Origin of the sequence: Nocardiopsis sp. SBT366 (assembly GCF_001083815.1) — a bacterium.
Classification (GTDB): domain Bacteria; phylum Actinomycetota; class Actinomycetes; order Streptosporangiales; family Streptosporangiaceae; genus Nocardiopsis; species Nocardiopsis prasina.
Map to the genome: position 1 here is coordinate 1 of NZ_LAVM01000008.1, position 103,090 is coordinate 103,090.

General features: G+C 71.8%; 92 protein-coding genes, 1 CRISPR repeat array and 3 riboswitches. Of the genes, 65 read left to right on the plus strand and 27 right to left on the minus strand.

All coding sequences use genetic code 11. The annotated features are described in order from the left end of the window. Both ADX84_RS03660 and ADX84_RS03665 read left to right on the plus strand, forming a co-directional pair. Nucleotides 1-383, plus strand: a 383-nt coding sequence (locus ADX84_RS03660) for a PhzF family phenazine biosynthesis protein (RefSeq protein ID WP_049567469.1), incomplete at its 5' end; no start/stop codon positions are given. A 12-nt stretch (nt 384-395) separates the two neighbouring features. Continuing rightward, on the plus strand, nt 396-818 hold the full coding sequence (locus ADX84_RS03665; protein ID WP_049567472.1) for a hypothetical protein: 423 nt from the start codon (nt 396-398) through the stop codon (nt 816-818). A gap of 590 nt (nt 819-1,408) precedes the next feature. Here the strand turns inward: ADX84_RS03665 and ADX84_RS03670 are convergent. Continuing rightward, nucleotides 1,409-2,650, minus strand: coding sequence for a glycosyltransferase (locus ADX84_RS03670; protein ID WP_049567477.1), 1,242 nt, complete (start codon nt 2,648-2,650; stop codon nt 1,409-1,411). A gap of 350 nt (nt 2,651-3,000) precedes the next feature. Here ADX84_RS03670 and ADX84_RS03675 point away from each other — a divergent pair, with 350 nt between their 5' ends. Continuing rightward, nucleotides 3,001-4,767, plus strand: a complete 1,767-nt coding sequence (locus ADX84_RS03675; protein ID WP_049567479.1) for an ABC-ATPase domain-containing protein — start codon at nt 3,001-3,003, stop codon at nt 4,765-4,767. Between the two features lie 88 nt (nt 4,768-4,855). Here ADX84_RS03675 and ADX84_RS03680 read toward each other — a convergent pair whose 3' ends face one another. Next, nucleotides 4,856-5,596, minus strand: coding sequence for a hypothetical protein (locus ADX84_RS03680; RefSeq protein ID WP_156208021.1), 741 nt, complete (start codon nt 5,594-5,596; stop codon nt 4,856-4,858). Between the two features lie 111 nt (nt 5,597-5,707). Between ADX84_RS03680 and ADX84_RS03685 the strand changes: the two genes are divergently transcribed. The 3 genes from ADX84_RS03685 to ADX84_RS03695 all read left to right on the plus strand — a co-directional run bounded on the left by ADX84_RS03685 (nt 5,708) and on the right by ADX84_RS03695 (nt 8,923). After that, entirely contained in the window at nt 5,708-6,670 is a 963-nt protein-coding gene (locus ADX84_RS03685; protein ID WP_053107247.1) for a GlxA family transcriptional regulator, read from the plus strand. Between the two features lie 193 nt (nt 6,671-6,863). After that, the gene (locus tag ADX84_RS03690) at nt 6,864-7,787 is read left to right on the plus strand and encodes a proteasome assembly chaperone family protein (protein WP_049567492.1); all 924 of its coding nucleotides are present in this window, start codon (nt 6,864-6,866) and stop codon (nt 7,785-7,787) included. Next, on the plus strand, nt 7,784-8,923 hold the full coding sequence (locus ADX84_RS03695) for a quinone-dependent dihydroorotate dehydrogenase (RefSeq protein ID WP_049567496.1): 1,140 nt from the start codon (nt 7,784-7,786) through the stop codon (nt 8,921-8,923). Before ADX84_RS03690 ends, ADX84_RS03695 begins: the two co-directional genes overlap by 4 nt. A 64-nt stretch (nt 8,924-8,987) precedes the next feature. Here ADX84_RS03695 and ADX84_RS03700 read toward each other — a convergent pair whose 3' ends face one another. Next, nucleotides 8,988-10,430 (minus strand): polysaccharide deacetylase family protein, encoded by a 1,443-nt coding sequence (locus tag ADX84_RS03700; RefSeq protein WP_369801052.1) that lies wholly within the window; start codon nt 10,428-10,430, stop codon nt 8,988-8,990. A gap of 267 nt (nt 10,431-10,697) precedes the next feature. Continuing rightward, a complete protein-coding gene (locus ADX84_RS03705; protein WP_049567505.1) occupies nt 10,698-12,239 on the minus strand; it encodes a polysaccharide deacetylase family protein in 1,542 nt (513 codons plus the stop codon). A gap of 250 nt (nt 12,240-12,489) precedes the next feature. Continuing rightward, nucleotides 12,490-12,670, plus strand: a riboswitch (cobalamin riboswitch). A gap of 156 nt (nt 12,671-12,826) precedes the next feature. Between ADX84_RS03705 and metE the strand changes: the two genes are divergently transcribed. Continuing rightward, nucleotides 12,827-15,103 (plus strand): 5-methyltetrahydropteroyltriglutamate--homocysteine S-methyltransferase, encoded by a 2,277-nt coding sequence (gene metE / locus ADX84_RS03710; RefSeq protein ID WP_049567508.1) that lies wholly within the window; start codon nt 12,827-12,829, stop codon nt 15,101-15,103. Nucleotides 15,104-15,182: 79 nt separating this feature from the next. On the opposite strand, the gene ADX84_RS03715 is transcribed toward metE, so the two are convergent. After that, nucleotides 15,183-16,283, minus strand: coding sequence for a hypothetical protein (locus tag ADX84_RS03715; protein WP_049567511.1), 1,101 nt, complete (start codon nt 16,281-16,283; stop codon nt 15,183-15,185). A 603-nt stretch (nt 16,284-16,886) separates the two neighbouring features. Beyond that, the gene (locus ADX84_RS03720; RefSeq protein ID WP_082206281.1) at nt 16,887-17,999 is read right to left on the minus strand and encodes a hypothetical protein; all 1,113 of its coding nucleotides are present in this window, start codon (nt 17,997-17,999) and stop codon (nt 16,887-16,889) included. Between the two features lie 677 nt (nt 18,000-18,676). Between ADX84_RS03720 and ADX84_RS03725 the strand changes: the two genes are divergently transcribed. The 7 genes from ADX84_RS03725 (at nt 18,677) to ADX84_RS03755 (ending at nt 25,141) form a co-directional block, all read left to right on the plus strand. Continuing rightward, nucleotides 18,677-19,633 carry a methionine ABC transporter ATP-binding protein gene (locus ADX84_RS03725; RefSeq protein ID WP_049567514.1) on the plus strand — a complete coding sequence of 319 codons (957 nt, stop codon included), beginning with the start codon at nt 18,677-18,679 and terminating at the stop codon, nt 19,631-19,633. After that, a complete protein-coding gene (locus ADX84_RS03730) occupies nt 19,630-20,361 on the plus strand; it encodes a methionine ABC transporter permease (protein ID WP_049567517.1) in 732 nt (243 codons plus the stop codon). Before ADX84_RS03725 ends, ADX84_RS03730 begins: the two co-directional genes overlap by 4 nt. Before the next feature lie 75 nt (nt 20,362-20,436). Next, complete coding sequence (locus ADX84_RS03735; RefSeq protein WP_049567520.1) at nt 20,437-21,291, plus strand: MetQ/NlpA family ABC transporter substrate-binding protein; 855 nt, start codon at nt 20,437-20,439, stop codon at nt 21,289-21,291. Between the two features lie 190 nt (nt 21,292-21,481). Further along, nucleotides 21,482-22,879 (plus strand): GH1 family beta-glucosidase, encoded by a 1,398-nt coding sequence (locus tag ADX84_RS03740; protein ID WP_049567523.1) that lies wholly within the window; start codon nt 21,482-21,484, stop codon nt 22,877-22,879. 137 nt (nt 22,880-23,016) lie between these two features. Then, nucleotides 23,017-24,048, plus strand: a complete 1,032-nt coding sequence (locus ADX84_RS03745) for a LacI family DNA-binding transcriptional regulator (protein ID WP_049567526.1) — start codon at nt 23,017-23,019, stop codon at nt 24,046-24,048. A gap of 111 nt (nt 24,049-24,159) precedes the next feature. Beyond that, a complete protein-coding gene (locus tag ADX84_RS03750; protein WP_049567534.1) occupies nt 24,160-24,384 on the plus strand; it encodes a hypothetical protein in 225 nt (74 codons plus the stop codon). Between the two features lie 91 nt (nt 24,385-24,475). Continuing rightward, nucleotides 24,476-25,141: a hypothetical protein gene (locus ADX84_RS03755; protein ID WP_049567537.1), complete on the plus strand. Its 666-nt coding sequence runs from the start codon at nt 24,476-24,478 to the stop codon at nt 25,139-25,141. Nucleotides 25,142-25,162: 21 nt separating this feature from the next. Here the strand turns inward: ADX84_RS03755 and ADX84_RS03760 are convergent, their stop codons facing one another. After that, on the minus strand, nt 25,163-26,290 hold the full coding sequence (locus ADX84_RS03760; RefSeq protein WP_234003832.1) for a M15 family metallopeptidase: 1,128 nt from the start codon (nt 26,288-26,290) through the stop codon (nt 25,163-25,165). 700 nt (nt 26,291-26,990) lie between these two features. Here ADX84_RS03760 and ADX84_RS03765 point away from each other — a divergent pair. The 13 genes from ADX84_RS03765 to ADX84_RS03825 all read left to right on the plus strand — a co-directional run bounded on the left by ADX84_RS03765 (nt 26,991) and on the right by ADX84_RS03825 (nt 40,643). Continuing rightward, on the plus strand, nt 26,991-30,248 hold the full coding sequence (locus tag ADX84_RS03765) for a nitrate- and nitrite sensing domain-containing protein (protein ID WP_049567540.1): 3,258 nt from the start codon (nt 26,991-26,993) through the stop codon (nt 30,246-30,248). Nucleotides 30,249-30,479: 231 nt separating this feature from the next. Further along, nucleotides 30,480-30,881 (plus strand): roadblock/LC7 domain-containing protein, encoded by a 402-nt coding sequence (locus ADX84_RS03770; RefSeq protein WP_049567543.1) that lies wholly within the window; start codon nt 30,480-30,482, stop codon nt 30,879-30,881. A 98-nt stretch (nt 30,882-30,979) separates the two neighbouring features. After that, the gene (locus ADX84_RS03775; protein ID WP_233515572.1) at nt 30,980-31,396 is read left to right on the plus strand and encodes a DUF742 domain-containing protein; all 417 of its coding nucleotides are present in this window, start codon (nt 30,980-30,982) and stop codon (nt 31,394-31,396) included. 34 nt (nt 31,397-31,430) lie between these two features. Further along, nucleotides 31,431-32,027, plus strand: coding sequence for an ATP/GTP-binding protein (locus ADX84_RS03780; RefSeq protein ID WP_049567546.1), 597 nt, complete (start codon nt 31,431-31,433; stop codon nt 32,025-32,027). A gap of 135 nt (nt 32,028-32,162) precedes the next feature. Beyond that, nucleotides 32,163-33,833, plus strand: a complete 1,671-nt coding sequence (locus ADX84_RS03785) for a DUF885 domain-containing protein (RefSeq protein WP_049567726.1) — start codon at nt 32,163-32,165, stop codon at nt 33,831-33,833. Between the two features lie 139 nt (nt 33,834-33,972). Beyond that, nucleotides 33,973-34,548 carry an HIT domain-containing protein gene (locus tag ADX84_RS03790; protein ID WP_049567549.1) on the plus strand — a complete coding sequence of 192 codons (576 nt, stop codon included), beginning with the start codon at nt 33,973-33,975 and terminating at the stop codon, nt 34,546-34,548. Nucleotides 34,549-34,681: 133 nt separating this feature from the next. Then, nucleotides 34,682-35,305 carry a phosphatidylinositol phosphate synthase gene (gene pgsA, locus ADX84_RS03795; protein WP_049567553.1) on the plus strand — a complete coding sequence of 208 codons (624 nt, stop codon included), beginning with the start codon at nt 34,682-34,684 and terminating at the stop codon, nt 35,303-35,305. Nucleotides 35,306-35,350: 45 nt separating this feature from the next. Beyond that, nucleotides 35,351-36,301, plus strand: coding sequence for a phosphatidylinositol mannoside acyltransferase (locus tag ADX84_RS03800; RefSeq protein WP_049567554.1), 951 nt, complete (start codon nt 35,351-35,353; stop codon nt 36,299-36,301). A 59-nt stretch (nt 36,302-36,360) separates the two neighbouring features. Next, entirely contained in the window at nt 36,361-37,557 is a 1,197-nt protein-coding gene (locus ADX84_RS03805; protein WP_049567556.1) for a glycosyltransferase family 4 protein, read from the plus strand. A gap of 23 nt (nt 37,558-37,580) precedes the next feature. Continuing rightward, nucleotides 37,581-38,075 carry a hypothetical protein gene (locus ADX84_RS03810; protein WP_199776468.1) on the plus strand — a complete coding sequence of 165 codons (495 nt, stop codon included), beginning with the start codon at nt 37,581-37,583 and terminating at the stop codon, nt 38,073-38,075. Nucleotides 38,076-38,337: 262 nt separating this feature from the next. Next, on the plus strand, nt 38,338-39,249 hold the full coding sequence (gene pdxS / locus ADX84_RS03815; protein WP_049567729.1) for a pyridoxal 5'-phosphate synthase lyase subunit PdxS: 912 nt from the start codon (nt 38,338-38,340) through the stop codon (nt 39,247-39,249). 42 nt (nt 39,250-39,291) lie between these two features. After that, nucleotides 39,292-39,900: a pyridoxal 5'-phosphate synthase glutaminase subunit PdxT gene (pdxT, locus tag ADX84_RS03820; protein WP_049567561.1), complete on the plus strand. Its 609-nt coding sequence runs from the start codon at nt 39,292-39,294 to the stop codon at nt 39,898-39,900. Beyond that, a complete protein-coding gene (locus tag ADX84_RS03825; protein WP_017546186.1) occupies nt 39,897-40,643 on the plus strand; it encodes a YebC/PmpR family DNA-binding transcriptional regulator in 747 nt (248 codons plus the stop codon). The genes pdxT and ADX84_RS03825 overlap by 4 nt, the downstream gene beginning before the upstream one ends. A gap of 108 nt (nt 40,644-40,751) precedes the next feature. Here ADX84_RS03825 and ADX84_RS03830 read toward each other — a convergent pair whose 3' ends face one another. Both ADX84_RS03830 and ADX84_RS03835 read right to left on the minus strand, forming a co-directional pair. Next, nucleotides 40,752-41,810 (minus strand): tartrate dehydrogenase, encoded by a 1,059-nt coding sequence (locus ADX84_RS03830; protein ID WP_049567569.1) that lies wholly within the window; start codon nt 41,808-41,810, stop codon nt 40,752-40,754. 50 nt (nt 41,811-41,860) lie between these two features. After that, nucleotides 41,861-42,772: an alpha/beta fold hydrolase gene (locus ADX84_RS03835; RefSeq protein WP_049567571.1), complete on the minus strand. Its 912-nt coding sequence runs from the start codon at nt 42,770-42,772 to the stop codon at nt 41,861-41,863. A gap of 113 nt (nt 42,773-42,885) precedes the next feature. Between ADX84_RS03835 and ADX84_RS03840 the strand changes: the two genes are divergently transcribed. Further along, on the plus strand, nt 42,886-43,764 hold the full coding sequence (locus tag ADX84_RS03840) for a LysR family transcriptional regulator (RefSeq protein WP_049567574.1): 879 nt from the start codon (nt 42,886-42,888) through the stop codon (nt 43,762-43,764). A gap of 10 nt (nt 43,765-43,774) precedes the next feature. Here ADX84_RS03840 and ADX84_RS03845 read toward each other — a convergent pair whose 3' ends face one another. From ADX84_RS03845 to ADX84_RS03865, 5 genes are all read right to left on the minus strand, one after another. Then, on the minus strand, nt 43,775-44,200 hold the full coding sequence (locus ADX84_RS03845; RefSeq protein ID WP_049567577.1) for a PPOX class F420-dependent oxidoreductase: 426 nt from the start codon (nt 44,198-44,200) through the stop codon (nt 43,775-43,777). A 46-nt stretch (nt 44,201-44,246) separates the two neighbouring features. Next, on the minus strand, nt 44,247-45,608 hold the full coding sequence (locus ADX84_RS03850; protein WP_049567579.1) for an adenylosuccinate synthetase: 1,362 nt from the start codon (nt 45,606-45,608) through the stop codon (nt 44,247-44,249). Next, complete coding sequence (locus ADX84_RS03855; protein ID WP_049567582.1) at nt 45,605-46,591, minus strand: hypothetical protein; 987 nt, start codon at nt 46,589-46,591, stop codon at nt 45,605-45,607. The genes ADX84_RS03850 and ADX84_RS03855 overlap by 4 nt, the downstream gene beginning before the upstream one ends. 48 nt (nt 46,592-46,639) lie before the next feature. Continuing rightward, nucleotides 46,640-47,761, minus strand: coding sequence for a molecular chaperone DnaJ (locus ADX84_RS03860; RefSeq protein WP_049567585.1), 1,122 nt, complete (start codon nt 47,759-47,761; stop codon nt 46,640-46,642). Between the two features lie 71 nt (nt 47,762-47,832). Beyond that, on the minus strand, nt 47,833-48,639 hold the full coding sequence (locus tag ADX84_RS03865; RefSeq protein WP_049567736.1) for an NUDIX hydrolase: 807 nt from the start codon (nt 48,637-48,639) through the stop codon (nt 47,833-47,835). 224 nt (nt 48,640-48,863) lie between these two features. On the opposite strand from ADX84_RS03865, the gene ruvC reads away from it, so the two are divergent. The 7 genes from ruvC (at nt 48,864) to ADX84_RS03900 (ending at nt 56,454) form a co-directional block, all read left to right on the plus strand. After that, the gene (gene ruvC / locus ADX84_RS03870; RefSeq protein WP_017546177.1) at nt 48,864-49,412 is read left to right on the plus strand and encodes a crossover junction endodeoxyribonuclease RuvC; all 549 of its coding nucleotides are present in this window, start codon (nt 48,864-48,866) and stop codon (nt 49,410-49,412) included. A gap of 86 nt (nt 49,413-49,498) precedes the next feature. Then, nucleotides 49,499-50,116, plus strand: a complete 618-nt coding sequence (ruvA, locus tag ADX84_RS03875) for a Holliday junction branch migration protein RuvA (protein WP_049567588.1) — start codon at nt 49,499-49,501, stop codon at nt 50,114-50,116. Between the two features lie 30 nt (nt 50,117-50,146). Beyond that, nucleotides 50,147-51,223, plus strand: a complete 1,077-nt coding sequence (ruvB, locus tag ADX84_RS03880) for a Holliday junction branch migration DNA helicase RuvB (protein ID WP_049567592.1) — start codon at nt 50,147-50,149, stop codon at nt 51,221-51,223. A gap of 323 nt (nt 51,224-51,546) precedes the next feature. Then, entirely contained in the window at nt 51,547-51,912 is a 366-nt protein-coding gene (gene yajC / locus ADX84_RS03885) for a preprotein translocase subunit YajC (RefSeq protein WP_017546174.1), read from the plus strand. Nucleotides 51,913-52,066: 154 nt separating this feature from the next. Then, the gene (locus tag ADX84_RS03890) at nt 52,067-52,630 is read left to right on the plus strand and encodes an adenine phosphoribosyltransferase (protein ID WP_049567595.1); all 564 of its coding nucleotides are present in this window, start codon (nt 52,067-52,069) and stop codon (nt 52,628-52,630) included. Nucleotides 52,631-53,237: 607 nt separating this feature from the next. Next, nucleotides 53,238-55,421 carry a bifunctional (p)ppGpp synthetase/guanosine-3',5'-bis(diphosphate) 3'-pyrophosphohydrolase gene (locus tag ADX84_RS03895; RefSeq protein ID WP_049567741.1) on the plus strand — a complete coding sequence of 728 codons (2,184 nt, stop codon included), beginning with the start codon at nt 53,238-53,240 and terminating at the stop codon, nt 55,419-55,421. Between the two features lie 109 nt (nt 55,422-55,530). After that, nucleotides 55,531-56,454: a GNAT family N-acetyltransferase gene (locus tag ADX84_RS03900; RefSeq protein WP_049567600.1), complete on the plus strand. Its 924-nt coding sequence runs from the start codon at nt 55,531-55,533 to the stop codon at nt 56,452-56,454. Between the two features lie 58 nt (nt 56,455-56,512). Here the strand turns inward: ADX84_RS03900 and ADX84_RS03905 are convergent, their stop codons facing one another. The 4 genes from ADX84_RS03905 to ADX84_RS03920 all read right to left on the minus strand — a co-directional run bounded on the left by ADX84_RS03905 (nt 56,513) and on the right by ADX84_RS03920 (nt 60,009). Beyond that, nucleotides 56,513-56,980, minus strand: a complete 468-nt coding sequence (locus tag ADX84_RS03905; RefSeq protein ID WP_049567603.1) for a nitroreductase/quinone reductase family protein — start codon at nt 56,978-56,980, stop codon at nt 56,513-56,515. Nucleotides 56,981-57,059: 79 nt separating this feature from the next. After that, a complete protein-coding gene (locus tag ADX84_RS03910) occupies nt 57,060-58,253 on the minus strand; it encodes an acyl-CoA dehydrogenase family protein (protein WP_049567606.1) in 1,194 nt (397 codons plus the stop codon). Nucleotides 58,254-58,314: 61 nt separating this feature from the next. After that, on the minus strand, nt 58,315-59,601 hold the full coding sequence (locus ADX84_RS03915; RefSeq protein WP_049567609.1) for a CaiB/BaiF CoA-transferase family protein: 1,287 nt from the start codon (nt 59,599-59,601) through the stop codon (nt 58,315-58,317). Nucleotides 59,602-59,607: 6 nt separating this feature from the next. Next, entirely contained in the window at nt 59,608-60,009 is a 402-nt protein-coding gene (locus ADX84_RS03920) for a DUF3870 domain-containing protein (RefSeq protein ID WP_049567612.1), read from the minus strand. Nucleotides 60,010-60,225: 216 nt separating this feature from the next. Next, a riboswitch (SAM riboswitch) is annotated at nt 60,226-60,340 on the plus strand. A 63-nt stretch (nt 60,341-60,403) separates the two neighbouring features. Here ADX84_RS03920 and ADX84_RS03925 point away from each other — a divergent pair. From ADX84_RS03925 to ADX84_RS03935, 3 genes are all read left to right on the plus strand, one after another. Then, nucleotides 60,404-61,792: an aminotransferase class V-fold PLP-dependent enzyme gene (locus tag ADX84_RS03925; RefSeq protein ID WP_049567615.1), complete on the plus strand. Its 1,389-nt coding sequence runs from the start codon at nt 60,404-60,406 to the stop codon at nt 61,790-61,792. Between the two features lie 288 nt (nt 61,793-62,080). Further along, nucleotides 62,081-62,761: an SAM-dependent methyltransferase gene (locus tag ADX84_RS03930; RefSeq protein ID WP_234003833.1), complete on the plus strand. Its 681-nt coding sequence runs from the start codon at nt 62,081-62,083 to the stop codon at nt 62,759-62,761. Then, on the plus strand, nt 62,752-63,321 hold the full coding sequence (locus tag ADX84_RS03935; protein ID WP_049567620.1) for a DinB family protein: 570 nt from the start codon (nt 62,752-62,754) through the stop codon (nt 63,319-63,321). The genes ADX84_RS03930 and ADX84_RS03935 overlap by 10 nt, the downstream gene beginning before the upstream one ends. On the opposite strand, the gene ADX84_RS03940 is transcribed toward ADX84_RS03935, so the two are convergent. Further along, the gene (locus ADX84_RS03940; protein WP_049567623.1) at nt 63,318-65,399 is read right to left on the minus strand and encodes a primosomal protein N'; all 2,082 of its coding nucleotides are present in this window, start codon (nt 65,397-65,399) and stop codon (nt 63,318-63,320) included. The genes ADX84_RS03935 and ADX84_RS03940 overlap by 4 nt on opposite strands. A gap of 109 nt (nt 65,400-65,508) precedes the next feature. Here ADX84_RS03940 and fmt point away from each other — a divergent pair, with 109 nt between their 5' ends. After that, entirely contained in the window at nt 65,509-66,444 is a 936-nt protein-coding gene (gene fmt / locus ADX84_RS03945) for a methionyl-tRNA formyltransferase (RefSeq protein WP_026129531.1), read from the plus strand. Between the two features lie 76 nt (nt 66,445-66,520). Then, nucleotides 66,521-67,984, plus strand: a complete 1,464-nt coding sequence (locus tag ADX84_RS03950; protein WP_049567626.1) for an RsmB/NOP family class I SAM-dependent RNA methyltransferase — start codon at nt 66,521-66,523, stop codon at nt 67,982-67,984. An 83-nt stretch (nt 67,985-68,067) separates the two neighbouring features. On the opposite strand, the gene ADX84_RS03955 is transcribed toward ADX84_RS03950, so the two are convergent. Further along, nucleotides 68,068-68,454, minus strand: coding sequence for a hypothetical protein (locus ADX84_RS03955; protein WP_049567634.1), 387 nt, complete (start codon nt 68,452-68,454; stop codon nt 68,068-68,070). A 68-nt stretch (nt 68,455-68,522) separates the two neighbouring features. Here ADX84_RS03955 and rpe point away from each other — a divergent pair, with 68 nt between their 5' ends. From rpe to ADX84_RS03995, 8 genes are all read left to right on the plus strand, one after another. Continuing rightward, nucleotides 68,523-69,191, plus strand: a complete 669-nt coding sequence (gene rpe / locus ADX84_RS03960; protein ID WP_017546159.1) for a ribulose-phosphate 3-epimerase — start codon at nt 68,523-68,525, stop codon at nt 69,189-69,191. 196 nt (nt 69,192-69,387) lie between these two features. Then, entirely contained in the window at nt 69,388-70,404 is a 1,017-nt protein-coding gene (locus ADX84_RS03965) for a phosphatase PAP2 family protein (RefSeq protein ID WP_049567744.1), read from the plus strand. Nucleotides 70,405-70,471: 67 nt separating this feature from the next. Beyond that, nucleotides 70,472-70,602, plus strand: a riboswitch (FMN riboswitch). Between the two features lie 117 nt (nt 70,603-70,719). Continuing rightward, nucleotides 70,720-71,364, plus strand: a complete 645-nt coding sequence (locus ADX84_RS03970; RefSeq protein ID WP_017546157.1) for a riboflavin synthase — start codon at nt 70,720-70,722, stop codon at nt 71,362-71,364. Between the two features lie 61 nt (nt 71,365-71,425). Beyond that, complete coding sequence (locus ADX84_RS03975; protein ID WP_049567637.1) at nt 71,426-72,712, plus strand: bifunctional 3,4-dihydroxy-2-butanone-4-phosphate synthase/GTP cyclohydrolase II; 1,287 nt, start codon at nt 71,426-71,428, stop codon at nt 72,710-72,712. 53 nt (nt 72,713-72,765) lie between these two features. Beyond that, nucleotides 72,766-73,239 carry a 6,7-dimethyl-8-ribityllumazine synthase gene (ribH, locus tag ADX84_RS03980; RefSeq protein WP_049567641.1) on the plus strand — a complete coding sequence of 158 codons (474 nt, stop codon included), beginning with the start codon at nt 72,766-72,768 and terminating at the stop codon, nt 73,237-73,239. A gap of 107 nt (nt 73,240-73,346) precedes the next feature. Next, complete coding sequence (locus ADX84_RS03985) at nt 73,347-73,820, plus strand: PH domain-containing protein (RefSeq protein ID WP_049567645.1); 474 nt, start codon at nt 73,347-73,349, stop codon at nt 73,818-73,820. Between the two features lie 133 nt (nt 73,821-73,953). Next, entirely contained in the window at nt 73,954-75,120 is a 1,167-nt protein-coding gene (locus ADX84_RS03990; protein WP_049567648.1) for an XdhC/CoxI family protein, read from the plus strand. Between the two features lie 164 nt (nt 75,121-75,284). Then, nucleotides 75,285-75,857, plus strand: coding sequence for an NTP transferase domain-containing protein (locus tag ADX84_RS03995; protein ID WP_049567747.1), 573 nt, complete (start codon nt 75,285-75,287; stop codon nt 75,855-75,857). A gap of 192 nt (nt 75,858-76,049) precedes the next feature. Here ADX84_RS03995 and ADX84_RS04000 read toward each other — a convergent pair whose 3' ends face one another. The 4 genes from ADX84_RS04000 to ADX84_RS04015 form a co-directional block, all read right to left on the minus strand. After that, nucleotides 76,050-76,988 (minus strand): aldose 1-epimerase family protein, encoded by a 939-nt coding sequence (locus ADX84_RS04000; RefSeq protein WP_049567651.1) that lies wholly within the window; start codon nt 76,986-76,988, stop codon nt 76,050-76,052. Nucleotides 76,989-77,082: 94 nt separating this feature from the next. Further along, the gene (locus ADX84_RS04005; RefSeq protein ID WP_049567655.1) at nt 77,083-79,857 is read right to left on the minus strand and encodes a serine/threonine-protein kinase; all 2,775 of its coding nucleotides are present in this window, start codon (nt 79,855-79,857) and stop codon (nt 77,083-77,085) included. Between the two features lie 243 nt (nt 79,858-80,100). Further along, a complete protein-coding gene (locus tag ADX84_RS04010) occupies nt 80,101-80,448 on the minus strand; it encodes a DUF2470 domain-containing protein (RefSeq protein ID WP_049567658.1) in 348 nt (115 codons plus the stop codon). A 135-nt stretch (nt 80,449-80,583) separates the two neighbouring features. Then, on the minus strand, nt 80,584-81,126 hold the full coding sequence (locus tag ADX84_RS04015; protein WP_049567661.1) for a YceI family protein: 543 nt from the start codon (nt 81,124-81,126) through the stop codon (nt 80,584-80,586). 183 nt (nt 81,127-81,309) lie between these two features. Between ADX84_RS04015 and ADX84_RS04020 the strand changes: the two genes are divergently transcribed. The 12 genes from ADX84_RS04020 (at nt 81,310) to ADX84_RS04075 (ending at nt 91,400) form a co-directional block, all read left to right on the plus strand. Further along, nucleotides 81,310-81,759 carry a MarR family winged helix-turn-helix transcriptional regulator gene (locus tag ADX84_RS04020; protein WP_049567664.1) on the plus strand — a complete coding sequence of 150 codons (450 nt, stop codon included), beginning with the start codon at nt 81,310-81,312 and terminating at the stop codon, nt 81,757-81,759. A gap of 192 nt (nt 81,760-81,951) precedes the next feature. Next, nucleotides 81,952-82,659, plus strand: a complete 708-nt coding sequence (locus ADX84_RS04025) for an SseB family protein (RefSeq protein ID WP_049567750.1) — start codon at nt 81,952-81,954, stop codon at nt 82,657-82,659. A gap of 67 nt (nt 82,660-82,726) precedes the next feature. Next, complete coding sequence (locus ADX84_RS04030; protein ID WP_049567667.1) at nt 82,727-83,698, plus strand: A24 family peptidase; 972 nt, start codon at nt 82,727-82,729, stop codon at nt 83,696-83,698. 45 nt (nt 83,699-83,743) lie between these two features. Continuing rightward, nucleotides 83,744-84,925 (plus strand): chorismate synthase, encoded by a 1,182-nt coding sequence (aroC, locus tag ADX84_RS04035; RefSeq protein WP_049567670.1) that lies wholly within the window; start codon nt 83,744-83,746, stop codon nt 84,923-84,925. 68 nt (nt 84,926-84,993) lie between these two features. Then, nucleotides 84,994-85,344 (plus strand): hypothetical protein, encoded by a 351-nt coding sequence (locus ADX84_RS04040; RefSeq protein ID WP_049567677.1) that lies wholly within the window; start codon nt 84,994-84,996, stop codon nt 85,342-85,344. Between the two features lie 497 nt (nt 85,345-85,841). Continuing rightward, nucleotides 85,842-86,345, plus strand: a complete 504-nt coding sequence (locus tag ADX84_RS04045; protein WP_049567680.1) for a shikimate kinase — start codon at nt 85,842-85,844, stop codon at nt 86,343-86,345. Next, on the plus strand, nt 86,342-87,424 hold the full coding sequence (gene aroB, locus ADX84_RS04050) for a 3-dehydroquinate synthase (protein WP_049567683.1): 1,083 nt from the start codon (nt 86,342-86,344) through the stop codon (nt 87,422-87,424). The genes ADX84_RS04045 and aroB overlap by 4 nt, the downstream gene beginning before the upstream one ends. 160 nt (nt 87,425-87,584) lie before the next feature. After that, entirely contained in the window at nt 87,585-88,148 is a 564-nt protein-coding gene (efp, locus tag ADX84_RS04055; RefSeq protein ID WP_049567686.1) for an elongation factor P, read from the plus strand. After that, the gene (nusB, locus tag ADX84_RS04060) at nt 88,148-88,561 is read left to right on the plus strand and encodes a transcription antitermination factor NusB (protein WP_049567688.1); all 414 of its coding nucleotides are present in this window, start codon (nt 88,148-88,150) and stop codon (nt 88,559-88,561) included. Before efp ends, nusB begins: the two co-directional genes overlap by 1 nt. A gap of 44 nt (nt 88,562-88,605) precedes the next feature. Further along, on the plus strand, nt 88,606-89,403 hold the full coding sequence (locus ADX84_RS04065; RefSeq protein WP_049567691.1) for a methyltransferase domain-containing protein: 798 nt from the start codon (nt 88,606-88,608) through the stop codon (nt 89,401-89,403). A gap of 41 nt (nt 89,404-89,444) precedes the next feature. Next, a complete protein-coding gene (gene dinB, locus ADX84_RS04070; protein ID WP_049567695.1) occupies nt 89,445-90,731 on the plus strand; it encodes a DNA polymerase IV in 1,287 nt (428 codons plus the stop codon). A 243-nt stretch (nt 90,732-90,974) separates the two neighbouring features. Beyond that, nucleotides 90,975-91,400 (plus strand): DUF3040 domain-containing protein, encoded by a 426-nt coding sequence (locus ADX84_RS04075; protein ID WP_049567697.1) that lies wholly within the window; start codon nt 90,975-90,977, stop codon nt 91,398-91,400. Between the two features lie 190 nt (nt 91,401-91,590). Here the strand turns inward: ADX84_RS04075 and ADX84_RS04080 are convergent, their stop codons facing one another. From ADX84_RS04080 to ADX84_RS04090, 3 genes are read right to left on the minus strand one after another with little or no spacing between them, the layout of a single operon-like run. After that, entirely contained in the window at nt 91,591-93,942 is a 2,352-nt protein-coding gene (locus tag ADX84_RS04080) for a transglutaminaseTgpA domain-containing protein (protein WP_049567701.1), read from the minus strand. Nucleotides 93,943-93,959: 17 nt separating this feature from the next. Then, the gene (locus tag ADX84_RS04085) at nt 93,960-95,267 is read right to left on the minus strand and encodes a DUF58 domain-containing protein (protein ID WP_049567703.1); all 1,308 of its coding nucleotides are present in this window, start codon (nt 95,265-95,267) and stop codon (nt 93,960-93,962) included. A 32-nt stretch (nt 95,268-95,299) separates the two neighbouring features. Continuing rightward, the gene (locus ADX84_RS04090; RefSeq protein WP_049567705.1) at nt 95,300-96,292 is read right to left on the minus strand and encodes a MoxR family ATPase; all 993 of its coding nucleotides are present in this window, start codon (nt 96,290-96,292) and stop codon (nt 95,300-95,302) included. 309 nt (nt 96,293-96,601) lie between these two features. On the opposite strand from ADX84_RS04090, the gene mraZ reads away from it, so the two are divergent. The 5 genes from mraZ to ADX84_RS04115 form a co-directional block, all read left to right on the plus strand. After that, the gene (gene mraZ / locus ADX84_RS04095; protein ID WP_049567708.1) at nt 96,602-97,033 is read left to right on the plus strand and encodes a division/cell wall cluster transcriptional repressor MraZ; all 432 of its coding nucleotides are present in this window, start codon (nt 96,602-96,604) and stop codon (nt 97,031-97,033) included. 275 nt (nt 97,034-97,308) lie between these two features. After that, nucleotides 97,309-98,364 (plus strand): 16S rRNA (cytosine(1402)-N(4))-methyltransferase RsmH, encoded by a 1,056-nt coding sequence (gene rsmH, locus ADX84_RS04100; protein WP_049567710.1) that lies wholly within the window; start codon nt 97,309-97,311, stop codon nt 98,362-98,364. A gap of 9 nt (nt 98,365-98,373) precedes the next feature. Beyond that, a complete protein-coding gene (locus ADX84_RS04105) occupies nt 98,374-98,829 on the plus strand; it encodes a hypothetical protein (RefSeq protein WP_049567715.1) in 456 nt (151 codons plus the stop codon). Then, on the plus strand, nt 98,826-100,802 hold the full coding sequence (locus ADX84_RS04110) for a penicillin-binding protein 2 (RefSeq protein WP_082206280.1): 1,977 nt from the start codon (nt 98,826-98,828) through the stop codon (nt 100,800-100,802). The genes ADX84_RS04105 and ADX84_RS04110 overlap by 4 nt, the downstream gene beginning before the upstream one ends. A 116-nt stretch (nt 100,803-100,918) precedes the next feature. Beyond that, a CRISPR array of direct repeats spans nt 100,919-101,253; the repeat unit is 30 nt; unit sequence CGGGTCCATCCCCGCGTGCGCGGGGAGCAG. 555 nt (nt 101,254-101,808) lie between these two features. Next, the coding region (locus tag ADX84_RS04115; RefSeq protein ID WP_234003834.1) for an HNH endonuclease signature motif containing protein at nt 101,809-103,090 on the plus strand (1,282 nt) is incomplete at its 3' end.

A 103,090-nucleotide genomic window follows, 5' to 3' on the forward strand; every position in this document is an offset into this window, starting at 1 on the left:
AACCCCGGTGGACCGGGATCGGCGGCAACAACGACCTCCTGGTCGAACTCGCCGACGCTGCCACCGTCCGAGCTCTCGACCCCGACCCCGCCGCCATCCGGGCCCTGCCCGCCCGCATGGTGATCGCCACCGCACCAGGCGACGACGGATACGACACCGTGTCCCGGTGCTTCGCCCCGGCCATGGGTGTTCCGGAGGACCCGGTCACCGGGTCCGCGCACACCGTCATCGCCCCCCACTGGGCGCCGCGGCTCGGCCGCACCGAGTTCCTGGCCCACCAGGCCTCCCGCCGAGGCGGCGACCTGTACCTGCGCCTGGACGGTGACCGCGTGCACATCGGCGGCGACGCCGTCACCGTTGCCACCGGCGAACTGGACCTGTAGAGGAGAGTCCCCATGGAGCAGTGGGCCACCAGGGAAGAGATCAACGCCGCCCGCGAGCGGCTCGAGGCGGGCCACGCCGGGTGGCGGCGCCCGGCTGCCTACGGGGTCGGCGTGCACCGGGACGGCCGGACGGTCTTCGGGCTGACCAACGTCGGCACGAGCCCCCTGCCCGCCATCGTGCTGGCGATCGAGTGCGGACACACCTCGGGCACCGCCACCCACGAACTCACGCCCGCGCGCCTCACGGCGGCCGTCGACGCCCTGGCGCCCGCCGAGGCGTGCACGGAGCTGCGGCACCCCAACCTGGTCGAGTGGCGGCGGCTGCTCGCGGACGTCGAAGAGCGGGGCGGACACCTCGTGGCGGTGTTCGTGGAGGACCTGTCCGACGACCCCTTGGACCCGCACGACCGGGCGTTCCGGGCGGCTTTCGCCTGATACACACCACCCATGGGGAACCCGATCCCGCCGAATTCCCGGATTTCCCCGTGCGGCCGTCCCGGGTCCGGTAAGAATAGTTCCACGACACCCCCCACCCCCCCTCCGTGGAGGTGTCGGGACAGCGGCCCGACCGGAGCGCCCCTTGATTCCGGACGGGCCGCGTCCTCCCCGTCGGTCGGTGCTGGACCCCCTCCTGCCCGGCCGTCGCCCTCTGGTGGTCGGGCCGAGAACCCCGTACCCGGCTCGACCCCAGAGGCCCGGGAGTCCCAGTGCGCGTCGACGCCGGGCGAGTCCAACATCCGGGAGAAGAACGCCTCGATCTCCGCGAAGCCCATCGTTGATCCGCCCCTTGGTGCTCTGCGCCGGGGCCGTCGTGGGCAGCTCGCCGGACAGCAGCCGGGACTCACCGTGGCGCCGGAGGCGTCGGCGGCGCGCAGACCACCGGGGACCAGGGTCGTCTCCTGCTGGAGGATCCGCGCGGGGTCTTCGCGCCGTCGTGGTCGGCCCGGGTCGTCCCTGGGAGGACATCGGTCTCCAACGGGTCAGAGCGCCCTCGCCGAGTTCGAGGACGGGTTCGGCGCGAGGGATCACGAGACGAGTTCGTGGATGTGGTCGGCGGCGTTCCGGGCTCCGTCGACGTCGGCCAGGCGGCGCTGGAGCTTCTCCGCGCGGGTGCGCAGGCGGGGGTCGCGGAGCAGGGATTCCAGGGCTCGGCGGAGCTGTTCCCCCTCTGCCTGGTGGGGGGTGAGTCCCACGGCGTTGCCGAAGCGGACGCACTCGGCGATGTTCCAACGCTGCTCCAGCTGGAGTCCGATACCGAGGAACGGTTTCCCCGAGGCGACGGCGGTCTGCACGGTGCCCTCGCCGCCGTGGATGACCGAGGCGTCCACGAGGTCGCCGAGCCGGTGGGCGGGCAGCAGGTCGAACACGTGCACGTGGGGTCCGAGTCGCTCCTGGTCACCGGGCTCGAGGTAGCGGGCGATCGGGGCGATCACCGTGACGGGCAGCCGGGACAGTTCGCGCAGGACCCTCAGGACGATGTCGCGGTTCCCGGAACTGCCCATCGCGAAGTAGACGACCCGGCGGTCGGCTCCGCGGGCGGTCTTCACCAGGTGCTCCACCTCCGGGGGAACCTCCAGAGGCAGCCTCGCGTAGACCGGGCCCACCCAGCGGTAGTGGGGCGGGAGCAGGTAGGGGCGCAGGTAACCGGAGATCGAGGCGACCAGGTTGAGGTCCCCGTCCAGGGCCTCCACGGTTCGGCGGGGGAGTCGCACCCCGTACTCGCGGGCGACCCTGGAGAAGCCCCCGGGCTTGAGGGTGGTGTACCTGGCGGCCTCGCGGAGGAGTAGTGCCGCGCCGGTGTTGACCGCGCGGGACAGGCGGCGGTTCCCCCGGAGGAGGGGCAGGGAGTCGGCCTGGCGCAGGTGCGGCCACGAGTAGGCGAAGGGTTTGACGTAGACCAGCGGGACCCCGCTGGCACGTGCGGAGATCATCTGGCTCAGCGTGGTGCCGATGACCGTGGCCGAGGGGCGCAGCAGCTTGTTCAGGGCCAGTTCGCTCTGGACCCGGGCCCGGACCCTCTCCGTGGTGAAGGGGTGGCTCACGCCACGGCCCTGGTCGAAGCGGATCAGCTGGTCGGCCTGTTCGTCGGTGAGCTCCGGGGAGAGCGGGTGGTACTCGAACCCCTCGTCCTCGATCAGCCCCGCGTACCGCTCGGAGTACCCGGCGAACACGCACTCGTGCCGGCCTCGGAGTTGACGTGCGACCTCGATCGCCCGTGTCGTCTCGGCGAGGTTGAAGGTTTCCGGTGCGAACAGGACCGTGCTCATGGTGCGGACTCCTCGGGAGAGGGGGCTCCCCGAAACCTAGCCGTCGGGGAGGTGCCGGGCAAAGTCCCCATCGGGCGGGGTGTCGTGCGTCACTTCGGGTCGTCCGGCGGCCTCCTCCCGCACTCCCTGCTGGGCGAGACGAACCCGAGTGCCGACGGGTTCGAGGCGATCCTCACGGACGCGCTGCCCGGGCCGCAGGCCTGATCCGGTCCGGAGCGCGCCCCGCGCGGCTGCGTCGGGCGCCGCGCCAACCCGGCCACGGACGCGGTTGTCCACAGGGCCTGAGCGGGATTGGCACAGAAGTCCTAGTCTGGCGGGGGCACCAGTTCGTAGCGACACCGGGGGAAGTGATGACGGAGCGACGCGGGAACGGCGGACAGGGGCGCAGGTACGGCGGGGGCGGCGGTGGCCGCGGAGGCGGGGGCCGCAGGCCCGAACCCGAACCCATCCGGGGGGTGCGCGACGAGGCACGCCTGTCCGAGGAACTCCTGCGGATGCAGGGCGCCTCCTACGGCCGCTACAAGTCACTCAAGGGCGACTGGGACTTCGGCGACTTCACCCTGACGGTGGAGCGGGTCCAGGCGGACCCCTTCGCGCCGCCCTCGCGCATCCGCGTGCTGCGTCCCGACGCCGGTATCCCCGCGGGCGCCTTCGCCGACCCGGTGCGCCGCCGGGCCACCGCCGACTACCTCGGGCGGCGCGCCCGCCGTCTGCTCCGGGGTTCGCTGCTGAAGATCGACACCGGCGGCCAGGAGGTCATCGCCCGCTCCTCGTGTCAGGTCACCGAGGACGGCGCCCTCGACCTCCGGATCGGTGTGGACCTGCCCGGACACGGCCGCCGGATCGACGGCCGCACCGCCGAGCGGGAGCTGTGCCGCACCCTTCCGGCACTGGTCGACGACCTCGACTGGGACGAGGTCGACGAAGCGGAGGCCACGGCCTTCGCCGACAGCGTGGCCGACACCGTCGCCCTCAGGGCGGGGCTGGTCGACCGGGGGCTGGTCGCCTTCGTCGCGGACGGGGCGATCCTTCCCCGGCGCAGCGGCGTGAGCGACGAACCCATGGCGGGGGAGGGCGTCGTGCCCTTCTCCGCACCTGAGAGCCTGCGGGTCAGCGTGGACCTCCCGCACGCGGGCACGGTCACCGGGATGGGGGTGCCCGAGGGCATCACCCTGATCGTGGGCGGTGGTTTCCACGGCAAGTCCACCCTGCTGCACGCCCTGGAGCGCGGTGTGTACGACCACGTTCCCGGCGACGGCCGCGAACAGGTCGTGACCAGGGATGACGCGGTCAAGATCCGGGCGGAGGAAGGACGCGGCGTGGAGCGGGTGGACGTCAGCCCCTTCGTGCGCAACCTGCCCACCGGTGCCGACACCGGCGACTTCCGCACCGAGAACGCCTCGGGTTCCACCTCTCAGGCGGCCAACATCTGCGAGGCGGTGGAGGCCGGGTCGCGCACCCTGCTGGTGGACGAGGACTCCACCGCCACCAACCTGATGATCCGTGACGAGCGCATGCAGGCCCTGGTCCACGGAGACCGGGAACCCCTGGTGCCCTTCGTGGACCTGGTACGACCCCTGCACCGTGAGCACCGGGTCTCCACGGTCCTGGTCATGGGCGGGAGCGGCGACTACTTCGACGTCGCCGACCAGGTGATCATGCTGGACGCCTACCACCCGCACGACGTCACCGAGAAGGCCCGGGCCCTGGCACACGACCGTGTCGACGCCGCGTTCACCCTGCCCCGGGCCCGCGTGGTCGACCCAGGGTCGGTGGACGACGACACCGCGAAGGGACGGAGCCGGATCAAGCGCCGCGACATGGACGTGCTGGTCTACGGGGAGGCCGACATCGACGTGCGCTCGGTGGAGCAGTTCGTGGACCCCGGACAGATCACCGGCGCCGGTCTGGCCCTGCGCGCCCTGGTCCGGGGCCGACACCTGGACGGCCAACGGACCGTGGCCGAGGCCCTGGACTCCCTGGAGGAGGCCCTGGCCAAGGAGGGCGTGACCCTGCTCGGCGCGGACTTCGGCGGAGACTACGCCCTGCCGCGCAGACACGAGATCGGCGCCGTCCTCAACCGGTTGCGGACCCTGAGAGTGGTCCGCCAACGCTGACGGCGTGCGCTGATCCCTCGGCCGGCGGTGCCGCCGCTGAGCCGGTGGTGACCGGGGCCCGGCGCTGACCGAGCCCCGGTCACCACCGTCAGAACGCCCTGACCAGCAGGACCACCAGGATGGCGGCGCCCACGGCGGTGTCGTAGACCATGCACCACTCGGCGAGTGACCGGGAGATCACCTTCCGGGTCCACCAGTGCACGGTGTCCCAGGCGGCGTGTGCGAGCAGGCCGACCGCGACCACCGCGACCGCCGCCTCGGGGGGCACGACCAGTGTGAGGAGCCCGGCGCCGCCGAACAGCGCCAGCGCCGGTGTCTGGAGCGCGAACACCCCGGGGCGTCGCAGTGGCCCGCGCACCAGTCCGAGCACGACCAGCAGGACCCCCATCCCCAGGACGACCGGCCAGGGCGTCAGGCCCGCGGCCTCCAGAAGGAAGTGGAGGGCGGTCACCGAGACCACCATCAGCCAGCTGGTCCCGGGACGGTCCAGCACCGCGATTCCCAGGTACATGACCGGCAGGGTGAACAGGAGGAACACCAGCTCACCGTTGTCGCCGCCACCGGCGACGGTGAGCGCGGCCGCGGTCGCCGCGGTCAGCGGGGGCCACCAGCGCCCGAGGAGCGTCGTGGCGGTCTCCCGGGCTCCCAGGGCGGTCCGGGACTCGAGGGGCCGGATGTCCGCGTCCCCGGTGACGAGGGTGCCCTCGGAGGAGGCCCCGGGGCCCGGGTTGCCGGAGGTGGCGCCCCCGGCGCCCCCGGCACCACTGGTCCGATGGCCCGGGGCCACGGAGGGCTCGGAAGGGCGCCGTACGGAAGGTGTGGAAGTCATGTCCCCAGCCTTCGCGGGCGGGGGCGTGCGGGCCAGGCGTAGGCTGGGGTTGGTCCGAAATCCTGGGGTACCCGTCCGAACGGACTCGGTCGGACCGGGGGAGTGGCGGACATGCGCGCACGCAGGGTCGTGGTCGTCGCCTACGAGGACGCCGAGCTCCTGGAGATCTCCTCGGTCACCTCCACCCTCGCCACCGCCAACGACCTCATCTCCGACGGGCGTCCGTACGAGGTGACCCTCGCGACCCTGGGCGGCGGGCCGGTCCGCTGTTCCTCCGGGCTCACCCTCCAGGGCCAGGCGGCGCTGGAGGACCTCCGGGGTCCGCTCGACACCCTCGTGGTCTCCGGCGGCTGGGGGCACAGGCGCGCGGCACGGAGCGACCTCCTGGTCGCCCACGTGCGCAGGCTCGCCCGGGAGAGTCGCCGCGTGGCCTCGGTGTGCACCGGGTCGAGCGTCCTGGCCGAAGCCGGGCTCTTGGAGGGGCGCCGCGCCACCACCCACTGGCACTTCGCCCGTGAACTGGCCGAACTCCACCCCGGGGTGAGCGTGGACCCGGCACCGATCTTCGTCCGCGACGGCGCGGTGTCGACCTCGGCCGGGGTGACCAGCGCGCTGGACCTCACCCTGGACTTCGTCGCCGAGGACCACGGTCCCTCCCTGGCGCGGCTGGTCTCCAGGGTCCTGGTCACCTACTTCCAGCGGCCCGGGAACCAGGCGCAGATGAGCGTGCTCACCACACTCGACCCCGAGAACCTCCTGGTGCGCGGGGTGCTCACCCACATCCGCGACCACCTGGACGGCGATCTCTCCGCGAGCGTGCTCGCCCGCACGGCCGGGGTGAGCGCCCGACACCTGCACCGGCTCTGCCTGGCCCACACCGGCCGCACCCCCGCGTACCTGGTCCGCCGCGCCAGGGTCGAGGCCGCCGCCGACCTCCTGGAGTCCACCGCCCTCTCCGTCACCGAGGTGGCCGCCCGCTGCGGGTTCGGTTCCGCCGAGACCCTCCGCCAGGTCTTCGTGGACTTCTACGCGATCCCGCCCTCGCGCTTCCGGGCCGTCCACCGGCGTGCCTGAACACACCACGGCCCAACGTGTGGGCGTCGTCACCTCCGGGGCCACGGGGTCCGGTCCCACCCGCCCCGGGTCGGTATTGTGGAAAAGCAGGGCACAGCGACCCCGTCACGGGTCCCCTCGGAACCCTCCGCCAGGTCGGCACGGGTGAGTCGCGGCCCCTGCGATCCCGACCAGTTTTGGAGACGAGAACCCGGTGCGCGACCCCGCAGAACTGTACGAACTCCACCCCGGCTTCGACGATGTCACCGGGCTGGTGATGCTCGTCTGCCTGGACGGCTTCGTCGACGCCGGAAACGCTGGCAGCCAGTTGTCCGAGTCGTTGTTCGAGAGGTTCACCGCCGAGCAGGTCGTGACCTTCGACGTCGACCGCCTGGTGGACTACCGTCGCCGCAGACCACAGATGACCTTTGTCGAGAACGTCTGGACCGACTACACGCCGCCCAAGCTGGCGCTGTACCGGATGCACGACGCCGACGGACACCCCTTCCTGGTCCTGTACGGCCCCGAGCCGGACGGCGAGTGGGAGGCCTTCACCGCAGCCGTGTCCAGCCTCGTGGAACGGTTCTCCGTCTCGCTCTCCATCAGTGTCCACGGCATCCCCATGGCGGTGCCGCACACCCGGCCGGTGACGGTCACCCCGCACTCCACCCGCCCCGAGCTGATCGAGGGACACACCCCGTGGATCGGCCGGGTCGAGGTGCCCGCCAGCGCTTCCGCGCTGCTGGAGTACCGCCTCGGGGAGAACGACCACGACTTCGTGGGCTACGCCATCCACGTGCCCAGCTACCTGGCCCAGTCCACCTACCCCCGGGCGGCTATCGCCGCCCTGGAGTACGTGGACGGGGCGACCGGTCTCGCCCTGCCCAGCGAGGAGCTGGAGGAGGTGGCCGCCTCCACCGACGTGGAGATCGCCGAACAGGTCGCGGCCTCCGAGGAGGTCCAGCGCGTGGTGGCCAACCTGGAACGCCAGTACGACGACATCATGTCCTCGCGCTCCGAGGAGGGCGGCGGGCCGGTCCCGCTGTCCGACGACGGCACGGGGCTGCCCACCGCCGACGAGCTCGGCGCGGAACTCGAACGCTTCCTCGCCGAACGCGAGGGAGACGGAAACGGATGACCGTGTTCTACCAGATCCTCTTCAGCTCGGTCCTGCGCCACATGGACGCGGAGACGGTGCACAAGCTGAGCTTCGCCGCCCTGCGCGGCGTCACCGCCGTCCCCGGCGTGGCCGAGACCATGGGCAGGGTCCTGGGCCCGCGCGAGCCCGAGCTGACCGTGCACGCCTTCGGCCGTGAGTTCCCCGGCCCGCTGGGCATGGCCGCCGGTTTCGACAAGAACGCCGAGAGCCCGCGCGGCCTGGCCGCCCTGGGCTTCGGCTACGTCGAGGTGGGCACCGTGACCGCCCACCCCCAGCCCGGGAACCCCAAGCCGCGGCTGTTCCGTCTGGTGGCCGACCGCGCCATCGTCAACCGCATGGGCTTCAACAACGAGGGCTCCGCGCTGGTGGCCGAGCGCCTGCACCACCAGCGCCGCGGGCCCGTGCTCGGGATCAACATCGGCAAGACCAAGGTCACGCCCGAGGCCGACGCGCCCGCCGACTACGCCCTCAGCGCGCTGCGGCTGGCCCCCTTCGCCGACTACATGGTCATCAACGTCAGCTCGCCCAACACTCCGGGCCTGCGCAACCTCCAGGGCGTTGAGCAGCTGCTTCCCCTGGTCAACGCCGTCCGCGCCTCCCTGGCCGAGGCGGGCCGCCCCGAGCTGCCGCTGCTGGTGAAGATCGCTCCGGACCTGGCTGACGAGGACGTCGACGCCGTCGCCGACCTCGCGCTGGCCGAGGGCCTGGACGGGATCATCGCCACCAACACCACGATCTCCCGCGCCGGGCTGGACACCCCGGACACCGAGGTCGAGGCCGCCGGGGCCGGGGGCCTGTCGGGCGCCCCGCTCAAGGAGCGTTCCCTGGAGGTCCTGCGCCGCCTGCGCTCCCGTGTGGGTGACCGGGTCACCCTGGTCGCGGTCGGCGGCATCGAGACCCCCGAGGACGCCTGGGCCCGCATCCGCGCAGGTGCCACCCTGGTCCAGGGGTACACCGGGCTGATCTACGGCGGTCCGCTCTGGCCCCGCCGCATCCACCGGGGCCTGGTACGTCTGGTCCGCGCCGCCGGTTACCGGTCCGTCCAGGAGGCCGTGGGCTCGGACGCCCCGGCCCCCGCGCTCACGGTGGTCAGGCAGACCCCCGAGGCGAGCTGACCGACGACGCGGGCGGCCGGTGGGATCCCCCACCGGCCGCCCGCTGGCGTTCGCGGGACCGCTCCTACCAGTCGCCGTCCCAGTCGGGCGGGTAGACGTTGCCGGGTTCGGTGCCGCCGAGGGCCTGACCACTGGTCACGAACACGTAGTCCTTCTCGCGCAGCCGCTCGATGATCTCCGGGACCGCCGCGAGCGTGGCGGGCTGGGGGTCGTGCAGCAGCACCACGGCGCCCGGCCCGACCCCGGCGACCACGTTCTCCACGATCTCGTCCGGGGCGTGACCCTCCCAGTCCCGGCTGTCCACTGTCCACGCGACCTCCGCCATGTCCTGCGCGGCGATCTCCGCGTGCACGTCGTCGTTGGTGGCGCCGAACGGCGGCCGGAACCGCTCCACCGTGAACCCGGTCTGCCGCCGGACCATCGCGCTCACCGCCGCCGTCTGCGCGGCCAGGTGCTCGGGGTCCATCCTGTTCATGTGCTCGTGTTCGTCGCCGTGGCTGGCGATCTCGTGCCCCTCCGCGTAGGCGCGCCGCAGCACGCTCGGCCGGGTCAGGGTCGGGCCGCCGTTGAGGAAGAAGGAGGCGGTCACCTCCTCCTCGGCGAGGATGTCCAGCAGGTGCGGAGTGGCCTCCACCGGGCCGTCGTCGAAGGTCAGGGCCACGCACCTGGTCTCGCCGTCCCGGCAGTCCACCTCGGGGTCACCGGCGGTGACCACCCCTGGTGGTGGTCCGTCGGCGTCGTCGTTGGCCGCGGCCTCGGGCAGGTCGAGGTCGGGTTCCGCCACCAGGGAGGCCTCCCTGGCGCGCTCGCCCAGGCCCGACAGCAGGGGCCCGGCCACCTCGTGCCCGACCACCACGGTCCTGCGCCCCGGGGAGCTGTCGGGGACGTGTCCGTCGACGATGGGGGACAGGTGCCCGTCGTCGTACTCCACCACCAGGTCACCCGACGCGTTGAATCCGATCGAGTCGTAGGTCCGCAGCACCGGGTGCAGGGCGTCGGGGTCCACGTTCTCGTCGTCGGCGAGCTCCTCGCGCGCGATGGTGTTGAGCTCGGCCAGCTCCGCCTGCCCGAGCAGGAGTTGGGTGGAGTAGGAGACCGAGAGGTCGCGGGCGTCGTACCAGTACGTCGAGTAGCCCTCCCGCAGCCCGTGCATGTCCTCCTCGGTGCGGACCAGCCGGACCCCGAGGACGCCGTCCCCCGCGGCGACCAGCTCCCAGCCGATGTCCAGGCTCACGGGATCGCGGGTTCCGGCGCGGAAGTCCCGGACCTCCTGGTCCACCCGTGCGGCGAGATCCTCGGCGAAGGCCTCGGCGCCCTCGAACTCCGGGTAGGCGACGCTGACCTCCACCCCCTCCGGCTCGTGGGGGTGACCGGTGAAGTCCCCGGCGCCGCCGCGCCACTCACCGAGACCCTCCCCGGCCCCGTCCGCCAGCACGGTGAACCGTTGGGGATCGCCCGCGCCCACGCTCACGGCACCGTTCTCACAGGCGGCCAGCGGGAGGGCCAGCAGCACCAGCGCGGTTCCCGGCCAGAACGGGTGTCCCCGGCCGGAACGGGGCGGGGGAACGGTCCGGCCCGGTCCAACTCTCCTCGAAGCCAAAACCCGACTCCCTCGTCCCTCTAGGAGGTGCTCTCACGGTCGCTGGGAGCAACATAGGGGAGAACACCCCGGCCCCCGGTCCGGTGTCCACATGTGGACACCGGACCGGGGGCCGGGACGCTGGTCGGGCAGGTCGGGCAGTTCGGGCAGGTCGGGCAGTTCGGGCAGGTCGGGCTACTCCGAGCCGTCCGGGGCGTCGCCTTCCTCGGGCTCCTCCTCGGGGACGCCGTCGACGTAGGCGCGGCCCGGCTCCGCGGTGCCGAGCAGCTGCGACACCGTGACCATGCTGTACCCGCGGTCGTCCAGCTCACGGATGATGTCGATCGACGCGTCGATCGTCGTGGGGTGGATGTCGTGCATCAGGATGATCGCGCCGTGCTCGGCGCCGCCCAGCGCGCGCTTGCGCACCACGCTCGCCTTGCGGTCCCGCCAGTCGTTGGTGTCCGAGCTCCACAGGATCTGCGCCAGCCCGAGCTCCGCCGTGACCTCGGCAACCCGGTCGTTGGTGGCCCCGTAGGGCGGCCGCATCAGGTCCATCGTGTATCCGGTCTCCCGGTACACCAGGGCCTGCGTCACCTCCAGGTTCTCGCGGGCCGCACCCTTCGAGATCTCGGTCAGGTCGGGGTGGTCCAGCGTGTGGTTGGCCACCTCGTGCCCCTCGGCGTAGGTGCGCCGCACCACCCACGGGTGCTCGGTGACCGGGAGGCCGGTGACGAAGAAGGTGGCCTTGGCGTCGTGCGCGGCCAGGGCGTCCAACAGCTCGGGTGTGCGCCCGCCGGGGCCGTCGTCGTAGGTGAGCGCGACACACTTGGCGGCGGGGTCGGAACAGTCGACGGAGTCGTCACGCGGGGACAGCACACCCGGAGCGGCCTGGGACGACGAGCCGTCCTTCTCGGCCTCGGGAGCCTCGGAGATCCTGAACTCGCGCACTCCCGTGGTCGCGGCCTCGCGCACCCGCAGCCCGAGGTCGGAGAGCAGCGACTCGGCCTCGTCCCGGGGCAGCACCGCGTGTACCCGGCCCGCGCTGGCCGGGGCCACCTGCCCGGCGTCGAACTCCACCACGAGGTCGCCGTCCGGGTTGAAGCCCACCGAGTCGTACAGCGAGCTGATCGGATACAGGGCCGAGGGTGAGGCGTCGGTGTCGGACACCGCCTCGCGCACCCGCTCGTTGAGCTCGGCCAGCTCCGCCTGTCCGGCGAGGAGGCGGCTGGAGCCGTGCACCGCGCCCGTGTCGACCTCGTACCAGTAGGTGCTGTGACCCTCCCGGGTCTCCTCGGAGTCCGTCTCGGTGGTGGTCATCCGCACACCGACGATCCCGTCCTCGGCCGCGGTCAGCCCCCACTCACCGAGGAACGCGCGCGCCCCGGGGTTGGCCGCCTCGAAGGCGTGCACCTGGGCGGTCAGGGTGCGGTCCAGGAAGTCGGACAGCGGCCCGGCGTTCGGGATGGACGGGTAGGTGACGGAGACGTCCGCCCCTCCCTCATAGGGGAGGGTGACCTCCTCCGTTCCGGGAACCGCGTCGGGGGAGACCGTGGTCAGTTGGTCGGGTTCGCCTGTGGCCGGGGTCCGATCCCCGTTCTCGGTCGGCTGAGCGCCGTCGCCGCCCGCCAGAGCACTGTCCTCCAACAGTCCGGGTGGTCGGGCCGCCGACAGCACCAGCCCCAGAAGGACGACCATCGCGATCGCGACCGTGAGAAGGGGTTGGTCGGGAGCCATGGTCTGCCGGTCTTGCTGCTTCACCTGGGGTTCTCCACGTTCATCGTCAGACGAACGTTCGTGGGGGAGGCGGGGGAGCGCTCCCCCACGTAACGCTGGTTGTCGGTTGTGATGCCGCGGTCCCGGCGTGGGTTGACGCCGGGTGGGCAAGGGCCACGCCGAGTGCATGGGCGGAGGGGGCGCTCCCTATACTTGCACCCGTGGAAGGTACACGCTCCACCCTTGGTCACCCCGGAACCCCTCCGGGGCGGGCGTTGCGTGTCGAAAGAGGGAACCCGGTGCGAGTCCGGGACTGCCCCGCAGCGGTGAGTGGGAACGAACGTCGTCATAAGCACTGGTGATCCGACCGGAAAAGTCGGAAACCGGGAAGCGTCGACCAGTAGGAGGCCCGGCGGTAACGCCGGAGGAGCCCACGAGTCCGAAGACCTGCCTCCGCCCGGCGGCGCACCCGTGCCGTCGGTGGTCCCGTGCCCCGAGGGAGGGCCGAGGGCGGAGACAGCCATGCGCCGCGAGGCGTTCCTCGCTGTGTCCGCGTCCTCGCTCGCCTCGCGGCCGGTACCCGGCTTTCGACGAGGGAGAGAAGCTCCATGCCCAGCACCCCGGCCTCCGGGCCGTCCGTGCGTTCCACCGTGCACGGTTACCCGCGCATCGGCCCCGACCGCGAACTCAAGCGCGCCAGTGAGTCCTACTGGAAGGGCGACACCACCGCCACCGAGCTCGACACCGTCGCCTCCGAACTCCGCCTGGGCGTCTACGCCCAGCTGCGGGAGGCGGGCGTGGACGACCTGCCGTCCAACACCTTCTCCTTCTACGACCAGGTGCTGGACACGGCGGTCCTGTTCGACCTCGTTCCCGCTCGCTTCTCCTCCCCGGCACAGGCCGAGGAGCGGGACGAGCACCTGCGCCGCTACTTCGCGCTCGCCCGGGGCGAACAGGGCGCCCCGCCCCTGGAGATGACCAAGTGGTTCGACACCAACTACCACTACCTCGTCCCCGAGCTCTCTCCCAGCACCCGTCCGCGCCTGGTCGGTGACAAGCCCGTCACCGAGTTCCGCGAGGCCTCGGAGGCCGGGTTCCAGACCCGCCCCGTGCTGGTCGGACCGCTGACCTTCCTCCTGCTGGCCAAGGCCGCCGACGACGCTCCCGAGGGCTGGGAGCCCATCGAGCTCCTCGACCAGCTCCTGGACGCCTACGCCCGGCTCCTGTCCGACCTCCGGGCCGCGGGGGCCTCCGAGGTCCAGCTCGACGAGCCGATCCTGGCCACCGACGAGGGCCGCGCCGCCGTCGGCCACCTGGAGCGCGTCTACCAGCGCCTGGGCGCCCTCACCGACCGTCCCTCCCTCCTCGTCTCCACCTACTTCGGCTCCATCGGCGCCGCCGCCCTGCGCGTGCTCAAGGACTCCCCGGTGGAGGCCGTCGGCCTCGACCTCGTCACCGACTCCGAGGGCGTCGAGGATCTGGCCGCCGTCTCCGGCCTGGGCTCCACGCGCCTGGTCGCCGGCGTCGTCGACGGCCGCAACGTGTGGCGCACGGACCTGCCCGCCGCCGTGGCTGAGCTGGGCACTCTGCTCGCCCTCACCGACGAGCTCACCGTGAGCACCTCCTGCTCGCTGCTGCACGTGCCGATCGACCTGGACGCCGAGACCTCGCTCGCCCCCGAGCTGCGCGCGGCCCTGGCCTTCGCCAAGCAGAAGGCGGCGGAGGTGGCCCTGCTCGGCCGGGTCCTCACCGAGGGCGAGGACGCCGGGTTCGACGCGGCCGCCACCGGGAACCCGTCGTTCACCGACGCCCGTGTGCGCGCCCGTCTGGACGCTCTGGGCCAGGACGCCTACGAGCGTCCCGAGGACCGTGGCGCTCCCACCGACGTCACGCTCACCACGACCACCATCGGCTCCTTCCCGCAGACCGCCGAGCTGCGCCGCGCCCGCGCCGCGCACCGCAGGGGCGAGCTGGCCACGGAGGAGTACGAGCGCACCCTGCGTTCGGAGATCGACCGCGTCATCGCGCTCCAGGAGGAGATCGGCCTGGACGTCCTCGTCCACGGCGAGCCCGAGCGCAACGACATGGTCCAGTACTTCGCCGAGCAGCTGGAGGGCTACGCGACCACCGAGCGCGGCTGGGTGCAGTCCTACGGTTCGCGCTGCGTGCGTCCCCCGATCCTGTTCGGCGACGTCTCACGCCCCGAGCCGATGACGGTCGAGTGGATCACCTACGCGCAGTCGCGCACCGACAAGCCCGTCAAGGGCATGCTGACCGGACCGGTCACCATGCTCGCCTGGTCGTTCGTCCGTACCGACCAGCCGCTGGGTGAGACCGCCCGCCAGGTGGGTCTGGCCCTGCGCGACGAGGTCGCGGACCTGGAGCGGGCGGGCATCCGCCACATCCAGGTGGACGAGGCGGCCCTGCGTGAGCTGCTGCCCCTGCGCGAGGAGCAGCGCCAGGCCTACCTCGACTGGGCGGTGAACTCCTTCCGCCTGGCAACCTCCGGGGTGGCGGCCAGCACCACCATCCACACGCACATGTGCTACTCGGAGTTCAACCAGATCGTCGGCGGCATCGAGGCGCTGGACGCCGACGTCACCAGTGTCGAGGCGGCTCGTTCGCGCATGGAGCTCGTGGAGGCCCTCGGCCAGCGCGGCTACAAGCGGGGCATCGGCCCGGGCGTGTACGACATCCACTCGCCCCGGGTGCCCTCGGTCGAGGAGATCGAGACCTCGCTGCGGCTCGCGGCCACGCACGTGGACGCCGGGAACCTGTGGGTCAACCCGGACTGCGGTCTGAAGACCCGTGGTTACGCGGAGGCCGAGCAGGCGCTGCGCAACATGGTCGAGGCGGCCCGCCGGGTCCGCGCCGACCTCGCCTAGGGGACCGAACGCGCGGAAGGGGGCCACGGCGTCGCCGCGGCCCCCTTCGGTGTCCTCACCGCTACGCGGCTCGCACGGGTCAGCTGTCCCCGACGATGGCCAGAGCCTCGTTGGCGGCGTTGACCATGATGTCCTCGGTGTTGTCCGGAAGGACGAGGCCGTCGTGGTCGCCTCGGGTGGTGTCGAGGTAGTAGGTCACCGTGATGATCAGGTTGTCCTGACGCATCAGCAGGCTGGCCTCGGGGAGCTTGTCCCCGAGCAGGTCGGACTTGGTGATGACCAGGTGCGCCTCGCTGCCGAGACCCTCGACCTCCTCGTCCACCTCGATGTCCTCGGCGTCGTAGCGGTCCGACTCGGATTCGCCCCGGATGCGCTCCAGCGTGTACTGGATGTCCTCGGAGGCGGCCTCCGGGGAGTCGCTGGCGCTGTAGGGGAGCTTGAAGCCCACCTCCAGCGAGCCGAAGCCCTCGGTGGAGCTGCTCTCGGGGAGGTCGCCGAGGTTGGAGCAGCTCGACGTGTTGTCGGAGACGTACTTGCTGCCGCTGTCACGGAGGACGAAGTCCGTCTGCACCTGGTCGGTGAAGGACTCGCAGGGCTCGGTGGGCAGGGCGTGGGGCGGGTCGCCGAGGGCGCTGTTCGAGGCGGGGGCCTCCTCCTCGGACTCCTCCTCGGCGGGCTCCTCCTCTTCCGTGACCTCGGAGGTCTCGTCGGGGCCGGAGGCGATCTCCTCGCCGCCGTTGCCGTTGGTGACGAGCATGACGACCACGGCGATCACCAGGACGACGATGACCACACCGCCGCCGATGACCACCCACAGGCCGGCCTTGCTGCCTCCGCCGCCCTGCTGGGGCGGCTGCGCGGGCGGGTACCCGCCGGGGCCCATGGGACCGCCGGGGCCCATAGGACCGCCCGGGCCCATGGGGCCGCCGGGGCCGGGGCCGTAGGGCGGCTGGCCGCCCGCGTACATGCCCTGGTCGTGGCCGGGGGCACCGGGGTAGGGGCCCTGCTCGTGACCGGGTGCGCCCGGGTAGGGGCCCTGCCCGTAGCCGGGCTGTCCGCCGGTGGCGGCGTCACCGTAGGGGTTTCCCTGCGGCGGGCCGTAGGGCGGCTGTCCGCCGGTGCCGTCCCCGCCGCCGTAAGGATTCTGCGGTGGCTGGTTGTAAGGTCCGTTTTCGCTCATGGCTCCCCTCGCCCGGTGATGTGGTGACCGTCATGTGTGAGGCGCACGTTCGCGCCCGTGAGTTCTCACGAGTTCCCGTGATCTGGCCACCGGCGGATCGCCGGGTGGGTGACAGCACGGGGAACCGTGGGGGAGGTGGGCCCGCCTCGGACGCCGTGACCGCGGGCGAGAGCGGACGGGCGAGGGCGGGAGTTCCCCGTGTCGTGAGGAGGTCCCCGGTTCAAACGGGGCGCCGACCGCCGTGTGTGGAGCCAGCGGGTCGGTCCCCGCAGGCCAGGGGTCGGGACGCCTTGCATCTTAGCCCTGACCGGTGTCAACAGGGCAGGTCGGACCTGGGGTAGGAGGGTGAATCGTCACCGTTTCGTGCTTCTGACACACCAGTTGGTCATTTGCGAGACTTAATCGTGATGTCCTCGCGTGGACGGGGCAGCGGCTCTCGGGTATTGGAGCGCATCGACATCACGCCCGTGGGCCACCGGGCGTGTGGCCCCGCGGCCGCCCATGACCTGCGCGACCGCGCCGCACCGCGGAACCGTGCGCGTCGTGTTGCCCCTGTGGCCGGTTGTGGCCAGGGGGAACACGCCCGCCACCGGGACCCAAGGGTCAGAACATCGAGATGTGCACGTGGTCGAAGTGGTTCTCGGTCATGTTGCCCCGGTCGGACATCGCCCGCCAGCCCTCGTCGCCGCGCCGCACGTCCCAGATCTGCTGGCGGTAGATGATGTACATGATCCCGAGGTCGTCGGCGTTCTCCATGGCCCACTCCGAGATCGCCCAGCCGCGGTCGATCTCCTCCTGGCTGGGCATGCCGCCGTTCGGATCCAGCATGAAGTCGCAGGCCCGGCCCTTGGGGTGCTCGCCGACCACGAAGCCGCCGTCGGGTCGGTAGCAGCCGACCCCGCCCACGTCGTCGCCCCGTCCGAACTCCTCGATCACGAGGTCCCGCATCTGTTCCGTGCGGGGCGTGATGCTGTTGTGCGACTGCATGGGCTGGTTCGGGTGGTCGGCGATCAGGACGTGCACCTCCGACCTGCGGTCCTCCAGCTCGGTGAGGTCCTCCGAGGCCTCGTCCAGACGCTCCTGGGCGTTCTGCTGGGCCACCTCGTCGCGGGAGAGCGCCTGGTTGAGGTGGTCGATCTTCTCCTGGTTCGTGGTGGTCAGGTAGTCGATGACCACGGCGCGGTCGATGACCTCGTCCGGTTCGGCCTCCACGAACAGCGACATGGCCGGGTCGATCCCGCTGCTGGTGTAGGTGGCCACTGCCAGGGAGACCACCTGGTCGCGGGCCTCCCCGACCTCCTCGCGGGTGCCGTCGGCGCGTCCCTGCGCCCGTTCGGCCTCCTCCATCACCGCCTCCATGTCCCGCAGTTCGCCCTCGTACTCCTCGGTCAGGGTCTCGGCCCGGGACTTGAGGTCGCTCATGCTCTCCGGCTCCCGGGGCGGTAGCCCGGGGGCGGGGGCGGCCGAGGCGGACAGGGGGACCAGCGCCGTGGCGGCCATGAGGGAGAGGGAGAGCGCGGCCACCCGCGCGCCACCGGGACGAACGAGGGAGGCCAGCGCGGACCCGGCCGAGGCGGACAGCGCTCGCGCGCCCTCGGCCAGGTCGGCCAGGGCCTCATGCCGCGTACGGGCCGGGGGATCGGGCGCCCAGAAGTCCGCGTGGTCGTCGGCGGTGCCCCGTGGACGACCGGACCCCACCGCACCACCGGGGTGCACTGTGTCTTCGGTCTGCGCTGTGTCCTCGAACTGCACGGTGTGGTCTCCTCAGGCCCACGCGCGTCCCCCTGCCTGCGGGCAGGGGGCGCTGTGGGTGCGTCTGATCGTCTTTCCCGGGCGGGCGCGGCGGCCTGCGGCTGCCAGCTGCCCTCGGTGCTCATGGCGCGTGCGCGCCCATGAAGAGTCACGGGACGATAATGAGTGTAGGCACTCATGAGGACTTTCGGGTGGGAGAGTACGGTACGTCTCTCCCACAAAGGCCTCGATGTGTTCTAAATAACCACATTCAGGTCAAGTATTTTGCTGAACCGACCCGGTCAGCCATGGTTGAGTTGGTGCCGTGAAGGCTCCTGAGCACGGCAAAGCGACCCCCGCCACCACGGCGAACACCACCCGGCGGTGCGTTCCGCTGCCCGGCGGTCGCTGTCGCATGCCCCGCTAGTCACCTCTGACAACGAGCCGGTCCGGCCCCGTGCCGGGCCACCCCTCGGGGCCGCCCTCCACACGCCCCCGTGACCGCCGGACGTACCGGCGCGTCGCCGTCGCCCGCCAGGTGGGCGCTTCGTACGCTCGGGTGTGGGCGTCAGACCCACGCTGAGTCCAGAGCCCTCCTGTGTCCGCGAGCGGCCTCCGGGACACCACCGCCAGACGTCGATGGGAAAACCGTGATTGACGCAGTGGGTCTACACAAGACCTACAGGTTGAAGAAACGCAAGGTGCACGCCCTGAACGGGGTGGACCTGCATGTCGAGTCCGGCGAGATCTTCGGGGTCGTGGGCCAGAGCGGTGCGGGAAAGAGCACCCTCCTGCGCTCGGTGAACCTGTTGGAACGCCCCGACAGCGGCACCGTGCGCGTGGGGGACGAGGAACTCACCTCCCTGCGCGGCGCCCGTCTGCGCGCGGCCCGGAGGGGGATCGGCATGGTGCACCAGCACTTCGCCCTGCTCTCCTCCCGCACGGTCGCGGGCAACGTCGGCTTCCCCTTGGAGGTCGCCGGGGTCTCCCGCTCGAAGCGGGCCACCCGGGTGGGTGAACTCCTGGAACTCGTGGGCCTGGGGGACAAGGCGCGCGCCTACCCCTCCCAGCTCTCGGGTGGGCAGAAGCAGCGCGTGGGCATCGCCCGCGCCCTCGCCTCCGACCCCCACGTCCTGCTGAGCGACGAGGCCACCTCCGCCCTGGACCCTGCCACCACCGACTCGATCCTGGCCCTGCTGCGCCGCCTGCGCGACGAACTGGGTCTGACGATCCTGCTGATCACCCACGAGATGGACGTGATCAAGCGGATCTGCGACTCCGCGGCGATCATGGAGAACGGCGAGTTCCTGGAGTCCGGCCGCGTGCTCGACCTCATCGGGACCCCGGGCTCCCTGCTGGCGCGCTCGCTCTTCCCCCTGCCGGACAACGGCGGCCCCCAGAGCGTGGTCATCACCTACCCGCGCTCCTTCGACGAGCCCTTCATGTCCGAACTCACCCGCCGCTTCGACGTGGACGTGAACATCCTCGGCGGCGGCGTGGAACAGGTCGCCGGGCAGTCCGTGGGGCGCCTCAGCGTCGACATGCGCGGGGAGCGCCGCCGTGAGGCGCTCAGCTACCTGTCCGAGCACGGCCTGCTGGTCGAGGAGGCCGGAAAGTGACCATCAACCCCGCCGACGTCCTCGTCCTCGCCCAGGAGGGCAACGCCGTCTCCGCCATCGGCGACTTCCTCGCGGACTGGCCCAACATGTGGCCCAGCCTGTGGCTCGGCACCCAGGACACCATCTACATGGTGTGGTGGGCGACCGTCTTCAGCGTCCTGGTCGGCCTGCCTCTGGGCGTGCTCCTGGTCGCCACCGACAAGGGCGGTCTCGTTCCGGCCCCGGCGGTGCGCGCCGTGCTCAGCGCCATCGTCAACATCGGCCGTTCGCTGCCCTTCATCGTGCTCATGGTGGCGGTGCTCTCGCTCACCCGCTTCCTGGTCGGCACGACCCTTGGCCCCACGGCCGCGATCGTGCCGCTCAGCATCGGAGCCATCCCGTTCTTCGCCCGCCTGGTGGAGACCTCCCTGCGCGAGGTCGACCGCGGGGTGGTCGAGGCCGCGCACGCGATGGGCACCCGCAAGTTCACCATCGTGGGCAAGGTGATGCTGCCCGAGGCCATGCCCGGTCTGATCGCCGGTCTGGTGATGACCGTGGTCACGCTCATCTCGTACTCCGCGATGGCCGGTGCCATCGGCGGCGGCGGCCTGGGGGACCTCGCCATCCGCGAGGGCTACCAGCGCTTCAACGACCACTACCTCTGGGCCACCGTGATCCTGCTGATCGTGATCGTGCAGGTCGCGCAGAGCCTGGGCGACCTGCTCGTGCGCAGGCTGTCCCGGCGCTGACCCAGGGCTCCGCCCCCCGACACCAACCCCCGCCCCCCTCCAGAGCGATACGGATCCAACGGCAAGGAGACATCGATGACAGGGACGAACGTGCTGCGAGGGGTCGCCGCGGCCGGTGCCGAGGCGGTCCTGCTGGCGGGCTGTGGAAGCCCCAGCGAAAGGGCGTCCGACGACGGCGGCGAGGAGGGTGTCGTGACCCTGCGGGTGGGCGCCACCCCGCTGCCACACGCGGAGATCCTTGAGTTCGTCAACGACGAACTGGCGGCCGACGCCGGACTGGCGGTCGAGGTGGTCGAGTACACCGACTACAACCAGCCGAACGCGGCCCTGGCCGAGGGCGAGCTCGACGCGAACTACTACCAGACGGTCCCCTTCCTGGAGGAGTACCTGGAGGGCAACCCGGGCACGGAGCTGTCCTACGTGGCCGACGTGCACCTGGAGGCCTTCGGCCTGTACTCCGAGAACCTCGCGGACCTGGACGACCTCCCCGAGGGCGCGAAGATCGCCGTGCCCAACGACGCCTCGAACATGGACCGGGCCATGCGCCTGCTTGCGGAACAGGACGTGATCACCCTGGCCGACGGCACGGACGGCCAGGCCACGGAGTCCGACATCGAGGACAACCCGCTGGACGTCACGATCACTCCGGTGGAGGCGGCCCAGCTGCCGCGCTCCCTCCAGGACGTGGACGCGGCCGTGGTCAACGGCAACTACGCCCTGGAGGCGGACCTGCCCGAGACCGCCAACGCGCTGGCCTGGGAGGAGACCGAGGACAACCCGTACGCCAACGGCCTGGTGGTGCGCACCGAGGACGTGGAGTCGGAGGACCTGGTCCGGCTCAACGACCTCCTGCACAGCCAGGAGGTGCGCGACTTCATGGAGGAGCGCTGGCAGGGCATCGTGGTCCCGGTCGGGCCCGGCTCGGACTAGTCCGAGCCTCCCGTGCCTCGTGATCGGCCCCGGTGGGACGTCCCACCGGGGCCGTCCGCCCACCGAGACGGACCGTAACGGTTGAATCTCGGGGCGGTGTGACTCCGTTGACTCACGCGGGGGCGTCTGCTTCGGTGAATGGGAGCGCTCCCAAGCGATCCACCCGCCACGGAAGGTGCGTACCGAAGAAGTGAGCAACCCCAACGACTTCCCCGAAGGCTTCCTCTGGGGGGCGGCGACCGCCTCCTTCCAGATCGAGGGCGCCACCACCGCCGACGGTCGAGGCCGCAGCATCTGGGACACCTTCGCCGACACCCCCGGCAAGGTCCTCAACGGGGACACCGGTGACCCCGCCGACGACCACTACCACCGCTACGCCGAGGACGTCGCCCTCATGCGGCGCCTCAACCTCGGCGCCTACCGCTTCTCCGTCGCCTGGCCCCGCGTCGTCCCCGACGGCACCGGCCCCGTGAACCAGGCCGGGATCGACTTCTACGACCGCCTGGTCGACAGCCTCCTGGAAGCGGGCATCCAGCCCTGGGCCACCCTCTACCACTGGGACCTGCCCCAGCCCCTCGAGGACGCCGGAGGCTGGCCCGCCCGGGACACCGCCTACCGTTTCGCCGACTACTCACGGGTGGTCGCCGAGGCCCTCGGAGACCGGGTCACCCACTGGATGACCATCAACGAACCCTGGTGCGCCGCCTTCCTCGGCTACGAGAACGGCCACCACGCCCCCGGCCGCCGGGACGCCGCGGCCGCCCTGGCGGCCACCCACCACCTGCTGCTGGGCCACGGCCTGGCAGCCGAGGCGATCCGCTCCACAGGCCACCCCTCGAAGATCGGCCTGGCGCACAACCAGGCGGTCATCCGGCCGCACGGCGCCAACGCCGCGGACGCCCGGGCGGCACGCCGCGCGGACGGCGTGCGCAACCGCATCTTCACCGACCCCCTGCTCAAGGGCTCCTACCCCGCCGATGTCGTGGCCGACCTCGCCGACATCAGCGACTTCTCGTTCGTGCAGGAGGGCGACCTGGAGACCATCTCCACGCCCCTGGACTTCCTCGGCGTCAACTACTACTCACCCGAGTTCGTCGCGGGCTCGGCCAAGGGCATCGACCCCGCCCTGGTCAGCGGTGACGGCGACGCCTGGCTGGGGGCGGACCCCGACGAGGTCCACGTCTCCCAGGGGCTGCCCGTCACCCACATGGGCTGGGAGATCGACCCCACCGGCCTCTACGACGTCCTCCAGCGGCTGGCGGGGGAGAGCGGCGGCGTCGACCTGTACGTGACCGAGAACGGGTGCGCGTTCGAGGACACGGTCAGCGAGGACGGCGCGGTCCACGACCCCGACCGCACCGACTACTACGAGGGCCACCTGCGGGCCGCGAGGGAGGCGATCCACGCCGGGGTGCCGTTGCGCGGTTACTTCGCCTGGTCACTTCTGGATAATTTCGAGTGGGCATGGGGATACTCCCGCCGGTTCGGGATCGTCCACGTGGACTACGAGACGCAGGAGCGCGTGGTCAAGGACACCGGACACTGGTACGCGGAGCTGGCCAGGACAGGCCGGTTCCCCGCGCGGTAGACCACCGGTGGTCGACAGCGAGCGTTCGCGGGGCCCCGTCGTACGGGCGCCCCGCGAACGCTCGGGTCGGCCCGTGCCCGAGCGCACACACAACCGCCGTCCGGGAGACCGGCGGCATGACGTCCAAGGAGCCCCAAGTGGCCAAGAGTGGCGGTCGGCAGCGACCGACCCTGGAGATGGTGGCGGAACGGGCCGGGGTCGGCCGCGGCACCGTCTCCCGGGTGATCAACGGGTCGTCCCAGGTCAGCGCGAGGACCCGCGAGGCCGTCCACGCCGCGATCGCCGAACTGGGGTACACCCCCAACCAGGCGGCGCGCACCCTGGTGACCCGACGCACGGACACGATCGCGCTGGTCGTCTCCGAGTCGCGGGACCGCCTGTTCGCGGACCCGTTCTTCGCCGACATCATCCGAGGGGTGAGTTCGGTGCTGCACGAGCGGGACCTCCAGCTCATGCTCACCACCGCCCGGGGCGAGGCCGAGCACAAGCGCGTGGGCGAGTACCTCAGCGGCTCGCACGTGGACGGTGCCCTCCTGGTGTCCCTGCACCGCGACGACCCCCTCACCTCGCGCCTGGCCGAGTCCGGGGTGCCCGTGGTCCACGGCGGCCGTCCCTACTCCGACGCCCAGCCCGCTCCGTTCCGCGTCGACATCGACAACCTCGAGGGCGCGAGGGTGGCCACCCGCCACCTGCTGGACGCCGGGTACGCCAGGATCGCCACCATCACCGGGCCGCAGGACATGAACGCCGGTGTGGCGCGCCTGCGCGGGTACCGCGAGAGCATGACCGCCGCCGACCGGGACGTGGACGAGCGCCTCGTGGTCCAGGGCGACTTCAGCGTCGAGGGCGGGGCCGAGGCCATGGCCCGGCTGCTGGACCAGGGCGGCGAGCCCGACGCGGTCTTCGCCGCCTCCGACATGATGGCCGTCGGAGCCATCCGCGCCCTGCGCGAACGCGGCCTCAGCGTGCCCGGGGACGTGGCACTGGTCGGTTTCGACGACACCCTCATGGCCCAGCACAGCGACCCGTCGCTGACCACCGTCCACCAGCCCACGGTCCAGATGGGCCAGGAGATGGCCCGACTCCTCGTGGACGTGGCGATCCCGCGCACCGCCGAGGCCCGGACCATCCTCCTCGACACCCGACTGGTGGTGCGCGACTCCGCGTGAGCCCCGGACGGGCGCGGGCCGCCCACCGGCGCGTTAGCCCCCTGACCGCTGGACTCGCGTGTGCCGCCTGTGCGAGGCTGGTCGCGATTTCGCGGAAGACGGTGGGGGCACATGAAGTCGACGCGGGAACCGACCCACGCCAGGTGCGCGATCTCCGCGTGCGGTTGGTGCGACCGGAACGGGAACCACTGCCGGTTCTGCTCCGGGACGGGGTGGTGGCGGCCGGAGCGGCCCCACCGGGAGGTCAACGGGCTGGTCGTCTGGCACCGGGTCGAGGAGCCCTGTCGGGGCTGCGCCGGAACCGGCAAGGAACACGGGTCGACCGCCGCCTCCTGAACCGCGCCACCGGGGGAGCGGCTCCCCATGCCCGTTTCGAGGGCACCCGACACCGAGCCCAATGGGACTCGTGAGCAAACGTGGAGGAACATTGCGCTGGGTCACCTATCTGTCACCGAGCGGTGGCGGCGCGCGCGTGGGGGCGCTGGACGACGGTGACGTGATGGGCAGCCCGGGGACGCGGAGCCTCGGCGAACTGCTGGAGGGCGGGAACGACGCCCTGGCGGCCGCGCACGAGCGGGCCGTGGACGGCGCGATCGAGATCATCGTCGAACCCGAGGCCCGCATGTGCGCCCCGGTCGCGCCCACCGCGCCGGTGCCGGTGCGGGTGGGGGACCGCGTGTTCGAGATCGGCCCCGAGCTGGTGCGCGGGGTGGACGACGCGGTGGCGCCCGAGGCGCGGTCGGCCCGGGTGGGCGTGGCCGCCCTGGCCGGGGGGTCGGGGCCCACGAGCGCCTACACCCCCGCCTGCCTGTGGCTGGACGAGGCGGGCGAGCCGGTGGAACTGATCCTCGGCCCGGTCCTGACCACCGCCGATGATCTCTCCGGTGACGCGGTGGAACTCAGCACCTCGGTGGACGACAGGGAGAACGGGCGCGGCCGGGTCGCGCCCGGCCACGACTGGCTGGTGTCGGGGCCCGGACGGGTCCGCGCGCTGCTGCCGGTGGCCACTCCCGCCCTGGAGGCCGACGACGAACTCTTCGTGGACGCCGGGGAGCTGGGCACCTACGAGGTCAGGGTCGGTTCCCAGGTCTGAGCGGCCCGTGCCGGCCCCGGCTCAGGGGGTGAACTCCCAGTGCCAGGGCTCGAACCCGCCCCGGGCCCACTCCGGGTTGTCCCAACCGTGCTCAGGGCCGTGGTCGAGCATCCACCGGTGCTCCGGGGCGTCGAGTTCGTTCACACCGCCGCACAGGTCCACGGCGACGCCCAGACCGTGCGCGCTGGTGCCCGGCTCGGCCGCCATCCCGGGGAGCATCTCCTGGAAGAGACGGACCTGCTCGTGGTACGGCCGGTAGGAATCGGTCACACACATCGGGCGGCCGAACTCTGACCGGAAATCACCGTCGAGTTCGATGAAGGCAGCGGCGGCGTCGGCACGCAGCCGTTCGCCGGGCTGCGGCAGCGGACACAGCACACCGTCCGGTGCCCGCCCGTTCTCGAAGTCCCCGGTTCCTCCGGCGCAGCCGCCGTCCCCGGCGGCCTCCTGGGCGCTCTCCCGCGCGCCCTCCGCGCCGCCCACGGCCCCACGGGCGTCCGCCAGGGCCTGCTTGCGACGCGCCTCCTCGTCCCCGGGATCCCGGGTGTCGGCCAGGGCGGCCTCCAGCCGGGTCTGCTGTTCCAGGAGCTTCTCGGTCCGGCCCTCCTGTGCGGCGATGGCCTCCAGGGCGGTCTCCCGGGCGGTGTCCGCCGCCTCGGTGGCCTCGGCCTGCTCCTGCTCGGCGGCCTCCGCCGCCCCGGCCAGGGTGTCGGTGGCCACCTGCGAGGCCTGGGCCCGGGAGAGATCGGCTGAGCGGCGCTCCCCGAACAGCAGGAGGTAGGCGCCGCGCTCCAGGGCGTGGGTGGGCCCCTCCGGGCTGGTCCAGGCCTGCATGAGGCTCAGGTCCGCGCCCTTGTAGGCGCTGGCGGCCTGGCGGGCCGCGCCCAGCCGGGCGCCCTCGTGGTGCCGGTCAGCCGCGTCAGCGCGGTGGTCGGCGGCCTCGCGCTCGCCGGTGAGCTCCTCCAACCGGGCGCTCTCCTCCTCGTAGGCCAGGATGCGCTCCGTGGCGCTCTCCCTCAGGGCGGCCGCCTCCGCGCGCGCCGTGGCCAGCTCCACGCGCAGCCGGTCCAGGTCCGCCGGTTCGGGATCGGCGACCCCCGCGGTTCCGGGAGCCGCACAGGTGACGGCGAACAGAAGCGCGGTGCTCAACGGAAGCAGTGTTCGGACCGAAAAGCGGCGGAGCGCACGGCTCTGTCCTGAACTGCGAGGAATGCCTTGGGCGATCTGAATGTGACTCCGGGTGATCGGACCCGGGCGCGGCGAGGTGCGCATTTCCGCCTTCCCCTCGGGGCCTGCGTACACGTCCCGTCACGATGTCACGGATAGCTGGCGGGGAAGCGGAAGCTGGCGGTGTGTCCAAATAGTTACCTCATTGTCCGACCGGGTTTCGGTCGACCAGTCTGACCTGGGGGATTGGTCCTAATGCGCACAGGGACGGGATTACGGCCACCGTTGGCGCTGGATGATCTTGCTGGATGGGCGTCAATCGCCCGAAGCGAGCCCTTCTCGCCCATTGGTACGCTATGCACCGCACGCGCACCACGACAGTGTCGGTGCGCGGCGCCTCTCCTCCCAGGCGAGTCCGGCGGACAGTCTTCACATCTCCCCACATTCCCACTGCTTCCTGTTTCTGGTGGACCACTGTGGTCATGCCGACCTTCCGGTCTGGAGCGGTCCGATCCCTGGGTTCAACAGCCGTTCGAGGCGGTGACACGAAAGGTTGCGAGGGTCCGTGTCGACACGAGCGACGAAAAGCGGGGCCAGCGCTCAGAGCGAGGCAGCGCAGGCCGAAAACGCCGATGCCAAGCCCCGGCGCAGAGCCATCTGGTGGCGGCCACGTAACTGGCGGGTGCGCTCCCGACTGGTGGCCCTCATCGTCATCCCGACCGCCGTCGCGCTAGCGCTCGGCGGACTGCGGGTCTACGAGGCCTCGGTCTCCACCGTCACCCACGCGCACATCGAGGACCGAGCCCAGGTGGGCGTCCTCATCGTGGACCTGGCCAACCAGCTGGGCCGCGAGCGCACGGCCAGCGCCGTCTTCATCTCCGACAACGCGGACCCGGACCGACGTTCGGACGAACTCCGCCAGGAGATGGAGACCGAGCGGGCCGCCACACTCGACATCCAGAGCACCCTGAACGCCCGTCTGGACGACATGGGCGCGATGGACGGCGACCTGGCGCAGACCAGGCTCGCCGCGATGCGCAGCCAGCTCTCCACACTGGAGTCCCTGCGCACCGAGGTCGACTCGACCCGCATCACGGTCCTGCCCGTCGTGACCAAGTACCGGACCATCGCCCGGTCGCTGTCCGACTTCAACCAGACCATCGCGGACGAGACCAACGACACCGAGCTGCGTGAGGCCGTCCGCGCCCTCACCGCGCTGTCCAACGCCCGCGACCAGCTCTCCTACGAGACCGCGCTGATGGGCCACTCCCTGGCCCGCAACACGATGACCGGCGGTATCTCCGAGGCCATCGACTCCAGCCGGGCCCGCTACGAGAACGAGATCTCGAACTTCATCCAGGCCGCCTCGCCCCAGCAGCGCGCGGTGTTCGACGAGAACTTCACCGGTCTCGAGGTCAGCCAGGTCTCCACCATGCGTATGCGCGTCATGTACCGCGCCGACCGTGGAGACCCCCTGACCAACGTCACCCCCAACGACGGCCCCGAGGACTACGCGGCCATCGCGGACACCGCCCTGGAGCGACTCAAGACGGTCGAGTCCAGCCTGGCGGAGGGCATCGCCGCCGACGCCAACGACCTGCGTGACCAGGCCCTGTTCCGCACGATCATGGACCTCATCATCGTCGCGGGCGTGCTCCTGGCCGTCTTCATCCTGACCTCCCTCGTGGTCCGCTCCCTGGTGCGCCCGCTGCGCACCCTGGAGGACGGCGCACGCCGCGTCGCCGAGCGCGACCTGCCCGAGGCGATCAACCGGATGCAGGAGGCCGGGACGGTCCCCGAGTCCGTCAAGGTCAGCCCCATCGAGGTGCACACCCACGACGAGATCGGCGAGGTCGCCCGCGCCTTCGACGACGTCCACAGGGTCGCCCTGACCCTGGCCTCCGACGAGGCCGCGCTGCGCAGCAACGTCAACGCGATGTTCGTCAACCTCTCCCGCCGAAGCCAGACCCTGGTGGAGCGGCAGCTGCGCCTGATCGACGGTCTGGAGCAGTCGGAGCAGGACGCCGACCGCCTCTCCGACCTCTTCCAGCTGGACCACCTCGCCACGCGCATGCGGCGCAACAACGAGAACCTGCTGGTCCTGTCCGGTCAGGACAACACCCGTAAGTGGGCCCAGCCCGTCCCGCTCGTCGACGTCCTCCGAGGCGCCGTCTCCGAGGTCGAGCAGTACGAGCGCGTCAACGTGCGCGCCCCCTCCCACATCTCGGTGCTCGGCCGTCCGGTCAACGACGTCATCCACCTCGTCGCCGAGCTGGTGGAGAACGCCACCTCGTTCTCCCCGCACGACACCGAGGTGCTCGTCAGCGCCAAGACCCTGGACAGCGGCGCCGTGCAGGTCGACGTGACCGACAGCGGCATCGGGATGGCCCCGGACGACCTCGCGGCGATCAACGCCCGCCTGGCCGCCCCGCCCGTCATCGACGTCGCGGTCTCGCGCCGCATGGGCCTGTTCGTGGTCTCGCGCCTGGCGCACCGGCACGGCATCCGCATGGCTCTCAAGGAGGCGCACGGCGGCGGCACCACCGCCAGCGTCGTCTTCCCGCCGGACCTGCTCATCACCCCGGTCGAGGGCCAGCACGCCCTGGGCGGGGTCGGGAACCGCCCCGAGCTGTCCGCCGGGGCGCCCGACACCTTCGCCGAGGCCGAGGCGGCCTTCGCCGCCAGCCCCGCCGCCGAGGAGCCGGGCGACCCCTGGAACAGCCAGGAGTCCGGCGACCTCACCGGCGACCTGGGCGGTCTGCCCAAGCGCAAGCCCATCGGTGGCCGCACCGACGAGCACCCGCCCAGCGGCCAGGACCTGTGGAACACCACCAGTACCGGCTCCGTCTGGGAGCCGCCCAACCGCGCCGAGGGCATGTCGCCCAACAGCGGCCTGACCGACAACGCCAACCCGGTCGTCGACCCCTACGACGTGCCCGAGGAGGACGAGCCGAAGCAGGAGGAGACCACCGGTCGCAGCCTGTTCGACCCGGCCCCCCGCAACAGCACGGACACGGGTTCGTTCAGCGCCCCGGACTCCGGTGCCTTCCGCCGTCCCACCGACACGGGCGCCTTCGGCCGCCCCGCCTCGGAGAAGGGCGGATTCGGAAGGAATCCCGAGCCCGAGAACCGGAGCAGGGACTCCTACGACGCCTTCGGCACCGGTAGCCACCGGAGCGGGGTCTTCGACACCGGGTCCCGCGAGCCCCGCCAGCCGGAGACCCCGGCGGCGCCGGCTCGCGGTGAGGACAACACCGAGACCTTCCCGGCGATCTCCTCCTGGGACACCGGCGCGCAGCAGCCCCACCAGGCCGCGCCGCAGTCCCAGCAGCCCGAGCAGCCCGAATCCAACACCACCGGGAACTGGCGCACCGGGGGCGGCGACTCGCGGGAGGGCTACGGCTCCACGGCCTACCTGTCGCGCCGCTATGGTGGCGCCCAGGGCCCGAACAGCACCGTCGTCCCGGCGGCCCCGTCCGGCCAGGACGCGGACTCGCTGCCGATCTTCGACGCGATCGAGTCCAACTGGTTCAAGCGCCGCACCGGCGGTCCCACCGTGGACACCACCGAGACCGGCCCGATCCAGCAGGTGCCCCCGGCACCCAAGGAAACTCGGGAACCCCAGCGCACGCGCAGGGAACCCGCCCAGGAGCAGCCCGCGGCCAACCCCCGTTCCGAGCAGGAATGGAACTCGGCGGCGGACCGCGGCTGGAAGGCCGCGCGCACCGCGGCCGAGCCGCTCGCCGGTGGATTGACCACCTCGGGCTTGCCAAAACGGGTTCCCAAGGCAAACCTTGTTCCTGGTACCGCACCCAAACCGGAGAACTTCAAGCAGATGCCCACCAGAAGCGCGGACCGGGTCCGCAACCGCTTCTCGGGCTTCCAGAAGGGCGTCCGCGACGGTCGGAACCGGCTCGGCGACAGTTCGACGGAGGAGTGACCCAAGTGACCAGTGGTGGGACGGGGTCCCTCACAGTCAGGGAAGCCGGATGCAATAGCATCTACCGAGCTTCTCGGACGCGCCACACCCATCGCTTGACGAGAGCGGAACACCAGACTCCCGGTCACCCCCACGGGAGGGGCCGGGTGGTTCGCAAAGGCAGTGCTGTCACATGCCGTGCCGGCGGTAGCAGTGCCACAGATCGACCGGCGAACTTGGACAGGAGATCAGATGAGTCGACAGGTGAATGAACTCAACTGGTTGATCACTGACTTTGCCGACCGGGTACCCGACGTGGCCCACGCGATCGTCGTCTCCTCTGACGGCCTTCCGTTGGCCTCGTCCGCGGGATTCCCGACTGACCGGGCCGACCAGTTGGCCGCAATCGCCTCTGGTCTGTCCAGCCTGACGCAGGGCGCTGCCCGGGTGTTCGAGGGTGGAGCGGTCGCCCAGACCGTCGTCGAGATGGAGCGGGGGCTGATGCTCATCATGGCCATCAGCGACGGCTCGTGTCTCGCGGTCCTCGCGGCGGCCGAGAGCGACCTGGGTCTGGTCGCGTACGAGATGACTCTGCTCGTCGAGCGGGCGGGGCGGGCGCTGACACCAACGGCGCGCACCTCGGGAATCCACTGATCCACCACCGACAGGAGGAAGTGGTGGCACCTCACAGTAGAGATGCCGGGAGCGCCTCGTGGTTCGGACAACAGCCGGGCCATCCCCCCACGGGAGGGATGCCCGCAGTTCCGGGCGGCGGAGATGTTCCTCGACCAATCCAACAACCGTATGACCAACGACCCGCGCCGGGCAGCGCACCCAGTTCGCTGGTGCGCCCCTACGCGGTCACCAAGGGCCGAACCAAGCCGAAGTCTCAGCTTCCCCTGGAGGCGCTGATCTCGGCCACCGCGGCGGCCCGGAACGAGTCAGGGACGCTGACGCCTGAATGGCAGGCGATCAGCGACCTGTGCCGGGAATGGCGATCCGTGGCGGAGATCTCCGCGCTGTTGCGGATGCCTCTCGGTGTGGCGCGGGTGCTTGTGGCGGACATGTCCGAGCAGGGACTGGTCCAGATCAGGTCTTCGCTCGACAACGACGCTCGCCCCAACACCAACCTGCTTGAAAGGGTGCTCAGTGGACTTCGCAAGCTCTAGCCCAGCCGAGGAAGGCGGTGCTGGGGGGAACGCGATGACGTCGGTCAAGATCGTCGTCGCCGGGGGCTTCGGTGTCGGAAAGACGACATTCGTTGGCTCCGTCTCCGAGATCGTGCCGCTGACGACCGAGGCGGTCATGACCAGCGCCAGCGTCGGGGTGGACGACCTCGCCAAGACGCCGGACAAGCAGACCACGACCGTCGCCATGGACTTCGGCCGTGTCTCCCTCGACTCCGACCTGATCCTGTACCTGTTCGGCACTCCCGGACAGCACCGGTTCTGGTTCATGTGGGACGACCTGGTCAAGGGTGCCATCGGCGCGGTCGTGCTGGTGGACACGCGACGCCTGGCCGACTGCTTCCCCGCGATCGACTACTTCGAAGAGGCGCGTCTGCCCTTCATCGTGGGCATCAACGGGTTCGACGGCTACTACCCCCACGCCGCAGACGAGGTCCGGGACGCGCTCACGCTCAGCCCGGAGATTCCCATCGTCCAGGTGGACGCCCGTGACAAGGCCTCCACCAAGTCGACGCTCATCAGCCTCGTCGAGCACGCGATCACGGTGGGGGACCCCGAGGGCGCCGCCGGGCAGCAGCCCACCTCCACCGGGGGCCAGAACTCCTGGCGCTGACCAGGACCTGCCCCGGGCCGGGGTCCCGCACGGAGTACGGCCCGGTTCCCGCACGTCGGGAACCGGGCGTCCGTGTCTTTCCTGACCTGGCATCATGTCGGCATGACCTCCTCCTCCCAACCCGACGCCGCCGAGATGACCCGACGCTTCCGAGACGTGGCCGAGCGGGTGCTCGACGCCCTCCTGGCCGACGACCCCGAGTGGGCGCTGGACCTGGGGGACACCCGGGGAGCCCACCGGCTCACCGACCACTCCGTCGAGGCCGACTCCCTGCGCGTCCGTGTCCTGACCGACGCGCTGGGCTCCCTGGACGAGATCGACGCGGACCTCGTCCCGACCGACGACCTGGTCGACCTGGAGATGCTCCGGACCAGGATCAGCGCGGACCTGTGGCACACCAGCGAACTGCGCCCGCACACGTGGAACCCCCTGGTGCACTCACCGGGTGAGGCCCTGCACGCCCTCCTGGAGCGGGACACCCTCCCGCCGGAGGAGCGCCTCGCGGCCCTGACCGCGCGCTGCGCCGCCCTGCCCGCCTACCTGGGCACCGCGCGCGCCCGCCTGTCCGAGGGCCCCGGCATGCCCCGCGTGCACGTGGAGACCGCCCTGGGACAGCTGGAGGGCGCCCGAGGGATGCTCGCCGAGGCCGTTCCGGCCCTGGCCGCCCAACACCCCGAGCACGCCTCCGGACTCGAACCGGCCCGTGTCGCGGCCCTGGCCGCCCTCGAGGAGTACACCTCCTGGATGCGCACCGAGCTGGAGTTCGCCACCGGGGACCCGCGCCTGGGCGCCCGAAGGTTCGCCGCCCAGCTCTGGTACACGCTTGACTCCGAACTGTCCCCGGAGGCCCTCCTGGTACGCGCCGAGAGCGACCTCCTGGCCACGGAGGAGGCGCTGGCCGAGGCCGCCGCGGAGTACACCGGTGAGCCACGTCGCCCCGGCCAGGTCGCCGAGGTGCTCTCCGCCCTGGCCGACGAGTTCGAGATCTCCCCCGAGGGGGTCGTCCCCTCCTGCGTCGACGCCCTCGAGCACCTCTACGCCCGGGTCCGGGAACTGGACCTGGCCACCGTCCACGACGACCCGGTCGAGGTCATCCCGATGCCGGTCTCCCGGCGGGGCGTGGCCGTGGCCTACTGCGACGCGCCCGGTGCGCTCGACCCCGACGCCTCCTCACAGCCCACCTTCATCGCGGTGGCCCCGCCGCCCGAGGACTGGTCCGCCGAGCGCCGGGCCTCCTTCCTGCGCGAGTACAACGCGGGCATGCTGCGCAACCTGATGGTCCACGAGGCGCTGCCGGGGCACGCCCTCCAGCTCGCCCACGCCGCGCGCCACCGGGGCCACACCCGGGTGCGTTCGGCGCTGAGCAGCGGAACCTTCGTGGAGGGGTGGGCGGTCCACGCCGAGGACGTGCTGGCCGGTCACGGGTGGTCCGGAGGATCCGACCCCGCCACCCGGCGCGCCAACCTCGGGCTGCGTCTGGTCCAGCTCAAGATGCGGCTGCGGGCCATTCTCAACGCGATCCTGGACGTGCGCGTGCACACCGGTGACCTCACCGAGCCCGAGGCCGTCGCCCTGCTGACCGAACGTGGCCATCAGGAGGAGGGGGAGGCCGTCGGCAAGTGGCGGCGCGCCCTGCTCACCAGCGCCCAGCTGTCCACCTACTACGTCGGCTACGCCGAGGTCTCCGACATCGCCCGGGACCTGGCGCTGGAGCGCCCCGACGAGCCGGTCGGGCGCCTGCACGACGCCATGCTCGCGCACGGCAACCCGTCCCCGCGCCACCTGCGTACCCTGCTCGGGCTCTGAGCCGCGGGGCCGTGGCGCCCCCGGTGCGCCACGGCCCATCCGCGCCACCCCCGGAGCGCCGGGTCCGACGCTTCACCCACCGCGCGCTTCTATGCTGGACGCGCGGCACGAAACGGTCAGGCGAGGGGGCGAACGAGCCATGGGCGGTACCCACGACGAACCCGTGAGCGGTGCGGACCGACCGTCCGGCGCCGGAACCGGGACCCCGGACGGCCACGAACGGCTCTGGACGCCCCACCGCATGGCCTACATCAAGGGTGAGGGGAAGCCGACCGGGCCCGGGGCCGACGACGGCTGCCCCTTCTGCCGTGCCCCCGACCTGCCGGACGAGGAGGGCCTCGTGGTCGCGCGCGGCCAGTCCGCCTACGTGGTCCTCAACCTGTACCCCTACAACAGCGGCCACCTGCTGGTCTGCCCCTACCGGCACGTCTCCGAGTACACGTCGCTGGACGGGGAGGAGACCGCCGAGGTCGCCGCGCTCACCCAGGCCGGGCTCCGGGCGCTCACCGAGGCCTACGGACCGGGTGGCTTCAACGTCGGCATGAACCTCGGTACCGTGGCCGGTGCCGGGATCGCCGCCCACCTCCACCAGCACGTCGTGCCCCGCTGGGGCGGCGACACGAACTTCATGCCCGTGATCGGCCAGACCAGGGTCCTGCCCGAGATGTTGGAGCGGACCCGCGCCAGGCTGGCCGAGACCTGGCCCCGGGAGTGAGGCCGGGACCACCCGCAACCCCCACTCCACCGACTCCCCGTGGTCGACGCCACCCCCAGAGGGTGCGGCTCCCACCCCGACGACCGTTCCCGTCCTACGATCACTAGAAGACATGCTGAGAATCCTTCGCCCCATGATCTCCCGGGTCACCGCTCCGCTCGGTCGGAGCCTGGCCCGCATCGGCCTGACGCCCAACCTCGTCACCATCATCGGTGCCACCGGTGTCGTCGTCAGCGCCCTCTACTTCTACCCCCGCGGCCAGCTCTACGCGGGCTCCGTGGTCATCACCGTCTTCGCCCTCTTCGACATGCTCGACGGGGCGGTGGCGCGGGCCAACGACAGCGGCAGCGCGTTCGGTGCCTTCCTCGACTCCAGCCTCGACCGGGTGGCCGACGCCGCGATCCTCGCCGGGCTCATGTGGTGGTTCGTGGGTGAGGGTGACGATCCCATGCTCGCCGGACTCACCCTGTTCTGCCTGATCAGCGGCTTCATGGTCTCCTACATCAAGGCACGGGCGGAGGGGCTTGGCGTCAACTGCGACGTCGGCGTGGCCGAACGCACCGAACGCCTGATCATCGTGCTGGTGGCCGTGGGCCTGAGCGAGCTCGGCGTTCCGTACATCCTCGCGGGCGGCCTCTGGCTCCTGGCCGTGATGAGCGCGCTCACCGTCCTCCAGCGCCTCGTCGAGACCCGCGCGCGCCTCAACGACCCCGGCTTCGCCGAGGGTGAGGACGAGAAGACCAGCAACGGCGCCTGAACACGCCCCGAAGGGACCGAAGCACAAGAGGACGAGGACGACGACGTGGACGAACGCATGGCCGATCTGGCCTACTCGGCGGGGTGGACTCTGGTCCGCCGCGCACCCGAGGGGGCGGGCCGGGCGGTGTTCCAGAGGCTGGCCGACCGGGCCTGGCGCACCCACAACGACGGCACCCGGGGGCTGGAGCGCAACCTGCGCAGGCTGGTCGGGCCCCGCGCCACGGACGCGCAGCTCAGGGCCTTGTCCAAGGCCGGGATGCGCTCCTACATGCGCTACTACTACGAGATGTTCCGCCTGCCCGCCATGGGCCGGGAGCACATCCTCGCCCACACCCGCCAGACCGGGATCGAGGTGCTGGAGGAACACGTCCGGTCCGGGCGCGGCGTGGTGGCGGCCCTGCCGCACATGGGCAACTGGGACCAGGCCGGAGCGTGGATCGCCGCGCGCGGCACCCCGCTCACCACCGTGGCCCAGCGGCTGCGCCCCGAGAGCCTCTACCAGCGGTTCACCTCCTACCGTGAGTCCCTGGGGATGGAGGTCCTGCCGCTGACCGGCGGTGCGGCCAACACCGTCGGGGTCCTCTCCCGCCGTCTGCGCGAGGGCGGTCTGGTGTGTCTGCTCGCCGACCGCGACATCAACGGCACCGGGTTGGAGGTCGACCTCTTCGGGGAGAGGGCGCGAGTCCCCTCGGGGCCCGCCGCCCTGGCCCTGAACACCGGGGCGGCCCTCATGCCGGTCTCCCTCTGGTACGACGGCCCCCACTGGCACATCCGCGTCCACGACGAGGTCCCCGTCGCCACGGGGGGCACCCGCACCCAACGCGTCCACGACACCACGCAGGAGCTGGTCCGGGTCCTCGAGGGCGCCATCGCGGAGCACCCGGAGGACTGGCACATGCTCCAGTCCGTCTTCAGCGCCGACCACGACGCCGACCGTGCCCGCCGCCACGAGGTCGAGGCGGCCGTGGCGCGCGACCGGGAACAGCGGCGGTGACCCGGGCACGGACTCCCTCGGGAACTCCGGACACCACTCCCGAGGCGGACGGGAGCGGGATGCGCGTCGGGATCGTCTGCCCCTACGCCTGGGACGTCCCCGGCGGGGTGCAGCAGCACGTGGGCGACCTCGCCGAGGCGCTCGGCGCCATGGGCCACGAGGTCTCCGTGCTGGCCCCGGTCGGCGACCCCGACCACCGGACCCCGCCCTACCTGGTCCCGGCCGGGCGTCCGGTCCCGGTGCCCTACAACGGATCGGTGGCCCGGCTCAGCTTCGGACCCCGCACGGCGGCCCGGGTCCGCCGCTGGATCGCCGAGGGCGGATTCGACCTGCTGCACATCCACGAACCCGCCGCGCCCAGCGTCTCCCTTCTGGCCTGCTGGGCGGCGGACGGGCCCATCGTGGCCACCTTCCACACCTCGAACCCCCGTTCGCGCGCCATGGCCGCGAGCTCCGGTGCCCTGCGCTCGGCCCTGGAGAAGATCAACGCGCGAGTGGCGGTCTCCGAGGCGGCCCGGCGCACCCTGGTCGAACACGTGGGCGGCGACGCCGTCCTCATCCCCAACGGGGTGTCCGTGCGCCGCTTCGCACACGCCGAGCCGCTGCCGGGGTGGCCCGGGCGGGGCGGCTCGATCGGTTTCCTGGGCCGCCTGGACGAACCCCGCAAGGGTCTGGCCACCCTCCTGGAGGCCTTCTCCCGGATGGCCCCGCACAGGCCCGAACTGCGCCTGCTCGTGGCCGGGCCGGGCGAGGCCGACCTGTCCGGTGTCCCCGACTCCGTGCGCGATCGTGTGGTGCTGGCGGGGCGGCTCGACGACGCCGACAAAATCCGCGCCTACCACTCCACCGACGTCTTCTGCGCGCCCAATCTGGGCGGGGAGAGCTTCGGCATCGTCCTGACCGAGGCGATGGCCGCCGGGGCGGCGATCGTCGCCAGTGACATCCCCGCCTTCGGAGCGGTCCTGGACGGCGGCGCGGCCGGGGAGCTGTTCCGGGTCGGCGACGCCGATCACCTGGCCGAGCGTGCGGCGGCCCTGCTCGACTCGCCCGAACGCCGCGCAGGGCTCTCGGAGGCCGCACGCCTTGCCGTGCGCGCCTACGACTGGGACACCGTCGCCGCCGACATCGCCCACGTGTACGAGACCGTGCTGACGTTGGGGGACGGGGCCGCCGCCGGTGTGCGGCTGGACGGGGGACGCCGTTCCTCCGGTGCGTCGCGCCGCGCGCACCCGAGGCTGCGGGGTGAGCGGTCCTGATCGAGGACGTTCGCTTCGTCACCCTGGTCGCGGGGATCCTGATCGCGCTGGTCCTGCTCGGCTTCTACCTGTCGTGGCGGGCCACCCGGCTCGACCGCCTCCACCACCGGGTGGAGACCGCGCGCGCCGCCCTGGACGCCGCTCTGCTGCGCCGGGCCGCGGCGGTCCTCGACCTGACCGCCGACCCCGGTCTGGGCCCGGAGACGGCAGGGAGGCTCGCGGAGGCCGCCAACGCGGCGCGCCGTGCGGGGGTGGGGGAGCGCGAACTCACGGAGAGCCGGCTCTCCCAGGCGTTGCGCGCCGCGCTGGAGCGCCCGGACGCCGGGCCGGCCCCGGACCGGCTGGAGGAGGTGACGGTGGCCGCACGCGGCGTGTACCTGGCCAGGGTGTTCCACAACGACGCCGTGTCCGACACCAGGCGCGCGCGCCGCTCCCGACTGGTCCGCCTCCTGCGCCTGGCGGGCACCGCCGCGCTGCCCCACTACTTCGAGATGGACGACCAGCCGCCCCGGCGCTGACCGGGCGATCGGGGCCGCACTCCGACGAGGTGGCCACACCCCACACACCGATACTCCAGCCTGGCCAAAGGCCGCGAAACGGGTGGAACTAGGATGGGATGCTGGTCGACCCGGTGCGCGCCGCCGACGGTGTCCGCGCGCGTGCGTGCGGTCGTCGGGCGCGCCGCCGCGTCGCATCCAGGCCGTGCTCCCGGCCGCGAGGGCGTCCGGGGAGCGGGCGGTCTGGGCCCCCAGTCAGCCGAACGAACGGGAGACCACCACCGTGGCCACCAACGCAGCGAACACCACCGACAACGCCGTCGGTACCCAGCGCGTCAAGCGCGGCATGGCCGAGCAGCTCAAGAACGGCGTCATCATGGACGTCGTCACCCCCGAGCAGGCCAAGATCGCCGAGGACGCCGGTGCCGTCGCGGTCATGGCCCTGGAGCGGGTGCCCGCCGACATCCGCAAGGACGGCGGCGTCGCCCGCATGTCCGACCCGGACATGATCGACGGCATCGTCGAGGCGGTCTCCATCCCGGTCATGGCCAAGGTCCGGATCGGACACTTCGTCGAGGCCCAGGTGCTGGAGTCGCTCGGCGTGGACTTCATCGACGAGTCCGAGGTCCTCACACCCGCTGACGAGGCGTTCCACATCGACAAGTGGGCGTTCACCGTCCCCTTCGTCTGCGGTGCCACCAACCTCGGTGAGGCCCTGCGCCGGATCGCCGAGGGCGCGGCGATGATCCGCTCCAAGGGCGAGGCCGGTACCGGCAACGTCGTCGAGGCCACCCGCCACATGCGCTCCATCAGCGGCGAGATCCGGCGCCTGGGCACCCTGGACGAGCCCGAGCTGTTCGGCGCCGCCAAGGAGCTGCGCGCCCCGTACGAGATCGTCAAGGAGGTCGCGCGCCTGGGCAAGCTGCCCGTCCCGCTGTTCTCCGCCGGTGGCGTGGCCACCCCCGCCGACGCCGCGCTCATGCGTCAGCTGGGCGCCCAGAGCGTGTTCGTCGGCTCGGGCATCTTCAAGTCCGGTGACCCGGCCAGGCGCGCCGACGCCATCGTGCAGGCCACCCTGCACTACGAGGACCCGGCCGTGATCGCCCGCGTCTCGCGCGGACTGGGCGAGGCCATGGTCGGCATCAACCTGGACGAGCTGTCCGACTCCCAGCGCTACGCGGGACGTGGCTGGTAGCCGCCGCCCCGACCGCCGAACCCACGACCAACGAGGCCGCACGTGACCGCCAGCCCCACCATCGGCGTGCTCGCCCTCCAGGGCGACGTCGCCGAGCACACGCACATGCTCCGGGACCTGGGTGCCCGCACCGCGCGGGTCCTGTCCGCCGACCAACTCGACACCGTCGACGGTCTGGTGATCCCCGGCGGCGAGTCCACGACCATGTCCAAGCTCGCCGTCCGGTACGACCTGATGAAGCCGCTGCGCGAACGCGTCGCGGACGGGATGCCCGTCTACGGGACCTGTGCGGGAATGATCATGCTGGCCGACCGTGTTCTCGGCGGAACGGCTGACCAGGAGACCGTCGGCGGCATCGACATGACGGTGCGCCGCAACGCCTTCGGTCGCCAGACGGAGTCCTTCGAGACCGGGGTGCGGATCGACGGGATCGGCGACGACCCCTTCGACGCGGTGTTCATCCGTGCGCCCTGGGTCGAGTCGGTCGGCCCGGAGGTGGCGGTACTCGGGAGCGTTACCGGTACGGACGAGGCCGGTAGGATCGTCGCCGTACGACAGGGCGGCCTGATGGCGACGTCCTTCCATCCCGAACTCACCGGCGACACGCGTATCCACCGCCTCTTCGTCGACATCGTGAAAGGACATGCATGAGCGGCCACTCCAAGTGGGCCACCACCAAGCACAAGAAAGCCGTCATCGATGCCAAGCGCGGCAAGCTGTTCGCCAAGCTGATCAAGAACATCGAGGTGGCCGCGCGTACCGGTGGCGGGGACCCCGAAGGGAACCCGACGCTCTACGACGCCATCCAGAAGGCGAAGAAGAACTCGGTGCCCGCCGACAACATCGAGCGCGCCCGCAAGCGCGGCTCCGGTGAGGAGGCCGGTGGCGCCGAGTGGCAGACGATCATGTACGAGGGGTACGCCCCCGGCGGCGTGGCGCTGCTCGTGGAGTGCCTGACCGACAACCGCAACCGCGCCGCCTCCGAGGTGCGCGTGGCGGTCACCCGTAACGGCGGCAACATGGCCGACGCCGGTTCGGTGTCGTACATGTTCAACCGCAAGGGCGTCGTGATCGTGCCCAAGGAGGGCACCAGCGAGGACGACGTGACCATGGCGGTGCTGGAGGCCGGGGCCGAGGACGTCGAGGACCTCGGCGAGGCCTTCGAGATCGTCTGTGAGGCCACCGACCTGGTCGACGTCCGCACGGCACTCCAGGAAGCGGGCATCGACTACGAGTCCGCCGACTCCAGCTTCCTGCCGACCATGGAGGTCCCGGTCGACGCCGAGGGCGCCAAGAAGGTCATGCGGGTCGTGGACGCTCTGGAGGACTCCGACGACGTGCAGAACGTCTTCACCAACGCGGACATCCCCGACGAGGTCATGGCCGAGCTCTGAGGCCGGGCCCGGAGCGGGACCACGCGTCGACGCCCGTGGCCGCGCCCCCCGTGGGAGGCGCGGCCACGGGCGTTCCATGTGGCGGCGCGGGTCGCTGCGCCCGCGCCGTCAGGGCAGGCGGCGCAGGACCTCGGACGTGAACTCGTCGGTCCCCGCCTCGCCGCCCAGGTCGCGGGTGCGCACCCGGCCCTCGGCCAGCACGGCGCGGACCGCGTCCATCATCTGCCGCCCGGCCTCGGGGTGGCCGAGGTGGTCCAGCATCATCGACGCCGACCACAGCGCCCCCAGCGGGTTGGCCACCCCGCGGCCCGCGATGTCGGGCGCCGAACCGTGCACCGGCTCGAACATGGAGGGGTACTCGCGCTCGGGGTTGAGGTTGGCCGACGGGGCGATCCCGATCCCGCCCGCCACCGCCGCCGCGAGGTCGCTGAGGATGTCGCCGAACAGGTTCGAGGCGACGATCACGTCGAACCTCGCCGGTTCCAGGACGACCTTGGCGGCCAGGGCGTCGATGTGCTCCTGGTCCCAGACCACGTCCGGGTGCAGCGCGGCCCGCTCCGCCACCAGCTCGTCCCAGAACGGCATGGTGTGCACGATCCCGTTGGACTTGGTGGCGGAGGTCAGGCGGCCGCCGCGCCGCTCGGCGAGGTCGAAGCCGTACTCCAGGACCCGCTCCACCCCGCGGCGGGTGAAGACCGACTCCTGCACGGCGCGCTCCTGCGGGGTGCCCCGGTCGAAGCGGCCCCCGTCCCGCGAGTACTCGCCCTCGTTGTTCTCCCGCACGACCACGAAGTCGACCTCGCCGGGCAGCGCGCCGGTGACCGGGCTGGGCACGCCCTCCAGGACGGTGATCGGCCGCAGGTTGACGTACTGGTGGAACTCACGGCGGATCGGGATGAGCAGGCCCCAGAGGGACACGTGGTCGGGCACGCCCGGCCATCCCACCGCCCCGAGGAGGATGGCGTCGTGGTGGCGGATCCGGTCCAGACCGTCCTCGGGCATCATCGCGCCGGTGTGCGCGAACCGCTCGCACGACCAGTCGAACTCGTCGTAGCCCAGGGCGAATCCGTGGTGGGCGGCGACCCGGTCCAGGACGGCGGTCGCGGGGGAGAGGACCTCACCGCCGATGCCGTCTCCGGGGATCGTGGCGATGCGGTACTGCTTCATGGGGTCTCCATCGGATGAGAGGTGGACGGGCGGGGGTGGCTCGGCGCGGGTCAGGCGGCGGGGCCGTCGGGGGCGACGGCCTCTCCGAGGAAGGCGCGGAGGGAGGAGGCGGTGGTCTCGGGTGCCTCCTCGGGCACGTAGTGGTCGCAGTCCACGGCGTGTCCGCGCAGGTCCGAGGCGTACTCGGACCAGGCCTCGGGCACGTCGTAGTGGCGCCCGACGAAACTGTGCTCGCCCCACAGGAGCAGGACGGGGCACTCCAGACGGCGCCCCGCGTCCGCGCGGTCGTGTTCGAGGTCGACGGTGGCGGCGGCGCGGTAGTCCTCGCAGGACGCGTGGATGGCGGCGGGGTCGCTGAAGCAGCGCACGTACTCGTCCACCGCCTCCGGGTCGAACGCGGAACCGCCGTGGTGGCGCGCGTTCATACGGGTGCGGACCCAGAAACCGGGGTCCTGGCCGATCAGGTGCTCCGGGATGCCGTTCCCGGCCGTCAGGAAGAACCAGTGGTAGTAGCCGGACGCGAAGTCCGCGTCGGCGTGCTCGAAGGCGTACCTGGTGGGCACCACGTCCAGGGCGGCGAAGGCGGTCACGGCCTCGGGGTGGTCGAGGGCCAGGCGGTGTCCGACCCGCGCCCCGCGGTCGTGGCCGACGACGGCGAAGCGGTCCAAGCCCAGCTCACGCATGAGGAGGTACTGGTCACGGGCCATCGCGCGCTTGGAGTAGGCCAGGTGCCGGGGGTCGGAGGGCGGTTTGTCGCTGTCTCCGTAGCCGCGCAGGTCGGCCAGCACGACGCTGAACCCGTCGGCCAGGAGCGGTGCGACCCGGTGCCAGATCAGGTGGGTCTGGGGGTACCCGTGCAGGAACAGGACGGGGGGTCCCTCTCCGGCCCGTCGGACGTTGAGGCGCAGTCCCTCGACCTCCACGCTGTGCCGCGTGAATCCGGGGAGAAGTCGGTCGTTCATGTCCTGATCACAGCAGCCCGGCACACCGCCCGTCCAAGACCGGTTGGCGATAGCGCTGATAGGCGCGGCCTATAGGATCGGACACGGAGGGGCGAACCGGGCGGGGGTGCGACGTGGACGTGCGGCAGCTGGAGTACTTCCTGGCGGTCGTGGACCACGGCGGGGTGAACCGCGCCGCGGCAGCCCTCCACCTGTCACAACCCTCCCTGTCCCAGGCGATCCGCACTCTGGAAAGGGACCTGGGCAGCGACCTCTTCCACCGGATCGGCCGCCGCCTGGTGCTCAGCGACGCCGGACACGCGCTCGTCGAACCCGCCCGCGAGGCGGTGCGCGGGCTCGACCTGGCCCGCTCCGCCGTGGAGGCGGTCCGGGGACTGCGCCGGGGGCGCGTGGACGTGGCCGCGCTGCCCACCCAGTCCATCGAACCCCTCACCGGTCTGGTCTCGGGCTTCACCGAACGCCACCCGGAGGTGTCGGTGTCGATCCGGGGCGCCCTGACCAACCGGGACGCGGTCCAGATGGTCCGCACCGGTGCCTGCGAACTCGGCGTGGTCGCCACCGACACCCCGATGAGGGACACCGAGGTCCACGTCCACCCGTTGGTCCGTCAGTCCTTCGTCCTCCTGGCGCCCGCGAACGGGCCCTTCTCGCCTGGAGCCCCGGTCCCCGTCGCGGACCTGACCGGGCGGCGCCTCATCGTCGGCCACGAGGGCTCGGGCATGCGCCGGTTCGCCGACCGCCTGCTGGCCGAGGGCCTGGACGCGCACATCGCCGTGGAGAGCGAACACCGGGTGTCGATCCTGCCGCTGGTCCTGGGCGGCGCCGGGCTGGCCGTGGTCACCGACGCCTGGCGCGGCCTCGCCGAACAGGCCGGGGTCCTCGTCCTGGACCTGGATCCCACCGACCACCTGCACGTGGCCCTGATCAGTCGCCGGGGCCCGCTCACCGCCGCCGCCCGGGCCTTCGTCGAGCACGCCACCGCCCGACCCTGAAGCGGCGTGCTCAGCCGGTCATGTTCATCTCCGCGATGACCCGGGTCGGGCGCACGCGCACCACGAGCTCACCGGCCACGCCGTTGCGGCGGCCGTACTCCTCGGCCACCTCCTCGCTCACGTACCGGCGGGCGATGGCGGTGGCCGTCCGGAGCAGCTCGTCGGGGTCCTCGGACACCTCGGCCACGCCCTGGACCTGCACGAAGCCGTACGGCTCCTCCTCCAGGTCCACCACCAGCGTCACCCGGGGGTCACGGGCCAGCGACCGCCCCTTCGCGGTGTCGCGCCCGGTGTTGAACACCAGCCCGTCCTCGTCGATGGTGAACCAGATCGGCGCCGCCAGTGGACGGCCGTCGGCGGCCGTGTAGGCCACCTTGCCCGTGCGCGTGCCGCTCAGCAGGAAGTCTCGGACCTCGGGATCAGTCAGGGAGCTCATGGCCCCAACGTAGGCCGCGACCCGGCGTGCCCCCGGTCCGACACGCTCAGGCCGGTGCGTGGAGCCGCCGGGGGAGGGAGCCCAGCCGTGGCGCGCGACGGACCGGCGCGTGGGCGTCCGCCCTGGTCGGGCCGGTGAACACCGCCTCCAGCGGCAGCCCCAGGGCGTCGGCGAGGGCGGCGGGCGCCGGGCCCGGCACCGCTTCCAGCACCGGCCGGGCGGCGTCCAGCAGACCGGTGAGCCGGGCCTGGCGGGCCAGGTCCGGGGAGGCCCCGGGGGCGATCCGCACCGGACTCCCGTCCGCGAGTTCGTAGCCCACGCACCAGCGCAGGTCCCGACCCAACCGGGCGGGGGCGTCGGCGTGCGTGACCACCAGCGCGTCCACCCCCGCCGTGGCCTCCAACGCGTACCGGAGCGCCACCAGGTCCAGGTGACCCACCCGGAACCCGCCCTGCCAGGGGTGGGCGCGGTTGTGCCGGTCGGCCAACCGCTTGGTGAGCAGCGCGTCCTCGGTCACCATCGGCCCCGCGCCGTGGCGGGTCGCGAAGGTGCGCGTCACCCCGATCCGCCGGGCCCCGTCCGCGGCCCCCGCCTCGGCCAGCAGGGCCAGCGGGTTCACTGCGGTGGTGGTGGACCAGGTCGTGTACGGGTGGAAACCGTGCCACTCGTCCAGCAGCACGCCCTGCGCGCCCTCGAACACCACCGGTGTCCGAGCCAGCAGACGAGGCAGGTACCGATCGTCCACGAGCCGCACCCGCTCGGCGAAGGCCCGGTAGGCGTCCATGCACGCGTCCGGATCGGGGAGGGGCTCCAGGTCCGAGCCGTCGTCGCCGTCCGCCGCCTCGGACAGCACCGAGGCCAACCGCTCCGCGAGCCGGTCCAACTTGCGGCGGAGCAGCACCGGAGACGCGCAGTCGCCCACGGTGGGCGCGTCCTCGGGGTGCTCCAGGGCGTAGGCCATCGTCTCGCCCACCCCCATCCCGCACGAACCGTGCCGGTCCCGGCCGCGCGCACGCTCCCGGGCACGGTTGGCGGCCGCGTGCCACGGAGTGCTGATCAGCGCGCGCCGGTCCACCGTGACCAGGGAGAACGGGTCCGCCACCCCCAGCGCCGCCAGGTGCTGGGCCTCGGCGGCCAACGCGAAGGGGTCCACCACCACGAAGCGGGACAGGTGGGTGGGCACCGGGCCGCCCGGGGCGAGCGTGCCCGCCCCGAACTGGGCGAACGTGTGGTGCCGACCGTCAGGGGTCACCACGTTGTGCGCGGCCTGGGCGCCGCCGTTGGCCCGCACCACCGCGCCGTACCCGCCCCGCGCGCACAGCAGGTCCACCGTCACGCCCTTGCCCGCGTCGCCGAATCCCAGGTCCACGACGATCGCGTGCTCATCGGTCAGCGCCCGGCCGTTCACAGCCGGTCCACCCCGGGGCCGTCACCGGCCAGCCCCTCCAGGTCGGGTGAGGTCGCCACCGCGCCGCGTCCGCGAGCGAGCGGACGCAGGGCCCGGCCCACCACGTCGGCCTGGTCAGACCCGGCGTCGGCCAGGTCCCGCAGACCCTCCTCCAGGTCGATGGCCTCCTCACCCAGGCCCACGGTGACCGCGATCGTCTCGCAGACCGCGTCCAGGTCGTCCAGCAGGACCAGGTTCTGGCCCAGGTGCCGTTCCCAGAACTTCCGGACCCGGTCGTCCCGGAAGTGGTAGCTGCCGGTCGGCATGAGGAAGTACACCTCGTACTTGCTCCGCAGCTCCTCCAGGAGCTTCGGAAGGGCCACGTCCCCGTCGAGGTCGTCGCCGATCACCTCCCGGACCTCCCGTGCCTTGACCGCGCCGTAGGCCATCTCGTCGCCCACGATGAAGAGGTACCCGCGCCGCCCGCGCTTCTCCAGGCAGTCCAGCGCGGTGTGCCGGGCCATGAAGTACATCGCCAGTTCGTAGGACTCGGTCATCTGACCCCCGCCCCCGCCCTCCAGCAGGATGTTGCCGAGGTCGTCCTCCAGTTCGTTGCCGGACTCGAACTGACCGACCTGGAGCGGTACGCGGTCACAGGTCGCGTCGCCGATGGCACCGAACAGGATCTGCGGGTCCTGCACGTACCCCCGGCGCAGGAGCAGCCCGAACAGGTCGGGGAGCTTGGCCTGGAGGGCGCGGGGCACGCGCCCCATCGAGCCGGTGACGTCGAAGAGCACCGACACCGCCAGGGAGTTCGGGTGCGCCTCGGAGTCACGGCTCTCACGCATGGTCACGCCGCGCGGGTCGAGCGAGGCGTGGGCCCGCCACTGGTCGCGCGGGGTGCTGGTGACGTCGTCGTGGTAGTCGAACCCACTGCTTCCGGCGGAGGCCTGGTAGGCCCGCCGTGCGTGGTGGGCGTCGGTGGACCAGTTGCTGCTTCCCATCGTCGTCTCCTTCTGTTCGGGTTGGTGGGGTGTCGGGGGTTCGGTGGTTCAGGCGGGCATGTGGAAGGGGCGGAACCGGCGCGGACCGAAGCACCGCTCCAGCGCCTCGTCCAGCTCACCCAGCAGTGCGAACGCGTCCTTGGGACGCCTCTTCGGGGAGGGCAGCGTGCACCCGCGAGCCAGGGCCCGCAGCGGCCCGGGGAGGCGGCCGTCGGTCACGAACTCCACGCACCGGGTGGCCATGTACACGTCGGTGGCGGGCACGGCGGGGCGGCGCTCGACGAACTCCGGCGGATACGTCTCCCTTCGGTGCGGCACCATCGCCGGGACGTGCGGCGCGGTGCGCCGCTCGCCGAAGGTGACGGAGTAGCACCAGTCCACGAGTACGAGACCGTGCGCCTCGGGGTGGACCAGAACGTGCTCGGGTACGACCGCGCCGTGAACGACCCCGGACTGGTGGGCGTTGCCCAGCGCCACCAGCAGTCGCCGCCACATCCACGCGGCGTCGCGCGGGTCGATCCCGTCCGGGTAGGCCCGCCGCACCTCGGCGAGGCTGTGGAAGCCGGACAGCCGGCCCAGCACGTTGCCCCGCCGCTCCACACCCGTGGCCGCGTCGCGGTGGCGGACCGACTCCACCAGCTCCGGGGCGAACGCCCGGTACCGTTCGGCGCCGCGTTCGCGGATCCGGCGCAGCGCGGTTGCCTCGGCCAGGAGGAGGTCGTTGTCGCGCGGGGCCCGGGGGAGCTTGAGCAGCCCGTCCCGCCAGGGGCCGTCCGGCGCCGCGCCACGGGTGCCCTCCCGCCACCGCACCGGATGCAGGTCGGCCACGTCGCCGCTGGCCAGAGCGCCGTCCCGGCTCACGTGATAGGTCCGTCCCCGGGCCACGAGGGTGATGTCGTCGAGGCCCAGGCCGCCCTCCACCGCCGTGCGGTAGCGCCGCCAGGCCTCGGTGAGCCGGGAGAACCCGGCCGCCGCCTCGGCGGAGCGCTCGGCGGGCGCGGTGTCCGGATGGAGCAGCCGGGCCAGGCGCCGGTACGCGGCGGTCGCGGCTACGGGGATCGCCTCGCCGTCGATCGGCCGGGGACCGAACAGCGCGGCGGGGTCGGCCGCGAGTCCCAGCTCACGCAGGGCGGAGTCGAGTCCGCCATGGGGGTTGTGCTCCACGTTCACCGGTCTCCCTTCGGGGGTGTGGCTCGACGAGTACTCAGGGGTTCCCGCTCACTGCCTGCGGCCGCGTCTCCTCACTGGGCGCCGCGCAGCAGTGGCGGGTGGAGCAGGGCGGCGCCGCCCGCCCGGTACAGCCGCGCGCGGCGGCCGCCTCCCGCGCCACCGCGCTCGGCCAGCTCACCGGTGTCGTCCACGAACCCCGGGGTGGCCTGGATCTTGCGGTGGAAGTTGGCGGCGTGCAGGGTCCGGCCCCACACCGCCTCGTACACGCCGCGCAGCGCGGAGATGGTGAACGTCGACGGGAGGAAGGCGGTGGCGAGCGCGGTGTACTCCAGCTTGGAACGGGCGCGTTCGACCGCGTCGGCGAGGACGCGAGCGTGGTCGAAGGCGAGTTCGTGCCGGTCCCTGCCACCGTCGCCGTGTCCGAGGGCGGTCCACGGAACCCACGCGGCCTCGGCCGTGTCGCGGCCGGTGTGCGGGTCGGGCAGGTCGGGGGCCAACACCATGTACGCCACCGACACCACCCGCATGCGCGGGTCCCGCTCGATCGCCCCGTAGGTGCCGAGCTGCTCCAAGTGCAGCTCGGCGGGCAGGGGGGTCTTCTCCGTGAGCACGCGCAGGGCGGCGTCCGGCAGATCGCGGTCGGCCGGGGCGTCCGGTCCGTCCTGGGCCCTGACGAACCCGCCGGGCAGCGCCCACCGACCGCGCTGGGGTTGCCGGGTGCGTCGGCCGAGCAGGACGTGGGGGACTCCGTCGCGGATGGTCGTGGCCACCACGTCGACGGTGACGGCGACGGGCGCGAACGCGTTCGGGTCGTAGTCGGCGAGGTACCTGCGCTCGTCGGCCGCGTCGTAGTCGCCCGCTCCGCGCGGGTCCCCGATCGGCCCGTCGATCCCCTCGGACACTGCATCTCCCTGGTTGTTCTCAAGATGAGTTTTTCTCGATGTGAGTTCAACCTAGCACCGCTCGGTCCGCCCGTCCACCCCCCCCGGGGGGCGACACGCTGCGCCTGGCGGCCGATCCCGTCGGTGTCCGCCGCTAGCATGGTGCGAACGGACGTTCGAGAACGCGGCCGTGGGCGACGAGAAAAGGACAGGGTGGGGACGTGCGCGTGCTGGGGATCGACCCGGGGCTGACCCGCTGCGGGGTCGGGGCCGTCGAGGGCGCGATCGGCCGCCCCCTGCGCCTGCTGGCCGCGGACGCCATCCGCACCAGCCCCGACACCCCGCTCCCGCAGCGCCTGGTGGAGGTCGAACGCGGCATCGAGGAGTGGCTCGACAAGTACGAGCCCGACGCCGTCGCCGTCGAACGCGTCTTCGCCCAGCACAACCTCAGCACCGTCATGGGAACCGCCCAGGCCAGCGGCATCGCCCTGGTCTGCGCCGCCCGGCGCGGGCTCCCCGTGGCCACCCACACCCCCAGCGAGGCCAAGGCAGCCATCACCGGCAACGGTCGCGCCGACAAGAAGCAGGTCGGTGGCATGGTGGCGCGTATCCTCGGACTCGACGGGCCACCGAAACCGGCCGACGCGGCGGACGCCGTGGCCCTGGCCATCTGCCACATCTGGCGCGGCGGGGCCCAGGCCCGGGTCGCCCAGGCCCAACAGGACTTCGCCCGCAAGGTGGAACTGGCCCGACGCGCACGCGGCCGCTAGCCCCCCGGCCGAGCGGCGACGACACGGCAGGCAGCACCACAGCCCCCAAGGAAGGAGACGGGCACCCCTCCCGGTGTCCACACGAGATGATCGCGTTCCTCACCGGCCGGGTGGCCGCGCGCGGCGCGGCCAGCGCCGTGATCGACGTCGGCGGGGTCGGTATGACCGTCCAGTGCACCCCCTCCGCCCTCTCCCGACTGCACGTGGGGGAGGAGGGCACCGTGGCCACCAGCCTCGTCGTCCGCGAGGACTCCCTCACCCTCTTCGGGTTCGCCGACGACGACGAGCGGAACCTGTTCGAACAGGTCCAGACCGCCTCCGGCATCGGTCCCCGCATCGCCCTGGCCATGCTCGCCGTGCACAGCCCCGACAGCCTCCGCCAGGCCGTGGCCACCGAGGACACCACCGCCCTGACCCGCGTCCCGGGCATCGGCAAGAAGGGCGCCCAGCGCATCGTCCTGGAACTGCGCGGCAAACTCGACGCCCCGGTCATGACCGACGGCACCCTGCCCTCCGCCGACGCCTCCGGCGGCACCGAACCCAACGGGGCCTGGCGCGGCCAGGTCGTCTCCGGCCTCGTCAACCTCGGCTGGTCGACCAAGGACGCCGAGGCTGCCGCCTCCGCCGTCGCCGCCGAGGCCGAGGACACCGGCGACGTCACCGTCCTGCTGCGCAGCGCCCTGCGCAAACTCAGCCGCGCCTAGCCACCAACGGGAACCGGAGGGAGAAGACCCGTGTACGAGCGTGACGCCGTCTCGCCCGAAGCCGACGTCGAGGAACACCAGATCGAGGGTGCGCTGCGCCCCAGGAACCTGGACGAGTTCGTCGGCCAGCACCGGGTGCGCGAACAGCTCTCCCTGGTCCTGCACAGCGCCCAGCGCCGGGGCCGCGCCCCCGACCACATCCTGATGTCCGGCGGTCCGGGCCTGGGCAAGACCACCCTCGCCATGATCATCGCCGCCGAACTCGGCGCGCCCCTGCGCATCACCTCCGGCCCCGCCATCGAACGCTCCGGCGACCTCGCCGCCGTGCTCTCCACCCTCCAGGAGGGTGAGGTCCTCTTCCTCGACGAGATCCACCGCATGGCCCGCCCCGCCGAGGAGATGCTCTACGTCGCCATGGAGGACTTCCGGGTCGACGTCGTGGTCGGCAAGGGGCCCGGCGCCACCGCCATCCCCCTGGACATCGCCCCGTTCACCCTGGTCGGGGCCACCACCCGCGCGGGCATGCTCCCCGCACCGCTGCGCGACCGCTTCGGCTTCACCGCGCACATGGACTTCTACGAGCCCGCCGAGCTGGAGCAGATCCTGCACCGCTCCGCCGGGCTCCTCGGCGCCCCGCTGGAGGGGGAAGCGGCCGGGGAGATCGCGGGCCGCTCACGAGGCACCCCTCGGATCGCCAACCGCCTCCTGCGCCGCGTGCGCGACTACGCCGAGGTGCGCGGAGACGGCCGTCTCACCCTGGACAACGCCCGCGCCGCCCTGGAGCTGTACGAGGTGGACGCGCTCGGCCTGGACCGCTTGGACCGGGCCATCCTGGACGTGCTCATGAACCGCTTCCGGGGAGGCCCGGTGGGACTGTCCACGCTCGCGGTGTCCGTGGGGGAGGAGGCCGAGACGGTGGAGGTGGTGGCCGAACCCTTCCTGGTCCGCTCCGGATTCCTCGCCCGTACCCCGCGCGGCCGGGTGGCCACCCCGATGGCCTGGGCTCACATGGGGATCATCCCGCCGCCGGACGCCGCCTTCGCCGCCGCCGCCGACCCCGCCGCGAACGGGGCGGGCAAGGCCGGTCAGGGCACCTCCGCCCCCTGACCGGAGCCGGGAGACTTCACAAGCGGGCCCCCGTCCGGGCACAATGAGGCGCGTGCGCGAACCGGGTCCGAACCGTTAGCGCTCCGACCCCGGGCGGTGGGTGACCGGTGACCGGCGCCACGTAAACTGGGTCGAACCAGCCAGGACGGGGCAGTGGCCCCGTCTGGTGTCGTCGGACACCGGCGGAACGAGTTGGCTCCCCCGAGCGTTGTAGGCATCGGGTACGACTCCGGCCGCCGAGGTCGGTCGGCCCGAGAAGGTGGTCGTCGCGGTGTCCGAACCGGCAGACGTCGGCCACACGAAACGTCAGGAAGGACGCCCCCGTGCAGGGCATTTACACTCTCGCCGACGCGGCCCAGCAGGAGGGCAGCATCTTCAGCATGATGCTCCCGTTCGTGCTGATCCTCCTGGTCTTCTGGCTCCTCTTCTGGCGCCCGAACCAGAAGCGTCGCCAGCAGGAGACGCAGATGCAGAGCTCCCTGGTCCCCGGCGTCGAGGTCATGACCAAGGCGGGCATCTTCGCGACGGTGGTGGAGATCCACGACCAGGACGTGCTCCTGGAGATCTCCCCCGGTACCCGCATCCGGATGCTCAAGGCCGGTGTCGGCGAGGTCATCACGCCCGCCGCCGACGACACCCCGGTCGAGGACCGTCCCGACTTCGGCGACGACGACAAGCCCAAGGGATAGCACCGGGCCGGGCGCGGTGCCGCGCCCCGGCTCACCACAGACTTCGGTACCGGCCCCCCACCCGGGGCCGGTACCGCTGTTTCCCGGCCAACGCCGCCAGCAGATCCGCCGGGCCACCGCCCGCCCGGACCCACCACAGAAGGCCCCGCCACCCATGCCCCACGACACCGCGACCCCGGACGCCCCGGACGCCGCCGACCTCGCCCTGATCGAGGCGAACATCCGCGACGTCCCCGACTTCCCGCACCCGGGCATCCTGTTCAAGGACATCACGCCCCTGCTCAACGACCCGGGGGCGTTCTCCGTCGCGGTGCGGGCCCTGGCGGCGCCCTTCCTCGGAAGCGGGATCGACCACGTCGTCGGACTGGAGGCCCGCGGCTTCATCTTCGGCGCTCCCGTCGCCATGGCGCTGGGCGCGGGCTTCGTTCCCGCGCGCAAAGCCGGGAAACTGCCCTCGGACACCATCGACCAGGCCTATGATCTGGAGTACGGCACCGCGACCGTCGAGATCCACGCCGACGCGATCACCCCGGGTGGCCGTGTGCTCATCGTCGACGACGTCCTCGCGACCGGCGGGACCGGCAGGGCCGCGGTGGACCTGGTCCGCAAGGCGGGTGGTACGGTCGTGGGATTCTCCGTCCTGATGGAGCTCTCCGCACTGCGGGGACGGGAGAAGATGATGCCCGACGTGGAGCCGCGCACCCTCCTTTCGGTCTGAGGCCGACCTCGCCTCGCTGCCGCCCCCACGGGGGAATACCCCGGCGGCCGGTCCTTGTTGACCTACTCCAGCACTCGGTGTGACGTGCCTGGTGACCTGCGTCACCGCCCGTGCCTCCGAGCCGGACCCGGGTGAACGAGGGGTCGGACCGCTCCCCGCGCAGGTGGGAAGTGGTCCCACTAGACTGACGGGCGAGGGGACCGCGGCGGCCGCGTCAACGACTGGCCCTGATGACACGCACGTGCACCGGAGGCGGGCCGAACGGCGACGTCGGCTCCACCGGGAGGAACCGCGGGAGGTAGGCATGCCAAACGAAGTGGTCTCGACCGGGGCGGTGTCCGAGCAGGGTCCGGACCGGGACAACCCCGAGACACCGACGGCCGCCACCCCCGAGGAAGCCGCCACGCGAACCGAGCGTGCGGACGGCAGTGGTGAGCAGGCCACCGACAGACCACAGAAGGACCGCCCGGAGGGCGCCGCGCGGGACGCGGCGCCCTCCGACGTCTCGGGGCCGGGGGCCCCGGGAACGCAGGCGGCCGCCACGACACCCTCCACCGTGCGAGTACGCCGAAGGCTCGCCCGACTCGGGGCCCAGCGGGGAGTGACGATGAACCCGGTGCTCGAACCACTGATCAAGACCGTGCGGGCCACCCATCCCAAGGTGGACGTGCGGCTGATCGAACGCGCCTACGAGGTCGCGGCCCACCATCATCGCCACCAGAAACGCAAGAGCGGCGACCCCTACATCACGCACCCCCTCGCCGTCGCGACCATCCTCGCCGAGCTGGGCATGCAGGAGGCCACCCTGGCCGCCGCCCTCCTGCACGACACCGTCGAGGACACCGACTACTCCCTCGACGAGCTGCGAGCGGACTTCGGGGACGAGATCGCCGAGCTGGTCGACGGCGTCACCAAGCTGGACAAGGTCAAGTACGGCGAGGCCACCCAGGCCGAGACGGTCCGCAAGATGGTCGTGGCGATGGCCCGCGACATCCGCGTCCTGGTCATCAAGCTGTGCGACCGCCTGCACAACATGCGGACCCTGCGCTACCTCCCGGCCCGGGCCAAGCGGGAGAAGAAGGCCCGCGAGACCCTGGAGATCTTCGCCCCGCTCGCCCACCGCCTGGGCATGAACACCATCAAGTGGGAGCTGGAGGACCTGGCCTTCGCCACCCTCTACCCCAAGCGCTTCGACGAGATCGCCCGTCTGGTCTCCGAGCGGGCCCCCCGCCGCGACGTGTACCTCCAGGAGGTCATCGAGGCGGTCTCGGGCGACCTGCGCGAGTCCAAGCTCAAGGCGACCGTGCGCGGCAGGCCCAAGCACTACTACTCGATCTACCAGAAGATGATCGCCCGCAACGTGGGCTTCGACGAGATCTACGACCTCATCGCGGTGCGGGTCCTGGTGGACAGCGTCCGTGACTGCTACGCGGCCCTGGGAACGATCCACGCGCGATGGAACCCGGTACCCGGCCGGTTCAAGGACTACATCGCGATGCCGAAGTTCAACATGTACCAGTCGTTGCACACGACGGTCATCGGCCCCTCCGGCAACCCGGTCGAACTCCAGATCCGCACCCGGGCGATGCACCGTCGCGCCGAGTACGGCATCGCCGCGCACTGGAAGTACAAGGAGGACCGCAACTCCGCCGGTGCCGAGGCCAAGTCCAAGGGCAGCACCGACATGCAGTGGCTGCGCCAGCTCATCGACTGGCAGCAGGAGACCAAGGACCCGGGCGAGTTCCTGGAGTCACTGCGCTTCGACCTCTCCGTGCAGGAGGTGTTCGTCTTCACGCCCGGCGGCGACGTCATCTCGCTGCCGCAGGGCGCCACGGCGGTCGACTTCGCGTACGCGGTGCACACCGAGGTCGGCCACCGCACCGTGGGCGCCCGGATCAACGGCCGCCTCGTGCCGCTGGAGAACGAGCTGCACAACGGCGAGACCGTGGAGATCCTCACCTCCAAGGACCCCGACGCCGGGCCCAGCCGCGACTGGCTCAACTTCGTCAAGAGCGCCCGCGCCCGCAACAAGATCCGGCACTGGTTCACCAAGGAACGCCGTGAGGCCGCGATCGAGCAGGGCAAGGACGAGATCGCCAAGTACATGCGCAAGCAGGAGCTGCCGGTCAAGCGCCTGTTCAACGGTGAGGCCATCATCGCCCTCGCCCGCGACCTGCGCTATCCGGACGTCGACTCCCTGTACGCGGCCGTGGGCGAACGCCAGGTCAGCGCGCAGAGCGTGGTCGGCAAGCTCGTGGACTCCATGGGCGGGCTGGACAGCCACGCCGAGGACCTCGCGGAGTCGTCGCTGCCCACCAAGGTGGCGACCAGCCGCCAGCGCGCGGGGAACCCGGGCGTGGTCGTGGCCGGTGGCGACGCCGATGTGTGGGTGCGCCTTTCCAAGTGTTGTACGCCCGTGCCCGGTGACGACATCGTCGGGTTCGTGACCCGGGGCAACGGGGTCTCGGTGCACCGCGAGGACTGCGTCAACGCCGCGAGCCTGGACCGCGAGCGCATGGTGGACGTCGAGTGGCGGCCCACCGAGGACTCGATGTTCCTGGTGGCGCTGCACGTGGAGGCCCTGGACCGCTCGCGTCTGCTCTCCGACATCACCCGCGTGCTCTCCGACCAGCACGTCAACATCCTGTCGGCGACGGTCCAGACCAGCCGGGACCGGGTGGCGCAGAGCCGGTTCACCTTCGAGATGGCCGACCCCACGCACCTGGGCAGCGTACTGCGCGCGGTACGCGGGGTCGACGGCGTCTACGACGTGTTCCGCGTCCGCAACTGATCCGCCATTGGCCCGTGAGGGCTGAGCGAGCCCGCGAAAACCGGTGGAACCGGGGCGGCTGCTGACGCTAGCGTGCGTCGAGTTCCGTACCGAGGGAAGGCAGCCCCCCATGCTCGACGTTCGCCCGCTCCAACCCGGGGACGCACGCTCCCTGGAAACCCTGGCCCAGCGCCTGTGGCCGAGGGCCCCTCATCCCGGCGGCCTCGGTTGGCAGCTGGCCACCGAGGAGTTCACCTCCGAGAACGCGGCCGTGGCCCGCAGGGACGGTGAGGTCGTGGGCTGGGCCGTGGTCGAGGGCCCCAGCGCCCTGCGGTCCCTCGCCACCGTCACACTCCAGGGCGCCACCGAGGACCCCGACGCCGGGTCCGCGCTCCTGGACTGGGCCCTGGCCCAGACCGGGGACGCCGCCGTGGAACTGCTGGTCTTCGAGGGCGACGACGCGCTCCGGGACCTCGCCGAGAGGGCCGGGTTCGTGCTCGGTGACGACAACACCTTCGGTGAGTGGATGAGTCGCGACGCCACCGAGGAGGAGATCCGCCTACCGGACGGTTACCGGATCCGCGCGGTGCGCGAGGGCGAGGAGGAGGCCCGGGTGGAGTGCCACCGCACCGCCTGGAAACCCTCCGACCTGCCCTGGCCCGAGCGCGTGGGAACGATCGACCCCGATCTGACCAGTCGGTTCAGCCTCGAGCGCTACGCCAACACCCGCGCCTCGCTGCTGTACGAGCGCGAACTCGACCTGGTGGTCGAGGCCCCGGACGGGTCGCTGGCCGCCTGTTGCGTGGTGTGGTGGGACGCGCAGAACCGCTGCTCGGAGATCGAACCCCTCGGCGTGGTCCCCGCGCACCGGCGCCGGGGCCTGGCCGTCGCGCTCGCCCTCACCGCGTGCGCCCTGACCGCGCGTCGGGGCGGGGACCGGGTGTACATCAACACCACACCGAACGAGGCCTACCCGACCCCGGCCATGACGTACGCGACCGTGGGCTACAGGGCGCTCGACCGTGGCACGTCCCTGGTGCGCCCGGCCCGCTGACCCCGTACGGCGAAGCCCCGGCCACCCGTGTTCAGGGTGACCGGGGCTCCGCGCGGTTCTACAGACGGATCGTCGTGGACCGCACGATCTGGAAGACCGGGTGCCGGTCGGCCTCGGCCTCGAACGCCTGCTCCGGGGCCTCCGGCGGGGCGTCGAAGTACGGGCCCACGACCGCGGACCGGGGGTTGTCCAGGTACTCCTTGAGTACCGGAGCCGCCTCGGCCGGGCCCAGCTCCCGAACACTCACCAGTTCGATCCAGCCGCCCTGGCGCAGGGTGGCGAAACCGTCCTTGCGGATGTTGCGCACCCAGTTGACCTCGCCGTACGGAGAGACCAGGTACCGGCCGCTCTCACTGTCCAGGACACTGAGCGGGATGGTGCGCAGGAAACCGGAGGTGCGCCCACGCGTGGTGAGCAGGTGCAGCTCCGGCGGGCAGGCCCCGTACTTGACGAAGCCGCTGACGAAGGCGTTGGCGGTCCGCCGCAGTTTCGTCATCTCGAACCGCTTCGTCGGTTCGTTCACCATCTTCGGCAACTCCCTCGATCGGATGCTCCCATTGTGATGGTTTCCGGCCACCGATGGCACCCGCGGGGTGCCCGCCGCCCTACCGGAACGCCGAGACGCCGGTCACGGACTGGCCGATGCTGAGCGCGTGGATCTCCTCCGTGCCCTCGTAGGTGGCCACCGTCTCCAGGTTCACCATGTGCCGCATGACCGGGTACTCCAGGGTGATCCCGTTGGCGCCGTGGATGCCGCGCGCGGTCCGGGCCACCCGCTGCGCCGCCGCCACGTTGGCGAACTTGCCGAAGCTCACGTGGTTGTGGTGACAGTTCCCCTCGTCCTTGAGTCGACCGATCCGCAGCGCCGTCATCGCGGCGTGGTTGACGTCCACGACCATGTCGGCGAGCTTGCGCTGGGTGAGCTGGAACCCGCCGATGGGCTTGCCGAACTGCTCACGCGTCCTCGCGTAGTCCAGGGACGCCGCGTAGCAGGCGCGGGCGGCACCGGCCACGCCCCACACGATGCCGTAGCGGGCCTCGTTCAGGCAGGACAGCGGCGACCCGAGTCCCTTCGACGCGGGCATGACGGCGTCGGCGGGCAGGCGCACGTCCTCCAGGACCAGCTCGGAGGTGATGGAGGCGCGCAGCGAGAGCTTCTTGTGGATCACGTTGGCCGAGAACCCGGGGGTGTCCGTGGGCACCACGAAGCCGCGGATTCCGTCCTCGGTGGCGGCCCACACCACGGCGACGTCGGCGACCGAACCGTTGGTGATCCACATCTTGGTGCCGTTGAGGACCCAGTCCGAGCCGTCACGGCGGGCGCGCGTGCGCATGGAGCCCGGGTCGGAGCCGGAGTCGGGCTCGGTCAGACCGAAGCAGCCGATCGCGTCGCCGGCGGCCATCCTCGGCAGCCACTCGTTCTTGTGCTCCTCCGAACCGAACTTGTGGATGGCGGCCATGGCCAGCGAGCCCTGCACGGACACGAAGCTGCGCAGCCCGGAGTCCACCGCTTCGAGCTCCCTGCAGGCCAGGCCGTAGGCGACCGCGCTGGAGCCGCCGCAGCCGTAGCCCTCCAGGTGCATGCCGAGCACCCCCAGGTCACCGAAGGCCTTGGCCAGCCCGCGCGGGTCCGGGAGGGTCCCGGCCTCGAACCAGTCGGCGACGTTGGGCAGGAGCTCACGGGTGGAGAACTCGCGGACGGCGTCGCGGATGTCGCGCTCGGTGTCGGAGAGTTCGGCGTCCACGGCCAGGAAGTCCAGGGGGTCGGGGGCGGCGGCCCTGCGCTTGGAGTCACTCATGGTGGGTGTCCCTTCGTGGTGCTTGCGTGTGTGGGGTCGGTGCCGGGGCATGGGCCCCGGCTCAGCCGACGTCGGTCTGCTGGACGGCGCCGCTGGCCAGGAGCGCCGCGATCCGGTCCGGGGTCAGGCCGAGCTCGGCCAGGACCCGCTCCGAGTGCTGTCCGAGCAGCGGAGGGGCGGTCATCGGCACGGGGGTGTGCTCCATGCGAAAGCCCGCCCGCACCTGCTCCAACGGTCCGGCCGTGGGGTGTTCCACCGTGCGCAGGACGTCGTCGCCGTTGGCGTCGGCGGTACGTAGCGCGTCCAGCACCCCGCGGACCCTGCCGGCCGGGACCCCGGCCCCGACCAGGACCCCCATCCAGTGCTCGGCGGGCCGTTCCCGCAGCGTCGCCGAGAGCTCCGCGACCAGTTCGTCCCGGTGCGCCACCCGTTCCGGGTTGGTGGCGTACCGGGGGTCCCGGCCCAGGTCGGGGCGGTCGATGGCGGCGCACAGACGCTGGTACAGGGCGTCGTTCCCGGCGGCGATCACCACCTCCGCGTCCTTGGTGGGGAACACCTGGTAGGGCACGATGGTCGTATGGGCGTTGCCCACGCGCGCCGGTTCGGTCCCGGTGACCAGCGCCTGCTGCGCCAGGTTGACCAGGCTCGACAGGGTGGAGTTGACCAGTGAGACGCTGATGTTCTCGCCGCGCCCGGTCGTCCGGGCCCGCATGAGCGCACCGAGGATGCCCACGGCCGCGTTCAGTCCGGTCAGGACGTCGGTGAGCGCCACACCCACCTTGCTCGCCGGACCGTCGGCGGGGCCGGTCGTGGCCATCAGCCCGCTCTCGGCCTGCACGACGATGTCGAACCCGGGGCGGGTGGCGGGTTCGTGCTCGGGGCCGAAGCCGCTCACCGAGCAGTACACGACCGCCGGATTGCGCGCGCTGACCTGCGCGTACCCCAGACCGAGCCGGTCGATCACCCCGGGTCGGAAGTTCTGGATCACCACGTCGGAGGTGGCGCACAGGTCCTGGACGGCGGCCAGGCCCTCGGGGTCCTTCAGGTCCACGGCCAGGCTGCGCTTGTTCCGGTTCACGGACAGGAAGTAGGCGGCCTCTCCGGGGGAGTGCTCCCCCCGGTGCTCCTCGGTGGGCTCGGCGTAGGGCGGACCCCAGGAACGGGTGTCGTCGCCCCGACCGGGCTGCTCCACCTTCACCACCTCGGCGCCCATGTCCGCGAGCAGCATGGTGGCGTAGGGGCCCGCGAGCACGCGGGAGAGGTCGGCGATCCGGACACCGGCCAGGGGGAGCGGCGCGTCCTGCCCTGGTCCGTGCGCGGGATCGGTCTGCGGACTGGTCTCACTCATGGGGGGTCACTCCTTGCCGTCGAGGCTGGCGGGGTTCTCGGGGCCGCTGGGCAGCTGATCGCCGTCCCGCAGCTGGTAGTAGGTCTCCAGGCAGCGGCGGAGCGCGGTGGTGAGCGCGGCGCCGGACTGGCCCGCGTAGCGCGTCTGGACCCGCTGGACGATCTCCGCGATGTCCTCGGTCACGGAGGCGCCCTCGACCAGGGCACGGAAGAAGTCCTTGGCGAGGTCGGTCAGGAGCGTGGTGTCCGCGGCCACGATCCGGCCGTCCGCGGAGTCGACCGCGAGCACGACCCCGAGCCGCTGGTACTGGGAATGGCTCGCCACCGAGTCGGGAAGACGGGCGTAGCCGGAGATGAGCACAACCCTCGGGTTGCGGAAAAGCTGCTGAACACGGTCGTCGCCGTACAAAGGAAGAGCACCTCTTGTCTGCGGGCACGCGAAAACTCCAACTCACTGGAGTCTCGCGTCTGAAGGGCAGCCGGGGGAAACCGGACACCCGCGACGTGAGGGCAGTTCCCGATCAGTATGGCCCAGCCGGGACCGTCGGTGTCAAGGGCGGGGGTTGGTCCGGGGCACACGGGCGCGGATGCGCGCCACGGGAGCCGTGTGTTACATTTCGGCACAGGTCACGAGTACCAGCGACAAGCCCCGGCTAGCTGGTCGGCAACCCTCCTTCCGCGGTGGGGTGCCCCGGGTGAGGACCAGGTCCCGACACGACCGTGTCAGACAAGCGCGGACCCCTGAGGCGCGGCCGTCATCGGCGTACCCCGTGGGTCCCCACGACCCACAGAAGAGGTGCCCCATGACCACTGTCATCCCGTTCGACTCCACGCGCTCCAGCCGCTCCGCAGCCAGGGACGCGGCCCGCGACGCCAGGGCCCGCACCGAGTGCGCGATCGTCACCGCCGAGGGCGCAACCCCCCTGGTCACCGGCGGACACGTGGACTACGCCAACTTCGACTACGCCGCCAGCGCCCCGTGTCTGACCAGCGTCGCCGACGCGCTCGCCGCGGCGCTGCCCTACTACGCGAGCGTCCACCGGGGCGCCGGGCACCACTCCCAGGTCAGCACCGACGCCTACGAACGCGCCCGCCGCAGCGTCTCCCGGTTCCTGGGCGTGCGCACGGAGGCCGACGCGTCCGGTTCCGCCGACGCCGTCGTGTTCGTGCGCGGCACCACCGACGCCGTGAACCTGCTGGCCCGCGCTGTCCCCGAGGGGTGCACCGTGGTGGTCTTCGAGTCCGAGCACCACGCCAGCCTCCTGCCGTGGGAGCACCCGGCCTCGCGCGCCGGGAAGGTGGTCCGGCTGCCGCTGCCCGCGTCGCCCGAGGCCGCCGTCAGCGCCGCCCGGACCGCGCTCGCCGAGGCGCCCGAGGGTCCCCGGCTGCTGTGCGTCACCGCCGCCTCCAACGTCACCGGTGAGATCTGGCCGGTCGAGGAGTTGGTGGAGGCCGCCCACGCCGAGGGCGCCCGCGTGGTGGTGGACGCCGCCCAGTACGTGCCGCACCTGCCGTTCAGCCTCACCGCTACCGGCGCGGACTACGTGGCCCTGTCCGGTCACAAGCTCTACGCCCCCTTCGGCTCGGGGGTGCTGGCGGGCCGCGCCGACTGGCTCTCCGCCGCCGCCCCCTACCTCGCGGGCGGGGGAGCCACCCGCCGGGTGACCGAACACGACGTCCAGTGGAACGACCTCCCCGCCAGACACGAGGCGGGCAGCCCGAACGTCCTGGGAGCCGTGGCACTGGCGGCGGCCTGCGACACCTTCACCACCGAGACGCTCTCCCTCCAGCACATCCGCGAGGCCGCTCTGCTGGAGCGCCTGCGCGCCGGGCTGGGCGAGATCGAGGGTGTGCACGAACTGTCCCTGTGGGACGCCGAGCACGCGCGGGTCGGGATCGTGTCCTTCGTGGTCGACGGTCTGCCCGCCGACCTCCTGGCCGCCGCGCTCTCCGCCGAGTACGGGATCGGGGTGCGGGACGGCCTGTTCTGCGCCCACCCGCTCACCACCCACCTGCTGCCCGAGGGGCACGAGCAGGCCGTGCGGGCGAGCCTGGGCGTGGGGACCACCGAGGAGCACGTGGACCGGCTCGTGGGGGCCGTGGCCGACCTCGTGGCCCGGGGCCCGCTCTGGGAGTACGCCGACTGCGACGGCCGCCTAGCCCCGGTCCCGGACCCCCGCAACGTTCTCTGAGGCTCTGCGGAGCGTCCCCCGTGCCCGGAATCCGGGGTTTGGGACCTCGGACTCAAGGAACCTTGTTACGCATGCCCCCACATTCGACGCACTAAGTCACATTTCACGCGTGGGTGTGCTGGGGATCACGTTCCCAGGCGGTACTATCGGGCCCTGACGGTGGGGCGCGCCGTCGCCGGACCCGACCGGTCCGCACCGACGACGCGGCCCGCCTCCCGCGAGCGAACCGGCTGGGGGAGCGTGAACGTGACGGACGTCCGAGGACCCAAGACAGGTCCCCTCACGGCCGTGTTCCGAGCGACCGAGCCCCCGCGCGTGCCCGAGCAGCCATCACCGGTGGTCAGCCTCGGCTCGCGCGGCCGCACGCCGCCCGACCCCGCCGAGACCGAACTCGTCCGTCTGCACCAGGCCTTTCTCGGTCGCGTGGTCGACTACCTCTGCGCGGACGCAGGGATACGCCAGTTCGTGGACTGGGGCTGCCCGGTGCCCGGCACCGCCGAGCGGGTGCGCCGGGCCAACGCCGAGGCCACCGTGGTGCACCTGGCCCCGACCGGGGCGGCGGGGGTGCTGGCCGCTGCCGCGCTCAACGCGACCGTCCTGGCCGGGGACGGTTCCGGTGACTCCGGGACGGACACCGTGCTCCGACGCCTCCACACCAGCGGGCTCGTCGACTTCGACGAGCCCGTCGCCGTACTGATGACCCGACCCGGCACCGAACATGAACCGCCGGCCGGGCTCGACACACTGCACACGATGATGCGCGGCGGCGGATACGTCGCCCTCACCTCCACGGCTCCCCGCCCCACGGCGGAGCGGGCCTTCGCCCCTTTCCTCCCCGTCGAACCGGGGGTCGCCGACCTGACCTGGTGGCCCTATCCGGACGAGGACGTGCCCGCCCCGGGGTGTGGAACCCTGGGCGGACTGGGCCGCGTGCCCAGGCGAGGAAGGGGAGCGACGCGATGGCGCTGAACTGGAACGGCGAGATCCTTGCCCAGATGAGGTTCTACTGGGACTTCTCGCTGTGGCCCAGGCTCGAAGGACTGACGGACGCGGAGTTCTACTGGGAGCCGGTCCCGGACTGCTGGACGGTGCGCCAGCTGCCCGACGGCCGCCACGCCCCGGACGGCGCCTATCCCGAGCCCGAGCCACCGCCGGTCACCACCATCGCCTGGCGCCTGGGGCACATCGTGGTGGACGTGCTGGAGGCCCGGATCAACTGGCACTTCGGCGACCGCACCACCAACCGCGACAACATCGACTGGCCCTCCAGCGCGGCCGAGGCCAGACAGCGCCTGCGCAGGGCCTACATCACCTGGTCCGACCACATCCAGGAGCTTGACGACGACGCCCTGGCCGAGCCGGTGGGAGGTGCCGAGGCACCCCAGTGGTCGGACTTCCCGCTGGTCGTGCTCATCCTGCACCTCAACCGCGAGTTCATCCACCACGGCGCCGAGATCGCCCTCCTGCGCGACCTCCACAGGGCGCGCTTCGGCGAGAGCCCCGGCCCCTGGACCGAACCGGTCTCCTAGAGCACGTGCAGGGGGTCCACCCGGACCTGCACCAGGTGTTCGTCCCGGCGCGCGCTGCGCGCCGAGGCGGCCGCCTTCAACGCACGGGAGAGGTCGCCCACCGCCGAGCGCGGCACGCGCAACAGCGCCCGCTCGGTCACGTGGTCACCGTTCTCCCCCGTCTCGGAACCCACCGGAACCGGTCCCAGCAGCTCGGCGGACTCGGGAAGCCGGATCTGGTCCAGCAGCTCGCGCACGTGCTCGGGGGCGCCGGTGATCGAGGCCATCGACACCGCGGGGGGAAACCCCAGCCCGCGCCGCTCGGCCAGCTCGCGCTCGGCGAACCCGCCCGGGTCCCAGCGCACCAGTGACTGCACCACCGGCAGGGACGCGTCTGCCGACACCACCACGGTGCCGCCCGGCCGCACCAGCGCGGCCGCGTTGAGCCAGCGGCGCAGCGCCTCCTCCGAGGCGCGCAGGTCGGCCCGGTTGAGCAGCGCCCAGCCGTCCAGGAGCACCGCCGCCGCGTACCCGCCCTCCGGGACCACGGGCTCGGCCCCCGGGGTGGACACCACCAGCGAGGGTTTGTTCGGCACCTCCGCCAGGACCTCGTCCCGGCCCGAGGTGCGCACGGTCAGCGACGGGAAGGCCCTGCCCAGCTCCTCGGCGGTTCGGCGGGCGCCCACCACCACCGCCCGCATACGGGTCACCCCGCACTCGGGGCAGGCCCACTGGCCGGCCACCCGGCCGCACCACCCGCAGGAGGGCACGGCGTGCGCCTCGCGGATGGCCAACGGCCCGTGGCACTCCCCGCAACGGGCCGGTTCGCGGCAACCGGCGCAGGCCAGGGCGTTGAGATAGCCGCGGCGCGGCACCTGGAAGAGCACCGGGCCCTCACGCGCGCCGTCCCTGGCGGCCTTCAGGGCCAGGCTCGGCAACCGCGCGCTTCGCGCGGCCTCGTCCCGTGCCAGCTCGCGGTCGTCCCCGGCGGGTTTGACGAGGGGCGCACGGCCGCGCAGGGTCGCCCGGTCGGCGACCAGCGGGAGCGCCCACCCGGACTCGACCAGCAGCTGGGTGTCGGTGGTGCGGGTGTGGCCGCCGAAGAGCGCGCCCGCCCCCGACATGTGCGCACGCATCGCCAGGACCGTCCGGGCGTGCGGATAGGGCGCGTGCGGGTCCACGTGCACGTCGTCCCCGTCGTCCCACAGCACCACCAGACCCAGGTCGTGGACGGGAGCCAGGAGGGCCAGACGGGACCCCACCACCACCCGGGTTCTCCCGTGCAGAACCGAGAGCCAGCGCCGGTAGCGCGGGGTCGGCCCCAGGTCGGCGGGCAGCGCGGCGTGCCGTCCCTCACCCAGATGACGGGTCAGGGCGGCGTCCACGGCCTGGACGTCACGGCTGTTGGGGACCACGATCACCGTGCCGCGACCGGCGTCCAGGGCGGCCCCGGCGGCCACCGCGACGGCGTCGGCCCACTCAGGGCCGGGCAGGGCGTTCCACACAGCGCGGGCCGGACGCCCCTCGCGCAGGGCCGCGACGAACCCCGGGCCCTCCGGATAGTCCCGCCAGGGACCCGGGTCCGTCGCGACGGCCTCCCGCTCCGGCTGGTCCTCCTCGTCCGGTGGGGTCTCCCGCTCCACCCTGACCCTGCGCGGCGGAAGGGCCAGCTTGGCCACCTCGTTGAGGGTGCCCGCGTACCGGTCCGCCACGGCCCGGGCCAGCTCCAGGATCTCCGGGGACAGCACCGGCTCGGAGGAGACCACGGAGTCCAGGTAGAGCAACTGCCCGGCGAAGTCCGAGCGCTCCACCCGCTCCGCCAGCAGGCCCGACAGCAGGCGCCCGTGGAACCACACCTTCACCCGGCAGCCCGGAACCGCCTCCGCGTCCTGGTCGCCGGAGACCTGGTAGTCGAAGTACCGGTCCAGGTGGGGGAGCGGGGTGTCCACGATGACGCGCGCCACCGGAAGGCTCGCGGCGGGCCTTCGGGGCTCGGGACGGGACGCCTCCTTGGCCCTGGCCTTGGCCAGCGCCTTGGGGTCCAGCAGTTCCGACACGTCGAAGAGGCCGTCGTCGGGCTGGTCGGGCTGCTCAGTCATCACCCTTGGTTTACCAGAACCCGCCGACAACACCGCCTTTCCCGCTCGGGAGCCCCCACGGGTACTGGTAGAACAGTGACCCGTAGGCGCAGCGGAGGGGGACCCGAACATGAAGCTTGTCTTTGCCGGAACACCGGAGGTGGCGGTGCCATCACTCAGGGCGCTCATCGACTCCGAACACGAGGTCGCCGCGGTGGTCACCCGGCCCGACGCGCGGGCCGGTCGAGGACGCAGGGTCTCGGCCAGCCCCGTCGCGGAACTCGCCGAGAGCGAGGGCATCGAGGTCCTCAAGCCCGCCAAGGCCGGGGACCCCGAGTTCCTGGCGCGCCTGTCGGAGATCGCCCCCGACTGCTGCCCGGTGGTGGCCTACGGCGCACTGCTGCCGCAGTCCGCGCTGGACGTGCCCAAGCACGGCTGGGTGAACCTGCACTTCTCCCTGCTGCCCGCGTGGCGCGGCGCGGCCCCGGTCCAGCACGCCGTCCTGCACGGAGACGACGTCACCGGAGCCTCCACCTTCCGTATCGTCAAGGAACTGGACGCCGGTCCGGTCTATGGCACCCTCGCCGAGACGGTCCGGCCCACCGACACCAGCGGGGAGCTGCTCGGACGCCTCGCCGTGTCCGGCGCGGGGCTCCTGGTGCGCACCGTGGACGGCATCGCCTCCGGGGAACTGAGCCCGGTCCCGCAGCCGGACGCGGACGTGTCCTACGCGGGCAAGCTCACCACCCTGGACGCCGAACTCGACTTCACCGCGCCCGCCCAGCGCGTGGACCGGGTCGCCCGCGCGTGCACGCCCGCGCCCGGCGCCTGGACCACCTTCCGGGGCACGCGTCTGAAGCTGGGCGCGGTGCGTCCCGTCACCGACGCCGACCGGCCCGAACTCGACCCCGGCCAGCTGCACGCGGACAAGAAGCGCGTCATCGTCGGCACCAGCACCCACCCCGTCGAGCTCGGGTGGGTCCAGCCGCAGGGCAAGAAGGAGATGGCCGCCGTGGACTGGGCCCGTGGCGTGCGTCCCACCGATGACGACCGACTCGGCCGCTGAGCTGCCGTACGCTCGGACCTGGCGTGCGTGAACGCGCGTCGGCACCCGTCCCCGGCTTGTTGAGGCAGAGCACACGTTGAGCGAGCAGTCCCGGTCCCGGAACCAGCGTCCCCGTAAGGGTGGAAAGCCCAGGCAGGGCGGTGGCCACCGGAGCGGGCCGCCGCAGCCCCGCGACCCCGCCCGGCGCGTCGCCTACGACGTGCTGCGCGCGGTGGAGCAGCGCGACGCCTACGCGAACCTGCTGCTGCCCGCCCAGCTCAGTGAGCGCGGCATCCACGGCCGGGACGCGGCGCTGGCCACCGAGCTCACCTACGGGACGCTACGCCGTCAGGGCACCTACGACGCGATCCTGGAGACCTGCGTCGACCGCTCGCTGGCCTCGGTGGACGCCGAGGTGCTTCCGCTGCTGCGGCTCGGCTCCCACCAGCTGCTGTCCACGAACATCCCGCCGCACGCCGCCGTCAGCGAGACCGTGGACCTGGCCCGCCGGGTGGTGGGCCAGCACCGGGGCAAGTTCGTCAACGCGATCCTGCGCAAGGTGAGCGCCCGCGACCTGGACGCGTGGATCGAGATCGTCGCCCCCGACCGCGAGCGCGACCCCAGCGGCTACCTGTCCGTGGTCCAGAGCCACCCGCGCTGGGTGGTCAAGGAGCTGGCCCGCGCCCTGGGGGAGCGGGCCAGGGACGGTCTGGTCCGAACCGAGGAGCTGCTGGTCGCGCACAACGAGCGCCCCAAAGTCACCCTCGTGGCCAAGCCTGGCCGCGCGAAGGTCGCGGACCTGGAGGAGTCCGGGGCCCTCCCCGGCCGCTACTCGCCCTTCGCCGCCTACCTTCCCGAGGGCGACCCGGGACTCGTCCGCGAGGTCCGCCAGAACCGGGCCGCGGTCCAGGACGAGGCCAGCCAGCTGGTCGCCCTCGCGCTCTCCCGAGTGGACGCCAGGGGCGACGACCGCCTGTGGCTGGACATGTGCGCGGGCCCCGGGGGCAAGGCCGGCCTGCTGGCCAGCCTCGCGGGCCAGGGCGAGGCCCGCCTGGTGGCCTCCGAGCTCCAGCCCGCCCGCGCCGGTCTGGTCGCCAACGCCGTGCGCCGCGCCCCCCGCGACGCGGGCCGCGCCATCGTCGCGGACGGCACCCGACCGGCTTGGAAGCCGGGTTCCTTCGACCGCGTCCTGGCCGACGTACCGTGCACCGGCCTGGGCGCACTGCGTCGCCGCCCGGAGTCCCGCTGGCGCCGGGGTCCGGAGAACGTCACCCAGTTGGCCCCGCTCCAGCACGAGCTGCTCACCCGGGCGGTCGAGTCCGCGCGTCCCGGCGGCGTGGTCGCCTACGTGACCTGCTCGCCGCACCTGGACGAGACCGACGGGATCGTTCGGAAGGTGCTGGACGAGCGAGACGACCTCGAACTCCTGCGCGCCCCGGACTACCTCGACGAGGTCCCCGACCTCGCCGCGGGTCCCGAGGGGAAGTACGCCCAGTTCTGGCCGCACGTCCACGGCACGGACGCCATGTTCCTCGCCCTCTTCCGGCGCAAGCCGGAGTAGGCGGGACCGGACACCACCCCTGGGCCACCGTGCCCAGGGGTGTTTTTCGGACATTGAGGAATCTACGCCGTAAAGGCGGCGCCTCAGTCGGTGCCCGTCGCGACGATCACGCAGATCATGCAGGAGTTACCCGCCTCCCTGAGCAGGTAGCGGTAGGACTCGGCCCGGACCTCCTCACCGCTCGCGTCGAGATAGGACCAGCGCACGTGCGCCCACACGAGTCGGTCGGTGAGCTCCTCGATCCCACGGATCTCGGGGACGGCCTCGACCATCCCGCGCTCCCTGTACCCCTCCGCGGCGCCCGCGAAGGCACCTCTGACGTCCTCGGGCGACGTCACAGGGATGCTCTCGACGTCCCCCGCGACGTAGGCCGGATAGCCGTACCTCGCGGCCACGCCGTCCAGGTCGCCGCGTACCAGCTCCCGGCTGTAGGCCTCCAGGAAGTCCCTCAGCCCGTCCTCGTCCAGCATGGTTCCCCCTCGGTCGGTCGTGCCCCCGAGGCACACCTGCCCCGAACCCGCCCCGATACACTGCTGACGTGGCAATTCAGATCTCTCCCAGCATCCTCAGCGCCGACTTCGCGCACCTCGCCGACGAGGCCGCCCGCGTCCCCAGCGCGGACTGGCTGCACGTCGACGTCATGGACGGACACTTCGTCCCCAACCTCACCCTGGGCCTGCCCATCGTGGAGTCCCTCCTCAAGGCGACCACCACGCCGCTGGACTGCCATCTGATGATCGAGGACCCCGACCGATGGGCCCCGGCCTACGCCGAGGCGGGCGCGGGCAGCGTCACCATCCACGCCGGGGCCGCCAACGCCCCCGTGCGCACCCTGCGCGAGATCCGCAGGCACGGCGCCCGTGCCGGACTGGCCCTCAACCCCGCCGAACCGGTCGACCCCTACGAGGATCTGATCGGCGAGATGGACATGCTCCTGCTCATGACCGTCGAGCCCGGCTTCGGCGGGCAGCGGTTCCTGGACCTCGTGCTGCCCAAGATCCGCCGGGCCCGCGAACTCCTCGACAACCGGGACGCCTCGGTGTGGCTCCAGGTCGACGGCGGAGTGAGCGACGAGACCATCGAACGCGCCGCCGAGGCAGGAGCCGACGTGTTCGTGGCCGGTTCCGCCGTCTACGGAGCCCAGGACCCGGACGGCGCCATCGAGTCCCTGCGCGCCCAGGCCCGCAAGGCGAGCCCGCTCGCCTGACCGCCTCCGGTAACGATCGCGGCGCGCCGGGCCCAGGGGCCTGGCCACCGTCGGCGGTGCGCCCTATGCTGCCCGCTGTAGTCGTCGATATCGCTTGGTCGCGGCTCCGTCTTCCCCCCGGGGGAGCGGCGCGGCGTGAGCGCGTTGCCAGGCGCGGACCCGTGGAGTACGCGTGAGGACCACCGAGTACCTGGCCATGGACGCCCTCTGGGAGGCGGAGAACACCGCGATCCGCTGGTTGCAGGGGCTGACCGACTGGCTCGCCCTTCCCTTGGGGGCCGTCACCTTCCTGGGCTCACAGGGCGTCATCGTCGTCCTGCTGGTGACCGTCTTCTGGTGCTTCAACGCGGGCCTGGGCGCCCGGCTCTTCGTGGCGGTCATCGCCTCGGCGGTGGTCAACAACCTGCTCAAGTCGGTGCTGTACGGATCCCGGCCCTACTGGTTCGACGCGCGCGTCACCGGACACGCCCAGCACGGCGGTTTCGGGATGCCCTCGGGGCACAGCCAGGCGGCGGTGGTGACCTACGGCTATCTCGCGGCCAGGTCCGGCCGCCGGAGCCTGGTGTGGGCGGCCGTCGCGGTGATCGCCCTGGTGGCCCTGTCCCGGATCCTCCTGGGCGTGCACTACTTCAGTGACGTCGTGGTGGGTCTGGCCGTGGGCGGGTTCGTGCTGTGGCTGGTGCTGCGCTACGAGGACCGTGTGCTGGCCTGGTGGCTCTCGCTGGACACGGTGCGTTGGGTGTCGTACCTGCTGGTCGCCGCTCTGGCGCCGTGTGTGGTCGCGACGGCCTGGCAGACGGGCGTACGCGGGGACTGGGTCGTCCCGACCACCGAGTGGATCGGCGCCACTCCCGCGGACCCGGCAGGGCACACCCTGGTCGGGCTCCACACGACCTGCGGCGCCCTGCTCGGCGGGGTCCTCGGCTTCACCCTGCTGTACCGGCGCGGCTGGTACAGCGCGGAGGGCACCGTCACGGCCCGCGCCGCCCGGTTGGCCCTCGGGAGCTCCGTGGCCGTCCTCATCCTGGTGGTGGAACGGGTCCTCTTCCGGGACCTGGAGGGCCTGCCCTCGGCCCTGGTGTCGTTCCTGGTCTACGGCGCGGTGGCCTTCTGGGCGTCCTTCGGGGCGCCGGAGATGTTCCTGCGCGGCGGCCTGGCCCACCGCCCCGAACCGCCCTCGCGGGAGAGGGCTCCGACCACAGGTGCGCAATGAACCCCGTCACACCGGCTATGCGCCGCGTGGGCGAGGGGTTACCATCGAGTCGTTAGACAACAGTCAAACGCGTGCTCCGGGGTCGGTGAAAGTCCGAACCGGCGGTGACAGTCCGCGACCCGGTCGATTCCATCGACCGGTTGAACCGGTGGAATTCCGGTACCGACGGTTAAAGTCCGGATGGGAGGCAGTGCGCGTTGGGGCGGGTCCGAGCCGTGCCGAACCTTGGCGACGGTTTCGTGTTCCGTCCCTGTCGTGGACCCGTGATTCCACACCCTTTTCCCCGGAGCCGTGCCAGGCGAAGGGACGTAGGGCGTGTTCACCGGAATCGTCGAGGAACTCGGCAAGGTCGTCTCCATCCAACCCACAGGGGCCAACGGTGAGGCGGCCCTGCTCACCGTGGACGGACCCCTGGTCAGCTCCGACGCCGGGCTCGGTGACTCCATCGCCGTCAACGGCGTGTGCCTGACGGTCGTCGCGCGTGGTGAGGGCACCTTCACCGCCGACGTGATGAAGGAGTCCCTGGACCGCTCCTCCCTCGGCGCCCTCACCCCCGGCGCCCCCGTGAACCTCGAACGCGCCGCCCGCACCGACGGTCGCCTGGGCGGTCACATCGTGCAGGGCCACGTCGACGGCACCGCCACGCTCCTCTCCCGCGATCCGGGTGACAAGTGGGACGTCCTACGGTTCGGCCTGTCCCCGCAACTCTCCCCGTACGTGGTCGAGAAGGGTTCCATCACGGTGGACGGCACCAGCCTCACCGTGTCCGCTGTGAGCGCGCCCGGAGCCGAGGACGAGTTCTTCGAGGTCAGCCTCATCCCGGCCACCCTGGAGGCCACCACCCTGGGCGCCCTGGCGGTCGGTGCCGCGGTGAACGTCGAGGTGGACGTCATCGCCAAGTACGTGGAGCGCATCACCGCGGTCTCCCGGGCCCGCGCGCAGGACGGGACCCGCGCCTAGCGCACCGCACCGCCACCACCCACCGAGACCCACCACCCACCACGCACCTTCAGGAGCGGGAATGACCGTCACCGACACCACCCCGGCCACCGACACCGGACAGGCCGTCGTCCTCGACCGCATCGAGGACGCCATCGCCGAGTTCGCCCAGGGCAGGGCCATCGTGGTGGTGGACGACGAGGACCGTGAGAACGAGGGCGACATCATCTTCGCCGCCGAGCTCGCCACCCCCGAGCTGCTGGCCTTCATGATCCGCTACACCTCCGGCGTGGTGTGCGTGCCCATGGAGGGAGAGGACCTGGACCGCCTCGACCTGCCGCTGATGACCGCGCGCAACGAGGAGAGCCTGCGCACCGCCTACACGGTGACGGTGGACGCCCGCGAGGGCGTCAGCACCGGTATCTCCGCCGCCGACCGCGCCCGCACCATCCGTCTGCTGGCCTCCGACGAGAGCGGCCCCGTGGACTTCGTGCGCCCCGGCCACATCCTGCCGTTGCGCGCCCGCCCGGGCGGCGTCCTGGCCCGGAGAGGCCACACCGAGGCCTCCGTGGACTTCGCCCGCCTGGCCGGTCTGCGCCCCGCCGGTGTGCTCGCCGAGGTGGTCAACGACGACGGCACCATGGCCCGCCTGCCCCGGCTGCGCGAGTTCGCCGACGAGCACGGCCTGAAGCTGGTGTCGGTCGAGCAGCTCGCCGCCCACCGCGCCGCCCTCGGCGAGACGCTCACCGAGGAGGAGGCCCACCCCGCGCTGGTCACGCGCATGGTGGAGACCCGCATGCCCAACCAGCACGGGGAGTGGCGCGCGATCGGCTTCAAGGGCACCGCGGACGGCGCCGAGCACGTCGCCCTGGTCCTCGGTGACCTGACCGACGGCGACGACTTGCTGGCCCGCCTGCACTCGGAGTGCCTGACCGGCGACGCCTTCGGCTCCCACCGCTGCGACTGCGGCGCCCAGCTCGACGCGGCCATGGCGGCCGTGGCCGAGGAGGGGCGCGGGGTCATCGTGTACATGGGCGGTCACGAGGGCCGGGGGATCGGCCTGCTGCACAAGCTGCGCGCCTACAGCCTCCAGGACCAGGGCGTGGACACCGTCGACGCCAACCTGCGCCTGGGCCTGCCCGCCGACGCGCGCGAGTTCGGCGCTGGCGCGCGCATCCTCGCCGACCTCGGGGTCGCCTCGGTGCGGCTGCTGTCCAACAACCCGGCCAAGGTCGAGGGCCTGGAGCACCACGGGGTGCGGGTGAACGAGCGGGTGGCCATGCCGACCTTCGTCACCGACGACAACCTCTCCTACCTGCTGACCAAACGCGACCGCATGGGCCATGACCTGGCCGCCGTCGCGCGCTAGCACCCACCAACCCCCCGGTTCACCATCCACTCCCATCCCAGGAAAGGCCGGTCATGAGCGGCACAGGACGTCCGGACGAACACCAGGTCGACGCCTCGGGGCTGTCGGTGGGCCTCGTCGTCACCCGGTGGAACGAGGCGATCGTCGAGCCGATGCTCGCCAACGCGCTCGCCGTGGTCAAGGCCTCGGGGGCCGTCGACCCCGTCGTGGTGAGGGTCGCCGGGGCCGTGGAGATCCCGGTGGTCGCCCAGGAGTTGGCGCGCAGGCACGACGCGGTGATCGCCCTGGGCGCGGTCATCCGCGGCGGCACACCGCACTTCGACTACGTGTGCCAGTCGGTCACCCACGGTCTGACCGAGGTGGCCCTGCGCGAGTCCACCCCCGTGGGCAACGGTGTGCTCACGTGTGACACCCTGGAACAGGCGCGTGACCGCGCCGGACTTCCGGGAAGCGTCGAGGACAAGGGCGCCGAGGCCGCTTCGGCCGCCCTGGACACGGCGGTCGCGCTGCGCGGTCTGCGTCGCTGATTCACCCTCCTGGTCGCGCGCGCCCGCGCCTGGCCGGACGGTGACCGGGGTGAGGCACGCCCGAGGGCGTGGAGATGGAGCAGTTGGTGCGGACGAGGGAACTACCTGTGGACGAGGCGTCGAGCAAGGCGGCCCTGCCGAGGACCTGGCGGCCCCGTGCGGTGCGCCTGGTCGCGTACGGCCTGGGCCTGCTGATCGTGGCGACCATGGTCGTGCTGGCCGTGATCCTGCCCGCCGAGTGGCGGATGATGGACCGTTTCCTGGTCGTGGGGCTCGGTCTGGCGGTGGCCGCGGGGCTGCACATGCTGGGCCGTCCCCGGCTGATCGCCATGGAGCGCGGCGTGGTCGTCATCAACGGCGTCCGCACGCACCACCTGGCCTGGCCGGAGGTCCTGGACATCCGGATGCCCGTCGGCGAGCCGTGGCCCTGCCTGGACCTGTCGGACGGCACGTCGCTGCCGGTGATGGGCATCCAGAGCACCGACGGCGAGTACGCCCAGCGCGGTCTCGCCGAGTTCCGTGCGATGTTGGACCGGGGTGAGGGCCGCGAGCCCGACCTCCCCGAAGGTCCGCTTTCGTAGACGCGACCGAATCGAGCCCCTGTTTCCTGGAGGAACGGGGGCTCTTTCGTGTTGCGTTGGGCACATAGGTTGATACCAAGGCCCATGAGCGGACCGGTGTGGACCGCCGGGGGAGTCGTGGAAGAGGTGCCGCGTGCGAGATGTCCGAGCGAGCGTGTCCGAACTGTACGCCTCGGGGGAGACCTTCGCGGTGGCCACGGTGATCGACACCTTCAAGAGCGCGCCCCGGGACGCGGGTGCGGCCATGCTGGTGAGCGCCTCAGGTGAGGTCACCGGCAGTGTGTCGGGCGGCTGCGTGGAGGGGGCCGTCTACGAGGAGGCCCTGGAGGCGATCCGCACGGGTGTGCCGGTGCGCCGCACGTACGGTGTCAACGACGACGACGCCTTCAGCGTCGGCCTCACCTGCGGGGGGACCCTGCACATGTTCGTCGAACCGGTGAACCGGGCGACCTACCCCCAGCTGGGCGCGGTGATCGGTGCCGTGGACGAGCACCAGCCGGTGGCGGTGGCCACCATCGTGGCCGATCCCTCCGACGCCTCCCGGGTGGGCCGCCGCCGCGTGGTGTGGCCGGGGAACGCCGAGGGCGACCTGGGCGAGGGCGGTGAGCGCCTGGCCGCCGCCCTGGACGACGACGTGCGCGGCATGCTGGCCCAGGGCAGTACCGGTCTGTTGCACTACGGCGCGGACGGTCAGCGGCGCGGTGACGAGCTGGAGGTGTTCGTCCAGTCGTTCGCCCCGGCGCCCCGCATGCTGGTGTTCGGCGCCATCGACTTCGCCGCGGCCGTCGCCGACCTCGGCTCCTACCTGGGCTACCGGGTGACGGTGTGCGACGCCCGCCCGGTGTTCGCCACCGCCAAGCGGTTCCCGACCGCCGAGGAGGTGGTGGTGAAGTGGCCGCACGTGTACCTGGACGAGATCGCCGACGAGATCGACCAGCGCACCGCGATCTGCGTGCTCACCCACGACCCCAAGTTCGACGTCCCCGTGCTCAAACGGGCGCTGTCCACCGAGGCCGGGTACATCGGAGCGATGGGGTCCCGGCGTACGCACGAGGACCGCGTGGAGAGGCTCCGCGAGGCCGGGGTGGAGGAGGGGGCGCTGACGCGTCTGCACTCGCCCATCGGTCTCGACCTGGGTGCGCGCACTCCTGAGGAGACGGCGGTGTCCATCGCCGCCGAACTGGTGCGCACCCGGTGGGGCGGTAGCGGCCGGGGGCTGAGCGAGACCAGCGGACGAATCCACCGGGACACGCCCCCGACGCCCCTGGTTCCGGCCGGATTCGGCCACTCCAAGAGGTGAACCGAAACTGGCCCGGGGGTGAAGGGCCAGTTCAGGGCGGTGATGCCGGACCCGGCCCCGGAGTCGTGTCCACGACCTCGTCCAGGCGGCCCACCCGGGGACCCCGACCGTGGCATCATCGCGTCATGGGTACGGGGGAGCGAGGAGACGTGCGTTCGGGTGCGGTGGCCGGCCTGCTGCTCGCGGCGGGTTCGGGGAGCAGACTCGGCCGCCCCAAGGCCCTGGTCGAACTCGCGGGCGAACGCCTCGTGGACCGTGGCACGCGCACCCTCGCCGAGGGCGGATGCACCCCGGTCCTGGTGGTCCTGGGCGCCGCCGACACCACCGTCTCCGGCGCGGTGACCGTGCACAACCCCGACTGGTCGACGGGGATGGGATCCTCGGTCCGCGCCGGCATCGACGCGATGCCCGACACCGTCGACGCCCTGCTGGTGGCCCTGGCCGACCAGCCCCTGGTCACTCCCGAGGCGGTTCGGCGCCTGGTCGAGGCCTACGCGCAGGGCGCCCGGGCCGCTGTGGCCACCTACCACGGCAATCCCCGCAACCCCGTCCTGTTGGGCCGGGAACACTGGTCCACGGTCTACTCCATGGCCGAGCGGGACGTGGGCGCCCGCCCCTTCCTGCGGGCCTACTCCCATCTGGTCACCACGGTGGCCTGCGACGACGTCGCCAGTCCCGAGGACATCGACACCGAGGAGGACCTGGTCCGACTCACGGAGGCACTCGGGGGAGTGTGAGGGCACGCTTGTCGTCACCTCGGACGGCACACGGGTGTTCGACACCGGGTTCGCCACTTCACGGCCGGACACTTCTGCGGCCGAGCTGGCCGGGGGCGGGCTCGCCGCGGACGAGATCCACGGCGAACCGGCGGGGCACCGTACGACCCCGCCCCGGGGCGGTTCGCCGCGCTGGCCCGGCCCGAGGTCCGGTCAGTCCAGCGACTCGGCGAGGATGCCGAAGGTGTGCTCCACGCTCTCACCAGGGGCCAGGACGATCAGGTCCGTGCCGCTGTTGAGGGCGTCGGGCGGGCAGGTCATGGGTTCGGCCGCCAGGTGTGCCCGATGGAGGTCGCCGCCGAGGGAGTCGGAGCTGAACAGCTGGAGCCACCCGTAGCCCCGGTCCGCCCACAGGCACACTCGGCGCTCGGGTCCGCTCAGCCGTACCCAGGCGCGCCCGTCCCGGTCGCGGTCGAGGTCGGTGAAGGCGGTGTCCAGCTCCGTCGTGCCCGGGTTCCGGCCGGGCGGGCGCAGGTCGTACTCGGTTCCGGACACCGGCACCGGGTCGCCCACGGGCACCAGCGCGGCGTTCGCGGGCTGACGGCTTCCCGCAGTGGCCTCCAACCGCACCTCGCCTCGCTCCACCAGGTCCCGGAAGGGTGCGCCCAGGGTGAGGTAGGGGTGGAAGCCCAGGCCGTACGGGGCGTCCGAGTCCCCGGTGTTGCGCGCCTTCACGGTGACCGTGAGCCCGCGCGCCGCCGATGCGTCGGCGGTCAGGCGGTAGGTGGCGGTCAGTTCCAGCGGGAACGGGTATCCGGGGGTGCCGGGGAAGTCCAGGCCCAGGGTCACGTCCTCCTCGGAGCGCTCCTGGGTGGACCACACCACCTCGCTGACCAGACCGTGGATCGCGGAACCGGTCTCCGGGTCGTTGACGTCCAGCCGGTACTCGGTGCCCTGGAAGGTGTAGCGGGCCGAGGCCACCCGGTTGGGCCAGGGGGCCAGCAGCTGACCCTGGGAGGCGATGGGGCCCGACTGGCGGGTGTACGGCCAGATCAGGTCGTGTCCCCGCCAGGAGAGCGCCTGCAACCCGGCCCCGGTACGGTCGACGCGCGCCCGGTACTCCCCGGCGCGCAGCTCGAACACCTCAGCCACCCGTTCACCCTTCTCCCGTGGTCCGGCACACCGCCGAACCGGGAGATCATAGCGTGTCCGACGCCTCACCAGGGGTGTCGGCCCGCCGGGGACCTCAGCCCAGCAGCCCGTCCAGAGGAATGAGCACCCCGGACCCCAGGGCCAGCAGTCCCGTGGAGAACAGCACCACGAGCATGACCAACGATCCCGCGACGGCCAGGCGGAAGGCGCCCAGCCTGCGACGGGCCTTGAGAGTGGACTTCGCCGCCGTGCGCCCCAGCACGAACAGGGCGACCGACAACAGGACCGGGAACCACCAGGCCGCGCCGATCCCACCGGGCAGCAGACCGGTCAGCGCCGCAGCCCCCTCGGTGAGGGGGTTGTCGCTGAAGTCCAGCAGACCCGTGTAGGCGTCGGTCACGAACGCGCTCTCGGGGAAGAAGCCCTCCCCGGGGCGCACCGCCCGGCCCAGGCCGTCCAGCAGGCCCAGCAGAGCGGCCGGGTAGGCGAACCGGCGGCACCGTCCCGCCTTCATGGCGCGCTGGATCTGGCCCATCGTCCGGTCGACCCGCCGGGCCGCCCGGTCCTGCCGCCGTTTCTCCTTGGCGGTCGCGGGCTCCTGCGGGCGGGTGGGGTCCCCGGGCAGCGCCGGGTTGTCGGGCCGGGTGGCCGCGACCGCTCGACGCTGGCGGGCGGTGGCCACCTTCTCCTGTGCCCCCTCCCATCGTGCCCGTGCCGATCCGGCCAGGGAGGCCCAGCGGTCCTGGCGGCGGGCCCGCCCGTCGGCGCGCTCGCGCTCGGCGATCGAACCGCCGACCCGCGCCGCCTCCGGCAGCAGGAGGAGGGCGGTCAGGACGGCGCTCCGGCTGGCCAGCTGGTCGCCGCCGTCACGCAGCGCCGCCTTGCGCTGCTCGGACCACCACGGCGCGTTCGGGGCGGAGCTGCGCTGCTGCGGGTGCCAGGACTGGCGGCGCAGCAGGGACCTGTGCTGCGCGGCGGTCTCGGGTGAGAGCACCATCTCCACCGCGCGCGCCCACGTGGAGTCGATCTCGTGGGCGGCGGGCCGCCGGGGCGCGTCCGGGTTCCGGGTCGTGTCGGGACGCTCGTCCACCACCCGCTCCAGGGTCTCGTTGACCCGCGCCATCAGCAGCGGGACCTCGTGCTGGACCCGCTCCAGCAGCGCGCAGCGGCCGGATCCGCCGGAGCGGCACTCGGGGTGCGGGCACCAGTGCTGGGCGCCCAGTCCCACCACGCCCGACTCCACGGCCTCGCGGACCACGGAGTGGCGGCTGGCGTCGCCCGCAGCCAGGCCCAGGAGCCCGTCCGCGCTGATCTCGTGGCCCCGGAAGCGCGGCGGCATACCGGGCACGTAGCGGGCGGCCAGGGCGCTGATCGCCACGTGCGCGAGGTCGGGGCGGGCCTCCAGACCGGTGAGGTAGGCGCGGTCGAAGGTGTAGTCGTTGACCTCCCGGTCCAGCCAGGTGCGGAGCTCGGACCAGTGGCTGCGCAGCCACATCGCTCCGGTGTCGGAGCGGTCGAGCAGGTCGAAGGCGAGGCTGGGCGGGTCCTCGTGGGAGGTCCCGGCGAAGTTGATGGGGCGTCGGCGGCTCGCGGTGCGGATCGGCGGGCGCTCCCCGGCCAACCACGCCGCGACCTCGTCGTACCCCCACCGGGCGGAGGGTGCCAGGGTGAGCAGGCCCCGGGCGAGCAGGCGCCAGCGCTCGTCGGTGATGGCGGAGATGTCCACCTCGGTGTTGCGGGCGGTCAGCCAGTTCCCGCCGCGGTCGGGGCGGCGGCCGGTGGTGAGCTCGTGCACCATGACGCCCAGCGACCACCAGGCGGCCGGTGCCTCACGGCGGCCCTCCACCACCTCGGGGGAGGCATAGGCCTCGGTGACGGCCTGGCTGCCGTAGACCCGGCTCATGGTGGCGCGCACGGCGCCGCCGAAGTCGGTGAGCGCCACCACCGGCGGGTCCAGCGAGCGGACCAGCAGGTTCTCGGGCTTGACGTCGGTGTGGTTGTGCTGGAGTTCGCTCTGCCAGTGGTGCAGGCAGTCGGCGACGGCGCGGACCACGGCCCGGGCGCCCTCGTCGTCCATGGGGGACTGGTTGATGACCTCGCGCAGGGTGCCCAGGGAGAAGTACTCCTGGGCCTCCCATGCCAGGTCCTCGCCCCAGGAGCTGGCGGCGGTCCCGTAGCCCTGGATGGCGGGCGTGTGCGGGGAGGCGGTTCCCCGGGCGCGCAGACGGTCCAGGAGTTCGCGGTTGATGTCGTGGCCGGGCCGGTACACCTTCAGGGCCAGCTGACGCCCGGGAGTGTCGGTGGGTTCGGCGAGGTAGACGACGGCCTCGCCGCCCGCGCCGATGTGGTCCAGGACCTGGTAGCGGCGGCGGAGTTCGGCGGGCACCGCGTAGTCGAGGTCGCCCGCGGGGCCCACGACCACGCGGGAGACCAGGCGCGCCATCCAGTCCAGGAGCGGCCCGAGGAGCACCCGCCACCACGGGGTGCGGCCTCCGGAGGGGCGGGGCGCGGCGACGGCGGGTCGGCTCGTGCCCGGGCGCCCGGTGGCCGAGGCGAAGTCGGAGGCGGGTGGTTGGATTCGCGTGCCGTCGGCGGGTGCGGCGCCCAGGGCGGCGTCGCCGGGCAGGACGGTGGTGCGGTCCGTTCCGTTCGGCGCGCCCGGGGGGACCACACGGGTGGGCCCGTCGTCCGGGGTGGGGGGCGGGCCCGGGTACGCGGCCCCCGGTTCTGGTGGCGGTGCGGCGCCTGGTCGGAACACGCGTGTGACCCAGCGAGTGGCACCCACCGCCGGGTTGGCTCGCGTGGTGGGTGTCGTCGGGTCGATCCGCTGGGTGGGTGCGTTCTCGTCACCGGGGTCGGGCGTGACCATCGAGGCCGGAGCCATCCTTCGGATAGGCGGTCGTCTGCGGGTGTCCGGGGGATTTCCGTGGCGGGGGCGGACCCCTCCAGGTTAGGTCGTTCGCGGGCCCGGTCGAGTGGTGGAGCCCACCGTGGTCCGGACCCGTGAACGATCTTCCCCCGTCACCTGATGGGACTCCTCAGAGACCGTTCGGGTTCCGGTTTTCGTGACCCTTCGTCACCGGAGCCCTCCCGCGGTGACGGACGGGGGCGTTCAGTGCTCGCCGCGCGGGGTGACTCCGAGGGCCGCGCAGGCCTCCTGGTACATGCGGACCACCTCGACGCGGATCTGCGCGCGTTCGGTGAGCGGGGCGGCCCAGGGGATACGCACGTCCTCCTCGGTTCCGTCCACGGTGACCGCGTAGTCGCCGCCCTCACCGTCAAGGCCGGTCATCCGGGCGGCGGTGGCGTCGGGTCGGCCGCCCAGGGCACGGCAGATGAGCAGGGTGTCCTCGGGGTGGTCGCCGTTCATGTGTGCGGTGACGGCGGTGACGACCTCGGGGGTGAAGGGTTGGGGCGGCACGGTGGCTTCTCCTGCGGTCTGTGGGGCGCTGCCGGACATACGGGACGGGGGAGGGTCCGTGTGGACCCTCCCCCATCGACGATATCGGAGGCCCCACCGGGTTTCTGACGGGGTGTCGTCAAAACTCGGAGTGGTGCCGTACCGGGGCGCCGCGCCCGCCGGAGCCGTTGCGGCTCAGGCCTGGCGGGTGAACTCGGCGTCGATCTCGATGGAGATCTTGTCGCCGACGACCACGCCGCCGCTCTCCATCGGCATCTCGATGTCGACGCCGAACTTCTTGCGGCTGATGGTGGTGGAGGCGGCGAACCCGGCGCGGTCCAGGCCGTAGGGGTCGACGGTGGAACCGTTGAACTCCAGGGCCAGTTCGACCGGGTGGGTGTTCTGCTTGATGGTCAGGTCGCCCTTGAGGACGAAGTCCTCGCCCCTGGCCTCCAGGCCCGTGGAGCGGAAGCTGAACGCGGGGTGGTTGTCGGCCTCGAAGAAGTCGTTGGACCGGATGTGGTTGTCGCGGTCGGTGTTGTCGGTGTTGATCGAGCTCGCGTCGATCGTGGCCTCGACGGAGGACTGGGTGGGGTCCTCGGGCACGGTCAGCGTGGCGTCGAACTTCTCGAAGCGGCCGCGGACCTTGCTCACCATCATGTGGCGGACGGAGAAGCCGACGATGCTGTGGGCTGCGTCGATCTTCCAGGTGCCGGGCTTGAGTTCCTGAGCGGCCATGGTGTCTCTCCCTGTGTTCGGGCGGCCCGGATGCCGGGTCGTCCCACTGACTGGTTCTTTGTCTGGCAACAAAGTACCTTAGAAGTATCTTCCTGGGAAGTAGATTAGGTGTTCGTCCCCGAGGGCGCAAGGGCCCCGCCACTCCGCGACCGCCACCCGTTCCGCCGGGCTAGAATCAGGCCCATGGAGAAGGCATGGCTCGAAGCCGACGAACAGGACGTCTGGCGCGGGTTCCTGCGGATGAACGCCTGGATCTACGACGAACTCGAACACGACCTGCGCGACCGGGACGGTCTCTCCCTCATCGAGTACGGCATCCTCGCCCACCTCTCCGAAGCCCCCGAACAGCGCATGCGGATGCGCGACCTCGCCGAGACCGTGATCGTCTCCAAGAGTCGCCTGTCCCACCAGATCGCCCGCCTCGAACGCGACGGACACGTGCGGCGGGAGAACTGTGAGGACGACCGGCGCGGACTGTGGGCGGTCCTCACCGACGACGGCACCGCCGCCCTTCACCGGGCCGCACCGGGCCACGCCACCCGGGTGCGCTCGCTGATGTTCGACCGGCTCACCCCCGAACAGGTCGACCAGCTCCGGGGGATCGTCGACACGCTCGGCGGCGCCCGACCCTGATCCGCGCGGACCTCCCGGAACCGCACGCCCCCACGGCGCGCTTCTGTGAAGCTGGTGTCCGGGGAGCGGAGCACCCGAGCGCCGACCCCGCGGGACGGCGGCCGCGCCCACCCGGAACAGGGGAGAGGTCACATGGTTCTGTCCGAGAAGCGACTCCGGAACGCACGCACACCCCGGGTAGAGTCGGAGCCCGTGAGCAGACCATCGATCATCGGCGCCCAGAACTTCCGTGACGACGACGGCAGCGCCGACCCGGACGTCGAGGCGAGCCTGCGTGAGCACGCCGCGGGCCGGACCGGCGACCGACAGGTCCTCGCCGCCCTCAGCGGCTCCCGGGTCCTCATCCCCGTGGTGGCCGTGGCCACCGAGACCGAGCAGGGCGTGGGCGGGCTCACCAAGGAGAAGAACAGCGAGGTGGCCATCCCCATCATGACCGGCAAGGACGGCCGTCGCGGGGTCCTGGCCTTCACCTCCGTGGACGCCGTCCGCCGCTGGCGCCCGGACGCCCGCCCGGTGCCCTTCACCACCCAGGACGCCTGCCAGGCCACCCTGGAGGAGAACGCCGACGCGCTGGTCATCGACGTCTCCGGACCGGTCCCGCACACCATCCAGGGCCGCTTCCTCACTGTGCTCGCCGAGCAGGGGTCGGTCCCCGAGCCCAAGGACGACCCCCAGGTCCTGGGCATCGTCTACGGGGTGACCCACGCCGAGTTCGGGATCGAGCGCGTGCGCATCCACCCCTCCGAGCGCGCCGACCTCGGCATCCGCCTCGAACTGGAGGAGCGCGACGACGAGTCGCTGCGCAGGGTCGCCGAGCGGCTCACCGCCGAACTCCGGCACGTGCTGCCCGGCGGTGTCGAACTCAGCGCGGTCGTGCGGGCCCGGCGCGACGACGAGTGACCCCGGGGTTGTCCACAGGGCGCCCCACACCCTGTCGCGGGACGACGCCAACAGGTAGTTTCCGAACATGCCCACCCCCCTGGCGCTCACGTCGTCCCCGCTCCCGTGGGCGGTCCTCGCGGCCGCCGTGCTCTTCGCCCTGGGACTCGCGGTCGGCCGCACCGGCGGCCGTCTGGTCCACCTCTTCGGTCCGGCGCTTCCGCCGGAGCCACCCGACCCTGGGCGGGCCACTCCTCACCAGGACGCTGCCACAGGTGGAATCGAGGAGCGGGCAGGCGCGCCCGACACACCGGCGGCATCCGTCACGGCGACCGTCCCCGACCCGGATGAGGAGCACGACGGGCCCCCGCCTCCCCGCTGCCCGCACTGCCTGACCCGGATCCGCTTCGCCCGGGGGCTGCCCGTCGTCGCCTCCCGTGCCTTCCAGCGGGACGGCACCTGCCCCCACTGCGCGCTCCGGGTCCGCCCCCACCCGGCCGTAGTCGCCACCACGGCGCTGCTCTTCGCGGCGGTCGGCGCCCTCAGCCCCACCCACCTGGCCGACTGGTCGCCGTTCGGGCTCCTGGCCGTGCTCTGGCTCGTCGCGCTCGGCGTCCCGCTGTCCGTCGTCGACCTGCGCGTGATGCGTCTGCCCGACGCCCTCGTCGCCCCCGCCTACCCCGTCGCCGCGCTCCTCCTGGCAGCGGCGGTCCTCCTCCCGCCCTTCGGGCCCCACCTGGAGCGCGGCGCCGACGCCCTGGTCGGCATGGCGCTCATCACGGTCCTCTACTGGCTGATGTGGCGGATCAGACCGGGCGGACTCGGGTTCGGGGACGTCAAGCTCTCCGGGCTCACCGGCCTCTACGCGGGCTGGATCGCCGGACCGGTGGGCGCGCTGGTCGCCGCCTTCTGGGCCTTCGCGGCCTTCTCCCTGCTGGGAGTGGTCCTGCTGCTCCTGCGCCGGATCACCCGGGCCGAACCGCTCCCGCTCGGCCCGTTCATGCTCGCCGCCACCCTCGCGACCGTCCTGGCCGGTCACCCCCTGCTTCCGCAACCCTGAACCCGGTGACCACGCCTCCCTCCGATCCGTGGGAGGATCGTGCACATGTTGCGTTGGCTGACCGCGGGGGAGTCCCACGGACCTGCACTCGTCGCGATCCTGGAGGGCCTTCCGGCCGGTGTGTCCGTCACCTCTGACGACATCGCCGCCGCGCTGCTCCGTCGTCGCGCCGGGTACGGTCGGGGCGCCCGGATGAAGTTCGAGAAGGACCAGGTCTCCGTCATCGGAGGTATCCGGCACGGCCTCACCCAGGGTGGGCCGGTCGCGATCGAGGTCGGAAACACCGAGTGGCCCAAGTGGGAGAAGGTGATGTCGCCCGACCCGGTTCCCGCCGAGGAACTGGACGGCACGGCGCGCAACGCGCCCCTCACCCGCCCCCGCCCCGGGCACGCCGACCTCGTTGGTATGCAGAAGTACGGGCACGAGGAGTCCCGGCCGATCCTGGAGCGCGCCAGCGCCCGTGAGACCGCGGCTAGGGTCGCCGTCGGCGAGGTCGCCCGGCAGTTCTGCCGCCAGGCGCTCGGCATCGAGATCCTCAGCCACGTGGTCTCCATGGGCCCCGTCGCCGTTCCCGAGGGTGCGCCCGAACCGCGCCCCGAGGACCTCGCGGCGATCGACGAGGACCCCCTGCGCTGCTTCGACACCGCGACCAGCGCCCGCATGGTCGAGGAGGTCGACGACACCAAGAAGTCCGGGGACACCCTGGGCGGCGTCGTCGAGGTCCTCGCCTACAACCTGCCGCCCGGCCTGGGCAGCCACGTGCACTGGGACCGCCGTCTGGACTCCCGCCTGGCCGGGGCCCTCATGGGCATCCAGGCCATCAAGGGCGTGGAGGTCGGTGACGGCTTCCGCACCGCCGCCCGTCGCGGCTCCGAGGCCCACGACGAGATCGAGCCCGGCCCCGACGGCGTCCGCCGCCGCACCAACCGCGCCGGAGGGGTCGAGGGCGGCATGTCCACCGGCGACCCCCTGCGGGTGCGCGCCGCGATGAAGCCCATCGCCACGGTGCCCAAGGCACTGGACACCATCGACACCGAGACCGGCGAGCCCACCAAGGCCCACCACCAGCGCAGCGACGTCACCGCCGTCCCCGCCGCCGGTGTGGTCGCCGAGGCCATGGTCGCCCTGGTGATCGCCGAGGCCGCCATCGAGAAGTTCGGCGGCGACTCGGTCCCCGAGACCGCCCGCAACCTCCAGGGCTACCTGGACGCGCTGACGATCCGCTAGAACCACCCCACTGGCCCGCCCTCCCCCGGAGAGCGGGCCAGTTCACTTTCACCTACAGGAGCACCCCCATGCACCACCCCCGCCTCGCCACCGTCTGGTGGGACCTGACCGAGTCCGACCAGACCATCGAGTCCCTGCGCGCCTACCTGAAGGAGACGTCCGTCGACGCCTTCGCCGAGGTGCCCGGTCTGCGCCTCAAGGCCTGGATCGCCGACCCCGAGACCAACCGTTGGGGAGCGGTCCTGCTGTGGGAGTCCGCCGCGGCCTCCCAGGGGCCGGTCCCCAGCCGCGCCCTGCAGCTCATCGGCTACCCGCCCACCGAGCAGCACGTCTTCGACGTCGAGGCCACCGTGGAGGGGCGCTGCGAGGACACCGAACTCAGCCACCGGGGCCTCGCCTTCGCCGCGCAGGCACCCTGACGCCTCGGCACGGGCCCCGCCCGCGCACGCACGCGGGCGGGGTCCGTGCCGATCACCGCCTGAGCGACCTGTGCGGTTGCCTTCCCGGCACGGGGCTCGGAGCTTGCAGGGCCATCCGTCGCGTGGACCCGTGTCCCTTCCTCCCGCGCACGCGGCGATGGATCACTCTCGGAGTCGCGGTTCGCCTCGTTCGAGCGAGGCACGCCCTCGCGGGGACTGGCCACTGGCAGGCGGCCGTTGAGGGAGGACGGAAGTGGGTCCCGCACACGTGGGAAGGGTCCCCCGCGACTACCGGTAGCGTTGGTCGAACAGAGCCTGCTCCCCGCGCACGCGGGACGGGCCGCAGCACCTGACGGCGCACGCGAGCGACACCGCCTGCCTCCCCGCACGCGGGGATGGGCCGCCGTCAGGCGCGGCTCCGAGCAGGCGGTCAGAACGTTCCCCGCGGGCGCGGGGTGACCCCCGGAGGTAGGCAGAGCGTGGCAAGAGCGATCGCGGTGCTCATCGGTTCGCCCGGTTCGGGCAAGTCCACCGTCGGCGAGGCCCTGGCCCGCCGGCTGGACACGGACCTGTTGTGCACCGACACCGAGATCGAGAGGCGTGCGGGCAAGCCCATCAGCGACATCTTCCTCCAGGAGGGCGAGGAGCACTTCCGCGCACTGGAGCGCGAGGTCGTCGCCGAGGGCCTGCGCTCCTGGGAGGGCGTCATCGCGGTCGGCGGCGGCGCGGTCCTGAACGAGGAGACCCGCAAGGAACTCGTCGACCACCACGTGGTCTACCTCCAGGTGGACTTCGGTGAGGCCGCCAAGCGCGTGGGGATGGACGTGGCCCGCCCGCTGCTGTCCGGGAACCCCCGCACCCAGCTGCGCAGGCTCCTCAACGAACGCCTCCCGGTCTACGAGAGCCTCGCCTCGGTCACCGTGCCCACCACCGAGTACCACCCCGAGGAGATCGTGGACGCGATCGTCGAATCCCTCCCCACCGGAAAGGCCGCCCAGTGACCGTGACCCGGATCGGCGTGGGGGAGCCCACCGGACGCTACGACGTGGTGGTCGGCAGCGGCATCCTCGCGGAACTGCCCTCCCTGGTCGGCGGCGCCGCGCAGGTGGCCGTCATCCACCCCGAGGGCCTGGACCAGATCGCCCGCCCCGTGGTCGGGGTCCTCGAGGAGGCCGGATACCGCGTCCGGCCCATGCCCGTGCCGAACGGCGAGGCCGCCAAGACCGCCGCGGTCGCCACCGAGCTGTGGTCCCGGCTGGGGTCGTTCAACTTCACCCGCACCGACGCCGTGGTGGGAGTGGGAGGCGGGGCCGTCACCGACCTCGCCGGGTTCGTCGCGGCCACCTGGCTGCGCGGGGTGCGTTCGGTGCTGGTCCCCACCACGTTGCTGGGCATGGTGGACGCCGCCGTGGGCGGCAAGACCGGCATCAACACCCCCGAGGGCAAGAACCTCGTGGGCGCCTTCCACCCCCCGGCCGGGGTGCTGTGCGACCTCGCCACCCTTCCGAGCCTGCCCCGGGCGGACTACGTCGGAGGGCTGGCGGAGATCGTCAAGGCCGGGTTCATCGACGACCCCGTCATCTGCGACCTGGTCGAGGACGACCCCGAGGGCGCCGCCCTTCCGGAGGGCAGGCACACGCGCGAACTCATCGAACGCGCCATCCGGGTCAAGGCCGACGTCGTCTCGGGCGACCTCAAGGAGAGTGGCCGCCGCGAGATCCTCAACTACGGCCACACCCTCGGGCACGCCATCGAACGCGCCGAGAACTACACCTTCCGGCACGGTTACGCGGTCTCCATCGGCATGGTCTTCGTCGCCGAACTCGCCCGGCTGGACGGGCGCATCGACGACGAGCTGGTGCGGCGACACCGCTCCGTGCTCACCTCCGTGGGCCTGCCCGTCGCCTACGCCGCCGAGGCCTGGCCGGAGTTGCGCGCGACCATGGCCGTGGACAAGAAGGCCCGTGGCTCCACACTGCGATTCGTGGTCCTGGACGGTCTGGCCCGACCCGCGATCCTGAGCGGACCCGCCCCCGAGCTGCTGGACGAGGCCTACCAGGCGGTCGTGGACGGTTCCTGAGTCCTCGGAAGCCACTAGACTGACCCAAGGCGAGGAGTGCCCGGGTGCCGGTCGGCACAGCCGCTGGCGGCCACGGGAACCACGCCTCGCCCCACTGACCACCGACCGGACCAGCGAGTCCGGTCTCCGACGTGTCACACCCCTGGGAGAGACGACCGAAGTGGCCACGACGAACGACATCAAGAACGGCACGACCCTGCGGCTCGACGGCGGCGTCCTCTGGAACGTCCTGGAGTTCCAGCACGTCAAGCCGGGCAAGGGCGGCGCGTTCGTCCGCACCAAGCTCAAGAACGTCCTCACGGGCAAGATCGTCGACAAGACCTTCAACGCCGGTTCCAAGATCGAGTTCGCCAGCGTCGACCGCCGTGACATGGAGTACCTGTACCACGACGGTGACTCCTTCATCTTCATGGACACCCAGACCTTCGACCAGATCCCGGTCGGCGACGCCGTGGTCGGCGAAGCCAAGGGCTTCCTCCTGGAGAACACCAAGGTCACGGTGGCCACCAACGAGGGCAACCCGCTCTACATCGAGATGCCCGCCGCCGTCGAGCTGGAGATCACCCAGACCGACCCGGGCGTCCAGGGCGACCGCTCCACCGGCGGCACCAAGCCCGCCACCGTCCAGACCGGCGCCACCATCCAGGTGCCCCTGTTCGTCACCACCGGCGAGCGCGTCAAGGTCGACACCCGCACGGGCGACTACCTCGGGCGTGTCAACTGATGAGTGGTGCACGGCGCAAGGCCCGTCGGCGCGCGGTGGAGGTCCTCTACGAGGCCGAGGTGCGCTCCACCTCGGTGGAGGACGTCATCAAGCGTCGCCGAGCCCAGCCCGAACCGCCGATCAACGAGTTCACGGAGCTGCTGGCCCGCTCCGTCGATGAGCGGCGCGACCGGATCGACGCCCTCCTGGACGAGTACGCCATCGGGTGGACCCTGGAGCGCATGCCGGTCGTCGACCGCAACATCCTCCGGATGGGCGCCTACGAGCTCCTGTGGGCCGAGGACATCCCCGACGGTGTGGCGATCGCCGAGGCCGTCGGCGTCGCCAAGGAGCTCTCGACCGACGAGTCGCCCAACTTCATCAGCGGACTCCTGTCCAGGCTGATGGAGAACAAGGCGACGCTCTCGCTCTGAGACCTCGAGCCGAGGCCGGACACTAGCTGATTGAGGGAACGCAGGTGACTGACAGGAGCGGCACGCCCGCGACCGCCGCGAGCGGTTTCGGCGCGGGTGGTCCGACCGGCCCCGGGCGGGCGGCCAACGCGGCCCGCACCGCCGTGGTGTGGGACGCCCTCTCGCGGCTGCTGGACCGTCTCTTCGACGGTGAACCCCTGGAGATCGTCGACGCGGGCGGTGGCACCGGTGGCGCCGCCGTCCCGCTCGCCGAGCTCGGTCACCGCGTGACCGTCGTCGAACCCAGCCCCGACTCCCTGGCAGCCCTGGAGCGCCGCGCCGCCGAGAGCGGTGTCATGGTGCGTGGCGTCCAGGGGGAGACCCAGGACCTGGCCTCGCTCTTCCCGGCCGCCAGCGCCGACCTCGTGCTGGTGCACAACGTGCTGGAGTACGTCGACGACCCCGTCTCCGCGCTGGCCGACGTCGCTGGTGTCACCCGCCCCGGCGGCGCGGTCAGTCTGCTGGTCACCAACGCCGTGGCCGGGGCCCTGCACCGGGTCCTGGCCGGGCACATCACCGAGGCCCGGCACATGCTGGAGGACCCCGACGGCCGCTGGGGCGGGGCCGACCCCGTGCCCCGCCGGTTCACCCGCCAGCAGCTCCTCGACCTGATCGGCCAGTCCGGTCTCACCGGGGAGAGCGTGCGCGGGGTTCGCGTGTTCGCCGACATCCTGCCCGGGCACGCCTGGGAGGGCGACGCCCAGGCCGGACAGCAGCTCGTGGAACTGGAACGGGCCGTCGCCGACCACCCGGAACTGATCGGTGTCGCCACCCAGCTGCACGCCGTCGCCCTGAAGCCCTAGGGCCGGGGCGGGTCGCTGTGGACAGGGCATAACCTGGGCATATGAGCCGACGTCAACTGGAGCGCGGTGCCGCTCTACGGGGTGTGGTCACCTCCGAGGGGATCACGCCCCTGCGGTCCGACTTCCCCTTGGACGGCTCCGGTCCGGACGACGACTGCAACATCCTGCACCTGGACATGGACGCGTTCTTCGCGAGCGTGGAGCAGCTGCGCCACCCCGAGGCGCGCGGCCGCCCGGTGATCGTGGGCGGCACCGGTCCGCGCAGCGTGGTCTCCTCCGCCGACTACATCGCCCGCCGCCACGGTGTGCACTCGGCGATGCCCATGGCCCAGGCGATGCGGCTGTGCCCGGAGGCCCTGGTCTACCCGCCGGACGGGGCCGCCTACCGGGAGGCCTCCGAGGCCGTCATGGACATCCTGGGGTCGGTGACCCCCCTGGTGCAGCCGCTGTCGTTGGACGAGGCCTTCCTGGACGTGTCCGGCGCCCGCCGCCGCCTCGGCGGTCCGGTGCGCATCGCCGCGATGATCCGCGAACGCGTCCGCCGCGAGCAGCGGCTCACCTGTTCGGTCGGGGTGGCCGCCACCCGTTTCGTGGCCAAGCTCGGTTCCACCCACTGCAAGCCCGACGGTCTGTTGCTGGTGCCCACGCAGGAGGTGCACGGCTTCCTGGACCCCCTGCCGATCGGCGCCCTGCCCGGGGTGGGGGACAAGACCGAACGCACGCTCGTCCGGCTGGGACTGCGCACGGTGGGCGCCCTGTCCCGGGCCGACCCCGACATGCTGCGCATGGAACTGGGGGAGAAGGCCGGCATCCGCCTGGCCGCGCTGTCCCGGGGCGAGGACCCCAGCACGGTCGTCCCCGACACCCCGGACAAGAGTGTCGGCGCCGAGGAGACCTTCGCCGAGGACGTGGATGACCCGGGCCTGATCGACCGCGAGCTGTTGCGGCTGTCCGAGAAGGTGGCGCACCGTATGCGCGTCTCGGGGCAGGTGGGGCGCACGGTGAGCGTGAAGCTGCGCCGGGCCGACTTCTCCACCATCACCAGGGCGCGGACCCTCTCCGAGAGCACGGACGTGGCCCGGGAGATCAGCGCGGTGGCGCGTGCGCTCTACGCGGCGTCGGGGCTGAAGGGCACCCCGCTGCGCCTGGTGGGGGTTCGCGTGGAGGGCGTCGCCCCGGTCGAACAGGCGCACCACCAGCTCGCACTGGGGGAGGAGGACTCGGGTTGGCGGGACGTTGAACGGGTTATGGACCGGGTGAAGGCCCGTTTCGGTCCAGGCGCGATACAGTCGGCCGTATTGGCCAAGCGTGACGAAAACGACGTATGATGCGGCAACTTCCGGGGACCTCTGAACGTTCTCAGAGTAGAACCGGAGTAAGGGTAAGAAGAGAGGCATGGAAGCCGGTGTTTCCGATACAGGGCGAGGGTATCGTGGCCGTAGTGGGTCAGGTACACACGCAGCTTTTCTTTCCACCAGGCGCTAGTGCACCGTATTCTGGGCATACCACTGACCAAGAGACTGTTCATCAGTACCCGTCACCCCAACCGGGGACTGCCGTAGGGAGGCACCGTGCCGCTCTCTGAACACGAGCAGCGCATGCTCGACCAGATCGAGCAGGCGCTGTATGCCGAGGACCCGAAGTTCGCGAACACTGTTCGGCAGACGAACCCCGGAGTCCATTACAAGCGCTGGATCATCAAGGCCGTCATCGGCTTCGTACTCGGTATGGCATTGCTGCTCCTGGGGCTGCTGCTGAGTAGCCCGGAATCGTCGATCGCGGTTCCGGTCACCATCAGCGTCCTCGGGTTCATCTTTATGCTCGCCTCCTTCCTGCTGGGCGCCAACGCCTGGCGCAAGGCCGCCGGGGGCGGCGCGGAGGCGATGCTGGCCGAGGCCGAGACGGAGACCAAACACAAGCGCAGGGGCGCCAAACGTCCTGGGATGATGAACCGCTTCGAGGAGCGGTGGCGTCGTCGCCAGGAGGGCGAGGAGTAGCCAGCCCGCTCGGGACGGACACCGGTCCTCCCAGGTGACGGATGCCCAGAACGCTCGCCCGTTCGCATCGGTGGGGCCCACACACGCCAGTCGTGTGTGGGCCCCACCGTCGTGTGTGCCCCGCGCCGTCCCGCCCCTGTGGGCCCTACCGGGTGAGCCCCGGCAGGGGGTGGGGGCCCGACCCGGTCGGTCAGGCGGTGGCGGGAACGGTGTCGGCGGCGACCCGGGGCCGGTGCCACGGGGCCAGGGAACGCGGCAGCAGCAGGGCGCGGCAGCGGTCACCACGGGTGGCCGCGGACCTCGCTCCCTCCCGGGCCGTGGCGAGGTCGGCGGAGAGCTTGGCGCCGTCCAGGTACTGGTCGTCGCCCGGGTCGGGGGCGTAGCGGGCCGCCTCCTCCGCCAAGGCCAGCCGCCACACGGCGGCGTGCGCCTCCGAGGGCAGCAGGGCCCCGCTCGGGCGGACGGCGCCCAACCGGGCGGCGGTCGCCCGGGGGCTCTCGGTGAGCGTCCACTCCACACCCAGGTCCAGGCAGGTGTCCCGCAGCTCCAGCCACGCGGCGTGCGCGGCGGCGGTCCCGCCCGAGGCCACAGCGGCCCGGCGCGACCAGCGGATCACGGACCGCACCAGGGCGGGTCCGGCCAACAGCAGCAGCCCGCCGAGCAGACCCGCCACCACCGGCCACCAGGGAGCGGCGCCGGAACCCGCGCCCCCCTCCGGGGTGGTCGCGGCGGAGTCCGCGGGCTCCTCGTCCTCCTCCGGGGTCGGGTTGGCGTCGGAGGGACCGGCGGAGGGTTCGTCCTCGGGGGTCGGGCTGGGCTCGGGGGTGTTCGAGTCGCTGGGTTCGGGGTCGGGCTGGAGCTCGGACGCACCGTCGCCACCGGCGTACTCGGGAACCGAGGCCGTGCCCTGACCCTGGGAGGAGGCGGGGGTGGGCTCGAAACGCAGCCATCCCACACCCTCGAAGTACAGCTCGGGCCAGGCGTGCGCGTCACCGACCGAAACCGACCAGCTTCCGTCGCCGTCCCGCTGGCCCGCCGTGTAACCCACCGCGACCCGGGCGGGGACGCCTGCCTGGCGGGCCATGACGGCCATCGCCCCCGCGAACTGCTCGCAGTACCCGATCCGGTCATTCAGGAGGAAGTGGGACAGCGGGTCGGCGCCGTTCGGGATCGCGGGCGGGCTGAGGTCGTAGGTGAAGTTTCCGCCGGTGAAGAACCCCTGGAGGGCGACGGCCCGCTCGTAGTCGGAGTCCGCGTCCTCGGTCAGGGAGTCGGTGAGCTCCTGGACGCGTGCGTCGATGCCGTCGGGGAGGTCGAGGTGGTCGTCGGTCAGGGTGACCGGGGGCCCGGCGTCAGCCAGGGCCTCCGCCTCCGGGCGGTACTCGGAGGACACCACGGTGAAGTCGAACCCGGTCGAGGGGGTGTCGGTCGTGAAGACCATCAGCGTGGCGGGGTCCACATACCAGTCGCCGGACACGTCCACGGAGCGCGGCGGGTAGGGCAGGGGAAGGAACTCCATGCGGGGTGCGTCGGAGGTCAGCGCCACCTGGGTGGTGACGGCCGTCCCGGAGTCACGGCTCCAGCCCGTGGGCAGGGGGAGGGTGCCCCCGAGCGCGGAGTCACGCCCGGTGCGGACCGGTGACATCGTCCAGTTCTCGCCGCCGAACTCGTCCAGGACGTAGGTGCGCAGGTATTCGGGCTCCTCGGCGTCACTGCGGTAGGTCAACACCGTGCGGTCGGAGGAGGCCGCCAGGTCTCGGCGGAGCGAGACCAGCGGGTGGGTGGTGGTCACGGTGCCGGTGGAGCCGAACTCGGCGCCGTCGGCGATCGTGCGGAAGGCGTCGGTGCGCAGCGACGGCACCATCAACGGGAGGGACAGGGCCAGGAGGATCGCGACGGAAGCGGCGACGACCACGGTGCCCAGCTGGGCGGCGCCCGCCACGAACCGGCTGCCGGGGGTGTGCCCGTCCGGGACCCGGACCCCCCACTCACGTCCGCGGACCCACATGTCCGTGGCCAACAGGGTCACGTAACCCGCCGCGCAGACAGCGGCCTGCGCCCAGGTCAGACCGGCGCCGTCCACGGCCAACGGCACCACGATCAGCGCGAGGAGCAGCCCGCCCACCATGCCCGGGCAGCGGGCGGTCACCGCGAGGAAGTCCGCCGTCATCGTGAACACCAGGAACGTCAGCGCGATGATCAGCTGGAGCCCGGTGGTGGTGGGAACCGGGGGAGTGCTGGTGTTGATGCCGTTGACGCCCTGCTCGAACAGCACCCAGGTCTGCTCGAAGGTGGCCGCCGTCGGCACGACACCGAGGAATCCGGTGCCGGGGGTGAGCATCGGTGTGAACAGCAGCGCCGCCACCAGCAGCTGGAGGAACGGCACCGGGATCGAGGTGCGGCCGGTGAGGCGGTACAGGGCGGACACCAGGGTCACCGCGACCATGAGGACGACGGCGGGCCCCCACCAGCCGCCGCCACGGATGAGCCCGCCGAGCAGCGGCAGCGCCGCCAGCATCGAGACCAGGGCGGCCAGGGGCATCAGTGTTCGCAACAGTCTCAACGGGACCCCTCCCAGGGGACACGGGTGCCTGCCGGGGCCAGCGGCGTCTCACTGGTGAGGCTGCCTCCGGAGGCTACGGGGGACATGGGGGAGACCCCGGAACCGGGGGTGATCGCCCGCCCCCACAGAGGGGGGAGATCGGCGGGGTCGGCGACAGGAAGCACCCGCCAGCCGTTGGCGGCCAGCAGCTCGGCGGTGCGCCGAGTGTGCTCGGGGTCGGTCCACGCGGCCCGCGTGCACAGCACCGCCACGTGGAGCCCGGAGCCGCGCACCCGGGACAGCGCCGCCGCGTCCTCGGGCGACAACGCACCCAGGACGGCCACCACCAGGCTGGACGAGGAACCCCGCGCGCCCTCCAGGGTGCTGATCCCTCCGTACAGGCTGTCCGCCTCGGAGGCCTCCACCGTGGCCAGCCCGTCCAGCACACCGGAGGTGTTCCCGGTGTGCAGTTGGCCCCGCTCGGTGTGCAGACGCAGTTCGTGCCCGCTGTCCAGGAGGTTCACCGCCACGGAGGCGGCCACGCTGACCGCCGTCTCCAGTGAGTCCCGGACACCCTCACCGTCGTGCGCCTCGAACCTCGTGTCCAGGAGCAGGGTGCTGTGCTCCCGCCAGTGCTGTTCGTCCCGGCGCACCATGAGCTCGCCGTGCTTGGCGGTGGAACGCCAGTGCACCCGGCGCATCTCGTCGCCGTAGCGGTACTCGCGCGGGATGGGGTCCTGCTCCCCCGCACCGGCCACCGAACGCCGCGGGGAGTTCTCCCCCTGGGAACCATCGGAGACACCGAGTGTGGAGAGCGGGACCACGGGCGGGGTGACCAGCAGCGGAGTGGGCGCGCCGACCTGGCGGGTCACCCGGACGCAGCCCAGCGGGTCCACCACGCTCACCTGCAGCGGGCCGATCGGATAGCGGCCACGCACCTCCGGGCGCACCAGGTAGGTGACGTCCCGGACCGCCCTCGCGGCCAGGAACCCCACCGTGTAGCGGGGCTCGTACCCGAGCCGGACGGGCAGGGCGTCCTCGATCCGCACCCAGACCACCGGCCACGCGGTGGAGACGTTGCCGATCCGCACCAGGACCCGGGTGTCGGTTCCGGCGGGGATCCGGTTCGGTTGCAGCGCCCGGCTCTGCACCACCCGACCGGTCGCGCCCAGGATCGTCAGCGCGGAGATCGGGGGCACCAGGAGAAGGAAGAAGCCCACGCCCGTGAGTTCCCGCTGACCGATGACGAAACCGCACACGAGAGCGACGACACCGAAGAACAACATCAGACCACCGCGTGCGGTGAGGGTACGTTGCGGGCGCATGGTCCGTCTTTCGGGAGTCAGGGGGCAGAGGGTCAGCGGGGGCCGGGCACGGGCAGCCGGGAGACCAGCTTGGCGACGATCTGCTCGGCGCTGAGCCGCTCCATCTGGGCCTCGGGACCGGGCAGCAACCGGTGGGCGAGGACGGGGACGGCCAGGGCCTGGACGTCGTCCGGGACGACGTAGTGGCGCCCCTCCAGGGCGGCGTGCGCCCGCGCGGCGCGGACCAGGTGCAGGGTGGCGCGGGGAGAGGCGCCCAGCCTGAGTTCGGGGGCGGTCCGGGTCGAGTTGACCAGGTCCACGACGTAGCGGCGCATGCCCGGTGCCATGTGCACGTTGTGCACGCGGTCCACCAGGGAGCGGATCTCCTCGGCGTTGGTGACCGGCTCCATACGGTCCAGCGGCGAGCGGGTGCTGTGGCTGTCGATCATGTCCAGCTCGGCCTGGGGTGAGGGGTAACCCACCGAGACCCGGGCCATGAAGCGGTCCCGCTGCGCCTCGGGCAGCGCGTAGGTGCCCTCCATGTCGGCCGGGTTCTGCGTGGCCACGACCATGAACGGCCGCTCCAGGGCCCGCGTCTGGCCGTCCACGCTGACCTGGCGCTCCTCCATGCACTCCAGGAGCGCCGACTGCGTCTTCGGCGAGGCACGGTTGATCTCGTCGCCGAGCACGATGTTGGCGAAGACCGGCCCGGGGTTGAACTCGAACTCGTTGCGGTCCTGGTGGTAGACGCTCACACCGGTGATGTCGCTGGGGAGCAGGTCCGGGGTGAACTGGACGCGCTGCACCGAGCAGTCGACGGCCCGGCCCAGGGCCTTGGCCATCATCGTCTTGCCGACGCCCGGAACGTCCTCGACGAGGAGGTGTCCCTCAGCGAGAAGGACGGTCAGCGCGATGCGCAACACGTCGGGCTTGCCCTCGATGACCGTCTCGATCGCGCCACGGACGCGTTCGGCGACGGCGACAACGGCACCGACGTCTCCCCGGACGTCGCCCCCGTGACCGTCTTGCTGTGTGCCGAGTGACACGAGAACCCTCTCGCTCGGTGTGTCTGCGTGTATCGCTCCGAGGCTAGGGCCAATCAGATCCCTTGCAAACCAAAATGCCGGAATCGGCCGCCGAGGGGTTGACCCGGGGACGGAGGTGGTGCGCGACGCACGCGGGCGTCATGGTGCCCCACTCGCCCACCGTTCCAACCCCACCATTCTGACCTGCGCATTTGTCGATTCTTCAGCGTCTGAATGCGGATTGAAGCTGTTGACGGTGGGGAAGAGTGGAGTAAGGTGGAGCAGCGTGGAGAGGGTGAATTCTCCGCATAGGGGTGAGGGGGTGAGTGTGTGTTCCTCGGCACCCACACACCTCGCCTCGATCAGAAGGGACGGCTGTTCCTTCCCGCGAAGTACCGCGACGAACTGTCGGGGGGTCTGGTGATCACGAAGGGCCAGGAGCGCTGTCTCTACGTCTTTCCGGCGGACGAGTTCCGCCGCGTCACCGACGTCCTGCGCTCCGCACCGGTCACCGCCAAGGCGGTCCGCGACTACAGCCGCGTCCTCTTCGCCAGCGCGTCCGACGAGTCCTGCGACAAGCAGGGCAGGATCACGATCCCGTCGAAGCTGCGCGCCTACGCGGGCCTGGACCGCGAGTGCGTCGTCATCGGGGCCAACACACGCCTGGAGATCTGGGACGCCGCCGCGTGGTCGGAGTACGAGACCGAGCAGGAGCAGGCGTTCTCGCAACTCTCAGAGGAGGTGCTGCCCGGGGTGCTGTGACGGCGGGGCGGTCGCTGGAACGCCTCGATCCACCAGCACACAGTCCATGCAACGCCGGGACCGGTGGCGGTCTCCGGAGACGGTCACACGAGCTGGCGCGACTTCCCCGGTGCCAGGTCGTGAGCGTTCGCCCGCCGAAAGGTGGACAATAGCGGCCGTGTCCGGAGGCCCCGCCGGTTACTTCGGAGGGGCCACGCGAAGGACACCGTGGAGCGCGCCCAGTGCGCTGCACGGACCCAGGGGGAGATCGCGACAGCGTGGAGGAACAGCAGCGCATGGGGGACAACCGGCAGGACGGGCGGCCCGAAGGGGACCGCTCGACGGACCACGGGGCCGACGACATCGCGGCCCGGATCCAGGCGGCCAGAGCGGGGATCGATCCCCTGCACGTGCCGGTGATGCTCGACCGGATCGTGGAACTGCTCGCACCGGCGCTCAGCAGGCCCGGGGCGGTGTTCGTCGACGGCACCCTCGGGCTGGGCGGACACTCCGAGGCGCTGCTCAAGGCCTGTCCCACCATGAGACTGGTCGGTGTGGACCGGGACACCACCGCCCTGGAACGCAGCGCCAAACGCCTCGCACCCTACGCGGACCGCACCCACTTCGTCCACGCCGTCTACTCCGAGATCCCGCGCGCCCTCGACGAGGCCGGGGCCAAGCACGCGGACGCGGTCCTGCTCGACCTCGGCGTCTCCTCACCGCAGCTGGACGAGACCGAACGCGGCTTCGCGTACGCCCACGACGCGCCCCTCGACATGCGCATGGACGGTACCCAGGCACTCACCGCCGCCGAGGTCGTCAACGACTACTCCGTCGCCGAGCTCACGCGGGTCCTGCGCACCTACGGCGAGGAGCGCTTCGCCTCCCGCGTGGCCCGGGCGATCGAACGCCGCCGCGCCCAGGGACGCATCGACTCCACCAGGGAACTGGCCGAACTAGTGCGCGAGGCCATCCCCGCCGCCACCCGCCGCACCGGCGGCCATCCCGCCAAACGCACCTTCCAGGGCCTGCGCATCGAGGTCAACGCCGAGCTCTCCATCCTCAAGGAGACCCTGCCCGCCGCGATCTCCCGCCTGGACGTGGGCGGCCGCATCGCGGTGCTGTCCTACCACTCGCTGGAAGACCGGATGACCAAGAGGGCCCTCGCCGCTCTGGCCACCGACACCACACCCGCCGACCTTCCGGTCCCCCTCCCGGACCGCCAACCGGAACTCCGGCTCCTCACCAGGGGCTCGGAACTCCCCACGGACGAAGAGAACGAACGCAACCCGCGCGCACAGTCGGCACGCCTCCGGGCGGCCGAACGTGTGCGCTGGCCGTCGCGGCAGTAGGGAGACCAGATGGGCACGAAGACGGACACACGCCGCACCACCAAGGGGCGCGCGACGACCACCAGGCGCACCGGGGCCACCAGGCGTCCACCGGCGCCCAAACGTCCGGCGCGGCCTGCGGCGACCACACGTACAGGCGGTATCGGACCCGCGCCGAAGATCCCGTTCGTCCTGCTCATCCTGTGCCTTCTCGGCGGTGCGCTGGTGTCACTCCTGGTGCTGCGCAGCGTCGTCGCCCAGGAGGCGTACACGATCACCAGTCTCCAGTCGGAGAACCGGGAGATGTCGTACGTGGAACAGCAGCTGGAGAAGTCGGTGGCCCACATGGAGACCTCCGAGCGCATCGCCAGGGAGGCCGAGGAGATGGGGATGGAGCAGGGGGACGCTCCGCTCTTCCTCGACCTGGACAGCGGTGAGATCAGCGGCAGCGGTACGGACACCGGGAACGTTGGGAGCGGAGAGTGAGCACCCCCCGGGACCGCCGCCCCCGTGACCCCCGTGGACCCGGAGCGGCGGGACGCTCCGGGTCCCGGCCCAGCAAGCGTCCGCAGCGGGAGGCCCGCCGCCCCGCCAGCGGCGCCCGCGCGAGTTCCGGAGCGAACCGGAGTGGTTCCGCGCGTGAGACGCGCAGGGGCGGTGAACGGCCACGGCGCAGGAGCCCTGCCCCACCGCCCCCGCCGCCGCTCCTGCGGCGCACCTTCAGGCAGGGCGATCCGAACAAGCGCATCAGGATCGGCGGGGCCATCATCGTGGTGATCCTCCTCCTGTTCGCGGGCAGGCTCACCCAGATCCAGGGGGTGGAGGCCGAGAGGTACGCCGAGGCCGCCGCCAACCTGCGACTCCAGACCATCGACATTCCCACCCTGCGCGGACAGATCACCGACGCCGGGGGGAACCCGTTCGCGCTGTCAGCCGAGGTGCGCACCGTCTTCGTCGACCCCGAGGAGGTCAAGGAGGAGGAGCGCGACCAGCTCGTGGACGAACTGGTCACCCGCTTCGATCTGGAGCAGGAGGAGGTCGCGGTCAAGGTCGACGCCGCGCCCAGCCGGTACCAGGTGGTGGCCACGATGGTGTCGCCGGAGGACTGGCAGGAGATGCGCGACCTCGGCCTGGCCGGTGTGGGGGCCGAGGTGGACTACGAACGCGTCTACCCGGATGAGACCGGCGCCGCAGACCTGGTCGGGTTCGTCGGCTCGGAGGGGCACGGACTCGAGGGCCTGGAGGGCTACCTGGACTCGACGCTCGCCGGTGAGGCCGGCAAGCGGCAGGTCGAGGTGGGTAACGACGGGACCCAGATCCCCATGGCGGGCGGTCTGGTGCGCGAGCCCGAGCCCGGTCAGGACGTGCGCCTGACCCTGGACCGGGACCTCCAGTGGTTCGTCCAGCAGGCCCTGGCCGAGCGGGTGGAGGAGTTGGACGCCGAGGGCGGGAGCGCCATCGTCACCAACACCGACCAGGAGATCCTCGCGATGGCGGACTACCCGTCCTACTCGCAGAACGACATCTCCGCCACCGGGCCCGAGGAGTGGTCCAACGGAGCCGTCGCAGAGACCTTCGAGCCGGGCAGTACCAACAAGGTGATCACGGTCGCCGCCGCGCTCGAGGAGGAGCTGACCACACCGGAGACGGTGTACACGGTGCCGTACACCCTCCAGTACTACGACCAGACCTTCCGTAACTCCACCAACAACGGCACCCAGCGACTGACCGTCAACGGCATCATGGCGCAGTCCAGCAACGTGGGCACCATCAAGATCGCTGACCAGGTCAAGGCCGGGGTGCTGCACACCTACATGAATGACTTCGGACTGGGGCAACCCACCGGCCTCGCCCTGCCGGGGGAGGAGTCCGGGGTGCTCACCGACCCCGACGACTGGTGGGGGACCCAGCTGCCGTCGGTGTCCATCGGTCACGGCCTGTCGGTGAACGCGACCCAGATGGCCTCGGTCTACGGCACCATCGCCAACGGCGGTGTCCGCGTCGAGCCCCGGCTCATCGCGGGAACCGTCGACACCGACGGGGAGTTCACCCCCGCGGAGGAGCCGGAGAAGACCAGGGTCGTCAGCAAGGAGACCGCCGACCAGCTCGCCCTGATGCTCGAAGCGGTCACCAGTGACGAGGGAACCGCGCCCCAGGCCCGCATCGACGGCTACCGAGTAGCGGGCAAGACCGGTACCGCCAACCGGATCAACCCGGAGACCGGCGGTTACGACGGCGGTGGCTACACGGCGACCTTCGCGGGCTTCGCCCCCGCCGACGATCCCGAACTCATCGTCCAGGTGGTCCTGCACAACCCGCAGGAGACCTACTACGGCGGCGAGGCCGCAGGACCGGTGTTCAACGACATCATGTCCTTCGCCCTCAAGACCATGAAGGTCCCACCGACGGACACCGAGCCCCCGGCCATCCGCCTCTTCGAAGAAGAAGAGGACCGCTGACCACCTGGCGGGAGTCGCATCCCTGCGGCTCCCGCCACCCCGGTGGACGGATACTGCGGCCCATCCCCGCCCGCGCGGGGGCAGCCGTGCTTGGAGCTGCCGCTCGATCCACGCTTCGAGATCATCCCGGCGCGTGCAGGGAGCAGTGGGCCGCGAGCCCGATCGAGCACCGGTAGCCGGGGCCATCCCCGCGTGCGCGGGGAGCAGAGGATGTAGGCCCGCCACGTCTCGACCTTGGCGGGTCCATCCCCGCGTGCGCGGGGAGCAGACGCCCAGCCGGTCACGGCCCGGCGACTCGTGGGGTCCATCCCCGCGTGCGCGGGGAGCAGGAGAAGAGCGCGCTTGAGGTGCTGGGGGAGGCGGGTCCATCCCCGCGTGTGCGGGGAGCAGCACCTCACATGGAGGGACATCGCTGCCGCGTCGGGTCCATCCCCGCGTGCGCGGGGAGCAGACTTTTTCACCTGGGAACTTACCGGTGGCAAGTGCTCGTTTTTCCAACTTGTTGAGAAACAGACAAAACCGGCATCCGCCTTCGTTGTTGCTGTCACGGGCGAGCCTATAGGCGATGGGTTCCTCCTCGCCTGCGCTGACCGGGATGCGTGTCGCGGCTGGTCACGCTTCCCGACGAAAGAGCGGCAGCGAAGGAGGGTGCGGGGTCAGGGCTGGTGTTCATCGTTTCGCGTGTTGTGGTGGCTGGGGTGGTGGGCGCAAAAGCGGCAGCGAAGGAGGGTAGGTCTTCCGGCCTGTGCCGATCGGTGCTCGTGTCGCGGCTGGTTACTGTGGCGAACGAAAAGGCGGCAGCGAGGGAAGCAGCACCCCAGGCCTGCGCCCAAAGGTGCCCCGTGTCGCGGCTGGTTACCGTCTGGGACGAATTACATAACACACCCGGGCAGCTTTCGCGGGTTATCCACAAGCCCTTTCCCAGGAGAAAGAAACCTGGCATTCCAGGTCGCATTCCCTCTTGCCTTCTATTCCTTTTTCTTCTATTCGCGCATACAATGGAAGCATGACCTTCTCCTTCGCGCACCACACAGTTATGGCGGGACACTCTCCCGCTGTGACCGCGATGCGCCACGCGAGGGAACAGGTCACCCACGCTCTGGCTGAGGTACCTCCGGCTGGTGCGGTGGCGGGGGTGCTGGACGAGATCTGCCACCTGTGGCAGGACATGGACCAGGCCACACTCGCCATCCTGTTGCGCCTGGCCCAAATCCAGGCCACCGGTAACCTCCTCGAAGTCGGCGGACAACGCACCCTGGCCGGATGGATCACCCAAGCCCTGGGCACCAGCCCGGCCCAGGCCCGCTCCCTGGCCTGCCTGGCCCAAGCCCTCTTCAACGAAAAACTCCCCCACACCCGCACAGCCCTGGACGCCGGGGTGCTTTCCCTGGGCGAAGCCGCTGCGACCGCGAAAGCAGTGGAAGCAGCCACCACCACCCGAGACAAGAACCAATTCCCGGACGCGGATGAGTTTCGGGTGTTGATGGATTCCGGGCTCATGGCCGCCAAAGCCGACCAGCCGACCCTGTCCGCCGCCCAACTCACCCAACTCGGCAAGCGCATCTCCACCCAACTCCACCCCACCCTGGTCCAGGACGAGTACAAGAAAGCCTTCGACGCCCGCCGCCTGGACGTGGTGCGCAGCTTCGAGGGCTCCTTCTACCTCCAGGCCTGGGGCCCGGAAGTGGACGCCGAACTTTTGGAGAAAGCCGTGGGGGCCTTCACCAAACCCCCCAACCCCACCGGGCCGGAGCAGTCCAAGGCGGAGCGTTCCTACGACGCGTTCATGCACCTGGTCAAGACCGCGCTGGGCCACCAGGGGTGCACCAAACCCCCCGGCCCGCTCGCGATGATCAACGTGACCGTCCCCCTGGACGTCTACACCGGCCAGTCCAGTGACACCAGTACGGCCGCTGCGACGCAGGACGGGATGGTGCTGGCCATGGAAGCCGTGCACGCCATGGCGCCGGGCAGTGTGTTGCGGCGGGTGATCACCGACCCCGCCAGTGGCAAGCCCCTGGACGTGGGACGCGGGATGCGCAACGCCCCCGAACAGATCCGTACCGTGGCCCACTACGGGCGCACCACTTGCGCCTGGCCCCAAGGATGCGACGTCCCGATCAGCGCCACCGAAGCGGACCACATCACCAGCTACTCCCAGGGCGGGCACACCAGCGCCGGAAACATTCAGCCGCTGTGCTCCACCCACAACCGCCTCAAGTGGAGGCGGGAGAACAACCCCCACCGGGCCGCGTGGAAAGGCCGCCCCACCCACCGGCCCCCAGACC

Bases quoted from the DNA above. Each gene is read 5' to 3' on its own strand.
- ADX84_RS03665 (WP_049567472.1), top strand. From the start codon at position 396: ATGGAGCAGTGGGCCACCAGGGAAGAGATCAACGCCGCCCGCGAGCGG.
- ADX84_RS03670 (WP_049567477.1), bottom strand. From the start codon at position 2,650: ATGAGCACGGTCCTGTTCGCACCGGAAACCTTCAACCTCGCCGAGACG.
- ADX84_RS03675 (WP_049567479.1), top strand. From the start codon at position 3,001: ATGACGGAGCGACGCGGGAACGGCGGACAGGGGCGCAGGTACGGCGGG.
- ADX84_RS03680 (WP_156208021.1), bottom strand. From the start codon at position 5,596: ATGACTTCCACACCTTCCGTACGGCGCCCTTCCGAGCCCTCCGTGGCC.
- ADX84_RS03685 (WP_053107247.1), top strand. From the start codon at position 5,708: ATGCGCGCACGCAGGGTCGTGGTCGTCGCCTACGAGGACGCCGAGCTC.
- ADX84_RS03695 (WP_049567496.1), top strand. From the start codon at position 7,784: ATGACCGTGTTCTACCAGATCCTCTTCAGCTCGGTCCTGCGCCACATG.
- ADX84_RS03705 (WP_049567505.1), bottom strand. From the start codon at position 12,239: ATGGCTCCCGACCAACCCCTTCTCACGGTCGCGATCGCGATGGTCGTC.
- metE (WP_049567508.1), top strand. From the start codon at position 12,827: ATGCCCAGCACCCCGGCCTCCGGGCCGTCCGTGCGTTCCACCGTGCAC.
- ADX84_RS03715 (WP_049567511.1), bottom strand. From the start codon at position 16,283: ATGAGCGAAAACGGACCTTACAACCAGCCACCGCAGAATCCTTACGGC.
- ADX84_RS03735 (WP_049567520.1), top strand. From the start codon at position 20,437: ATGACAGGGACGAACGTGCTGCGAGGGGTCGCCGCGGCCGGTGCCGAG.
- ADX84_RS03750 (WP_049567534.1), top strand. From the start codon at position 24,160: ATGAAGTCGACGCGGGAACCGACCCACGCCAGGTGCGCGATCTCCGCG.
- ADX84_RS03770 (WP_049567543.1), top strand. From the start codon at position 30,480: ATGAGTCGACAGGTGAATGAACTCAACTGGTTGATCACTGACTTTGCC.
- ADX84_RS03775 (WP_233515572.1), top strand. From the start codon at position 30,980: ATGCCCGCAGTTCCGGGCGGCGGAGATGTTCCTCGACCAATCCAACAA.
- ADX84_RS03780 (WP_049567546.1), top strand. From the start codon at position 31,431: ATGACGTCGGTCAAGATCGTCGTCGCCGGGGGCTTCGGTGTCGGAAAG.
- ADX84_RS03785 (WP_049567726.1), top strand. From the start codon at position 32,163: ATGACCCGACGCTTCCGAGACGTGGCCGAGCGGGTGCTCGACGCCCTC.
- ADX84_RS03790 (WP_049567549.1), top strand. From the start codon at position 33,973: ATGGGCGGTACCCACGACGAACCCGTGAGCGGTGCGGACCGACCGTCC.
- pgsA (WP_049567553.1), top strand. From the start codon at position 34,682: ATGATCTCCCGGGTCACCGCTCCGCTCGGTCGGAGCCTGGCCCGCATC.
- ADX84_RS03805 (WP_049567556.1), top strand. From the start codon at position 36,361: ATGCGCGTCGGGATCGTCTGCCCCTACGCCTGGGACGTCCCCGGCGGG.
- ADX84_RS03825 (WP_017546186.1), top strand. From the start codon at position 39,897: ATGAGCGGCCACTCCAAGTGGGCCACCACCAAGCACAAGAAAGCCGTC.
- ADX84_RS03830 (WP_049567569.1), bottom strand. From the start codon at position 41,810: ATGAAGCAGTACCGCATCGCCACGATCCCCGGAGACGGCATCGGCGGT.
- ADX84_RS03835 (WP_049567571.1), bottom strand. From the start codon at position 42,772: ATGAACGACCGACTTCTCCCCGGATTCACGCGGCACAGCGTGGAGGTC.
- ADX84_RS03845 (WP_049567577.1), bottom strand. From the start codon at position 44,200: ATGAGCTCCCTGACTGATCCCGAGGTCCGAGACTTCCTGCTGAGCGGC.
- ADX84_RS03855 (WP_049567582.1), bottom strand. From the start codon at position 46,591: ATGGGAAGCAGCAACTGGTCCACCGACGCCCACCACGCACGGCGGGCC.
- ruvA (WP_049567588.1), top strand. From the start codon at position 49,499: ATGATCGCGTTCCTCACCGGCCGGGTGGCCGCGCGCGGCGCGGCCAGC.
- ADX84_RS03890 (WP_049567595.1), top strand. From the start codon at position 52,067: ATGCCCCACGACACCGCGACCCCGGACGCCCCGGACGCCGCCGACCTC.
- ADX84_RS03895 (WP_049567741.1), top strand. From the start codon at position 53,238: ATGAACCCGGTGCTCGAACCACTGATCAAGACCGTGCGGGCCACCCAT.
- ADX84_RS03900 (WP_049567600.1), top strand. From the start codon at position 55,531: ATGCTCGACGTTCGCCCGCTCCAACCCGGGGACGCACGCTCCCTGGAA.
- ADX84_RS03905 (WP_049567603.1), bottom strand. From the start codon at position 56,980: ATGGTGAACGAACCGACGAAGCGGTTCGAGATGACGAAACTGCGGCGG.
- ADX84_RS03910 (WP_049567606.1), bottom strand. From the start codon at position 58,253: ATGAGTGACTCCAAGCGCAGGGCCGCCGCCCCCGACCCCCTGGACTTC.
- ADX84_RS03915 (WP_049567609.1), bottom strand. From the start codon at position 59,601: ATGAGTGAGACCAGTCCGCAGACCGATCCCGCGCACGGACCAGGGCAG.
- ADX84_RS03925 (WP_049567615.1), top strand. From the start codon at position 60,404: ATGACCACTGTCATCCCGTTCGACTCCACGCGCTCCAGCCGCTCCGCA.
- ADX84_RS03935 (WP_049567620.1), top strand. From the start codon at position 62,752: ATGGCGCTGAACTGGAACGGCGAGATCCTTGCCCAGATGAGGTTCTAC.
- ADX84_RS03940 (WP_049567623.1), bottom strand. From the start codon at position 65,399: ATGACTGAGCAGCCCGACCAGCCCGACGACGGCCTCTTCGACGTGTCG.
- fmt (WP_026129531.1), top strand. From the start codon at position 65,509: ATGAAGCTTGTCTTTGCCGGAACACCGGAGGTGGCGGTGCCATCACTC.
- ADX84_RS03955 (WP_049567634.1), bottom strand. From the start codon at position 68,454: ATGCTGGACGAGGACGGGCTGAGGGACTTCCTGGAGGCCTACAGCCGG.
- ADX84_RS03965 (WP_049567744.1), top strand. From the start codon at position 69,388: ATGGACGCCCTCTGGGAGGCGGAGAACACCGCGATCCGCTGGTTGCAG.
- ADX84_RS03975 (WP_049567637.1), top strand. From the start codon at position 71,426: ATGACCGTCACCGACACCACCCCGGCCACCGACACCGGACAGGCCGTC.
- ribH (WP_049567641.1), top strand. From the start codon at position 72,766: ATGAGCGGCACAGGACGTCCGGACGAACACCAGGTCGACGCCTCGGGG.
- ADX84_RS04005 (WP_049567655.1), bottom strand. From the start codon at position 79,857: ATGGTCACGCCCGACCCCGGTGACGAGAACGCACCCACCCAGCGGATC.
- ADX84_RS04010 (WP_049567658.1), bottom strand. From the start codon at position 80,448: ATGTCCGGCAGCGCCCCACAGACCGCAGGAGAAGCCACCGTGCCGCCC.
- ADX84_RS04015 (WP_049567661.1), bottom strand. From the start codon at position 81,126: ATGGCCGCTCAGGAACTCAAGCCCGGCACCTGGAAGATCGACGCAGCC.
- ADX84_RS04020 (WP_049567664.1), top strand. From the start codon at position 81,310: ATGGAGAAGGCATGGCTCGAAGCCGACGAACAGGACGTCTGGCGCGGG.
- ADX84_RS04030 (WP_049567667.1), top strand. From the start codon at position 82,727: ATGCCCACCCCCCTGGCGCTCACGTCGTCCCCGCTCCCGTGGGCGGTC.
- aroC (WP_049567670.1), top strand. From the start codon at position 83,744: ATGTTGCGTTGGCTGACCGCGGGGGAGTCCCACGGACCTGCACTCGTC.
- ADX84_RS04040 (WP_049567677.1), top strand. From the start codon at position 84,994: ATGCACCACCCCCGCCTCGCCACCGTCTGGTGGGACCTGACCGAGTCC.
- nusB (WP_049567688.1), top strand. From the start codon at position 88,148: ATGAGTGGTGCACGGCGCAAGGCCCGTCGGCGCGCGGTGGAGGTCCTC.
- dinB (WP_049567695.1), top strand. From the start codon at position 89,445: ATGAGCCGACGTCAACTGGAGCGCGGTGCCGCTCTACGGGGTGTGGTC.
- ADX84_RS04080 (WP_049567701.1), bottom strand. From the start codon at position 93,942: ATGCCCCTGGCCGCCCTGGTCTCGATGCTGGCGGCGCTGCCGCTGCTC.
- ADX84_RS04085 (WP_049567703.1), bottom strand. From the start codon at position 95,267: ATGCGCCCGCAACGTACCCTCACCGCACGCGGTGGTCTGATGTTGTTC.
- rsmH (WP_049567710.1), top strand. From the start codon at position 97,309: ATGGGGGACAACCGGCAGGACGGGCGGCCCGAAGGGGACCGCTCGACG.
- ADX84_RS04105 (WP_049567715.1), top strand. From the start codon at position 98,374: ATGGGCACGAAGACGGACACACGCCGCACCACCAAGGGGCGCGCGACG.